The 111688-nt window shown below is 64.0% G+C and carries 110 protein-coding genes and 1 tRNA gene (2 of these 111 only partly in view); 58 read left to right on the forward strand and 53 right to left on the reverse strand.

Features of this window, described 5'->3' with window-relative positions; translation table 11 throughout:
- Positions 1-671: the 3' portion of an HlyD family secretion protein gene (locus tag MC381_RS08305; protein ID WP_251977266.1), read on the forward strand. It extends 457 nt beyond the left edge of the window; 671 of the gene's 1128 nt are visible here — the last part of the coding sequence; the start codon falls outside the window, past its left edge; its stop codon occupies positions 669-671.
- A 71-nt stretch (positions 672-742) separates the two neighbouring features.
- Here MC381_RS08305 and MC381_RS08310 read toward each other — a convergent pair whose 3' ends face one another.
- The 6 genes from MC381_RS08310 to MC381_RS08335 form a co-directional block, all read right to left on the reverse strand.
- Positions 743-1741, reverse strand: a complete 999-nt coding sequence (locus MC381_RS08310; protein WP_251977267.1) for an LLM class flavin-dependent oxidoreductase — start codon at positions 1739-1741, stop codon at positions 743-745.
- A gap of 101 nt (positions 1742-1842) precedes the next feature.
- On the reverse strand, positions 1843-2538 hold the full coding sequence (locus tag MC381_RS08315) for a tetratricopeptide repeat protein (RefSeq protein WP_251977268.1): 696 nt from the start codon (positions 2536-2538) through the stop codon (positions 1843-1845).
- 50 nt (positions 2539-2588) lie between these two features.
- Positions 2589-3386: an SDR family oxidoreductase gene (locus tag MC381_RS08320; RefSeq protein WP_251977269.1), complete on the reverse strand. Its 798-nt coding sequence runs from the start codon at positions 3384-3386 to the stop codon at positions 2589-2591.
- Complete coding sequence (locus MC381_RS08325) at positions 3373-4068, reverse strand: iron-containing redox enzyme family protein (protein ID WP_251977270.1); 696 nt, start codon at positions 4066-4068, stop codon at positions 3373-3375. Before MC381_RS08325 ends, MC381_RS08320 begins: the two co-directional genes overlap by 14 nt.
- A gap of 78 nt (positions 4069-4146) precedes the next feature.
- Positions 4147-5601: an AMP-binding protein gene (locus tag MC381_RS08330; protein ID WP_251977271.1), complete on the reverse strand. Its 1455-nt coding sequence runs from the start codon at positions 5599-5601 to the stop codon at positions 4147-4149.
- A 2-nt stretch (positions 5602-5603) separates the two neighbouring features.
- Positions 5604-6260 (reverse strand): thermostable hemolysin, encoded by a 657-nt coding sequence (locus tag MC381_RS08335; RefSeq protein WP_251977272.1) that lies wholly within the window; start codon positions 6258-6260, stop codon positions 5604-5606.
- A 185-nt stretch (positions 6261-6445) separates the two neighbouring features.
- Between MC381_RS08335 and MC381_RS08340 the strand changes: the two genes are divergently transcribed.
- On the forward strand, positions 6446-8080 hold the full coding sequence (locus MC381_RS08340; RefSeq protein WP_251977273.1) for a BCCT family transporter: 1635 nt from the start codon (positions 6446-6448) through the stop codon (positions 8078-8080).
- A 383-nt stretch (positions 8081-8463) separates the two neighbouring features.
- Here MC381_RS08340 and MC381_RS08345 read toward each other — a convergent pair whose 3' ends face one another.
- The gene (locus tag MC381_RS08345) at positions 8464-9147 is read right to left on the reverse strand and encodes a GntR family transcriptional regulator (RefSeq protein WP_251977274.1); all 684 of its coding nucleotides are present in this window, start codon (positions 9145-9147) and stop codon (positions 8464-8466) included.
- Between the two features lie 189 nt (positions 9148-9336).
- On the opposite strand from MC381_RS08345, the gene MC381_RS08350 reads away from it, so the two are divergent.
- The 4 genes from MC381_RS08350 (at position 9337) to madM (ending at position 13626) form a co-directional block, all read left to right on the forward strand.
- Entirely contained in the window at positions 9337-10707 is a 1371-nt protein-coding gene (locus tag MC381_RS08350; RefSeq protein ID WP_251977275.1) for a malonyl-CoA decarboxylase, read from the forward strand.
- Positions 10708-10756: 49 nt separating this feature from the next.
- The gene (locus tag MC381_RS08355; RefSeq protein ID WP_251977276.1) at positions 10757-12295 is read left to right on the forward strand and encodes a malonate--CoA ligase; all 1539 of its coding nucleotides are present in this window, start codon (positions 10757-10759) and stop codon (positions 12293-12295) included.
- A 144-nt stretch (positions 12296-12439) separates the two neighbouring features.
- On the forward strand, positions 12440-12850 hold the full coding sequence (madL, locus tag MC381_RS08360; protein WP_251977277.1) for a malonate transporter subunit MadL: 411 nt from the start codon (positions 12440-12442) through the stop codon (positions 12848-12850).
- Between the two features lie 14 nt (positions 12851-12864).
- Positions 12865-13626: a malonate transporter subunit MadM gene (gene madM / locus MC381_RS08365; RefSeq protein ID WP_251977278.1), complete on the forward strand. Its 762-nt coding sequence runs from the start codon at positions 12865-12867 to the stop codon at positions 13624-13626.
- A gap of 46 nt (positions 13627-13672) precedes the next feature.
- On the opposite strand, the gene MC381_RS08370 is transcribed toward madM, so the two are convergent.
- The 5 genes from MC381_RS08370 to MC381_RS08390 all read right to left on the reverse strand — a co-directional run bounded on the left by MC381_RS08370 (position 13673) and on the right by MC381_RS08390 (position 19652).
- Positions 13673-15049 (reverse strand): GGDEF domain-containing protein, encoded by a 1377-nt coding sequence (locus MC381_RS08370; protein ID WP_251977279.1) that lies wholly within the window; start codon positions 15047-15049, stop codon positions 13673-13675.
- Positions 15050-15110: 61 nt separating this feature from the next.
- Positions 15111-15887: an EAL domain-containing protein gene (locus MC381_RS08375; RefSeq protein WP_251977280.1), complete on the reverse strand. Its 777-nt coding sequence runs from the start codon at positions 15885-15887 to the stop codon at positions 15111-15113.
- A 210-nt stretch (positions 15888-16097) separates the two neighbouring features.
- Positions 16098-17333 (reverse strand): nucleoside permease, encoded by a 1236-nt coding sequence (locus tag MC381_RS08380; RefSeq protein ID WP_251977281.1) that lies wholly within the window; start codon positions 17331-17333, stop codon positions 16098-16100.
- A 68-nt stretch (positions 17334-17401) separates the two neighbouring features.
- The gene (locus tag MC381_RS08385) at positions 17402-18493 is read right to left on the reverse strand and encodes a sugar phosphate isomerase/epimerase family protein (RefSeq protein ID WP_251977282.1); all 1092 of its coding nucleotides are present in this window, start codon (positions 18491-18493) and stop codon (positions 17402-17404) included.
- 16 nt (positions 18494-18509) lie between these two features.
- Positions 18510-19652: a Gfo/Idh/MocA family protein gene (locus tag MC381_RS08390; RefSeq protein ID WP_251977283.1), complete on the reverse strand. Its 1143-nt coding sequence runs from the start codon at positions 19650-19652 to the stop codon at positions 18510-18512.
- A gap of 165 nt (positions 19653-19817) precedes the next feature.
- Between MC381_RS08390 and MC381_RS08395 the strand changes: the two genes are divergently transcribed.
- Together MC381_RS08395 and MC381_RS08400 are read left to right on the forward strand one after the other, a co-directional pair.
- On the forward strand, positions 19818-20843 hold the full coding sequence (locus MC381_RS08395; protein WP_251977284.1) for a LacI family DNA-binding transcriptional regulator: 1026 nt from the start codon (positions 19818-19820) through the stop codon (positions 20841-20843).
- Between the two features lie 111 nt (positions 20844-20954).
- A complete protein-coding gene (locus MC381_RS08400) occupies positions 20955-21653 on the forward strand; it encodes an extensin-like domain-containing protein (RefSeq protein ID WP_251977285.1) in 699 nt (232 codons plus the stop codon).
- A 39-nt stretch (positions 21654-21692) separates the two neighbouring features.
- Here MC381_RS08400 and aguA read toward each other — a convergent pair whose 3' ends face one another.
- Positions 21693-22793, reverse strand: coding sequence for an agmatine deiminase (gene aguA, locus MC381_RS08405; RefSeq protein ID WP_251977286.1), 1101 nt, complete (start codon positions 22791-22793; stop codon positions 21693-21695).
- 135 nt (positions 22794-22928) lie between these two features.
- Here aguA and MC381_RS08410 point away from each other — a divergent pair, with 135 nt between their 5' ends.
- The 4 genes from MC381_RS08410 (at position 22929) to MC381_RS08425 (ending at position 25731) form a co-directional block, all read left to right on the forward strand.
- Positions 22929-23552, forward strand: a complete 624-nt coding sequence (locus MC381_RS08410) for a YbhB/YbcL family Raf kinase inhibitor-like protein (protein ID WP_251977287.1) — start codon at positions 22929-22931, stop codon at positions 23550-23552.
- A gap of 192 nt (positions 23553-23744) precedes the next feature.
- Positions 23745-24266, forward strand: coding sequence for a retropepsin-like aspartic protease family protein (locus tag MC381_RS08415; RefSeq protein ID WP_251977288.1), 522 nt, complete (start codon positions 23745-23747; stop codon positions 24264-24266).
- A gap of 260 nt (positions 24267-24526) precedes the next feature.
- Positions 24527-25063, forward strand: coding sequence for a peptidase associated/transthyretin-like domain-containing protein (locus tag MC381_RS08420; RefSeq protein ID WP_251977289.1), 537 nt, complete (start codon positions 24527-24529; stop codon positions 25061-25063).
- A gap of 20 nt (positions 25064-25083) precedes the next feature.
- Positions 25084-25731 carry a glutathione S-transferase family protein gene (locus tag MC381_RS08425; protein WP_251977290.1) on the forward strand — a complete coding sequence of 216 codons (648 nt, stop codon included), beginning with the start codon at positions 25084-25086 and terminating at the stop codon, positions 25729-25731.
- Positions 25732-25759: 28 nt separating this feature from the next.
- Here MC381_RS08425 and MC381_RS08430 read toward each other — a convergent pair whose 3' ends face one another.
- A complete protein-coding gene (locus MC381_RS08430) occupies positions 25760-26224 on the reverse strand; it encodes an NUDIX hydrolase (RefSeq protein ID WP_251977291.1) in 465 nt (154 codons plus the stop codon).
- 329 nt (positions 26225-26553) lie between these two features.
- Here MC381_RS08430 and MC381_RS08435 point away from each other — a divergent pair, with 329 nt between their 5' ends.
- Together MC381_RS08435 and MC381_RS08440 are read left to right on the forward strand one after the other, a co-directional pair.
- Positions 26554-27273: a winged helix-turn-helix domain-containing protein gene (locus MC381_RS08435; protein ID WP_251977292.1), complete on the forward strand. Its 720-nt coding sequence runs from the start codon at positions 26554-26556 to the stop codon at positions 27271-27273.
- Positions 27274-27465: 192 nt separating this feature from the next.
- Complete coding sequence (locus tag MC381_RS08440; protein WP_251977293.1) at positions 27466-29106, forward strand: ATP-binding protein; 1641 nt, start codon at positions 27466-27468, stop codon at positions 29104-29106.
- Between the two features lie 23 nt (positions 29107-29129).
- Here MC381_RS08440 and MC381_RS08445 read toward each other — a convergent pair whose 3' ends face one another.
- Entirely contained in the window at positions 29130-30050 is a 921-nt protein-coding gene (locus tag MC381_RS08445; RefSeq protein WP_251977294.1) for a LysR family transcriptional regulator, read from the reverse strand.
- Between the two features lie 125 nt (positions 30051-30175).
- On the opposite strand from MC381_RS08445, the gene metE reads away from it, so the two are divergent.
- The 4 genes from metE to MC381_RS08465 all read left to right on the forward strand — a co-directional run bounded on the left by metE (position 30176) and on the right by MC381_RS08465 (position 34635).
- Positions 30176-32464, forward strand: coding sequence for a 5-methyltetrahydropteroyltriglutamate--homocysteine S-methyltransferase (metE, locus tag MC381_RS08450; protein ID WP_251977295.1), 2289 nt, complete (start codon positions 30176-30178; stop codon positions 32462-32464).
- A 202-nt stretch (positions 32465-32666) separates the two neighbouring features.
- Complete coding sequence (locus MC381_RS08455) at positions 32667-33470, forward strand: COG3650 family protein (RefSeq protein WP_251977296.1); 804 nt, start codon at positions 32667-32669, stop codon at positions 33468-33470.
- A 125-nt stretch (positions 33471-33595) separates the two neighbouring features.
- Positions 33596-34204 (forward strand): FMN-dependent NADH-azoreductase, encoded by a 609-nt coding sequence (locus MC381_RS08460; RefSeq protein WP_251977297.1) that lies wholly within the window; start codon positions 33596-33598, stop codon positions 34202-34204.
- A 26-nt stretch (positions 34205-34230) separates the two neighbouring features.
- Positions 34231-34635, forward strand: coding sequence for a DoxX family protein (locus MC381_RS08465; protein WP_251977298.1), 405 nt, complete (start codon positions 34231-34233; stop codon positions 34633-34635).
- 183 nt (positions 34636-34818) lie between these two features.
- On the opposite strand, the gene MC381_RS08470 is transcribed toward MC381_RS08465, so the two are convergent.
- A complete protein-coding gene (locus tag MC381_RS08470) occupies positions 34819-35847 on the reverse strand; it encodes a metal-dependent hydrolase (protein ID WP_251977299.1) in 1029 nt (342 codons plus the stop codon).
- Between the two features lie 173 nt (positions 35848-36020).
- Between MC381_RS08470 and MC381_RS08475 the strand changes: the two genes are divergently transcribed.
- From MC381_RS08475 to MC381_RS08485, 3 genes are read left to right on the forward strand one after another with little or no spacing between them, the layout of a single operon-like run.
- Entirely contained in the window at positions 36021-36461 is a 441-nt protein-coding gene (locus MC381_RS08475; RefSeq protein ID WP_251977300.1) for a VOC family protein, read from the forward strand.
- A 5-nt stretch (positions 36462-36466) separates the two neighbouring features.
- The gene (locus MC381_RS08480; RefSeq protein WP_251977301.1) at positions 36467-36940 is read left to right on the forward strand and encodes a TspO/MBR family protein; all 474 of its coding nucleotides are present in this window, start codon (positions 36467-36469) and stop codon (positions 36938-36940) included.
- 13 nt (positions 36941-36953) lie between these two features.
- Positions 36954-37652, forward strand: a complete 699-nt coding sequence (locus tag MC381_RS08485; RefSeq protein WP_251977302.1) for a uracil-DNA glycosylase family protein — start codon at positions 36954-36956, stop codon at positions 37650-37652.
- A gap of 69 nt (positions 37653-37721) precedes the next feature.
- Here MC381_RS08485 and MC381_RS08490 read toward each other — a convergent pair whose 3' ends face one another.
- Positions 37722-38123 carry a DoxX family protein gene (locus tag MC381_RS08490; protein WP_251977303.1) on the reverse strand — a complete coding sequence of 134 codons (402 nt, stop codon included), beginning with the start codon at positions 38121-38123 and terminating at the stop codon, positions 37722-37724.
- A 344-nt stretch (positions 38124-38467) separates the two neighbouring features.
- On the opposite strand from MC381_RS08490, the gene MC381_RS08495 reads away from it, so the two are divergent.
- Complete coding sequence (locus MC381_RS08495) at positions 38468-39619, forward strand: GGDEF domain-containing protein (RefSeq protein ID WP_251977304.1); 1152 nt, start codon at positions 38468-38470, stop codon at positions 39617-39619.
- Positions 39620-39682: 63 nt separating this feature from the next.
- On the opposite strand, the gene MC381_RS08500 is transcribed toward MC381_RS08495, so the two are convergent.
- Positions 39683-40399, reverse strand: a complete 717-nt coding sequence (locus MC381_RS08500) for a phosphatase PAP2 family protein (protein WP_251977305.1) — start codon at positions 40397-40399, stop codon at positions 39683-39685.
- 355 nt (positions 40400-40754) lie between these two features.
- On the reverse strand, positions 40755-43607 hold the full coding sequence (locus MC381_RS08505) for a valine--tRNA ligase (RefSeq protein ID WP_251977306.1): 2853 nt from the start codon (positions 43605-43607) through the stop codon (positions 40755-40757).
- Positions 43608-44025: 418 nt separating this feature from the next.
- On the opposite strand from MC381_RS08505, the gene MC381_RS08510 reads away from it, so the two are divergent.
- A complete protein-coding gene (locus tag MC381_RS08510; protein WP_251977307.1) occupies positions 44026-45630 on the forward strand; it encodes a methyl-accepting chemotaxis protein in 1605 nt (534 codons plus the stop codon).
- Positions 45631-45758: 128 nt separating this feature from the next.
- On the opposite strand, the gene MC381_RS08515 is transcribed toward MC381_RS08510, so the two are convergent.
- The 4 genes from MC381_RS08515 to MC381_RS08530 all read right to left on the reverse strand — a co-directional run bounded on the left by MC381_RS08515 (position 45759) and on the right by MC381_RS08530 (position 50049).
- On the reverse strand, positions 45759-46184 hold the full coding sequence (locus MC381_RS08515; protein WP_251977308.1) for a DNA polymerase III subunit chi: 426 nt from the start codon (positions 46182-46184) through the stop codon (positions 45759-45761).
- A 208-nt stretch (positions 46185-46392) separates the two neighbouring features.
- Positions 46393-47133 carry an SDR family oxidoreductase gene (locus tag MC381_RS08520; protein WP_251977309.1) on the reverse strand — a complete coding sequence of 247 codons (741 nt, stop codon included), beginning with the start codon at positions 47131-47133 and terminating at the stop codon, positions 46393-46395.
- A gap of 129 nt (positions 47134-47262) precedes the next feature.
- The gene (locus MC381_RS08525; protein ID WP_251977310.1) at positions 47263-48363 is read right to left on the reverse strand and encodes a branched-chain amino acid aminotransferase; all 1101 of its coding nucleotides are present in this window, start codon (positions 48361-48363) and stop codon (positions 47263-47265) included.
- Positions 48364-48531: 168 nt separating this feature from the next.
- On the reverse strand, positions 48532-50049 hold the full coding sequence (locus MC381_RS08530; RefSeq protein WP_251977311.1) for a leucyl aminopeptidase: 1518 nt from the start codon (positions 50047-50049) through the stop codon (positions 48532-48534).
- 293 nt (positions 50050-50342) lie between these two features.
- On the opposite strand from MC381_RS08530, the gene lptF reads away from it, so the two are divergent.
- The 4 genes from lptF (at position 50343) to bfr (ending at position 53946) form a co-directional block, all read left to right on the forward strand.
- The gene (gene lptF / locus MC381_RS08535) at positions 50343-51422 is read left to right on the forward strand and encodes an LPS export ABC transporter permease LptF (RefSeq protein ID WP_251977482.1); all 1080 of its coding nucleotides are present in this window, start codon (positions 50343-50345) and stop codon (positions 51420-51422) included.
- Positions 51422-52486: an LPS export ABC transporter permease LptG gene (gene lptG / locus MC381_RS08540; protein ID WP_251977312.1), complete on the forward strand. Its 1065-nt coding sequence runs from the start codon at positions 51422-51424 to the stop codon at positions 52484-52486. The genes lptF and lptG overlap by 1 nt, the downstream gene beginning before the upstream one ends.
- Positions 52487-52805: 319 nt before the next feature.
- The gene (locus MC381_RS08545) at positions 52806-53009 is read left to right on the forward strand and encodes a (2Fe-2S)-binding protein (RefSeq protein ID WP_251977313.1); all 204 of its coding nucleotides are present in this window, start codon (positions 52806-52808) and stop codon (positions 53007-53009) included.
- Positions 53010-53463: 454 nt separating this feature from the next.
- Positions 53464-53946: a bacterioferritin gene (gene bfr / locus MC381_RS08550; protein WP_251977314.1), complete on the forward strand. Its 483-nt coding sequence runs from the start codon at positions 53464-53466 to the stop codon at positions 53944-53946.
- Between the two features lie 193 nt (positions 53947-54139).
- Here the strand turns inward: bfr and MC381_RS08555 are convergent, their stop codons facing one another.
- The 5 genes from MC381_RS08555 to MC381_RS08575 all read right to left on the reverse strand — a co-directional run bounded on the left by MC381_RS08555 (position 54140) and on the right by MC381_RS08575 (position 57914).
- Positions 54140-55246 (reverse strand): 5-(carboxyamino)imidazole ribonucleotide synthase, encoded by a 1107-nt coding sequence (locus MC381_RS08555; protein WP_251977315.1) that lies wholly within the window; start codon positions 55244-55246, stop codon positions 54140-54142.
- A 2-nt stretch (positions 55247-55248) separates the two neighbouring features.
- A complete protein-coding gene (gene purE, locus MC381_RS08560; RefSeq protein ID WP_251977316.1) occupies positions 55249-55755 on the reverse strand; it encodes a 5-(carboxyamino)imidazole ribonucleotide mutase in 507 nt (168 codons plus the stop codon).
- 179 nt (positions 55756-55934) lie between these two features.
- Positions 55935-56174: a DUF1653 domain-containing protein gene (locus MC381_RS08565; RefSeq protein WP_251977317.1), complete on the reverse strand. Its 240-nt coding sequence runs from the start codon at positions 56172-56174 to the stop codon at positions 55935-55937.
- A complete protein-coding gene (gene tcdA / locus MC381_RS08570) occupies positions 56167-57087 on the reverse strand; it encodes a tRNA cyclic N6-threonylcarbamoyladenosine(37) synthase TcdA (RefSeq protein ID WP_251977318.1) in 921 nt (306 codons plus the stop codon). The genes MC381_RS08565 and tcdA overlap by 8 nt, the downstream gene beginning before the upstream one ends.
- Positions 57084-57914: a pseudouridine synthase gene (locus MC381_RS08575; RefSeq protein WP_251977319.1), complete on the reverse strand. Its 831-nt coding sequence runs from the start codon at positions 57912-57914 to the stop codon at positions 57084-57086. Before MC381_RS08575 ends, tcdA begins: the two co-directional genes overlap by 4 nt.
- A 396-nt stretch (positions 57915-58310) precedes the next feature.
- On the opposite strand from MC381_RS08575, the gene MC381_RS08580 reads away from it, so the two are divergent.
- The 7 genes from MC381_RS08580 (at position 58311) to MC381_RS08610 (ending at position 63960) form a co-directional block, all read left to right on the forward strand.
- The gene (locus tag MC381_RS08580; RefSeq protein ID WP_251977320.1) at positions 58311-59048 is read left to right on the forward strand and encodes a hypothetical protein; all 738 of its coding nucleotides are present in this window, start codon (positions 58311-58313) and stop codon (positions 59046-59048) included.
- A 115-nt stretch (positions 59049-59163) separates the two neighbouring features.
- Positions 59164-59880 carry an SIR2 family NAD-dependent protein deacylase gene (locus MC381_RS08585; RefSeq protein ID WP_251977321.1) on the forward strand — a complete coding sequence of 239 codons (717 nt, stop codon included), beginning with the start codon at positions 59164-59166 and terminating at the stop codon, positions 59878-59880.
- Positions 59881-60103: 223 nt separating this feature from the next.
- Entirely contained in the window at positions 60104-61087 is a 984-nt protein-coding gene (locus MC381_RS08590; protein WP_251977322.1) for a bile acid:sodium symporter family protein, read from the forward strand.
- Between the two features lie 147 nt (positions 61088-61234).
- Complete coding sequence (locus MC381_RS08595; RefSeq protein WP_251977323.1) at positions 61235-62062, forward strand: tRNA-uridine aminocarboxypropyltransferase; 828 nt, start codon at positions 61235-61237, stop codon at positions 62060-62062.
- A 454-nt stretch (positions 62063-62516) separates the two neighbouring features.
- Positions 62517-63230: a ZinT family metal-binding protein gene (locus tag MC381_RS08600; RefSeq protein WP_374708167.1), complete on the forward strand. Its 714-nt coding sequence runs from the start codon at positions 62517-62519 to the stop codon at positions 63228-63230.
- 144 nt (positions 63231-63374) lie between these two features.
- Positions 63375-63451: transfer RNA gene (locus MC381_RS08605), tRNA-Arg, on the forward strand.
- A gap of 212 nt (positions 63452-63663) precedes the next feature.
- Positions 63664-63960: an antibiotic biosynthesis monooxygenase family protein gene (locus MC381_RS08610; RefSeq protein ID WP_251977325.1), complete on the forward strand. Its 297-nt coding sequence runs from the start codon at positions 63664-63666 to the stop codon at positions 63958-63960.
- 40 nt (positions 63961-64000) lie between these two features.
- On the opposite strand, the gene MC381_RS08615 is transcribed toward MC381_RS08610, so the two are convergent.
- Positions 64001-64534, reverse strand: coding sequence for an HPP family protein (locus MC381_RS08615; RefSeq protein ID WP_251977326.1), 534 nt, complete (start codon positions 64532-64534; stop codon positions 64001-64003).
- 165 nt (positions 64535-64699) lie between these two features.
- Positions 64700-65407 (reverse strand): cation efflux transmembrane domain-containing protein, encoded by a 708-nt coding sequence (locus tag MC381_RS08620; RefSeq protein ID WP_251977327.1) that lies wholly within the window; start codon positions 65405-65407, stop codon positions 64700-64702.
- Positions 65408-65472: 65 nt separating this feature from the next.
- On the opposite strand from MC381_RS08620, the gene MC381_RS08625 reads away from it, so the two are divergent.
- From MC381_RS08625 to MC381_RS08670, 9 genes are all read left to right on the forward strand, one after another.
- On the forward strand, positions 65473-65871 hold the full coding sequence (locus tag MC381_RS08625; RefSeq protein ID WP_251977328.1) for a MerR family transcriptional regulator: 399 nt from the start codon (positions 65473-65475) through the stop codon (positions 65869-65871).
- Positions 65872-66730: 859 nt separating this feature from the next.
- The gene (locus tag MC381_RS08630) at positions 66731-67456 is read left to right on the forward strand and encodes a hypothetical protein (protein WP_251977329.1); all 726 of its coding nucleotides are present in this window, start codon (positions 66731-66733) and stop codon (positions 67454-67456) included.
- Positions 67457-67533: 77 nt separating this feature from the next.
- On the forward strand, positions 67534-67785 hold the full coding sequence (locus MC381_RS08635; RefSeq protein WP_251977330.1) for a hypothetical protein: 252 nt from the start codon (positions 67534-67536) through the stop codon (positions 67783-67785).
- 10 nt (positions 67786-67795) lie between these two features.
- Entirely contained in the window at positions 67796-68041 is a 246-nt protein-coding gene (locus MC381_RS08640; RefSeq protein ID WP_251977331.1) for a hypothetical protein, read from the forward strand.
- A 1-nt stretch (position 68042) separates the two neighbouring features.
- A complete protein-coding gene (locus tag MC381_RS08645; protein ID WP_251977332.1) occupies positions 68043-68798 on the forward strand; it encodes a hypothetical protein in 756 nt (251 codons plus the stop codon).
- 85 nt (positions 68799-68883) lie between these two features.
- Complete coding sequence (locus MC381_RS08650; protein ID WP_251977333.1) at positions 68884-69558, forward strand: hypothetical protein; 675 nt, start codon at positions 68884-68886, stop codon at positions 69556-69558.
- Between the two features lie 340 nt (positions 69559-69898).
- On the forward strand, positions 69899-70240 hold the full coding sequence (locus MC381_RS08655) for a hypothetical protein (RefSeq protein ID WP_251977334.1): 342 nt from the start codon (positions 69899-69901) through the stop codon (positions 70238-70240).
- Positions 70241-70373: 133 nt separating this feature from the next.
- Entirely contained in the window at positions 70374-71063 is a 690-nt protein-coding gene (locus tag MC381_RS08660) for a hypothetical protein (protein WP_251977335.1), read from the forward strand.
- Between the two features lie 589 nt (positions 71064-71652).
- The gene (locus MC381_RS08670; protein ID WP_251977336.1) at positions 71653-72393 is read left to right on the forward strand and encodes a hypothetical protein; all 741 of its coding nucleotides are present in this window, start codon (positions 71653-71655) and stop codon (positions 72391-72393) included.
- Positions 72394-72597: 204 nt separating this feature from the next.
- Here MC381_RS08670 and MC381_RS08675 read toward each other — a convergent pair whose 3' ends face one another.
- The 5 genes from MC381_RS08675 to MC381_RS08695 form a co-directional block, all read right to left on the reverse strand.
- Positions 72598-73164, reverse strand: coding sequence for a P-loop NTPase family protein (locus MC381_RS08675; protein ID WP_251977337.1), 567 nt, complete (start codon positions 73162-73164; stop codon positions 72598-72600).
- Positions 73165-73236: 72 nt separating this feature from the next.
- Positions 73237-74043: an AraC family transcriptional regulator gene (locus MC381_RS08680; protein WP_251977338.1), complete on the reverse strand. Its 807-nt coding sequence runs from the start codon at positions 74041-74043 to the stop codon at positions 73237-73239.
- Positions 74040-74684, reverse strand: a complete 645-nt coding sequence (locus MC381_RS08685) for a LysE family translocator (protein ID WP_251977339.1) — start codon at positions 74682-74684, stop codon at positions 74040-74042. Before MC381_RS08685 ends, MC381_RS08680 begins: the two co-directional genes overlap by 4 nt.
- 163 nt (positions 74685-74847) lie before the next feature.
- Positions 74848-75666, reverse strand: coding sequence for a glutamate racemase (locus MC381_RS08690; RefSeq protein WP_251977340.1), 819 nt, complete (start codon positions 75664-75666; stop codon positions 74848-74850).
- A 52-nt stretch (positions 75667-75718) separates the two neighbouring features.
- Positions 75719-76354 carry a LysE family translocator gene (locus tag MC381_RS08695; protein WP_251977341.1) on the reverse strand — a complete coding sequence of 212 codons (636 nt, stop codon included), beginning with the start codon at positions 76352-76354 and terminating at the stop codon, positions 75719-75721.
- 267 nt (positions 76355-76621) lie between these two features.
- Here MC381_RS08695 and MC381_RS08700 point away from each other — a divergent pair, with 267 nt between their 5' ends.
- The 3 genes from MC381_RS08700 to MC381_RS08710 all read left to right on the forward strand — a co-directional run bounded on the left by MC381_RS08700 (position 76622) and on the right by MC381_RS08710 (position 78712).
- A complete protein-coding gene (locus MC381_RS08700) occupies positions 76622-77239 on the forward strand; it encodes a TetR/AcrR family transcriptional regulator (RefSeq protein WP_251977342.1) in 618 nt (205 codons plus the stop codon).
- Entirely contained in the window at positions 77236-78231 is a 996-nt protein-coding gene (locus MC381_RS08705; RefSeq protein ID WP_251977343.1) for a DMT family transporter, read from the forward strand. The genes MC381_RS08700 and MC381_RS08705 overlap by 4 nt, the downstream gene beginning before the upstream one ends.
- A 277-nt stretch (positions 78232-78508) precedes the next feature.
- The gene (locus MC381_RS08710; protein ID WP_251977344.1) at positions 78509-78712 is read left to right on the forward strand and encodes a cold-shock protein; all 204 of its coding nucleotides are present in this window, start codon (positions 78509-78511) and stop codon (positions 78710-78712) included.
- A 189-nt stretch (positions 78713-78901) separates the two neighbouring features.
- On the opposite strand, the gene MC381_RS08715 is transcribed toward MC381_RS08710, so the two are convergent.
- Positions 78902-79162 carry a type B 50S ribosomal protein L31 gene (locus MC381_RS08715; protein ID WP_251977345.1) on the reverse strand — a complete coding sequence of 87 codons (261 nt, stop codon included), beginning with the start codon at positions 79160-79162 and terminating at the stop codon, positions 78902-78904.
- Between the two features lie 295 nt (positions 79163-79457).
- Here MC381_RS08715 and MC381_RS08720 point away from each other — a divergent pair, with 295 nt between their 5' ends.
- Positions 79458-79763 carry a hypothetical protein gene (locus tag MC381_RS08720; protein WP_251977346.1) on the forward strand — a complete coding sequence of 102 codons (306 nt, stop codon included), beginning with the start codon at positions 79458-79460 and terminating at the stop codon, positions 79761-79763.
- A 79-nt stretch (positions 79764-79842) separates the two neighbouring features.
- Here the strand turns inward: MC381_RS08720 and MC381_RS08725 are convergent, their stop codons facing one another.
- Positions 79843-80121, reverse strand: a complete 279-nt coding sequence (locus tag MC381_RS08725; protein ID WP_251977347.1) for a hypothetical protein — start codon at positions 80119-80121, stop codon at positions 79843-79845.
- A gap of 149 nt (positions 80122-80270) precedes the next feature.
- Between MC381_RS08725 and MC381_RS08730 the strand changes: the two genes are divergently transcribed.
- Together MC381_RS08730 and MC381_RS08735 are read left to right on the forward strand one after the other, a co-directional pair.
- Positions 80271-81224, forward strand: coding sequence for a CHAD domain-containing protein (locus tag MC381_RS08730; protein WP_251977348.1), 954 nt, complete (start codon positions 80271-80273; stop codon positions 81222-81224).
- A gap of 118 nt (positions 81225-81342) precedes the next feature.
- Complete coding sequence (locus MC381_RS08735) at positions 81343-82920, forward strand: BCCT family transporter (protein WP_251977349.1); 1578 nt, start codon at positions 81343-81345, stop codon at positions 82918-82920.
- 112 nt (positions 82921-83032) lie between these two features.
- Here the strand turns inward: MC381_RS08735 and MC381_RS08740 are convergent, their stop codons facing one another.
- The 10 genes from MC381_RS08740 to def form a co-directional block, all read right to left on the reverse strand.
- A complete protein-coding gene (locus MC381_RS08740; RefSeq protein ID WP_319022837.1) occupies positions 83033-83539 on the reverse strand; it encodes an Hsp20 family protein in 507 nt (168 codons plus the stop codon).
- Between the two features lie 403 nt (positions 83540-83942).
- Complete coding sequence (locus MC381_RS08745) at positions 83943-85157, reverse strand: TraB/GumN family protein (protein WP_251977350.1); 1215 nt, start codon at positions 85155-85157, stop codon at positions 83943-83945.
- 130 nt (positions 85158-85287) lie between these two features.
- Positions 85288-86544: a serine/threonine transporter SstT gene (gene sstT / locus MC381_RS08750; RefSeq protein ID WP_251977351.1), complete on the reverse strand. Its 1257-nt coding sequence runs from the start codon at positions 86542-86544 to the stop codon at positions 85288-85290.
- A 278-nt stretch (positions 86545-86822) separates the two neighbouring features.
- Positions 86823-88271, reverse strand: coding sequence for a TrkH family potassium uptake protein (locus tag MC381_RS08755; protein ID WP_251977352.1), 1449 nt, complete (start codon positions 88269-88271; stop codon positions 86823-86825).
- A 55-nt stretch (positions 88272-88326) separates the two neighbouring features.
- A complete protein-coding gene (gene trkA, locus MC381_RS08760) occupies positions 88327-89700 on the reverse strand; it encodes a Trk system potassium transporter TrkA (RefSeq protein ID WP_251977353.1) in 1374 nt (457 codons plus the stop codon).
- 150 nt (positions 89701-89850) lie between these two features.
- Entirely contained in the window at positions 89851-90057 is a 207-nt protein-coding gene (locus MC381_RS08765; RefSeq protein WP_251977354.1) for a dodecin, read from the reverse strand.
- A 53-nt stretch (positions 90058-90110) separates the two neighbouring features.
- Positions 90111-90806, reverse strand: coding sequence for a bifunctional nicotinamidase/pyrazinamidase (gene pncA / locus MC381_RS08770; RefSeq protein ID WP_251977355.1), 696 nt, complete (start codon positions 90804-90806; stop codon positions 90111-90113).
- Between the two features lie 107 nt (positions 90807-90913).
- Positions 90914-92239 (reverse strand): 16S rRNA (cytosine(967)-C(5))-methyltransferase RsmB, encoded by a 1326-nt coding sequence (gene rsmB / locus MC381_RS08775; RefSeq protein ID WP_251977356.1) that lies wholly within the window; start codon positions 92237-92239, stop codon positions 90914-90916.
- Positions 92236-93231: a methionyl-tRNA formyltransferase gene (gene fmt, locus MC381_RS08780; RefSeq protein WP_251977357.1), complete on the reverse strand. Its 996-nt coding sequence runs from the start codon at positions 93229-93231 to the stop codon at positions 92236-92238. Before fmt ends, rsmB begins: the two co-directional genes overlap by 4 nt.
- A 109-nt stretch (positions 93232-93340) precedes the next feature.
- A complete protein-coding gene (def, locus tag MC381_RS08785) occupies positions 93341-93853 on the reverse strand; it encodes a peptide deformylase (protein WP_251977358.1) in 513 nt (170 codons plus the stop codon).
- Between the two features lie 256 nt (positions 93854-94109).
- Between def and MC381_RS08790 the strand changes: the two genes are divergently transcribed.
- Complete coding sequence (locus MC381_RS08790; RefSeq protein WP_251977359.1) at positions 94110-95180, forward strand: LysM peptidoglycan-binding domain-containing protein; 1071 nt, start codon at positions 94110-94112, stop codon at positions 95178-95180.
- Between the two features lie 25 nt (positions 95181-95205).
- A complete protein-coding gene (dprA, locus tag MC381_RS08795; protein ID WP_251977360.1) occupies positions 95206-96360 on the forward strand; it encodes a DNA-processing protein DprA in 1155 nt (384 codons plus the stop codon).
- Positions 96361-96419: 59 nt separating this feature from the next.
- On the opposite strand, the gene MC381_RS08800 is transcribed toward dprA, so the two are convergent.
- Positions 96420-97256 carry a 5'-nucleotidase, lipoprotein e(P4) family gene (locus tag MC381_RS08800; protein WP_251977361.1) on the reverse strand — a complete coding sequence of 279 codons (837 nt, stop codon included), beginning with the start codon at positions 97254-97256 and terminating at the stop codon, positions 96420-96422.
- 248 nt (positions 97257-97504) lie between these two features.
- Here MC381_RS08800 and tsaC point away from each other — a divergent pair, with 248 nt between their 5' ends.
- From tsaC to aroE, 3 genes are read left to right on the forward strand one after another with little or no spacing between them, the layout of a single operon-like run.
- Positions 97505-98053 (forward strand): L-threonylcarbamoyladenylate synthase type 1 TsaC, encoded by a 549-nt coding sequence (tsaC, locus tag MC381_RS08805; protein WP_251977362.1) that lies wholly within the window; start codon positions 97505-97507, stop codon positions 98051-98053.
- Between the two features lie 37 nt (positions 98054-98090).
- Positions 98091-99023 (forward strand): oxygen-dependent coproporphyrinogen oxidase, encoded by a 933-nt coding sequence (hemF, locus tag MC381_RS08810; RefSeq protein WP_251977363.1) that lies wholly within the window; start codon positions 98091-98093, stop codon positions 99021-99023.
- On the forward strand, positions 99020-99832 hold the full coding sequence (gene aroE, locus MC381_RS08815) for a shikimate dehydrogenase (protein ID WP_251977364.1): 813 nt from the start codon (positions 99020-99022) through the stop codon (positions 99830-99832). The genes hemF and aroE overlap by 4 nt, the downstream gene beginning before the upstream one ends.
- 240 nt (positions 99833-100072) lie before the next feature.
- Here the strand turns inward: aroE and MC381_RS08820 are convergent, their stop codons facing one another.
- From MC381_RS08820 to MC381_RS08830, 3 genes are all read right to left on the reverse strand, one after another.
- The gene (locus MC381_RS08820) at positions 100073-100879 is read right to left on the reverse strand and encodes a M48 family metallopeptidase (protein WP_251977365.1); all 807 of its coding nucleotides are present in this window, start codon (positions 100877-100879) and stop codon (positions 100073-100075) included.
- 148 nt (positions 100880-101027) lie between these two features.
- On the reverse strand, positions 101028-101729 hold the full coding sequence (locus tag MC381_RS08825; protein WP_251977366.1) for a hypothetical protein: 702 nt from the start codon (positions 101727-101729) through the stop codon (positions 101028-101030).
- Positions 101730-101900: 171 nt separating this feature from the next.
- Complete coding sequence (locus tag MC381_RS08830) at positions 101901-102635, reverse strand: SDR family oxidoreductase (RefSeq protein WP_251977367.1); 735 nt, start codon at positions 102633-102635, stop codon at positions 101901-101903.
- A gap of 273 nt (positions 102636-102908) precedes the next feature.
- Here MC381_RS08830 and MC381_RS08835 point away from each other — a divergent pair, with 273 nt between their 5' ends.
- The 4 genes from MC381_RS08835 to MC381_RS08850 all read left to right on the forward strand — a co-directional run bounded on the left by MC381_RS08835 (position 102909) and on the right by MC381_RS08850 (position 109411).
- Complete coding sequence (locus tag MC381_RS08835; protein ID WP_251977368.1) at positions 102909-103769, forward strand: ATP-binding protein; 861 nt, start codon at positions 102909-102911, stop codon at positions 103767-103769.
- A 91-nt stretch (positions 103770-103860) separates the two neighbouring features.
- Entirely contained in the window at positions 103861-107418 is a 3558-nt protein-coding gene (locus MC381_RS08840) for an ATP-binding protein (RefSeq protein WP_251977369.1), read from the forward strand.
- Positions 107419-107808, forward strand: coding sequence for a response regulator (locus MC381_RS08845; RefSeq protein WP_251977370.1), 390 nt, complete (start codon positions 107419-107421; stop codon positions 107806-107808).
- Positions 107798-109411, forward strand: coding sequence for a diguanylate cyclase (locus tag MC381_RS08850; protein WP_251977371.1), 1614 nt, complete (start codon positions 107798-107800; stop codon positions 109409-109411). The genes MC381_RS08845 and MC381_RS08850 overlap by 11 nt, the downstream gene beginning before the upstream one ends.
- A gap of 48 nt (positions 109412-109459) precedes the next feature.
- Here MC381_RS08850 and der read toward each other — a convergent pair whose 3' ends face one another.
- Complete coding sequence (der, locus tag MC381_RS08855; protein ID WP_251977372.1) at positions 109460-110863, reverse strand: ribosome biogenesis GTPase Der; 1404 nt, start codon at positions 110861-110863, stop codon at positions 109460-109462.
- A 265-nt stretch (positions 110864-111128) separates the two neighbouring features.
- Positions 111129-111688, reverse strand: partial view of an outer membrane protein assembly factor BamB gene (gene bamB / locus MC381_RS08860; protein ID WP_251977373.1) — the final stretch only. The gene runs 598 nt beyond the window's last position; 560 of the gene's 1158 nt are visible here — the last part of the coding sequence; the start codon falls outside the window, past its right edge — the gene reads right to left on this strand; it ends in the stop codon at positions 111129-111131.

The raw sequence follows: 111688 nt of genomic DNA on the forward strand, positions 1-111688 counted from the left end.
CAGCCTTCAGCCGGCAGCAGCTGGATCAGGCGCGCGAACGGCTGGAGACGAGCCAGGCGGGCGTCGGGCAGGCGCAGGCGGCCCTGGAGCGTGCGCGTGCCGAGCAAGAGACCGCCGATGGCGCGGTCGACCCGGTCGTGGCCGCCAAGCAGGCCGAACTGGAAGAGGCGCAGCTGGATCTCGCCAACACAGTGATCCGCGCCCCTACCGATGGCTACCTGACACAGCTGGCGGTGAGGCCGGGAATGATGGCGGTGCCGCTTCCGCTACGACCGCTCGGGGTCTTCCTGCATGCGCAGTCCGGCACCTTTACCGCAGCCTTCCGGCAGCAGTCGCTGGCACGGATCGAAAAGGGAGCCGCCGCGGAGCTGGTCTTCGATGCGCTTCCCGGCAAGATCTTCCAGGCCGAGGTGATCGAGGTGCTGCCGGCAATCGCCGAGTCGCAGCTGATCGCCGGCGACCGGCTGGTCGGCAGCGAGGCATTCACTGACATGGATAGCCGCGCACTGGTCACGCTGGCGCTGCAGCCGGGGGAGACGCTACCGCATTTGCCGCTGGGGCTCAGCGGGCAGGCGGCCGTCTATAGCGAGCACGTCCACCATATCGCCGTCATGCGACGCATCCTGCTGCGCATGCTGAGCTGGCAGCACTATCTCTATCTTGACCACTGAGCCACCTCGACGACTGAGCCGACGAGCGAGGTGCTGTCCGGCTTGCTCGTCGGGCTCTCCTCATCGCCCTCTCAGCCGGCGTCGCGTTGTACCTGAGCGAGAATCTCGTAGGAGGTCACCCGATCCGCGTGGTCGTAGCAGTCGGTATTGACCATGATCTCGTCGGCGCCGGTGGCCTCGAGCAGCTCGTCGAGCTGCTGCCGGATCGTGGCCGGGCCGCCGACCACCGAGGCTCCGAGGTTCTGCGACACCATCGCCTGCTCCTGCGGCGACCAGTCGAGCGCCTCGACCGGCGGCCGGGTACGCGTGCTCTTGCCGCGAATCAGGTTGAGGAATTTCTGCTGCTGGGTCGTGGCGAGGAAGCGCGCACGCTCGTCGCTTTCGGCAGCCATCAGCGGGATGCCGATCATCGCGTGCGGTGCGTCGAGCACGCCGGGTTGGAAGCCTTCGCGATAGAGATGCAGCGCCTCGACCATGTAACCCGGGGCGAACTGGCCGGCAAAGGCGAAGGGTAGCCCGAGGCGCGCCGCCAACTGGGCGCTGTAGCCGCTGGAGCCCAGCAGCCAGATGGGCACGTGGGTGCCCTGGCCGGGAATCGCGCGTACGCGCTGGCCGGGCGTGCTGTCGCCCAGGTAGCGGCGCAGTTCGTCGAGTCGGTCGGGAAAGTCGTTGATGCCGGCTCGCGGGTCGCGGCGCATGGCCTGCATGGTGATGCCGTCCGAGCCCGGTGCGCGGCCCAACCCGAGATCGATGCGATCGGGGTAGAGCGTTGCCAGCGTCCCGAACTGTTCGGCGACGACCAGCGGAGGATGGTTGGGCAGCATGATGCCGCCGCTGCCGACGCGGATGCGCGACGTGGCGCCGGCGACATGGCCGATCAGCACGCTGGTCGCGGCGCTGGCGATGCCGTCGATATTGTGGTGCTCCGCCAGCCAGAAACGGTTGTAGCCCAGATTTTCGGTGCGCTTGGCCAGGTCGACGGTATGGCGGAAGGTCTCCGCCGGCGTGCCGTCGACGGTGATCGGCGCCAAGTCGAGCACCGAGAGGGGAATGTCGGCAAGTCGTGACATGAGCGGTCTCTCGCAGAAAATGTCGGGGCACTCGTTAGCGCCCTCATGATGCTCATGATGAGGGCGCTGGCGCTGAATGCAACCGATGCGATCCCGCGGGCTCAGTCGTCGAGTTCCGCCGCAAGCTGGCGAATCTCCTCCCGGCGGCCGGCGTCGGCTATTTCGCGACCGGGCCGTGGCGCCGCCGCCTCGGCCTTCTGCAAGGCCTGGCGGGCGCCCGCATCGTCATCGTTGTCGTGAAGATAGTCGGCCCAGAAATAGTTGCTGTCGAGACCGTCGGGATCGATCGCCAACCCTTTCAGCAGTAGCTCGCGTGCCCGATCGTCGTCGCCGAAGCTGATCGGCCAGCCGGGTACCTGATGATAGAGCGTGCCGAGACTGGTATAGGCGGACCCCGAGAGCACCTGTGGGTCCAAGGCGATGGCGTGTTCGAAAGCCTGGCGCGCGTCCTTGACCTGAGAGAGCGCGCTGAGTCCGCCGCCCGCGCCGGCCTGCGAGGCGCGGATGATACCCGCCCAGGTGGCCAGGGCGGCGCTGTCCGGATGCGCGTTCGTCAGCGCTTGGGCGCGCTGGTATAGCTGGTCGAAGGCCGATTCGCGTCGGGCCTCCGGCGTGCGATAGCGGATCTGGGCCCAGCGGCTCTGCAGCTCGTGCAGACCGGCGGAGATGTCGGTTTCGGTGGTCTCGGTGGCCGCGGTTGGCGTCGCCGGCGCGGCGACGGCATCGATAGCGGGCAGGCCGGCAACGAGTACCAGGGCGAGCCACAGCGGGCGGAGGGTCTGGCGTCGCGTTGTCATGATGACTTTACCTCTCTGGCATGGCGATAAGGCGCCTGAAGGCAACGCCGTCAGGGCGAGGAGGACAGATCGCGGGCATGGCGCTGGATCAAGGGCAGGCGTTTTTTCAGCGCGCGGTCGACCAGCCCTGGGGCCAGCGCGTTGAGCTTGACCAGCAGGCACTCCGGCCAGCCGATCTGACGCTCGCGCGCGGAGGTTTCGATGCCGCGAATCACGGCGGCGGCGACGTCCTCGGGTTCATCGACCCGGTTGCCCAATGCGGTATTCATGGCATCGGCACTGGCGCTGTTCATGGCGGTTCGGGTGGCGCGCGGGGCCAGATAGAGCACCTGTACCGGCGTATCCGCCAGTTCGCGCCTCAGGGCCTGACTGAAACCGCGCAGGGCGAACTTGGACGCGCAATAGGCGGTGTACCCCGGATGGCCGATGGCGCCGAACGCCGATCCCACGTTGACCACCCAAGCCGCGGGGCGATGAAGCAGCCGTGGCAGCAGTGCCTGGGTCAGCAGCAGCGTGGCGCTGATGTTGAGGTCGATCATCGCGGTCAGACGTTCGGCTGACTGCTCATCGAACAGGCCGAAATGGTTGATACCGGCGGCGTTGATCAGCATGTCGATGCCGGCCTGATCGGCGGCGTTCACCACACGCTGTCGGTCTTCGCTGTGGGTCAGGTCGGCCCCGAGTACCTGTATACGGTCCGGTGCCGAGGCCTGCAGCGGCGCGAGCGGCGACTTGTCGCGGCCAACCAGTAGCAGTCTGGCGCCATGGGCCGCCAACTGTGCGCTCAGTTCGCGCCCGATGCCGCCGCTGGCGCCGGTCAGCAGGATGCGGCGTTCAGACCAGCGCATGGCTGAGTTCCTCGTGATGGCGGGCGGTATCCGTGTCCTGCCTCAAGGTTCGGAAGAGTGCGCCATAGAGCCGGTAGAGCATATTGGCGGTGTCGATGATCGCCTGTAGGTCCTCCGGTGATTCGAGTCGATTGATCTGTTCCTCGAAGAACGCGAGATGCCCGATATCCAGACTGCCGTGGGACTCGAGATAGCGGAAGGCCTCGGCGGGCAGCCCCGCGCCGTCGCGGATCTTCTCCGCCGCCTGAGTGGCGAGGGCGGTACTGGTGCCTTCCAGCACATGCACCATGCCGAAGAAGCCGACGGGATTGTCATGCGCGATGACGTCGCGCACATAGCGCACCATCAGCTCCGTGGCCGGTGCCGGCCGCGCGGCGGCCACGGCATCGGCGTCGCCTCCCAGCGCGCGTATGTCATCGAGAATCCAGGCCTGGTGGCCGTACTCCTCCTCGATGTATTCGACCAGTGCGCCGCGCAGCCACTCCAGGCGTTCGGGCAGTCGCGCACCGCAGGCCATCATCAGCGGTACCGTCTGTCTGACGTGGTGATAGGCCTGGCCCAGAAATGCCAGATAGGTTTCGCGATCGATGTCGCCGGCTAGCGCGCGGCGAATGACCGGCGTGTCGAGCAGCCACTGGCGATGACTGGCGGTAGCTTGTTGCAGCGTGGTGTAGTGGGACATGGTCATGCTCCTTTGGTCGTGGGCGCCCGGCGAGGAGGTGGTGGTTCGGGCGGTGTCGCGGTCTGTCATGAAAGGCCGTCAGGCCGTTGCCGGCGTCACCGGCTGCTGCAGCCAGGCGGCATATCGCTTGGCGAGCGCGTCGCGTCGCAGGCGGCCGTTGGCCGTGGCCAGGTCGTTATCGGGGGTAAAGGGGGCCGTGCGACGCCACAGCGAGACACGCGCGTAGTCGGGAAGCCGCGCGTTGGCGTGCGCCACGGCCTCGGCCAACTGACGGTCGTCGACCCAGTCGCCGCGGGGGACGAGCAGTGCCCGGTTGGCGGGTTCGGCCTCTCCGCTGACCCAGGCCTGGGCAATCGCGGGGTCCGCGGTCAGTTCGGCCTCGACCCAGGCGGGGTCGACGTTGCGTCCATAGGCGGTGATGAAGACCTGGCGCCGGCGTCCGGCCAGCTGCAGGCGTTCTCCCGTCAGCACGCCGAGATCGCCGGTCGGCCAACGGCTCGGCATGGGGGTGTCGTCACCCAGGTAGCCAAGCATCAGCGCGCCTTCGACCTGCACTTCGCCGTCCGCGGTGAGCGTGACCCGGGCATGCGGGAGCGGCGTACCGACGCTACCGGGGACGGTGTCGCCGGGGCGGTTGAGCGTCACGACCGAGGTGCACTCGGATAGTCCGTAGCCTTCGTAGATCGGCCAGCCGGCGGCCGCTGCCCTGGCCAGCAGGCTTGGGGCCACCGGCGCGCCGCCCACGGCGAAGAAACGGCCGAAGTCCAGCGGCGTACCGGCCTGGCGGGTCAGCAGTGCCGAGAGCAATTGCGGAACCAGGATCAGGCTATCTGGCGCCTGCTCGTGCAGCGTGCGCCAGCCGAGGTCGGCATCGAAACCGGCGCCCCCCTGCCAGCCGAGCGAGGCCAGCGCGGGCAGCGTGACCCGCGCGCCCAGCCAGAGCGGGGCATAGAGCCCACCCACGTTCTCCAGCAGCGTCGCCAGTGGCAACAGGGCCAGGTGATGACGCACGCCGCAGTCGGCGGCAACGTCCGCCAGGCTCCTGGCGACGGTCAGCTGGCTATCGCTGCCCAGACAGACGCCTTTCGGCGAGCCGCTGGTGCCCGACGTAAAGGTGATCTTGTGCGTACCGTCGGGCAGCGGGGGAGACGGCGCGTCGGCACGTCGATGCAGGGTCTCGTCGTGGGCGGTGTCGAAACCCTGGGCGCGAGCGAACTCGGTAGGGCCGATCAGCGTGTCGATGCCGGCGCGCGCCAGGACGTGCGTGAGCTGGGCCGGTGAAAAGAAGGCGGGTAACGGAACGCTGACGCAGCCCGCTTGCATCAGGGCCAGGTCCCACAGCGCCCAGGCCACGCCATTGTCGAGCATTACCCCGACCCGGCTGGCACCGCTCCGGCGCAGCTGCGTCACGCGCTGATTCAGCACATCGGGGAGCTCGCCGTAGGTGATACGGCTGCTGGCATCGGCCAGCGTGACCTGCTGCGGCTGACACCGTGCCAGCGTTTCGAGATGGGAGAAGAACGCGTCGCGCATGATCAGCTCCCGACGTTCGCGGTTGGTGTCTGCGCGTCCAGCGCACGCGGGTCGCGTTCCGCCGCCTGCAAGTGATGCCACGCCGCCAGCAGATCGCCGCCCATGACCCAGGGGCGGTGCAGATAGTAGTTGCCCCAGGCATCCTTGGCCGAGCCCAGCCGCTCGGGGTCGGCCTCGGCCAACAGGCGCACGTCGAGTCCCAGACGGCGAAAGCCGTTGCGCACGGTGGCCGTCGCGGTAAAGGCGAGCCAATGGCAACCTTCGGCGACCAGCGTATCGATCAGTCGACGAATCAGCGGGACCGTCAACCCGGGACGACTGGCGGAGAGATTGCCGATCTCGGCCAAGGTGTTGCGTGCCACCGGCCGGCCCACGGCGGCGGCGAGCGCCGCTTCGATTGGCGCGTCCAGGTAGCTTTCCAGGAACAGCGGTGTGGCATCGGCCCGGCGGACGCCAACGGCGGCCAACAGGTCGTTCCCATCCCACAGCCCGAACAGGCGGGGCGCGAAGTGGTGCAGGGTGGCGCCGTGCTGGCGGTGATAGGTCGCGGCGATAAAGGCTTCCAGTCTTGCCCGTGTCTCGCGGTCGCGGCCTTCTCGCCAGATCAGCGTGGACGATGACGCGTCAGGCAGAGACGGCATGTCGGATAGAGCGGTCATGCGCAGACCCTCGCGGTGAGTTCGCGAGCAGATTGCGCCGGGCGCCCTTAACGCAGGCTTACGCCCGGCGTCGGTCGGGCCGCGTGCCGGTAGCGGAAGCGTCGGTGCCCACGGGCATTCCAGGCGTCGTCTACACTGGGGCGTGTCAGCGAAGGGAAGACAGACACAAACAAACAGGGGTAATCATGGCCAAACTCGGCAAGGAAGGCGTGTTCATCGTCTCGGCGCTGCTGATTGCGGCGATCGTGGCACTGGGCGCCGCGTTTCCGACAGGATTCGGCAATGTGGCCAATATGGCGCTAAGCGCCACGACACACTATTTCGGCTGGTTCTATCTGATCTCGGTTTTCGGTTTCGTGATCTTTCTGCTGGTACTGGCCTTCAGCAAGTACGGCAAGATTCGCCTCGGACCGCAGGACAGCAAGCCGACCTACGGATTCTTTTCCTGGGTCAGCATGCTGCTGGCGGCGGGCTTCGGTGTCGGACTGGTGTTCTACGGCATGGCCGAGCCGATGATGCACTACCTCGAGCCGCCTTACGGCGACGTGGCGCCGGAGTCTGCCGCCTCGGCGCGCTACGCGATCCAGTATGCGTTCTTCAACTGGGGCATCCATCAGTGGGCCGCATTCTCGGTGGTCGGCCTGATCATCGCCTATTACCAGTTCCGCAAGGGGCAGGCGGGGATGGTCTCCAACGTGCTCTCCTCGGTCACTGCCAAGCGGCCCAGACTGCGCCGATTGGGGCCGGTGCTGGATATCTTTGCGGTGGTCGCCACCGTCATGGGTGTGGCGACGTCGATCGGGCTGGCGGTGCTGCAGATCAACGGCGGATTGAGCGTTGTCTATGGCGTGCCCAACGGCACGACCTGGCAGTTCATCATCATGGGGGTGATGTTTGTCTGCTACATGATCTCGGCGACGTCCGGTCTCGACAAGGGCATCAAGAATCTCTCGAACTTGAACCTGATCATCTGCTTTGTGCTGATGCTCTACATCCTGATTACCGGCCCGACGGTCGCGATTCTCGAGACGATCACGCTGGGCATCGGCGACTATCTGCAGAACTTCATCGGCATGAGTCTGCGCATGTCGCCCTTCGAGAACAGCGAGTGGGCCGGCACCTGGACGATTTTCTACTGGGCCTGGGTCATCGCCTGGTCGCCCTTCGTCGGTACCTTCGTGGCGCGCATCTCCCGCGGGCGCACGATCAAGCAGTATGTTTTTGGCGTGCTGGTCGTGCCGCCGCTGCTGGCCTGCCTGTGGATCGGCGTGTTCGGCGGGGCGGCGATCCAGATGGAGCTCAACGGCGATGCCGGCCTGGCGCAGGCCACCTCCGACGATCTCACCTCGGCGCTGTTCCAGATGTTCGGCATGATGCCGTTCTCCGACGTGCTGTCGGTGGTGGCGCTCTGCCTGATCTTCATCTTCCTGGTGACATCGGCGGATTCGGCGACCTATATCGTCTCGCAGATGACCGATAACGGCTCGCTCGATCCGCCGCTGATGAAGCGCCTGATCTGGGGTGTGCTGATTGCGGCGATCTGCCTGACGCTGCTGTCGGCCGGCGGCGAAGACGGGCTGAAAGGGCTGCAGTCGGCTGCCGTGCTGTCGGCGTTGCCGTTCACCTTCATTCTCTATGGCATGATTTTCGTGACGCTGAGGGAGTTGCGTGCCGACCGCAAGGCGATGCTCACCGCGCTCTATCGGCGCCATAGCGACACGCCGGTGGGGGCGGACGCCTTCGAGGCGGAAACGCTAGCGGACGAGGATCGCTATCGCCGAGCTCCCGGCGTGAAGAATCGTCGCATCAATCCGCGCTGAGCTGGCGGAAAGGCCGTGACGGCGGGTCCGTGGCGGTCGATCTGATAGAGAAGGCCCCGATCCGCGGATCGGGGCCTTTTGCCGTCGTCGAGGCTTGTCGCGCGCGGACCCGACGGACGGTGCGCCGATCGCGACATGGATAAAATGGCGGCGACGGCTTAACTTGAACGTAGATTCGCCGTTAACACGCTTAACGGATCCTGCGGAGCCACGCTCATGCCTTCGGCAACCAAACCTGCCAGACCCTCTCCAAGAGGGGCGACACGCCGCGACCACGGAGTGAACGACGCACCGTTCGACCGCTGGCTCAACCGGCTGGTGAGCGTATTCGTGACCACGGCGGTGATCGTCGGGGGGCTGGCGTTGCTGGTCATGTTGCTGTTCTAGCGTGTGCGCTGCTTGGCACGCGTTTCCTGCAGACGCTGCATCGAGGCCACGAGGTCGTTGAAGCGCTCACCCTGAATCTGGACGTGCGACTGGATCGCAGCTTCGGCAGCGGCCGCATCGCCCTGTGCGAGTGCCTGCAGGATCGCCTGATGTTCTTCGAAGCTGCTCGCCATGCGATGGCGGGCATGCAGCTGCAGCCGCCGATAGGGCTTGAGGATGGCATGCAGTCGCGCGGCTTCCTGGGCCAGAAAGGCATTGCGGCTGGCCTGATAGATCAGATGGTGAAAGGTGCCGTTCTCGTAGTAGTAGCCGTCGATATCGCCGGCCTCCAGGCAGGCTCGGCAGGCGGCGTTGGCCTGTTGCAGCTCCTCGAGTTCCGCCGCGCTCATGCGGCGTGCCGCCAGCCGTGCGCACATCCCCTCGAGTACCGCCATCACTTCGAAACGTTCGACCAGTTCGGCCACCCCGAGCTGTGCGACGAACGTCCCCCGCTTGGGCAGGACCCGCACCATGCCCGAGGCGGCAAGCTGCTGTAACGCCTCGCGGACCGGCGTACGCGAGCAGGCGTATTCGCGCTCCAGCGCCGCCGGGTCCAGGCGGTCTCCGGGGGCGTAGCGTCCCTCGACGATGGCATCTTCCAGCAGGTCGCGTAGGCGTTGTGCCTGGGGGACTCGCGCCATGTTCGACTTTCTCCCATTAGACTTTTTCCCATGTTGACTCGCATGGGTCGGAAGCTGACTGTTGTATATAACAGATCCGTGACATGTATGTTAAGCATCGCGGCGTCGCAGCGGTTGTCGCCGGGGCTCGGGTCTGCACGACGATCCCTCTGCGGAGGGGGCTACCCACCTCGACCCGAGAGGGCCGGCATGAACGTCAATATGAATTTCCTGCAGGAGCTTCTGTCGAGTATCGGCCGTCGCACCCGCGGCCAGACAGGCCACACCGATCAGACCGACAAGGCGCTCGCGCCGAGCAGTCTGGCGCGACTGACGTCGGTCTGCGAGACCCTGATGCAGCCGGGCGGCGAGGCGTCCCAGATTCTGATTGCCCAGGAGGCGCTGGAGCGCTACGCCACGCTCGACGAGAACGGCCGCTTGGCCTTCTTCAAGCTGCTGGCGGAGCGCTACGCTGCCGATCCGGCGCAGATCCACGACGCTTACGCGCGCTATCGCGACAGCGAGGACAACGCCAGCCTGCAGCAACTGTTCTCGGTCTGCGAGCCGCGTCGCCAGCACCTGCTGCGACGTCTCAACCTCTGCCCGGGCGGTACCTATGAGCTGGTGAGGATGCGGGCGGACCTGTTGCGCTCGCTCAAGGCGAGTCCGGAACTGGCGCCGCTGGATGCCGACTTCGCGCATCTGTTCGCTTCCTGGTTCAACCGCGGCTTTCTGGTGCTGGAGAGCATCGATTGGAACACCCCGGCGGCGGTGCTCGAGAAAATCATCCACTACGAGGCGGTCCACGCCATTGGCGACTGGTCCGACCTGCGTCGCCGACTCGATCCCGATGACCGCCGCTGCTACGCCTTCTTCCACCCGGCAACCGGCGATGAGCCCTTGATCTTCGTCGAGGTAGCGCTGTGCCAAGGTATCCCTGACAACATCCAGACCATCCTTGCCGGCGAAGAGTCGGTAGCGCCGGTGGAGGCCGATACCGCCGCGTTCTACAGCATCAGCAACTGTCAGGCGGGGCTCAAGGGTATCTCGTTCGGCAACTTCCTGATCAAGCAGGTGGTTCAGGAGCTGAAGCGCGAGCTGCCCAATCTCGAGCATTTCGTCACCTTGTCGCCGGTACCGGGCTTTGCCGGTTGGCTGGCAAGCGCGCGTGACGACGATACCCGACAGGTGTCGGACGAGCTGGCGAGCGCGCTCGACGACAACCAATGGCCGCAGGAGTCCCGCCAGCACGACAAGCTGGCCGCCGAGATTCGAATGCTGGCCGCCCACTATCTGGTCGAAGCCAAGCGCGACAACGGCATGCCGCTGGACCCGGTGGCACGTTTTCATCTGGGTAACGGCGCCAGCCTGCACCGGCTCAACTGGCCCGGCGATAGCTCGCCCAAGGGACAGCAGCAATCGCACGGGCTGATGGTCAACTACCTCTATGAACTCGAGCGCATCGAGCAGAACCACGAGGCGTTCAGCCGTGAAGGCACCGTGGTCTGCACCAGCGAGATCCGGCGCGAAGCCAAGCAGGGGCGGGCGAAACGACAGCGCGCCTCGCAGACCGATGCCTGACCGTTCGTCTCGACAGCCGAGCATGACTTGTACCCGCAGGAGCAGTCCGATGAATCACAATCTCTATCTACAGTTCGCCAATCATTTCGCGCGTCAGCCGGACAAGGTGCTGATCGATACACCGAGCGCTGATCGCTACCGCTATCGCGACGTGCAGGCGATCTCCCGACGCATGGCCAACCTGCTGCGGGACAGCGGTGTCGAGCCTGGCGACCGCGTGGTGGTGCAGGTCGACAAGAGCCCGCAGGTGATCATGCTCTATCTCGCCTGCCTGCAGGTCGGTGCCGTCTATCTACCGCTCAATACGGCCTATACCGAAGCGGAGATCGACTACTTTCTTGGCGATGCCGAGCCGCGCCTCTATGTCTGCCGCCCGGAAGACGAGACGTTGGCGCGCCGGCTTGCCGCATCGCGCGGCGTGGCCGTAGTGGAAACCCTCGGTGCTCAGAGCGAAGGCAGTCTGATGCAGCGGGTCGCCGACGCCGCGGAAGACGAGAGCATCGCTGAGCTGGCCGCCGACGATCTGGCGGCGATCCTCTACACCTCCGGCACCACCGGTCGCTCCAAAGGCGCGATGCTGACCCATGCCAACCTGGCGGCCAACAGCCAAGCGCTGGCGCGAAGCTGGCGCTTCACGGCCGACGATCACCTGCTGCATGCACTGCCGATCTTCCATACCCACGGCCTGTTCGTAGCCTGCAATATCGTGCTGACGGTCGGTGCGTCGATGACCTTCCTGCCCAAGCTGGATCCGGAACAGCTGCTGGATCTGATGCCCCGAGCCACGGTGCTGATGGGCGTGCCTACCTTCTATACCCGCCTGCTGGCCAGCCCGCGGCTTGATCGACAGGCGGTGGCCAACATGCGCCTGTTCGTCTCCGGTTCGGCGCCGCTGCTGGCGGAAACGCATCGCGAGTTCCGTGAGCGTACCGGCCACGCGATTCTCGAGCGCTACGGCATGACCGAAACCAACATGAACACCTCGAACCCCTATGACGGCGAGCGCCGACCGGGAACGGTCGGCTTCGCCTTGCCGGGCAGCGAGGTGCGCATTACCGACCGCGAAAGTGGCGCCGCGCTGCCGCCCGGCGAGACCGGCGCGGTCGAGGTGCGCGGCCCCAATGTTTTCAAAGGCTACTGGCGCATGCCGGAAAAAACCGCCTCCGAGTTTCGCGAGGACGGCTTCTTTATCACCGGCGATCTCGGCGTGATCGACGGCGATGGCTATCTCTCGATCGTCGGGCGCGACAAGGATCTCGTGATTTCCGGCGGCTACAACGTCTACCCCAAGGAGATCGAGCAGTGGATCGACGAGTTGCCCGAAGTCGTGGAGTCCGCGGTGATCGGTGTCGCGCATCCCGATCTGGGCGAGGGCGTGACCGCCTGTGTGGTACTCAAGCCCGGCGCGCGCCTCGACGAGTCGCAGGTGCTGGCGGCGCTCGCCGATAAGGTGGCCCGCTACAAGCAGCCCAAGCGGGTGTTCTTCATCGATAGCCTGCCGCGCAATGTGATGGGCAAGGTTCAGAAGAACGCGCTGCGCGAGCGTTACGCCGATCTGTATCAAATGACCGAAACCGAGGCGCGATAGCGACGGTCTTTCTCTCCCGGCCGCGTGGATTGACGCGGCAGGTGCGTCGCCCGCCCGACGACGCACCGAACACGCCAGGCTCGAGACGAGCAACTCACACACTCGTCGTGATACGAAAAACGACACCCAGAGAGGTGAACAGCGATGGTGATCTACGGTGTAGCACTCCTGGCCGGCTGCATGCTGGTCGGTTTGATAATCGGCGATGTTCTGGGCCAGCTCCTTGGCATCGACGCCAACCTTGGCGGCGTGGGGATTGCCATGCTGCTGCTGATCTTCGTGACCGGCTATCTCAAGGATCGCGGCAAGTTGCCGGAGACAACCGAGAGCGGCATCAACTTCTGGAACGCGATGTACATCCCGATCGTGGTGGCCATGGCGGCGAGCCAGAATGTGGCGGCAGCCTTCAGCGGGGGCATGGTGGCAATCCTGGCCGGCGTGCTGGCCGTGGCGCTCGGATTGGCGCTGGTGCCGGTGCTGACCGGCAAGAAGGTCGACGATGCTCGGCCGCTCGATGCGCCGCCCTCGGCGCCACACGCCCCTAGCGGCCGCTGAACCGGGAGAGACACATGAACGATTCCATCGTATCGCTGGTCGACAAGTATCACCTGATCGCCGCCTTCGCCGTGATCGGCCTGACCATGTACGTGGCCTACTGGCTGAGTCGCCACCTGACCGCCGGGCGCCTGCACGGCAGCGCCATCGCGATCATCATCGGCCTGGTGCTGGCCTATGTGGGCGGTGTCTCCACCGGCGGCAGCAAGGGGCTCGCCGATGTCACCCTCTTCTCCGGGCTCGGCCTGATGGGGGGTGGCATGCTGCGCGATCTAGCGATCATCGCCACGGCCTACGGGGTGCGGTTTCAGGAAGTGAAAAAAGCCGGGTTGCGCGGCATCATCGCGCTGTTCCTTGGCGTGTTGGTGTCGTTCGTCGCGGGGGCGGTGGTGGCGATTGGCTTCGGCTACACCGACCCGGTGGATATCACCACTATTGCCGCCGGGGCCGTCACCTATATCGTCGGCCCGGTGACCGGCGCGACGCTGGGGGCGAGTTCGGAAGTGATCGCGCTATCGATTGCCGCGGGGCTGGTGAAATCGATCCTGACGATGATCGCCACGCCGATGACGGCACGTCTGATCGGGTTGGACAACCCGCGCTCGGCGATGATCTTCGGCGGCATGATCGGGACCACCAGTGGCGTGGCGGCAGGACTCGCAGCGACCGACGCGCGCCTGGTTCCCTACGGGGCCATGACCGCGACTTTCTATACGGGGCTGGGGATTCTGCTGGCACCGACGGTACTGTTTCTGGCGGTGAGGGCCGTGTTCTGAGTCTCGCGGCTAGGCGGCTTCGACCGACCGGGAAACCGGTCGGTCGCTATCGTTCACTGCCGCTGGGCGAGAAGGCCGAACGCCGGGAGGGAACGACCGATGCGACGGGAGCGATCGCGACGCAGCTGCGACCCACCGCCTTGGCCTGATAGAGCGCCTGGTCGATCTCCTCCAGCAGGCGTTCTGCCGACTGCTGGCGATGCTCGCCGACGCCGGCGGAGAAGCTGATGCGTAGCCGTGCCGGGCTCATCGGCACCGTCTCGAGCTCGCGCAGGACCCGTTTCACCGTGGCTTGCGCGGCAAACCGGTCGACGCCGGGCAGGATCAACAGGAACTCTTCGCCGCCCCAGCGTACCAGCGTGTCGCTAGTGCGCAGGGCGCTTTCGACATGGCGGCTGAATTCGGTCAGCACGGCATCGCCGACCGGATGGCCGTAGCGGTCGTTGATCGACTTGAAGTGATCCAGGTCGATCATCGCCACCGCGACACGCTCGCCATAGCGCTGGCTGCGCTGCAGGGCCTGCTCGAGCAGACCGCTGCCGAAGCGGCGGTTGTGCAGTCCGGTGAGGTCGTCGCGAGTGGCGAGATGCTCGAGCCGCCGATTCTTCTCGGTCAAGCGCCGCTCGAAGTTCATGCGTTCGGTGATATCGACCAGGAAGGCGATGCGCTGCGGCTGCCCGTTCTCGTCCTGGCTGATCGTATCCTCGATGATGACGGTACGCTCGGTGCCATCCTTCAGCTGGACCTCGACCGAACGCCGCTGTGTCTCGGCGTCGGGGAAATTGGTGGCATGGCGAGACTCCGCCGCTTCGCGATGGCGTGGTGGCAGCAGCTTGCGAAAATGCGCGTTGAGCAGCTCACGCTCGGCATAACCGAAGAAGTCGCAGAAAGCGCGGTTGATCAGTCGCAGGTAGCCGTCGACATCGATCACGCAGACGCCCATCGGCAGGCTGCCGAGCAGCTGGTGCAGATGGGGACCGGCCTGCGGCAGCTTGGGCCGCGCGGCGTCGACATCGAGAATATCGCCGATAGCCACCAGTACGCGAGGCGCCTCGCCGGGCGCGGTGGGCGCCAACGGCGACACCTTGAGCTGCAGTGCGCGCAGGGGCTGCTGATGCTGACGCAGGTGATAGCAGCGCCATTGGCGCGATGTGCCCGCGGCGCCGGGTTGGGCGAGCAGCGCCGGGTGGTCGCGGCCGGCCGCCGGCTGACGCTGGGCATCGAGCCACTGCCACGGCTCCGCCAGCGGAAAGCGATTGCCGAGCTGCAGGCGCTGGCAGGCGGTGTCATTGGCCGATACCAGCAGCGGCACGCCGTGGTCGAGCCGATAGACGAGGGCCGCGATATCCAGCGCGTCGAGACCCGCCAGCGTCAGCGGCGGGCGCGTATCAGGGCGTGATTCCGCATCGCGTGAAACAACCATGAGCCGATTCCCGTTATCATGACAGACGTTGAAAGTCGTCGCGCACCGATGCCGAGCGACGTCAATGCGTGCCGCGTACCAGCGCGAAATGCGCGTCGGAGCAGGTCGCCAGCGCTGCCGTGGTCGGCCGCGCGTACCAGTAACCCTGCTGTCGAGCGATCCCGCGTCGATAGAGCCAGCGAGCTTCCTCGAGCGATTCGATACCTTCCGCGATCAGGTCGATGTCGAGCTGGCGCGCCAGTGCGATGATCTGGTCGACGAGGATCTGGCGCCGAGGGGATTGATGGATGCCGCTGACCAGATGGCGGTCGATCTTGAGCACGTCCGGGACGATGTCCACCAGCAGGTCGAGGTTGGCATGCCCGGTCCCGAAGTCATCCAGCGCGACCTGCAGCCCCATCGCACGATAGCTGGCGACGATATCCTGCAGGTGGCGGCGGTTGTCGACGCGCTCTGTCTCGGTGATCTCGAAGCACAGTCGCTCTATCGGCCAGCCGACACGTTTGGCCGTAGCCAGTGTCGCCTGGATGCAGGCTTCGGGTTCATAGACGGCATTGGGCATGAAGTTGATCGATAGCAGACCATCAGCCCCCAGATGGTGGGCCAATTCCAATGCCTTGACCCGGCACGCCTGATCGAAGCGGTAGAGATTGGATTCGTCGACGCGTGACAGCACGGCACCAGCGGACTCGCCGCCGATTCCTCTGACCAGCGCTTCGTGGCCGTAGATTCTGCCGGCATCGATATCGACCAGCGGCTGGAAGGCCATGGTGAAGTCGAAACCCAGGGGCGTATCGCAGCGCCCGCAAACGGTTTCGTGTCTTGCGCATCCCGGCATCGTGTCCTCCCTGACGACATGCTCGGTGACTGAGGTTGTCCGTCGCGATCGCATTCCTTGCAGTCGGGACGCACTCATCAAGCTTAGAGCAGATTGTGCTCGGGGAATAGCGCCGATTCGGTAGGAAAGTGTGAACATCTCGCGGGATGATGTCGCCGATTGGCGACGTCATCGTTGCGGGCGACAGGCGAGGCGGAAGACGGTCGAAGGCTAGCGGGTCGAAGCGGTTTGCTGTCGGGTGCGGTCGCGGCGTTCGCGAAAGCAGACCAGGAACAGCAGCATCACGGCCAGGGCGAACAGCGCCGGGAAGAGCCAGATCGCGGTCCAGTCGTGCCCCTGTGCCAGCACATGGTGGTCGGTGATCAGGCCGGCGACCTGGAAGCCTATCAGCATGCCGACACCGTAGGTGGCCAGGGTGATCATGCCCTGCGCCGAACTCTGGAAGCGCTCACCCGCCTGGGCATCGGTGTAGATCTGCCCGGAGACGAAGAAGAAATCGTAGCAGATGCCATGCAGGGCGATGCCCAGCAGTAGCATCCACAGGCCGTCTTCCGCCGTGCCGAAAGCGAACAGGGTGTAGCGAACCGCCCAGGCCAGCATGCCGAGCAGTAGCGTCCGCTTGATGCCGAAGCGGCGGATGAACAGCGGCAGCAGCAGCATGAACAGCACTTCGGAAATCTGCCCCAGCGTCATCTTGCCGGTCGGGTTATCGACGCCGATCTGCGCGAGGAAGGGGTTGGCATTCTGGTAATAGAACGCCAGCGGGATGCAGATCAGGATCGAGGCGACAAAGAAGATGGCGTAGTTGCGATCCTTGAGCAGTGCGAGTGCATCGGTACCCAGTAGCTGGCCGAGGCTGGCGCCGCCCTGTTCGCGCGCCTTCGGCGGCGTCGATGGCAGGGTGAAGCTGTAAAGGCCGAGCACGAGCGATGCCAGTGCGCACATCAGGAATGTCTCGCGCAGGGCGCCATTCTCGATGGCCGCGGCCGAGTCCCAGGAGAAAACGTAGCTGATGGCCAGACCCGCAACGATCCAGCCGAGCGTGCCCCAGACGCGAATTCGGCCGAATTCGGCACCGGGGTCGCGCATTTGCCGGAAGGCGACCGAGTTGGTCAGGGCCAGCGTTGGCATGTAGAGAATCATGTAGGCGAAGACCAGCGGGTAGAAGCCCGAGAAAGTCTCGGCATGGTAGAGCCCGAACATCAACAGGGCGCCGATCAGGTGTAGCACGCCGAGAATGCGTTCGGCATTGAAGAAGCGGTCGGCGATCAGGCCGATCACCAGCGGGGCGATGATCGCCCCCCACGACTGGGTCGAGAACGCCTGACCGATTTCGCCACCGCTAGCACCGAGCGTGCTGGCGAGAAAGGTCCCGAGCGTGACAAACCAGCCACCCCAGATGAAGAATTCCAGAAACATCATGATGCTGAGACGGGTTCGTATCATGACTCGATGGCTCCCCGATGGTGGTGATGACCGACCGCGACGGCGTCACGGTCGATCGTCGTATCGATCTAGTCGAGACCGAGAATACGACGGTTACGGGTTTCACTGGCCTCGACGCCGGCGAAGTCGTCGAACGCCCGCGTGGCACGCTCGATCAGATGACGACGAATGAAGTCGGCACCTTCCCGCGCGCCCTGGGCTGAATCCTTCAGGCAGCACTCCCACTCCAGCACCGCCCAGCCGTCGAACCCATACTGGGTCAGCTTGCTGAAGATCGTCTTGAAGTCGATCTGGCCGTCGCCGAGCGAGCGAAAGCGCCCCGGACGGTCGATCCAGTCCTGGTAGCCGCCGTAGACGCCGGCACGGGCGTCTGGCGTGAACTCCGCGTCCTTGACGTGAAACATGCCGATACGCTCGTGATAGCGGTCGATGAAGCCGCGGTAGTCGAGCTGCTGCAGTAGCAGGTGGCTGGGGTCGTAGAGGATCTTCGCCCGCGGGTGATGATCGACCGCGTCGAGGAAACGCTCGAAGCTGGCACCGTCGTGAAGATCCTCGCCGGGATGTATCTCGAAGCAGAGATCCACTCCAGCCGCCTCGAAGCTGTCGAGAATCGGACGCCAGCGTCGGGCCAGCTCGGCGAAACCGGCGTCCACCAGGCCGGCCGGACGCTGCGGCCAAGGGTAGACAAAGGGCCACAGCAGCGCGCCGGAGAAGGTTGCGTGGGCCTTGAGGCCCAGGCGCTGGCTGGCGCGGGCAGCGAGATGCAGCTGTTCGATCGCCCACGCGGTACGCGCCTCGGGGTTTCCGCGCAGCGCCGGTGGGGCGAAGTCATCGAAAAGCTCGCTGCAGGCCGGATGCACCGCGACCAGCTGCCCCTGGATGTGGGTGGATAGCTCGCTGATCGCCACGCCGGCCTCGGCGCAGCGCCCCTTCAGCTCGTCGCAGTAGTCCTGGCTCTCGGCCGCCAGCGCCAGATCCATGCAGCGCGCGTCGCCGCTGGGAATCTGGATGCTTTCGTAGCCGGTGTCGGCCGCCCAGCGCGCGATCGTGTCGAGATTGTCGAATGGCGCCTCGTCACCGAGAAACTGGGCCAGGAAGAGGCCCGGGCCGCGCAGGCGGCCGGGTGTGAGGGAAGCGGTATCGGGGGCGGTAGTGGACATGAGGGCTCCAGTGTCATCAGGCATTCAGTTCGAGCGGCGACCACTTCGCGTCGCACTGCTGACTGGCGAGCGCGGTCTCGACGAAGGCCATGCCGCGCAGGGCCTCGTCGATGCCCGGTACGCCGGCCGGGGTGCCGGTGGCATCGCAACGGATGGCGGCGGCAAAGTCGCGGTAGAGATTGGCGAGCGCCTCGAAGTAGCCCTCCGGATGGCCGCCTGGCAGGCGCATCCGCTCAAGCGCGGCAGGGTGCAGGCCAGGGCGATCGATCCCGGCGCGCAGCAGGCGGGCAGGGGCCTGCTGCGGTCGATGGATCAAGGTGTTGGGTTCCATCTGATGCCATTCGAGCCCGCCCTGTTCGCCGTAGATGCGCAGCTTGAGACCGTTCTCCTCGCCGCTGCAGACCTGACTGGCGATCAACGAGCCGCTGGCGCCTTGCCGGGTACGGAACAGCAGATCGACATCGTCGTCGACCCGGCGCCCGGGGGCGTGAATGGCGAGCGAGGCGCACAGGGCGTCCACCCGGTGCCCGGAGACGAATTCGGCCAGATTGAAGGCGTGGGTACCAATATCGCCGAGACAGCCGGCGGCACCGGACAGCGCCGGATCGGCGCGCCAGGCACTGCCGTCGTCCTCGGCGTTACCGAGCCAGCTTTGCGGGTATTCGACGTGAATCTTGCGGATCTCGCCCAGCTCGCCGCTGGCCACCATCTCGCGGGCCTGCCACACCAACGGGTAGCCGATATAGGTGTGCGATAGCCCGTAGAGCCTCTTGCTTTGCGCCAGCTCGGCGGCCAGTTCCTGCACCTCGGCCAGATCGACGCCAGCCGGTTTTTCGCTGAAGACGTGAATGCCCGCAGCCAGCGCGGCGCGTGCGATCGGCACGTGAAGATGGTTGGGCGTGGCAATGACCAGCAGCTGCAGGCGCGCTTCGGGTGGCTGTTGGCGTTCCTGCGCGATCAGGGTCTCCCAGTCGGGGTAGACACGGGCCTCCGGCAGCGCGAGCGCCTGGCCGGTCTGCCGATTGTTGTCCGGATCGCGACTGAAAGCGCCGCAGACCCACTGGAAATCGCCGTCGAGTCTTGCCGCCATGCGGTGGACCTGGCCGATGAAAGCGCCTTGGCCGCCGCCGACCATGCCGGCTCTGATAGGTGTCGCCATACGTGTTGACCCCAACTTGCGTGATTTGTAACCGGTTACATTGGCGATAAAAATAGCAAGCTATCGCGTTGTCGCAATTAGCGCTTGGTCGAAGATGACGAATTTTCGTCGTACCGTCCTGCAATGCCGTAAGCTTGGGGTTTGTCGTTCTGCAAGAGAGAAACGATGTCCAGTATTCGAGAAGTGGCGCGGTTGGCGGGCGTCTCCGTGGCGACAGTCTCGCGCACCTTGAAGACGCCGGAGGTCGTCTCGCCGGCAACCCGGGAAAAGGTGCACGCGGCGGTCGAGGCGGCAGGCTATCGTCCCAACCTGACGGCCATCCAGTTTCGCTCCCAGCGCACGCGCAACCTGGTCGTACTGGTACCCAAGATTGCCAACACCTTCTTTGCGCGCGTGATCAGCGGCATTCAGCAGGCCGCGCAGGCGTGCCACTATGGCGTGCTGCTGTGCAACACCCATGGCGACGAACAGATCGAAGCGCAGTATGCCCAGCTGGTTAGCTCGCGCCAGGCGGATGGCGTGATCCAGCTGCGGGCCTTCGATCCCTTCCTCGAGGGGGCCTCGGCTACGCTACCGATGGTCAACGTCTGTGAAGTGCTGGATGCGCCGCCGTGTCCGACCGCGACGCTGGACAACCGGGCGGCGGCGCGCGAGATGACCGAGCACCTGATTGCCTGCGGCCATCGACGCATTGCGATGATCAAGGGGCCACGCCGCAGCCCGCTGACCCGGGACCGCCTCCTGGGTTATCGTGATGCGCTGGCGGCGGCCGGCATCGACTTCGATGAGTCGCTGCTGTTGCCCGGTGATTTTACCCCGCCGTCCGGCTATGCCGCGGCCCAGCGGCTTCTCACGTTGCCGGTGCGCCCCAGCGCGATCTTCTGCGAGAGCGACGAGATGGCGATCGGGGCGTTGCAGTGTCTGCGCGAGGCTGGCATCGACGTGCCCGGAGAGATGTCGCTGGCGGGCTTCGATGATATTGAATTCGCGCGTTTTTGCGCACCGCCGCTGACGACGATCGCCCAGCCGGCGGAAGCGTTTGGCGAGGCGGCCGTGGAGATGCTGATTGCGCTGATCGAGCAGCGCCCGCTGGAGATCGAGCATCGCGTTCTGCCCCACCGGCTGGTGGTCCGCGAAAGTACGGCTTCGCCGGTCGCCCAGCAGGGGGGATCACCGCTCGGCGTGATTTGACCGCGACTGCGTCGGCAGGCCCATGGTCTCTTCTGTGCGCCGAGCGTCGCAGCGTCTTCGTTCACCGATCATTCACCGACCATCGATGTTTATCGATTGCCGAGAGGTCGCATGAGACCGAGATTGTCCACGTTGCTGCTCCTGCTGCTGATCGCCTTGGGCGTCGCTGTCGACAAGGGCGTATGGCAGTTGCCGCGGCAGTGGAATCCGTTCGCGCCGCTAGTCGTGACCGATCCGGTGACACCGCTGACGCAGCTCAAGCTGACGTGGCTGGACGACGATCGCGAGGCGTGTCTCGCTGCCTTGGCCAGCGCGCCGTCGATCGCTTTTACGCCGCTCGATGACCATACGCCGGCGGCGGGTTGTCCGTTGGAGAACGTGGTCAGGGTTTCCCGCACCCAGGTCGCGTTCAATGCGAGCTTTGTCGCCAGCTGCCCGCTAGCGCTGGCCTGGACCCTTTACGAAACGCATGGCCTGCAGCCGCTGGCCGAGCAGACCTTCGGCCAGCGCGTTGCCCGCGTGCGTCACTACGGCTCCTTCGCTTGCCGTAATATCTACCATCGCGAGAACGCTCGACGTAGCGAGCACGCCACGGCGGAGGCTCTGGATATCGCGGGTTTCACGCTGCAGGATGGGCGCACGATCAGCGTGCTCGACGACTGGGATGACGCCGACGCTCGCGGCACGTTCCTGCACGATGCGCAGCAGCGCGCCTGCGACTATTTCGGGACCACGCTCGGGCCTGATTACAACGCCGCGCATGCCAACCACTTCCATTTTGGCATGCGCGGCTATGCGTTCTGTCGTTGAGGCGTCACCGGCGCGTGGAGCGAGACGCCAGGGTGCCGGTCAGGGGCGTGGCTGCTGCTGCGTGATGCAGTGGATGTTGCCGCCTCCCAGCAGAATTTCCCGCGCGGGGACGCCGATGACCTTCCGATCGGGAAAGCACTCGCCGAGGCGGGCCCGGGCCACGTCGTCATGATTCGGGTCGAGTAGCGGCATGACCACGACGTGGTTACCGATGTAGAAGTTGACGTAGGAGGCCGCCAGGCGATCCCCCGGTCGGCGGGGGCGTGAGCCGGAGAGGCGATCGACGCCGCCGGCTTCCTCCGTCTCGATGTAGAGCGGGCCGGGCTGCGGCAGTTTGTGAACTCGCAGCGGCCGGCCACGCGCGTCGGTGGCGCGCGTCAGAACCGCCAACGCGTCCCGTGAAATGGCGTGCTGGGGATCGTTCTCGTCGTCGCACCAGGTCAGTACGACCTCTCCCGGCGCGACGAAGGCGCAGAGGTTGTCGACGTGGCCGTCGGTCTCGTCCTGATAGCAGCCGGCGGGCAGCCAGATCACTTTCTCGATGCCCAGATAGTCGACCAGCAGTCGTTCCTGCGTCGCGCGGTCGAGCTCCGGATTGCGGTTGGGATTGAGCAGGCACTCTTCGGTGGTGATCAGCGTTCCCTCGCCGTCGACGTGGATGGCGCCGCCTTCGAGCACCAGCGGCGCCGCAAAGCACGGCACGCCAAGAATCTCGGCGATCTTGCGGCGAATGCGTCGGTCCTTGTCCCAGGGAAAGTAGAGTCCGCCCTTCAGGCCGCCCCAGGCATTGAAATCCCAGTCGATGACCGCGAGGCGACCGTCCGGGTGCGTCACGAAGGTGGGGCCGACATCGCGCATCCAGGCGTCGTTGCTCGACAGTTCGACTACGCGAACGTGCGCGGGCAAGTGATGCCGGGCATTCTCGTACTGCTCGTCGCTGACGCCGACGAAGACCGTTTCGCTCTCGGCGATGACGGTGGCGACCGCGACGAATGCTTGCTGTGCCGGCTTGGCGCCCAGCCGCCAGTTGTCCGGTCGCTGTGGCCACAGCATCCAGCAGGCATCGTGCGGGGCGAATTCTGCCGGCATGCGAAAGCCCAGCCGGGCGGGGAGCGCATCGGGTGAAACGACTTCAGTCATGACAAACGCCCGCGAGACACCTAAGGTTGTCGGTAAATTCTGACGGCGACTGTAGCACTCCGCGTGCGCGGGTGCGCGGGCCGTTGCGCTATTCTTCAGGTCATCCTTCGTCTCAGCCAAGTTCAGGAGAGAATCATGCGTTTTACCGTCAAGGGCATCGAGGAAGGCCAGCCGATTCCCGAGCCATTCGCCTTTGCCGTTCCGGATGCCGAGCAGCACATGCGCCTCGGTGACAACCGCAATCCGGAGCTGCGCTGGCTTGACGCCCCCGAAGGCACGCAGAGCTTCGTCGTGCTGGTCATGGACCCGGATGTGCCGGGCGTAGCCGACGACGTCAATCAGGAGGGCAAGACGCTGCCTGCCGATCTGCCGCGCGTGGATTTCTACCACTGGGTGCTGGTGGACATTCCGCCTACGGTGTCGTTGATCGAGGAGGGCGAGGCCTCCGACGGCGTGGTACCCAAGGGCAAGGCGCCGGGTCAGACCGCCAAGGGGATCGCTGGCATCAACGGCTACACGGGCTTTCTGGCCGGCGACCCGGATATGGCCGGCGTCTACGGTAGCTATGATGGCCCCTGCCCGCCGTGGAACGATGAGGTCGTGCACCGCTACACCTTCAGCGTCTTTGCACTCGATATTCCCACGCTCGGTCTGGCCGGGGAATTCACCGGCCAACAGGTCCGTGACGCGATGGCCGGCCACGTGCTGGCCGAAGCGAGCATCACCGGCACCTACACGCTCGATCCACAGCGGCGCTGAATGGCGATCGCGCTCTGACGGCCATGGCCCGCAGGCCCGAGTTCCGGCGAATGGGGCGTCGACAGGTGGTGGCCGGGGCGGAGGCTCGCGCGAGCGGCAGAGCCTGGCGTCTCGCCGCGCGAGTCGCCCGACTGTCGTGGCCGGGAGCGATTCGCTTCCGGCCAACGGCCAGGGTCCACGGCGTCGGCCGGTATGAGTGAGCGCAGGTCGCCCGGCCGTCGGGTCGGCGTCGCCATGCTGGTGCTGTGCTGGATCGTGCTGCTGGCCCTCGCCATGCTCTGGTTCCGCGATCTCGAGGAACGACGTCGCGATCCCAATGCGGATCTTGCCAACCTCACCGTCGATCAACAGCCCGTGCACCTCAGACGCAATGCCTACGGCCATTTCGTCGCGCCCGGCGAGATCGAGGGGCACGCGGTCACCTTTCTGGTCGACACGGGCGCTACCTATGTCTCGCTCTCCCGGTCGCTCGCTGACCGGCTGGCGCTGGAACCCGGGCCGGTGGTGACCTTCACCACCGCCAACGGCCGCGTCGACGGTCATCTCGCCACGCTCGACAGCGTGCGACTCGGCGGTCTGGAGGCGCATCGCGTGCCGGGGTCGATTCATGATGGTCTAGATGATGACACCGTGCTGCTCGGCATGAGTTTCCTGGGACGCTTCGCGATCCGTCTGAATGGCGATGAAATGATCATCAGCCCGCCGGGGCGCTGATCGGGACATTGAATCGGGGTTCTCTCAAGGGCGTTGCCCGCCCGGCGTCGCTTCCGTGGCATCGGGACGGGGCATCGGGGCGTGTCGACGGTACTCAAGACGGTGCTCAAGATCGCAACGTGCGCACTGCGTGCGCATTCGGCTGTCAGGATCGAGGCTTTCTCGAGCGTCCGCCAGCCTCTAGTCGGGCGCTTATCGCTGTCTATAGCCAGTCTCTTCCCGCAGGCGCTGCGGGGAATCGCCATCAAGGAGTCGATAACATGCGGGTTCGTTTGCGCAATGGGGTATTGCTGGCGTCGCTGGCGCTGGTATTGAGCGGGTGTGGCAGCTTCTCCAGCGGCACGTTCCAGATGCCCGATATCTTCGATCGCAGCGATCGCGACGAGAACGTCGTCGAGCGCCAGATCCCGTTTCCGGCCGAGGAGTACGCCAAGCTCGACAAGCACGGGACGGCGGCGGTCCAGGGGCGGCTGACCTACCGCAACGCCGAGGGACAGACGCTAGTGGGGGCGAACGAGACGGTCTCCGTCGCACCAGCGACCCGCTACGCCGCGGAAGCGGCAGAGGTGGCGTTATCCGGACGGCGGATCGAGCCGGCCGACCCTCGCGCTCGCGAATATACCCACTACGCTGAGACGGACGACAACGGCTATTTCGTGGTGCGTGGCATTCCCGCCGGCGTTTTCTATGTGGCCGGCAGCGTGCTGCTGCCCGGCGGCCAGGCGAGGAGCCCCATCATCATTCGACAGGTTGAACTCGGTGACGGTCAGGTGAGCGATGTCGACCTGAGTCGTTGACGACGACAGGGAGCAGCGAGATGTTGACGGTCTGGGGACGGCGAAGCGCCTACAACGTGCAGAAAGTGCTGTGGCTGGCCGACGAGCTGGGCATCGAGGTAGCGCATCGGCCGGTCGGCGGCAGCGAGGGCGGTCTGGATACACCGGATTTCCTCGCCATGAACCCCAATGGCCGCATTCCGGTCATCGAGGATGGCGAAACGGTCGTCTGGGAGACCGATGCGATTCTGCGCTATCTCGCGGCGACCTACGGTGACGCCCACTTCCAGACGCGGGAGCCGGCGGCGCAGTCACAGGTCGATCGCTGGATGGCCTGGTCGCTCTCGCAGCTGGAGCCGGCCTTCTTCACCGGCATCTTCTGGGGGTTCTATCGGACGCCGGGCGCGGAGCAGGACGATGCCGCCATCGAGCGTGCCATGGCGACCTGCGACCGGCTTTACACGACCCTGAATGCGGCGTTGCGCGAGCGGCCATTTCTCAGCGGCGAGTCGCTGGGCCTCGCCGACATTCCGGCGGGCACGACGCTCTATCGCTACTTCGAGCTGGAAATCCCGCGCCCCCCGCTCCCTCACGTCGAAGCGTGGTACCAGCGTCTGCAGTCGCGGGCGGCCTATCGTCAGCACGTGATGCGCCCGTTTGGCGAACTCTACGGCCGTCTGGCCTATTGAGTCACCAGGCTGCCGACTCCCTAATCGATCAAGAAGACGGCTCTGGCCGCCGGGTGGGCAGGTCCTGTCGGTCGCGCCATTCTCGTACCAGCGGCAGCACCGCGTCTCGGGTCAGCGGGGCGAGGTCGAGCGAGGCGGCTTCCTCCAGCGTGACCCAGCGAATTTCCTCGATCTCCGCCGTGGCCTGGGGCGTACCCGCGATTGCCGCCCAGAACAGGTGGGCCTCGACGTCAAAGCCCGCTTCGTTGGCAGCGGGGGCGGAAGCCACCTCGATGGCCACCCGGTGACGGATCTCTACGCCGAGCTCTTCCCGTATCTCGCGCGTCAGCGCGGCGTCTGGCGTCTCTCCGCGATCGATCTTGCCGCCCGCCTGCATGAACCAGCGGCTGCCACGCTTGCGCACCAGCAATAGACGATACCGATCGTCGATGATGATCGCCGCGGCAAGGGTCAAACGACGCGTGTTGACGTCTTCGGTATGAGATGTCAGCAAGGTTCTCTCGCTCTAGATGACTGAAGGGAAACGGCTACTGCCGTCTGAAGAATGCGGTGATTTTGCCCGACATTGCACGTTGACCCCAGGTTGGCGGATTACAAACGGAACAATTCGGGTATGATGCGGATCTATCCACTACGTTTAGCAGTTGAACGTAGCTTGTCGGTATCGCGCTTGCCGATTCTTGTGACGGGTGTTTCGATGTCAAGGCAAGTGGCTGGAATGACCGATGGACGGCACATGAAGATGAACTGCACACGAAGATGAACTGCACATAAAAATAACCGATTGGTGGTATGCAGGGTTTCGAGGCCAAACTTAAAGGGATGGAAGACAGCTTGGACAGCACTGCACATCAAGATCGCGTACTGATCATCGAAGATGACGAGCGACTGGCGCATCTGACCCGCGAGTATCTGGAAGCCAACGGTTTCCAGGTCGGACTCGAGCACGATGGCGCACACGGGGTGGAAAGAATCGTCGAGGAGCAGCCTGACATGGTCATCCTCGACCTGATGCTGCCGGGCGAGGACGGTCTGTCGATCTGTCGTCGCGCGCGGCCGCACTACGCCGGTCCCATCCTCATGATGACGGCCCGCACCGACGACATGGATCAGGTGCTGGGGCTGGAGATGGGGGCGGATGACTACGTGCCCAAACCGGTCCAGCCGCGCGTGCTGCTGGCACGCATGCGGGCACTGATGCGCCGGGCGGATAGTCTGGTCTCGTCCAGCGGCGCGACCCGTCTGACGTTCGATGATCTGACGATCGACAGCGCCACGCGTGAAGCGTGGCTCGAGGAGGAGCGCATCGATCTGACCAGCGCCGAGTTCGATCTGCTCTGGCTGCTGGCGGACAACGCCGGTCGTGTGCTGACGCGCGAAGAGATCTTCTCGCAGCTGCGCGGCATCAAGTACGACGGGCAGGATCGCTCCATTGACGTCCGCGTGTCGCGCATTCGGCCGAAGATCGGCGATGATCCCAACCATCCGCACCGCATCAAGACCGTGCGGAGCAAAGGGTATCTGTTCGTTCGGGACGGTTGAGTCCGGGGCGTCCGGGATCGCGCCAGACGCGGTGATCTCTCCTGGCCCCGTCGCATGCCCGTGCGACGGGGCCAGGTCGCGCCACCACGTCGGCAGCGACATTCACGCTTTCCCGTCTTTCACCAACCCTATCCGTGTACCGGCCATCGACTGGCGGGCCTCGGATAGCCGGGTTGCCGCGCGAGATTCTGCATGCGTCGTACCTTGACCGACAGCACCTTCCTGCGTTTCTACGCCTCCTTGCTGGTGGCGCTGATCGTGACCTTTGGCCTGGCACTGTTCAGCTTTCTCATGGTCGACCGGGTGCGCCAGGAGCACTACCGCGAGGATCTGGTTACCGGGCCGCTGGCGCTGCTGTCCGACCTGGTCTCACGCCAGCCCTTGTCGCAGCGCGATGAGTGGCTCGCCTCGATGGCATCGACACTCGGCATGCCGCTGGGGCTCTTCGAACTCGACGAGTTGTCGCTCGACTACTTCGAGCGCGCGCGCCTGCGCGACAATCGCCCGGTGATCGAAGCAACCGACGACGGTTGGCGCTCGCTCTATCAGTTGCCGCACTCCCAATGGGTGCTGGCGGCCCGTATCAACAGTCTCAACGAGATGCAGCTGCGCGGCATCACCGAAGTGTTGCGCAGCTGGCTGAGCGGGGAGTCGGAAGAGGTTCAGAATCGGCGGCTGCACCGGGTCAAGCGGCAGTTCCAGCTGCCGGTCGGGCTCTATACCACGGCGCCCACGGACGTCGATCCGATTCAGGCCACGCGGCTCGATGCAGGCGAGGTGGTCGTGCGGCTGGAAACCGGCCTGAGTGCGCTCTATATCCATGCCCGTGTCGGCCCGGATCGCTGGCTGCGCATCGGCCCGCTGCCGACCTTCGAGTCGATGCCGCTGTCGCTGGCGTTGGCCCTGTTGATCATGGTGCTGGTGACGCTGGCCGGGGCGATCTATCTGATCGTATGGAGCGTCGAAGGTCGGGTGGGGCGGCTGGAGCGGGCGGCGACCAAGATCGCCGCCGGGCATCTCAACGCGCGGGTCCGCGTCGATAGCAACGACTTTCTCGGCCGGCTGGGCATGGCGCTCAACGGCATGGCTGTGCAGGTGCAGTCACTGTTGCGCAGTCAGCAGGAGATGATTCGGGCGGTTTCCCACGAACTGCGCACCCCGGTCGCGCGTATCCGCTTCGCGGTGCAGATGCTCGAGGATATCAGCCGTGACGACGTCGCCCGTCGCCAGCTCGAGGGTATCGACAAGGATATCGCCGAACTCGACCGACTGATCGACGAGATTCTGACTTATGCCAAGCTCGACAGCGAAAATGCCCAGGGCGTCAGTCTCAAGACCGAGAGCCTGGAGTGTCGGGCGCTGGCCTGGCGCGTGGTCGATACGTTGAGTCCGCTGCATCCGCACCTGACGCTCAGCGTGGCCGACGGCGACGAGCTCGAGGTCGAAGCGGAGCCGCGCTACTTGCAGCGGGCGGTACAGAATCTTGTCGCCAATGCTTGCCGGCACGCCGAACGTCGGGTGCAGGTGAAGATTCATCGCGAGCCGAGGGCGATCCGTATCGACGTCGAGGACGACGGTCCCGGCGTGCCGGAGAAGGATCGGATTGCCATCTTCAAGCCGTTTGCGCGTCTCGACGACAGCCGCACGCGGCGTTCCGGCGGCTACGGCTTGGGGCTATCGATCGTGCAGAAGATCATGGCCTGGCATGGCGGCAACGTGGTGGTCGATCGCAGCGAGTCGCTCGGCGGCGCGCGTTTCAGCCTGCTGTTGCCGATTCACGCGCGCGGCGCGATCCACCCGCTGACCTTCGACGAGCCGCAGACCGACGCCTGAGACTTGGCGCGAGCCGGGCGGGGTCAGTCGCCCGCCGGCTTGATGCCGTTCAGGACCGCAAACGAGGTATCCCGCGCGGTACGAATGAAATCCTCCATCCACGGCAGCTCGCGGCTCTCCTCGCGAATGGCCGCGTAGAGCGTGCTCCAGACGCCGTCCCGCCCCAGCGGCAACGCCTTCACGTAATCCCGCTCCAGATACTCCGTCAGTGCCCAGTTGGGCAGGGCGCAGACCCCGCGCCCGCTCGCCACCAGCTGCATCATCATTACCGTCAGTTCGGCGCTTCTCACCTCCCGTGGCTGGACCTTTGCCGGATCGAGAAACTGGGTGAAGACATCCAGTCTCGAATGGTCGACCGGATAGACGATCAGCGTTTCCGCGGCAAGATCGTCCGGTTCGACCCAGGTGCGCCCGGCCAGCGCGTGCTGCTTGGAAACCGCCAGCAGACCCTCGTAGCGGAACAGCGGTGCATAGTGGACGCCGGGCAGGGGCTGGGGGTTGTCGGTGATTACCAGGTCCAGCGCTTCCCGCGTGAGGCCGGGCAGCAGGTCGAAGTTCTGTCCGCTCGGGATATCGACTTCGACCTCCGGCCAATGGTTGCGGAAGTGATCGACGGTCGGCATCAGCCACTGGAAGCAGCTATGGCACTCGATCGCCATGTGCAGCCGCCCGTGCTCGTTACCGGCGAGCCGCGCCAGATCGCGCTCGGCCACGCGCAGCTGCGGCAGTACCTGTTCGGCCAGTGTCAGCAGCCGCTCACCCGCGTGGGTGAAGGCGACAGGACGGGTCTTGCGCGTGAACAGTGGCATGCCCAGACGAGATTCGAGATCCTTGATCTGGTGCGAGAGGGCCGACTGCGTCAGATGCACGCGCTCCGCCGCTTCGACGAGCGAGCCGGTATCGCGCAGGGCGATCAGGGTGCGGAGATGGCGCAGTTCGAGCATGCTATGAATTCTATTCACGATTCGGATTAGATAAACACGTTTGATTCAGGTTGGGTTGCTGGAGAGACTGCTCACCAAGCAATGACTGGTTGCATTCTACCCGCTAACGCTGAGAGACCCTACTCATGACCACTCTGGTGCATACCCTTGGCTATCCGCGCATCGGCGCGCAGCGTGAATTGAAACGGGCCGTGGAATCCTATTGGAAAGGCGAGAGCGATGCCGCGGCACTGGAGCGGGAAGGGGCGCGCCTGCGGCACGCGCACTGGCAGGCACAGCGCGATGCCGGTCTCGACATGGTCACCGTCGGTGACTTCGCCTTCTACGATCAGGTGCTCAACGTCTCCACGCTGCTGGGTGCGATACCGCCGCGCTTCGGTCGCGTCGAGGGTGAGGTCGACTTCGACACCAGTTTCCGTATGGCGCGCGGTCGTGCGCCGTCCGGCGAGCCGGCGGCCGCCTGCGAAATGACCAAGTACTTCGACACCAATTATCACTATCTGGTGCCGGAGCTGCATGCGGGGCAGACGTTCCGCCTCGCCAGCCAGCGGCTGTTCGACGAGGTGGCGGAAGCGCAGGCGGCCGGACATCCGGTCAAGGTCGCTTTGACCGGTCCGGTGACCTGGCTGTGGCTGGGCAAGGCCAAGAGTGAGGGGCTCGATCGCCTCTCGCTGCTCGACGCGCTGGTCGCCACCTATGGCGAGATACTGGCACGCCTCGCTGACGCGGGCGTGACGTGGGTCCAGCTCGACGAGCCGGCGCTGGTACAGGATCTGCCGAGCGACTGGCAGCGGGCGTTCGAGTCCGCCTACCACGCGCTGCAGTCGGCTCCGGTGAAACTGCTGGTCGCCAGCTATTTCGGCGCGCTGGGCGATAATCTGGGCCTGGCGCTGGGGCTGCCCGTCGCGGGTTTGCATATCGATCTGGCGCGCGCGCCGGGCCAGCTTCCCGCCGTGCTCGATCGCCTGCCACCTGATAAGTTGCTATCGCTCGGCGCCGTCGACGGTCGCAATATCTGGCGTGCCGATCTGCGCCAGCTTGCCACCGCGCTGGCGGACGCCAAGGCACGCCTGGACGGTCGTCTGTGGGTCGCGCCCAGCTGCTCGCTGCTGCACGTGCCGGTGGACCTCGACAACGAAACCCAGCTCGATCCCGAGCTGAAAGGCTGGCTGGCGTTCGCGCGACAGAAGCTCGACGAAGTCGTGACCCTGGCTCACCTGCTGGATGGCCGCGAAACCGATGCCGATCGGGCGCGGATCGACTCGGCGGCGCACGCCTTGAAGGCCCGGCGTGAGTCCCGTCGTATCCATCAGGCGGCGGTGCGTGATCGGCTGGCCGCGATCGGCCAGGCCGACACGCAGCGTCACAACGTCTATGCCAGCCGCGCGGTGGCGCAGCGTGAGCGCCTGAACCTACCGCTGTTTCCGACTACCACGATCGGCTCCTTCCCCCAGACGCAATCCATTCGCAGCGTGCGGCGTGACTTCAAGCGCGGCGATCTGACGGCGAGCGACTACGAAGCGCGCATGCGTGAAGAGATCGCTCAGGTCGTCGCGCGCCAGGCGTCGCTCGGGCTGGATGTGCCGGTGCATGGCGAGGCCGAGCGCAACGACATGGTCGAGTACTTCGGCGAGCAGCTCGATGGTTTCGCCTTCACCGAGAACGGCTGGGTCCAGAGCTACGGCTCGCGCTGCGTCAAGCCGCCGGTGATCTTCGGCGACGTGACGCGTCCCGAGGCCATGACCGTGCGCTGGAGCGAGTACGCCCAGTCGCTGACCGACAAGCCGATGAAGGGCATGCTGACCGGCCCAGTCACCCTCCTGCAGTGGTCGTTCGTGCGCGATGATCAGCCGCGTGCCACCACCTGTCGCCAGATCGCCCTGGCACTGCGCGACGAAGTCGCCGATCTCGAACAGGCCGGTATCGCCATCATCCAGATCGATGAGCCGGCACTGCGCGAGGGCCTGCCACTGCGTCAGGCCGAGTGGCAGACGTATCTCGACTGGGCGGTAGAGTGCTTCCAGTTGAGCGCGGCGGTGGTACGTGACGAGACGCAGATTCATACCCACATGTGCTATGCCGAGTTCAATGACATCATCGGCGCGATTGCGGCCATGGATGCCGACGTCATTACCATCGAGACTTCGCGCTCGGACATGGAGCTGCTGGATGCCTTTCAGGACTTCGACTATCCCAACGAGATCGGGCCGGGCGTCTACGATATCCACTCGCCGAATATTCCGGACCAGGCGTGGATCGTTGACCTGATGGTCAAGGCGGCCGAAAAGCTGCCCGCCGAGCGGCTCTGGGTTAATCCGGACTGCGGTCTCAAGACGCGTGGCTGGGCAGAGGTCGAGCCGGCGCTGGCCAACATGGTCGACGCGGCCCGGGTGTTACGCCGTCGCTACGCCTGACTCGCTTCGCTCGCGTCGGCCAGGGAGATCGGCTGGGCGGCGTATCCCGTCATCAGGCCTGACATGTTAGGCTGGGAGTGGCGCCACGAGAGGCTCTCGTGGCGCTTTTTTGTTTTTGCGATCATCCGGTTGCGTCGACCGCACGCGCGATGACACCGGTGGCGAAAAAGAACCGCGTCTGTCTCATTCGGGAACCGTCTTCATGTCCGCAAAGTCGCTGGCGCTCTGGCGTCGCCTCTCTATCGAACGTTTTCGTCCTTTCCGCTCTCGATCTGCTCTGGGCGCCGCGTGTACGGTGTTGCTGCTGGCGGGCTGCGCCACCGGGGGCACGACACAACCGGTGGATGCCGGGTCGTCGCTCTCGGTGTCGAAGACGGCGGAGACGCCCCAGTCGCCGCTGTTGCCCGGGGCCTTCTTCGCCGATGGCGGCGAGCGGTTCACGGCCTGGCGCTGCACACCCTCGCAGGATCTGGTCACGACCACGCCGGACGAGCAGCGCCTGCGGCTATGGACGGCGCTGGGAAAAACGGAACTGCCCGCCGCCGTGGTCGGCAGCGGAGAACGCTACGCACTCGGCGGCGTCTCCTTCTGGCGCCAGGGCAAGAACGCGCGCGTCGAAAGCGATAACGGCCAGCTGGTCTGCAGCATCGCCAGCGAGCGTCCCACCACGACGCGCGAAGAGCAGCCGCAGAGTATCTTCTACGCCAGCGGCAACGAGCCAGGCTGGCGCATTTCGCTGGATCGCCAGACGACTTCCCTCACGCTGGTTTCCGACTACGGCCAGGCCAAGGACACCTTCGACTATCGCGTCGCCTCGCTCGACAACGGCAATGAAGCACGGGTGGTGCTGGTCAGCGACAGTGGCCGTCAGCCGCTGGAGATGGATCTGCGTGCCGGCGCCTGCTTCGATGACATGAGCGGTCGTCCCTGGCCGGTCAAGGTCACCCTGCGCTACGGCGACCAGACCTGGCAGGGCTGCGGACAGGGTGTGGAAGCGACGCGCTGAACCGGGCGTTTCTTTCTCTTTTTTCGAATGATGTACGCCATTTTTACCGCTTATCGTTTGAAAAATGTCAATGAATAATAGCCTCCGACGACTGCCGCTTCGGCATCCACTTCGGAGGCATTTTCATGGCACCACGTATTCTTCTCATTACCAGTTCCCTGTTCGGCGAGAATGGTCAGTCCAGCACGCTGGCGGCCACGTTCAAGGCCGCGCTGGCCGAGCGCGATGTCCAGCTCATCGAGCGTGACGTAATCGCCGAACCCCTGCCGCATCTGACTGGCCCGGAGATGGCAAGCTGGATGACCGCCCCGGCCGAACGCAGTGCCGAACAGGAAACCCTGGCCGCGCTGTCCGATACCCTGCTGGCGGAAGTCGAGGCCAGCGATCTGGTCGTGCTGGCCGTTCCCCTCTATAACCTCGGCATCCCCAGTCAGCTGAAGGCGTGGTTCGACCGTATCCTGCGAGCGGGCAAGACCTTCCAGTACACCGAGAACGGCCCTGTCGGTCTGCTCGAGGGCAAGTCGGGCCTGATCCTGGCCGCCCGCGGTGGCATGTACGCGGGCACCGAGCTGGATTCCCAGACGCCGCACCTGCGCCATATGCTGGGATTGATCGGCATCAACGATGTTCAGGCGATCTATGCCGAAGGGCTCAATATGGGCGATGCTCGCAAGCAGGCATCGATGGACGAAGCCAAGCAGGCGATTGGCCATTACGTGGCGTCTCGATTCTGAGCGCCTGGCAACATGAGGGTTCGAACATGCGTCAGCTATTGCAGCAGGAAGACCTGGGCAAACTGATCGTCCGGCTTGGCGTCGGTATGCTCATGCTGTTTCACGGCATCAACAAGCTCTTGCATCCCGAGGCGTTCGGCTGGCTGGAGCAGACGCTCTCGGCGCTTGGTCTGCCAACGTTCATCGCTTACGGCGTCGTGCTGGGGGAAGTCGTCGGACCGCTGATGGCGATCGTCGGCTGGCAGGCGCGCATCGGCGGGCTGTTGATGGCCGGCAACATGGTTGTGGCGGTGCTGCTCGTGCACCTGTCTCAGTTCTGGACGCTGAACGATCAAGGCGGCTGGAGCCTCGAACTCCAGGCCATGTACTGCCTGGCCGCGATTGCCGTCATGTTCCTTGGCAGTGGCCGTTTCGCGGTCAAGCCCGACTGAGCGGATCCGGGCGTCCGCGATTCGCCTGCGCCTGTCGAGCCTTTTCGACTCGGCAGCGCTCTTTGGGCTGACAAGTCCTGTCGTCCCTGTACAGAAACTGCCCGGTGAGGTTGAACGCCTCACCGGGCAGTTTTCATGGAATCTGGAACGACACGGTCTGGCGTCTGTCGGGTGCCCGGCGAGTCAGGCCCCGGGGCCGGGCACCGGCACGACCTGGGGATCGATGATCCGCTGCATCAGGCGCTTCATCACCGCCCTTGTCGGTCGGGGTGCCGGCTCCTGCGTGGCGGTGATCGCTTCCCAATGGCCACCGGCGTCGCGGCGGGCGATCGCGAAGGTGAAGGGATGCGCGCCGGGTACCAGCAGGCGAATGTCGGTGACTTCGAGAATGTCGCCCTCCGCGCTTGAGCGCACGTCATAGCTCAGGAAGGGGCCGCAGAACCAAGCGAGGCGCTGGCCATCCGCCGTCTGCAGGGCGGCCTCCCGCCAGCGCTCGCCGAGCGGCCAGGGCGTCAGATCGATGGACGAGTCACCGTCGAAGAGCCCGACCCAGCCCTCCAGTGCCTGGCCGTCGTCGATGACGGTAACGCGCCACAGTAGCATGGTCAGCGGCGCCGGCTGTACGAGGACCGGTGCGTCGCCAAGCCCGCGCTCGGCCAGCGCCGATGTCAGGCGCGATTCCACGTACGCCTTGGCGCCGAAGCTGAAAACGACATACAGGCATGAAAGCCCGAACAGTCCACACAGCCACCGGTGGTGGCGTGGCTGCCACGCGAAGAGGATCACGCCGACCAGCATCGGCAGGGTAAAGAGCGGGTCGATGATCGACAGGTTGTCCCACGCCACCGGCGTCATCGGTATCGGCCACCACAGTTGGGTGCCGTAGGTGGTGAAGGCGTCGATGATCGGATGCGTCAACAGACACAGCGCAAACAGCCACCACCAGTGGCCGAAACCGGCGATCTCGCGTGTTCGCGGCCAGCGACTCGCGCCCCAGGCAAACAGGGTGGCGACGCCGGTGAGCACGAACAGTGAATGGCTGAAACCGCGATGGCGGCTGAAGTTGGCCACCGCATCGCCGTAGTCGATCAAGACATCCAGATCCGGCAGGGTACCGAGTGCCGCACCCAGCAGCAGGGCGCGCCTGCCGAGCCGCGGCAGGGTGGCAGCGCCCAGCGCGGCGCCGAGACAAGCTTGTGTCACCGAGTCCATTCGATGTCCTTGTTGGGCGGGGGGACCCGCGTTGTCGCACGGTCGAGTCACGTATCGCGACGGTGCGTCGCAGGGCGTCGAGGGTAACCGAGCGTGTCCCGCAATTCACGCTCCCCTGCAGGTGGTCTACCATTGGGAACGTTCAACTCCCTGACATATTAGGAAGATTTCTCATGGAATATCTACACACGATGGTTCGTGTCGCCGATCTCGACGCGTCGCTGCAATTCTACTGCGACCTGCTCGGCCTGCAGGAGGTCTCGCGCCAGGAGAACGAGAAAGGACGTTTCACACTGGTGTTCCTGGCCACGCCGGAAGACACGCCGCGCGCCAAGGCCGAGAAGTCGCCGATGGTCGAACTGACCTATAACTGGGATCCGGAGACCTACACCGGCGGGCGCAACTTCGGTCATCTGGCCTACCGGGTCGAGGACATCTACGCCCTCTGCGAGAAACTCCAGGCTGGCGGCGTGACCATCAATCGTCCGCCGCGTGACGGCCATATGGCTTTCGTACGCTCGCCGGACGGCATTTCCATCGAGCTTCTGCAGAAGGGCGAGTCGCTAGCGCCGCAGGAGCCGTGGGCTTCGATGGAAAACACCGGTAGCTGGTGACGCGCGTGAGTCGCTCGCTATCGATTCTGGGCGGCTGGCTGCTGCTGGTGGCGCTCGCCGCCAGCAGTGGCATCCTGGCGCCGCCGGGGGCGTGGTACGCTGCGCTGGAGAAACCGCCGCTGACGCCGCCGGACTGGCTGTTTCCGGTGGCGTGGACGTTGCTCTACGTGCTAATGGCGATCGCCGCCTGGCGTGTCACGCTGGTAGCGCCGGCGGGCCAGCGGCGACGCGCGTTGACGCCGTTCGTGGCACAGCTTGTCGCCAACGGTCTCTGGTCCTGGCTCTTCTTTGCCGCGCACTGGATGCTCATCGGTCTGCTCGATCTGCTGCTGCTCTGGGGGCTGATCGTCTGGACGCTGGTAACTTTCTCTCGCTACTCGCGTGCGGCGATGGGGCTGCTGATTCCCTACCTCGTCTGGGTCAGCTTCGCGGCCTATCTCAACGCCGCCGTACTGGTACTCAACTTTCCCGCCGGATGATCGCGAGGCCTGCATGACGCGACCCCGAGAGCCTATCGTTTCGCTGCCTGTGGCCACCGAGCGCGCTATGCGCGCGGCGGCCGGCACGCTCGAGCGGCTGGATCTCGACGCTTATCGCGCGGCGGGGCGGGACCCGCTGGCGCCGATCGTCGGGCTCGGTCCTGCCGGGGCTCGGCTGGCGATCTTCGGCCGCGATCCCGGACGCCAGGAGGTCGAACTCGGTCGCCCGTTCGTCGGTAGCGGAGGGAAGAAAGTACGTGAGGCGCTTTATCGTCATCGTCATGGCGACTCGCCGCCGGATGCCGAGGCGAGGCTCTCGGCCGGCGAGGAGATCTTCTGGATCAATACCGTGCCCTACAAGCCGATTGGCAACAAGGCGTGGTCGATGGCGGTCAAGCGGCGTTTCCAGCCGCTGGTGGCGAGTCTGCTTGTCGACGCGTGGCAGGGGGAGCGGGTCATTACCCTGGGGCGCGAGGCCTTTTTGTGGTTCGGTATCGGTCAGTCGCGGGAGGTTCGCCAGGCACTCGAGACCTTCTGGCAGCGTGAGGACCGCTTTTCGTCGACGCACGAGACACTGCTGACGCTGGCGGATGGCCGACAGAAGCGCCTGACGCTGGCGCCGCTACCGCATCCCTCGCCGCTCAATCAACGCTGGTTCCAGCGCTTCCCCTCGCTGATGGACGAGCGCCTGGCGGCGCTCGATGTAGATTGAATTGCGTGTCCAGGCGTGCGAGTGCACATCCAGACGCGGGCGCACGGATTGCACGGACCGAAAGGGCGGCTAGTCCGGTCGGGCAGCCATCCTCCCACTTCCCAGAAACATCACCGCCAGGGCGCCGAACAGGAACATGCCCTGGAGTTCCAGCGTCCAGCCGCCCTGACCATTGAGCGTCCAGAGCTGCGGCAGGTGCACCAGAATGATCGCGACGACCATGTTGGCGGCCATCAGCAGGCCGCCGATGCGCGCCTGCCAGCCGACAATCGCCATGACCGGGCCGACAATCTCGCCGATCAGTACGCCGTAGGCGATGAAAGAGGGCAGCCCCATGCCTGAAAGCTGGTGGGCGATGCCGTTGAGGCTGGTCGGGTCCATCAGCTTGCTGATGCCATGCAACAGAATCAGTGCGCCGACGCAGACGCGCAGCAGCAGCTTGCCCAGATCTTCGTTGTGGAGAAATCGCATGCGGAAAGTGTCCTGTTATCCGTAGAGGCCGAATCATCGGCGCGCTTAGGCTAACAGAACTCGGCTGTCGACAGGGGGGCGAAACGACAGGGGGGCGAAACGACAGGGGAAACGACAGAGAGAGAAACGCCTCGCGGCATTGTAGGCGTAGGATTACACGCCAGCGAGTCGATTCCATCATGTTATTCGGCGTCAAAAACAGCGATACTTTCGGTAATCTATTCCTTGCCGTTCTGGCGCGTTTCGCACTGGTCTCTTGAGCAGGGCGCACGACTCTCGAGCGGGGCACACAGCGCTGCAAGAGCGCGTGCCGATCTATAACAAGACGACGAGCTGTGACACGCATGTGGACCCTGCTTTTTTCTTCCAGCCGGCAGGCCTGGCGGAGGCTGACCCAGCCGCCCGATCAGTTGGCTGCCGAACGACGCCGCAGTTTCGAGATCATGGCCGAAATCTTTCTGCTGGCGAGCATCGTCCAGTTGGCGGCGGCGCCGGTGATCTATCTGTCCGGCCACGTCGGTCTTGGGCATGCCAATCTGCTCTGCGTGGTCGGCTATGCCGTCGCCTTGATTCTGCACCGGCGGCTGTTCGTGGCCGTGGCGCTGGCGCTGAAGATGGGCTTCTTTCTCTCCTTTGTCACCTACGGCGTGGTGATCTCGGCCAGCGGCTCCACCCTGATTTACTATCTGCTCTTCGCGGAGGTCGAGTTGATGCTTTCGGACCTGCGCCGACGCGCCAAGATTCTCGCGACGGTGGCGTTGATCGCGCTGTCTCTGGCGGTCATTCACACACCCTTCGCCCATTACGTCGCAGGCTCGACAAGCGGGGTCGATACGCTGCTCTCGGATCTGGGACTGGTGCTGATCTTCGTCATGCTGTGCATCGTCATCACCCGGGCGCTGACGATCACCGACCGCCATGAGCATCGTTATCGACTCGATGCGACCCACGACTCGCTGACGCTGGTGCTCAACCGGCGTGCCATTTTCGAGCGCGCCTCGGCCTGCTGGAAGTCGGGACGTTCGTTCGTCGTACTGCTGCTGGATGCGGACCATTTCAAGGAGGTCAACGACAATCATGGCCATACGGCGGGGGACGCGGTGCTTCATCACCTGGCGGGGATACTACGCGACGCCCTGCGGGACGATGACCATATCGGCCGTGTAGGCGGGGAAGAGTTCCTGATTCTTCTGCCGGATGTCGGGCAGGAGGAAACGCGGAAAGTGGCGGCGCGCATCCGAGAACATCTCGCCGCCCATCCCTGCCAGTTCGACGGCCTGTCACTGCCGGTGACCCTGTCGATGGGCTTCGCCCGGTCTCGTGAGGGGCGGCAACTACGCGATGTCATCGAGCTGGCCGACCGCCGCCTCTACGCAGCCAAGTCCAACGGCCGCAATCAGGTCGTCGGCGAAGGGCACACCCGCAGCGAATCGTCGCTCAACGCGGCGCGTCTGGCTCAGGGCGCGGAACGGGCCCTGAACACCGATCTCTACTGATCGCTTTCCGACGCGAAGCGCGACCCTTTCCCCAGGCGGTCCAGTCAAACCGATAGGCGTGTTTCAGTGCGGTCGCCGCCGATGGGCGAGTAGCTGCTGGAGCCGCTGCACCATGCCGCTGGCCAGCGGCGTGCAAAGCACCCAAGGCAGAATGAGCAGCGCGATGCTGAGGGCACCCATGTAGACGTCGCTGAACCAGTGTGCCCCGACCATGATGCGCGGTGCACTAAGCAGAACCACGAAGGCCACGCTCGCCAGTGCGATGCGACGATCGGCGAAACGCAGCATGAAGCCCGCGAAAATCATCAGCATCAGGCCGTGGTCGCCCGGAAAGCTGTTGGAGGCCGAATCCTTGGTCGGGATCGAGACGATGTCCGTCAGGCGAGCGGCGTTGGCGAAGAAGCGCGTCGGGCTGGGGTGGCCGTAGGTGATTGCCTTGTTGGTGAGCAGTGCAGCGATAGCGGCGGTCAGCAGCATGGTCAGTCCGATCGCGATCCAGCGGCGCAGTCGGTCCGGGCGAGGGTCACGTCTCATTGCCAGGGCGAAGAGGACGCCCATGACGCCGAGTGACGCCGCGTCGAAGGCACGGGTGTTGAGTAGCGCCAGCAGATCGTCCCAGTGCAGGTTGTCCGGCGAGATCCAGGCGTTGAACAGCCAGAAGATCCGGTCATCGAGATCGTTCCACAGCACGCCGTGGGGCCAGGCCCAACTGAGCAGCAACAGCAGGCCGGTGATATTGAAGGCGACGATGCGCCCGATTCGGAAGCGGTCGAATGCCATTGGCGGATGTCCTAAGCAGAGGCGATGAAACAGGGCAGTGACGGTGAAACAGGCAGCGATCGGATGGCGCGAAGGCCCTGGCCAGACGGGCGAGCAGGCGGAAAGCAGCAGGGCGCTGGATGCCGTGTTACCGAGCATTGGGGTACCGCGTAGTCTATTTTAAGATGGCTATAAGGAACAATGTTTTTTAACTTGCTGGCAGTCTCGAGCCCCAGAAGGCCTATCGCTGCGTCTGCGGGGCGGGAGCGGGACATCCGCCGGGATCGATAAGCTTTCTGGCGGGGAGGGCGACGAAAAAGCCCCCGTCGATTCGACGGGGGCCGGGGGGACGGCTGACGCGAACGCCTGGTGTGGCTCAGTCTTCCAGCGCGGCGATCTTGTCGCGCTGTTCGACCAGCAGTTGGCGCGCGGCCTGATACTCCTTGAGCTTGCCGCGCTCCTTCTCGACGACCGCGGCCGGCGCCTTGGCGATGAAGCCTTCGTTACCGAGCTTCTTCTCGATGCCGCCGATCAGCTTGTCCTGCTTGTCGAGCTCCTTGGCGAGGCGAGCCAGCTCGGCGTCCTTGTCGATGAGGTCGGCCATCGGCACCAGCACTTCCATATCGCCGACGAGCTGTGTCGCACAGAGCGGAGCCTGTTCGGCGTCGTCGAGCCAGGAGACGCTCGCCAGCTTGGCCAGCTTGGCCAGGAACAGCCGGTTAGCCTCGAGACGCTCACGATCCGCGGCGTCGCCCTTGGTCAGCAGCACCTCGAGTGGTTTACCGGGGGCGATATTCATCTCGGCGCGCACGTTGCGCACCGCGATGATGACGCCCTTGAGCCACTCGATGTCACGGATCGACTGCTCGTCGACGCGCGACAGATCGCTCTCCGGCCACGGCTGCGTCATCAGGCTGTCGCTGTCGCTCGCCCGAGTGCCAGCCAGCGGTGCGACGCGCTGCCAGATCTCCTCGGAGACGAACGGCATCATCGGGTGCGCGAGGCGCAGGATCGATTCCAGCACCTGGACCAGCGTGCGACGCGTGCCGCGTTTGGCGGCCACGGTCGCTGCCTCGTCCCACAGCACCGGCTTGGAGAGCTCCAGATACCAGTCGCAGTACTCGTTCCAGACGAAATCGTAGAGCGCCTGCGACGCCAGGTCGAAGCGGTACTCCTCCATGGATCTGGTGACCTGCGCTGCGGTCTGCTGCAGGCGTGACAGGATCCAGCGGTCGGCCAGCGAGAGTGCCACTGGTTCCTCGTTCAGGCCCACGTCCTCGCCTTCGGCATTCATCAGCACGTAGCGCGACGCGTTCCACAGTTTGTTGCAGAAGTTGCGGTAGCCGTCGAGGCGGCCCATGTCGAACTTGATATCGCGACCGGTGGTGGCCAGCGACAGGAAGGTGTAGCGCAGGGCGTCGGTGCCATGCGCTTCGATACCGTCGGGGAACTCGCTACGCGTGGCTTTTTCGATCGCGCGCGCCTTCTGCGGCTGCATCATGTTGCCGGTACGCTTGGCCACCAGACTCTCGAGGTCGATGCCGTCGATCAGGTCGATCGGATCGAGCACGTTGCCCTTCGACTTCGACATCTTCTGACCCTGGCTATCGCGCACGAGGCCATGGACATAGACCTGCTTGAAGGGCACCTCGTCGGTGAACTTCAGCGTCATCATGATCATCCGCGCGACCCAGAAGAAGATGATGTCGAAACCGGTCACCAGCACGCTGGTCGGGTGGAACGTCTCGAGTTCCGGGGTCTTCTCCGGCCAGCCCAGCGTCCCGAAGGTCCACAGCCCGGAGCTGAACCAGGTATCGAGCACGTCTTCATCCTGGACGAGCGGGATATCCGCCGCGAGGCCATGCTTCTCGCGAACTTCCGTTTCGGTACGCGCGACGTAGACGTTACCGGCGTCGTCGTACCAGGCCGGAATGCGGTGACCCCACCACAGCTGACGCGAGATGCACCAGTCCTGCAGATCGCGCATCCACGAGAAGTACATGTTCTCGTAGTTCTTGGGCACGAACTCGATATCGCCGTTCTCGACGGCGGCGATCGCCGGCTTGGCGAGTTCCTCGACGGCCACGAACCACTGGTCCGTTAGCAACGGCTCGATGACGTCACCGGAGCGGTCGCCGTAGGGCAGCGTGTTGTTGATCGTTTCCACCTGCTCGAGCAGGCCGGCAGCCTCCATGTCGGCGACGATGCGCTCGCGCGCCTCGAAGCGACCGAGCCCGGCATAGGCGCTCGGCAACGTGGTGTCGACATCCGTCAGCGGCCGGCCCTGCAGGTCGAACGCCTCGGCGCGCTCAAGGACCGTCGCATCCTTGGAGAAGACGTTGATCAGCGCCATGGCGTGGCGCTTGCCGACCTCATAGTCATTGAAGTCGTGGGCGGGGGTGATCTTGACGCAGCCCGAGCCCTTCTCCATGTCGGCGTGCTCGTCGGCGACGATCGGGATGCGACGGCCGACCAGCGGCAGCTCAATGAACTGTCCGACCAGCGACGCGTAGCGCGCATCTTCCGCGTTGACCGCCACCGCGGTATCGCCCAGCAGTGTCTCGGGGCGTGTCGTGGCGACGACCAGGTGATCCTTGCCATCGGCGGTGGTAACGCCGTCGGCGAGCGGGTAGCGGAAGTGCCAGAACTGACCCTGCTGGTCGCGATTCTCGACCTCCAGGTCACTGATGGCCGTATGCAGCGTCGGGTCCCAGTTGACCAGACGCTTGCCGCGATAGATTAGCCCTTCGTCATGCAGACGGACGAAGACTTCCTGCACTGCCTTGTAGAAACCGTCATCCATGGTGAAGCGTTCGCGACTCCAGTCGACGCTTGCCCCCATGCGACGCAGCTGGCGCGTGATATGGCCGCCCGATTCGGCCTTCCATTCCCAGATCTTGTCGGTGAATGCCTCGCGGCCGAGATCGTGGCGGCTCTCGCCGGTCTCGGCGGCCAGCTTGCGCTCGACCAGCATCTGCGTCGCGATACCGGCGTGATCGGTGCCGACCTGCCACAGGGTGTTGTTGTCGCGCATGCGCTTCCAGCGCACCAGCGTGTCCATGATCGTGTCCTGGAAGGCGTGGCCCATGTGCAGGCTGCCGGTCACGTTGGGCGGCGGGATCATGATCGAGAAAGGGGCGCCCTCGCCGCTCGGGGCAAAGCGATTGTCGCGCTCCCAGCGCTCGTACCAGCGGGTTTCGATCTGATCGGGTTGGTAGGTCTTGTCCATGGCGGCTTTCTGACTCGGCGAACGGTGACGGCGGCGCGCCGCGTCCGGTAGTCGTGGCCGGATGCGGCACTGCGAAAATGGCGGAGAGTATAACGCCTCAGCGTGGGTGGCGTCAGGAAGCGGCGTCATCGATCTGGGGGAGCGGACGTACGCATGGACCGACGTGGCATCGCGCGACAACCGGTCGTGACTCGCCGTCTCGGTCGGCGCCGATATCTACCTGAGGCGTTGAACGGTAGGCCGAACGTTATTGACTCAGCACGGGCAGCGAATCAGCGCCTCAGGTGGCACTTTATTTAACAACAAAAATAAATCTCGTTCTCGACAAGACGATATCCCTGATCTCGCGCGACTTTCGAAGTTGTTGTGCGGCGAGAGCAAGACTGACTACTAGAATCTGATAATCAAGAGATCATTCATGAATCAAGACAATGCTATCCAACATTTAATGGTGGCGGGCGGGGGCAATGTTCGGCGAGTGCAAAAGGGGGCCTCGCTCAAGCAGCAGCGCTGGATCGGGATCGCTATTCTCTGGCTGATACTGGTCGTCATGCTGGTCACCAACGCCTGGCAAACGCGCAGTGCGCTGATGGATGAGCGGGAGCAGCGTATGGTGACGGCGGTCGATATGGCCGTGTCGCTGATGGCGCACTATCGGGATCGTGCCGAGCAAGGGGCGATGACACAAGACGAGGCTCAGAGGCGAGCTTTCGCGGCCATTCGCGATATTCGTTTCGACGGCGACAACTATGTCTTCGCCTTCGGTGACGATCTTCGCATCCGCGCGCATCCCAAGCGCGAGGCGGGCCAGGACGTTGCCGATGCCACGGACCCGACCGGCGTGCGCATCTTCCCGGCGATGATCGAGGCCACGCGCGCGAGTGGCCAAGGCTTTGCCGACTATCGGTCCAACTTTGCCCGGGGGTCGGAGGCTCAGCCGCGCGTTCACGCCTACGTCGAAAGCTTCCCGGCGTGGAATGTCTATGCCGCCAGCGGGGTCTTCATGGGCGACGTCGATGCGCTCGTCAAGGCGCAGATGATGCGCTCGACGCTGGTCGGTTTGATTGCCGGCGCGATCGTCACGCTGGCGTTCTGGTTCATGATCGGACGGGTGCTGCGTCGCTTGGGCGGCGAGCCGGCCTACGCTGCCGGCGTCGTGGAACAGATCGCGGAAGGCGATCTCACCGTGACGGTCGAGACGTCCGACGTGAAGGGGCATAGCCTGCTAGGAGATATCCGGCGCATGCGTGACGAGCTGCAGCGCGCCGTGGGTGCCATCCAGACCTCCAGCGTGGCGGTGGGGCAGGGGGCGGAGGAGATTGCCGCCGGCAACCAGGAATTGGCCTCGCGCACCGAAGAGCAGGCGGCGGCGCTGCAGCAGACCTCCACCAGCATGGAGGAGATGACCGCCACGACACGAAACAGCGCCGATACCGCGACGCGCGCACGCGCGCTGGTCGAGTCCACCGGCGAGACCTCGCGCGTGGGGCAGCAGGCGATTCTCGGCGCGGTCGAATCGATGCAGGAGATCCGCCAGGGCGCGGGGGAGATCACCGAGATCATCGGGCTGATCGACAATATCGCCTTCCAGACCAATATCCTGGCGCTCAACGCCTCGGTGGAAGCGGCACGAGCCGGTGAACACGGGCGAGGGTTCGCCGTCGTCGCCGGTGAAGTCCGCCAGCTGGCCAATCGCTCCGCCACGGCCGCGCAGGAGATCAAGCGCCTGATCGAGACCTCCAGTGCGCAGGTGGCGACCGGCGCCGAACGGGTCGGAGATGCGCGCACACAGATGCAGGAGATCGACGAGCAGATTCGTCAGATCAATACCCTGTTCGACGAGATTGCCAGTGCCGCGCAGGAGCAGACCGCCGGCATTGAGCAGATCAACGATGCTGTCTCGCAGCTCGATCAGACCACGCAGCAGAACGCCGCGCTGGTCGAGCAGACCTCGTCCATGGCTGATGCCATGCGCGAGCGCTCGATCGACCTGCAGCAGTCAGTCCAGGCATTCAGGCTCTAAGCGATCAGGCGCTCGGTGATTAGCCGCCAAGCGCGAAAGCCAAGCAAAAAGGCAAGGCAGCCACACGAGGGATCGGGTGGCTGTTGGCAACAGGCGCTGTCAGCTAACGCTCACGGCTCGGACAACGCTTACAGCTTGTGCGCCTCGACTCGGTAGCCACGATCCTTGTAGGTTTTCCAGCAGGCGCGCTTGGTCCGCAGCACTTCCTGGTGCTGGTTGATGATCTCGGCGACGCGCTCCACGCGCGAGAACCATTCGGGGATCTCGTCATGGAGGTTGAGCATCGCCTGCACACCCGGTTCCGGGGGCTGTTCCCAGCCGATGGTGACGGGCGGCGGCGGTTGCATCTCGTCGCCGACGATCATGTGCGGCACGTAGCTCTCCTCGCGGAAGGTCCAGAGCCTGTCATCGACCTCGCGGGCCATCGATTCGTCCTGGGTGTGGACATGCAGCCGGTAGCCCTTGCGATAGATCGTCTCCGCCAGCCGGCAGGCGAAATCGATGCGGGCCTCCAGCGTCGTGTCCTGAAGAATGTAGAAGTCGATCTTGGTCATGGGCTCCTTCAACGAGCAGGGATGAAGAACGGGAATGAAGCGCGACGAAAGAAAGCTGTAGGGTAGCGAATTACGCGGCTGGCGGCTCGCCCGCGAGTTCGATCGCTAGCCAGCGAACCCTATCGGGCGAGCGCGGCGGAAAGGCCTTGCCGAGCCGCGTGGCCCTGGAACAATCTCGCCCAGCGACGCGCGGCCAAGCGATGGCGGCCTAGACGCCGCCGTCGACGTCGATCAACGCCCCCGTGGTGAAGCCAGCTTCGGCCAGCCACAGTACGGCATTGGCGATCTCTTCCGGTTCGCCGATACGTCCCATCGGAATCACCTCGCCGGCGACGTCGGGCTTGTCCGGGTTGCCGCCGCTGGCGTGGATGGTGGTACGAATGACGCCGGGGCGCACGGTATTGACGCGAATGCCTTCGCCGGCCACCTCTTTCGACAGGCCTTCGGTCATCACGTCGATGGCGCCCTTTGAGGCGGCGTAGTCGATATATTCGCCGGCACCGCCGAGATGAGAGGCGGCCGAGCCGATGTTGACGATCGCACCGCCCTTGCCGCCGTGCTGAGTCGACATGCGCTTGATCGCTTCGCGCGCGCAGATGAACGGCCCGACCACGTTGATCTTCATCATGCGGTCGACGCGGTCGAAGCTCATGTCGTCGACGCGGCTGATCTGGTCGACCACGCCGGCATTGTTGACCAGTACATCGACGCGGCCCAGCTCACGATCGACGGTCTCGAACATCGCTACGATCGCGGCTTCATCGACCACATCGGCCTGCACCGCGATCGCCCGGCCGCCGTCGGCCTCGATTTCGGCCACGACCTGATCGGCGGAGGCCTTGTCGCTGCGATAGTTGACGGCCACGGCGTAGCCTTTCTGTGCCGCCATGATGGCGGTGGCGGCGCCGATACCACGGCCGGCGCCGGTCACGATCATTACAGGCTTCATCTCGTCATTCTCCCTGTCGGTAGTGCATTGTCGATAGCGCGGGACCGCGCCGAAACGACCCGCCCAGACGCAACGACCGCCTCGCGGCGGTCGTTGAAGGGCAGTGCTCAAGAGCAGCGTAGGCGGAAATCAGGCCAACTGCATCAGCCAGCCACGCTTGTCTTCGGCGCGGCCGTACTGGATATCGAGCAGACGCTTGCGCAGCTTGCCGCTGACAGCCTCGGCACCGGCTTCCGGGGTCACGATACGATCTTCCTCGGTCACCAGTTCGCCGATCTGGGTGATGACGGCGGCGGTGCCGCAGGCGAACACTTCGACGATCTCGCCGCTGGCCACGCCTTCGCGCCACTCGTCGATGCTGATCGGACGCTCTTCCGGGGTCAGGCCTTCGTCGCGAGCCAGTTCCAGGATGGAGTCACGCGTGACACCTTCGAGAATGGTGCCGGTCAGCGCCGGCGTGACCAGTCGGCCATCGCGATAGATGAAGAACAGGTTCATGCCGCCGAGCTCTTCGATCCATTTGTTCTCGGCCGCATCGAGAAACGCGACCTGATCGCAGCCATGGGCTTCGGCTTCGGCCTGCGCCAACAGAGAGGCGGCATAGTTGCCCCCGCACTTGGCGAATCCGGTGCCGCCCGGGGCGGCGCGGTTGTAGTGCTGGGAGAGCCAGATCGAGACCGGCTTGCCGCCGCTCTTGAAGTAGGACGCCGCCGGCGAGGCGATCAGGTAGTAGTCGACCTCGGCGGCCGGCTTCACGCCCAGCGACTTGCCGTTGCCGATCATGAACGGACGCAGGTAGAGGCTGCACTCTTCGGCATCGTCCTTCGGCGTCGGCACCCACTCGACATCCTGGGCGACCAGCGCCTTGAGCGAGCCCAGGAAGGTCTCGTCATCAAGCTCCGGCAGTGCCAGGCGGCGGGCGGAGGCGCGGAAACGGGCCGCGTTCTTCTCGGGGCGGAAGGTCCAGACCGAGCCATCGGCGTGGCGATAGGCCTTGATGCCCTCGAAAATCTCCTGGCCGTAGTGCAGCACCGGCGAGGCGGGATCGATCAGCAGCGGGCCGTAGGGACGCAGCTCGCCGCGCTGCCAGCCGTCAGCCTTGGTCCAGCGTACGTGGACCATATGATCGGTGAAGTAGCGGCCGAAGCCCGGGTTGGCAAGAATCTCGTTGCGCAAGTGGGCATCGAGCGGGTTGGCGGAAAGGCGGGCTTCGAAACCTGAGGTGGACACTGCGTCTTCTCCTGACTGTCCGGAATGACCGTCGCCCGAGAGGCTGGCGATCGATGACATCGGTTGGGGCTGCCCGACACGGCGGGCAGTGGATCGTTCAAATTAGCATGCAAAGCGTTTGCGGCGGAAGAGGCAGGCGCCCGGTCGACGCCCGCCTCGGGCCAGGGCTCAGGCCTCCGACGTGACCACCCGCTCGCCTTCCCGATCGAGCAGGTAACGGGTCAGCAGGCCAACCGGGCGGCCGCTGGCCCCTTTCTGCTTGCCGCTGTCCCAGGCCGTACCGGCGATGTCGAGATGCGCCCAGGGATAGCTCTCGGCGAAGCGCGACAGGAAGCAGGCAGCGGTAATGCTGCCGGCCGGGCGGCCACCGATGTTGGCCAGGTCGGCGAAGTTGGAGTCGAGCTGGGCCTGATAGTCGTCCCACAGCGGCATGTGCCACGCGCGATCCCAGGCATTTTCGCCGGCGTCGAGCAGGTCGAGCGCGAGATCGTCGTCATTGGAGAAGAGGCCGCTGGCATGATCGCCAAGCGCGATCACGCAAGCGCCGGTCAGAGTAGCGATATCCACCACGCTAGCCGGCTGGAAACGCTCGGCGTAGGCCAGGGCATCGCACAGCACCAGACGACCTTCGGCGTCGGTGTTGAGAATCTCGACGGTCAGCCCCTTGAGCGTCGTGACGATATCGCCCGGCTTGATGGCTCGACCATCGGGCATGTTCTCGGCGCTGGCGACGAGGGCGATCACGTTCAGCTTCGGCTTCAGCGCGATCACGCTCTTCATGGTGCCGAAGACGCTGGCGGCGCCGCACATGTCGAACTTCATTTCGTCCATGCCGGCACCGGGCTTGATCGAGATACCGCCGGTGTCGAAGGTGATGCCCTTGCCGACCAGGACATGCGGCGCTTCGTCGGGATCGTCGGCGCCCTGATACTTCATCACGATCAGGCGCGAGGGTTCGGCGCTGCCCTGGCCGACCGCAAGCAGGGCGCCGGCGCCGAGGGACTCCAGTGCGGCTTCGTCGAGAATCTCGGTCGTCAGCGTGCCGTCGGATTCACCGGCGAGCGTCTCCGCCTGGCTGGCAAGATAGCTGGGCGTGCAGATGTTGCCGGGCAGGTTGCCCAGCGTGCGCGCCAGGTTGACGCCATCCCCGAGGGCGGCGCCGATGCGGGCACCGGCCTTGGCAGCGTCGACCTGGCCGGCGTCATCGATCAGCACCTCGACCTGGGCGAGCTGGGGCGCCTCGGCGGGCGTCGACTTGCACTGGGTGAAGCGATAGACCGCGCGAGTCGCCGACTCCAGTGTCATCTGCGCGTTCCAGGCGACGTCGCGGTCGTCGATGTCCGCATCGGTGAAGGCGACCGCGACGCTATCGACCGGCAGCTTGGCCAGGGCTCCGAAGGCGGCGTCCAGCGCCTTGCGCAGGGCGCCTTCGTTGAACTTGTCGCGCTTGCCCAGGCCGACCAGCATCAGGCGTTCGGCGGCGAGCCCCGGCGCAAACGGGATCAACTGGACATTGGCCAGCTCGGGGGAAAAGTCTCCACGTTCCAGCAGTTGCGCGATCAGCCGTTCGCTGGCGTCATCCAGCTGCGCGGCGGCGGACAGCAGGTCGCCGTCCGCGAACAGCGGCACGACCAGGCAGGCGGTCTCGACCTTGGCCGGGTTGACGGTCAGTACGGAAAATTCCATGTCGTCTCCAATGAACGATTGCGCTGGCTTCGCGTCACATTGCCTGTCGTCGACGAGACAAGTGCGCGGGGAATCAGGATAATGGCGCCGCAGGGATCCACGCGGCAGCGACGCCGGGCGGCCGCCGAGTGGCGGGCGCCCGGTCGACGGCGATGCCATCGATAGCGCCAGTTTACGCAAAGCCGAGGGACGTTGCATAACGCAGGTCTTGAAGGCCGAGCGCTAGGTGGCCTGCCGCCGGCTGCGGAGCCGGCGGCGGATGCCGCGGCAGGAAGCCATTTCAGGAGTCGATGTTGATTGTATTCCGCTATTTGACACGCGAGATTCTGCTGACGATGTCCGCGGTGGCCGGGGTGCTGCTGCTGGTCATCATGGGCAGTCGCTTCATTCGCTACTTCACCGACGCGGCGCAGGGTGAACTGCCGGTCAGTGCGCTCGGCACGCTGATGCTGTTCCACATGCCAAGCTTTCTCGAGCTGGTGCTGCCGCTGTCGTTCTTCCTCGCCATTCTGCTGGCCTACGGTCAGCTCTACCTGAACAGCGAGATCACGGTGCTGGTCGCCTGCGGCATGAGCCCCAACCGGCTCCTGCGCGTGACGCTGCTGCCGGCGGCGCTGATGGCAGTGCTGGTCGGCGTCTGCAGCCTGTGGCTGACGCCGGTTGGTGCGGCGCACAACGAGCGCCTGATCGACGAGCAGGAGAGCCGGCTCGATTTTTCCGTGCTCACCCCCGGGCGCTTCCAGGATTTCGGCAGCGGCCGCACCGCCTATACCCAGTCGCTCAACGATGAACGCTCGCGCATGCAGGGCGTCTTCATCAGCGAACGGCAGCCGCGCAGCGATGGCACACCCGAGCAGGTGGTGACGCGGGCGGAGGGCGGCTATCAGACGGTCGACGAGGAGACCGGCAGCCGCTTTCTGGTGCTGACCAACGGCGAGCGGTATAGCGTCGACCCCGGCACGCCAGTGGCCGAACGGCTCGAGTTCGGCAGCTACGCGGTGCGCCTCTCCACCGATGCCACCAGCGAACTGAACGACGACACCGAACTCATGACCACTCCGGCGCTGATTGCAGACGGCGGAGACGAGGCCATCGCGCAGCTGCAGTGGCGCCTGTCGATGCCGTTGATGATCCCCATCCTGACGCTGCTGGCGCTGCCGCTCTCGCGGGTCAATCCTCGCCAGGGGCGCTTCGCCAAGTTGCTGCCGGCGATCTTCCTGCATATCAGTTACCTGAGCCTGCTGCTGGCGGCGCAGGATGCGATCGCGCGCGGCAGTCTACCGGCGAGCGTCGGCATGTGGCCGATCCACGCCGTCTATCTGGTGCTGGGGCTGTTCCTGATTCGACGTGACCAGAAGCAGGGAGGCCGCTGATGCTGATCGATCGTCTCGACCGCTACATCGCCCGCAACGTGCTGGGCGCGATGCTGGTCGTCCAGGTAATGGTGCTGGGGCTCGATCTGGTGATCTCCTACATCAACGATCTGGGCGATGTCGCCGGCAATTACACCGCGCTGGACGTGCTCTTCTATCTCATCATGCGGTTGCCCTGGCGCTTCTACGAGTACGCGCCGGTGGCGGTGCTGATCGGTGCCCTGGTCGGGCTGGGTACCATGGCATCCAGCAATGAACTGACGGTCATGCGGGCCGCCGGGCGCTCGCTCGGGCGCATCCTGCTCGGTGTGCTCAAGCCGCTGGTTCTGGTCATTCTGATCACCATGGCCATCGGCGAATTCGTCAGCCCGGCCACCGAGCAGCACGCCGAAGCCTGGCGCCTGGAGCAGTCCGAGGGGGCCGATGCCGTGCTCTCGACTCGCGGTGGCTGGCAGCGCGAGGGCGAGAGTTTCTATCGCTTCGGCACCATTCGCGCCGACGATACGCTGATCAATGTCATCCGCTACCGCTTCGACGGTCAGCAGCTCGTCGATGCCACCCAGGCGGCGAGGGCGGTCTGGGAGGGCGATGCCTGGACACTGCAGGACGTGGAGGTCACCCACTTCGAGGGAGACACGACCCGTGCCGAGCACGTGTCGAGCCAGACCTGGGAAACCGCGCTGACACCGGCCCAGCTCAATCGGCTGCTGCGGCCGCTCGACAGCCAGCCGATGACCAGCCTGTGGCAGTACGCGAGCTATCTGCAGGGGCAGGGGCAGGAGGCGACCCAGCCGCTGCTCTATTTCTGGCAGAAGAGCCTGCTGCCGGTGACCCTGGCGGGCCTGGTTCTGCTGGCGGCCTCGTTCGTGTTCGGCCCGCTGCGAACCGTGGCGGCGGGCACGCGAATCTTCTATGGCGTGATCGTCGGCCTGACGTTCAAGTATCTGCAGGACCTGCTCGCGCCGGCCTCCGTGCTGTTCGGCTTCTCGCCCTCGCTGGCGGTGGTCGTGCCGACCGCTACTTGCTATCTGCTCGGCCTCTGGCTATTGCGACGCACTGGCTAGCACCGGGACGCACTGGCTAGCGCCGGGACGCATTGCCCGGTTTGACGGCCACCCTGATGACGCCGCGCTCCTCGGAGCGCGGCGTTTTGGTTTGAGGTCTTCTATTGGGATCTTCCTATTGGGATCTTCTTGGGCGGCGCCGCTGGGCGCTGGTTGCCCGCGAACCTCCGTGCGGGGATGGCAGGCGTCACGCCGGCCGGGCCTTCAGGTGATGTTAAGCCGCTTCGCGATAGCGTGATCGAAATGAGATCGATGATGGGTTGAAATTGCCTATGCGAATCATTTACATTTGCTATCACGTTAACAGTGAGGTCTCGCCGTGTACGTCTGTCTCTGCCTGGGTGTCACCGACCGCGATATCGAAAATGCCGTCAGCGATGGCGCCCGGAGCTGGCGCGAAGTGCGCGAGACGACCGGCTGTGCCGGCCAGTGCGGCAAGTGTGCCTGCACGGGCAAGAGCGTCATGCGCGAGGCGATCAGCCAGGCCGTAGCCTTCGACCCGGATCTCGCCTACGCGGTCTAGACCGCGACACGACCGGTGTCAGGGCGAGAGACGGTGGCGTGAAGCACCGCGCGCTTCCTGCCTTCCTCTTCGCTTACTGTACTTCCTGTCTGCCTCACGCTCTTCTTGCTCCGCTTTTCTCTGTTCCTGACTTTCCCTGTTTCTTGGCCGTCCCCGGCCCATCGACTGAGCTGCCGCCTGTTCGCCCGAGCGTGGTAGTAGCGCAAGTCGTTATCAGCCGCGTTTTCATCCGCCAATTGATGGCAGATGCGAAGATGTCGTAAGTAACTGTTATGCTTGTAATTTCTGTCTTCTGTGGGCCATACTGCCAGCATCGAATTCGCGCGTGTCTCGCGGCGACGACGTTGTCTGCCGCCGCGGTATGCTAGCGTGACGATTTTCGGGAGTGCGTGTGCCTGCGTGGCTCCCCGGTGCCCGATGCCCGTTTGCTCGAAGACATGAGGAGAACACGACAATGAAAGGCGACCCGAAAGTCATCGCATATCTGAACACCGTGCTCGGTAACGAGCTGGTGGCGATCAACCAGTATTTCCTCCACGCCAAGATGTACAAGGACTGGAACCTGGCCGTGCTGGCCAAATGGGAGTACGACGAGTCGATCGAGGAGATGCAGCACGCCGACAAGCTGATCGAGCGTATCCTGTTCCTGGAAGGCCTCCCCAACCTGCAGGACCTGGGCAAGCTCAATATCGGCGAGAACACCCAGGAAATGCTCGAGTGCGACCTCAAGATCGAGCACAAGGCTCGTGCCGATCTGCAGGAAGCGATTCCCTATTGCGAATCCGTGCGCGACTACGTCAGCCGCGACCTGTTCATCAAGATCCTCGATGACGAGGAAGAGCATATCGACAAGCTTGAGGCCGAGCTGGGCCTGATCGACAAGGTCGGTATCCAGAACTACCTGCAGAAGCACATGTTCACCGACGAAAAGCAGTAACGCTCGCCGTCGGCGCCCAGACGGAATCACGCGGATTGCCAGGCTCGTTATACATGAGCATGGTATGACTCGGGCCGGTACTGACAGGCCCGACGAAAAAGGCCCCGATGTCGACGACATCGGGGCCTTTTTCATGGCTTGGCAGCGGGGGCCGCCGCTGCTCGCCGTGGCGTCGGCGCTTAGTCGGCGCTTATTAGCCCAGATCGTTGGCCAGCAGCGCCTCCACCGCGCTCACCCGCTCGGCCAGCGTCGCTTCGTCGGCGGCGAGTACGGTGATATGGCCGATCTTGCGGCCGGGGCGGGGGGCCTTGCCGTAGTCATGCCAGTGGGTGCCGGGCAGGGCGAGTACGGCATCTCGCTCGGGGAAAGCACCGATCACGTTAAGCATGGCGCACGGCGCCAGGCGTGCGGTTTCGCCGAGCGGCAGGCCGGCGACGGCGCGAACGTGGTTCTCGAACTGGCTGGTGACGGCGCCCTCAATGCTCCAGTGGCCGGAGTTGTGCACGCGCGGTGCGATCTCGTTGGCGAGCAGGCCGTCGGCGGTGACGAAGAATTCGAACGCCATGACGCCGACATAGTCGAGCTCATTCATCACTCGGCTGGCGTAGTCCTCCGCCTGCTCCTGCAGCGGGTGCGCCACCTGCGGAACCGAGCAGTGCAGAATGCCCTGGCGATGCTCGTTGCGGACCACCGGCCAGTGACGAATCTCGCCGTCGCGGGCGCGTACGGCGATCACCGAGATCTCATGATCGAAGTCGATGAAGCCTTCGAGGATCAGCGGCACGCCGCTCAGCTCGTCGAAGGTGTCGGCGACGTCAGCGGCCTCGCGCATCACCTTCTGGCCCTTGCCGTCGTAGCCCATCGTTCGGGTCTTGACCACCGCCGGCAGGCCGATCTCGGCCACGGCAGCATCGAGATCGGCCTGGCTGTCGATGCGGGCGATCGGCGGTACGGCGATTTCGAGCGAGCGGAACAGCGACTTCTCCAGCCAGCGATCTCGCGCGGTTGCCAGCGCCGCTGCCGGGGGGTAGGCGGGGCGCCGTTCGGCGAGGCGCGCGACGGCTTCGGCCGGCACGTTCTCGAACTCGAAGGTGATCGCCTCGCAGGTATCGGTCAGCGTCTCGAGCGCCGCCGCGTCCTGCCAGTCGGCCTGCAGATGCTTGCCGTGGGCGCTGGCGCAGGGCTCGCTACCCGGATCGAGAAAGGTGAAACGCAGGTTCAGGGGGGCTCCCGCCTGGGCGAGCATGCGCCCGAGCTGGCCGCCGCCGACGATACCCACACGAGTGATCGAACGGCTCATGCTCACTCCTCGCTGTCGTCTTCGGGTCTGGGGTCGGGCGCGTCGAGCACCTTGCGCGTCTGTTCGGCGCGGTAGGCCTCGAGCGCCTCGCGGACACGGTCGTCGTGGTTGGCGAGCATGGCGGCGGCAAGCAGGGCGGCGTTGACGGCACCGGCACGGCCGATGGCCAGCGTCGCGGTCGGAATGCCGGCCGGCATCTGCACGATCGACAGCAGCGAGTCGACGCCGGAAAGCGTGCTCGACTTCACCGGCACGCCCAGCACCGGTAGACGTGTCTTGGCCGCGCACATGCCCGGCAGGTGCGCGGCGCCACCGGCACCGGCGATGATCACCTCGAGCCCGCGCTCGGCCGCCGTCTCGGCGTACTCGAACAGCAGGTCCGGCGTGCGGTGGGCGGAGACCACGCGGGTCTCGTGCTCGATACCCAGCTGTTCCAGGGTCTCGACGGTATGGCAAAGAGTCGACCAGTCCGACTTGGACCCCATGATCACGCCGACGCGTACGCTCATGCTTCCTCCCGTGGGAAATGTTCGGCAACCGCGGTTTATGGATTGTCGGGCGTTGCCGGGGTGCGGTTGGGAAAGCGGCGCATTATACCCGGCATGGATTGCGTCAGACAGTCGCGTGGGCAAATACCGCTACGCCGACGGGGCGTCTCGCGCAGCTGGCTTTCACAGTGCCGAGCTTTCTACGTCTGGCGGAACGCCTTCTCCAGCGCAAAGCGCGGGACCGGCTCGTCGCTGACCGTGACCTGCTCGCAGAACATCGCCAGCGGGCGCACCCACAGGCCGTAGTCGCCGTAGAGGGCGCGGTAGATGACCAGCCACTCCTCGGTCTCGCTGTGCTGGGCGACGTCGAACACTTCATAGAGTGCGCCCTTGTAGTGGCGGTAGATGCCGGGTACCGGATGCTGCGGGTTGTCACTCATCGTCGGTTGTCTCCTGCGGAGTGGTGACCTGCTCGGTCTCTCCCTGCGTGGCCTCATTGTGCATGGCCGTCTGCTGCGTGATCGTCTCGGAAGTCGAACGGCGGGCACGCTCGGCCAGCCGGGTGAGTACGCGACCGGCAGCGGTGAAACCGAAGGTGCCGGTGACCACGCTCACCGCGCCGAAGCCGGCGGCACAATCGAGCCGCGTCGCCTGGCCCGGGGCCGGCTTCTGCAGGCAGACTTCGCCGTCGCTGCCCGGGTAGACCAGCTGTTCGTCCGAGTAGACGCACTCGACGGAGAAGCGGCGCTTGGGATTGCGCGAGAACCCGTAGTCGCGGCGCAGCTTCGAACGCACCTTGGCCAGCAGCGGGTCGTGCTCGGTGCGGGTGAGGTCGGCCACGCGTATGCGGCTCGGATCGGTCTGGCCGCCGGCGCCGCCGGTGACCGTGATCGGCAGCTTGCGCCGCTGGCAGTAGTGAATCAAGGCGGCCTTCGCCCCGACATGGTCGATGGCATCGATGACGTGGTCGGCATCTTCGGGGATGCGTTCGGCTAGGTTGGTCGGAGTAATGAAGGCGGCATCGGCCTGGATCTCGATGCCCGGCCAGATCGCGCGGCAGCGCGACGCCAGCACCTCGACCTTGGGGCGACCGATCTGGCCGTCCAGCGCGTGCAGCTGACGATTGACGTTGGAGACGCAAACGTCGTCCAGGTCGATCAGCGTCAGCTTGCCGATGCCGGAGCGTGCCAGCGCCTCCGCGCTCCAGCTACCGACACCGCCGACGCCGATCACCACCACGTGGGCCCGGCGGAAGGCGTTGGCGGCCAGCGTGCCATAGAGTCGGCGGATGCCGCCGAAGCGGAAGTCGTAGTCGTCGCTGCTGTCGCGAGGAGAGAGGGCGTCTTCGGTCATGGTGTCTCGTCGATCGGTTCGGCCGGGGTGGCGGGCTCGCCGGCAGGATTGGCGGCGTCGTTGGTCACGTGATCGGCGGCGTCGCGGGGCAGATGCGCCTGCCAGCCGAAGCGCGTCATCAGGGCGGCGAAGGCCGCATCCGGTGCGGCTTCGAGCGTCAGCCAGCGACCGTCGGCCGGGTGCGGCAGTGTCAGCGATGCCGCCGTCAGCAGCAGGTGCGGGCAGGCAAGATGATCGCGGAAGTAGCGATTGTGAATGCTCTTGCCGTGCTTGGCATCGCCGATGATCGGGTGGCCGCAGCGCGCCAGATGACGGCGGATCTGGTGGCGTCTTCCGGTTTCCGGCCGCGCCTCCATCAGCGAGTAGCGCGAACTCGGGTAGCGGTCGATCGCTACCGGCATCTCCACCGTCGCCAGCCGGCGGAGATGGGTCACCGCCGGCTGTGCGGGCATCTCCGCCTTGGGCCGGATGCCGTCCTCTTCGCGCAGTGGTGCGTCGACGGTCAGCGTCTCCGGTCCCCAGCCGCGAACCACCGCCAGATAGCGCTTGGCGGCGCGATGGTCGGTGAACGTCTGCCCCAGCGTGGCCGCCGTGGCCGGGTCCAGCGCGAACAGCAGCACGCCGCCGGTCGGGCGGTCGAGACGATGCACCGGGTAGACGTGGCGGCCGATCTGGTCGCGCAGCGTCTGCAGCACGAAGCGGGTCTCGCCGCGGGCCAGGGCGGTACGGTGTACCAGCATGCCGGGCGGCTTGGCGACGGCAATCAGGGACGCGTCGCGGTAGATCACGGCGAGAGGCGGCGGAGAGTCGGGCGTGCAGGCGCTCATGGCGGATAGCGAACGGCGGTGTGGAACGGGTCGCTATTGTCGGGGCGGGGGGCCTGGATCACAAGCCCCGTTTGGCAGGCGTGGCGACCGCGACAGGATCGTTCCGGACACGTTTTCGGCGCCAGTGGGGCTCGCTGTCGCGGTCAGTTATCTCGTCACGCTGTTCTAGTCAGGTGTTTCAGTCAGTGGTAGCGGCAAGTGATTGCGGCAAGTGATTGCGGCAAGTGGTAGCGGTTGCGGTAAAAAAGGCACTTGAGCAAGCGGGACACGGCATATTGCGATAGTTTGAGCGCCCCTGACGAACTCGTCTCGAGATTGGTCGTGACGTTCGATCCATTGGCAGCAAGGTGATTAACGGTGCTGTTTCATTTTACGTGGTGGGAAACGCTGCTCTTGATGGTGATCTACGCCTGGCCGCTTAGCCTGCTGGTGCTGTTCATCCCCTTTGCCGTCGGTGTCGCGCACTGGCGGCGCTGGTGGGGGCTGTGTGTCGCGTTGCCTGCCTTGGTACTCATGATCGCCGTGGTCTGGATTCCGGCTAAGGAAGCTTGGTGGAGTTATCAGAGCCACATGCGGGACAAGCACCAGGGATTGGCGATCGCCGAGGGAATGCGAGCCGACAAGGCTCAGGCCTATGCCGACTGCCTGCTGCGCTGTGATGATTACTACATTGGTCGGTGGGTCGAGAAGGGGAGTGACAGTCGCGTTGCCGCACTCAGGCAACGAGCGGCCCAGGGGTTCTTGCGCAAAGAAGGCATCGACGACATGCCGGCAGAGGCAGTTCGTGCCGTGACGATGATCGCGCACGTCACTTTGGCAGAGGAGGGGCAGCCGACACAGCAGCTGGCTCACTTGCACAAAGCCATGTCTCTCGCCGAATCTTCGTCGCTATGGGAATGGCTCGAGACGCAGGAAACGTTATCTGGCAACCGTTACGCCTTCGAGAGGCGCGTCGAAGGGATTCCCTACGATATTCTCGCCGCGGAATACTCGCTCCGGAAAAACGCCGATGCCGACGCGGAATTCGCCTGTGATCCAGCGCGCTTCGAAGCGTTTTATGCCCGCATCCATTCCGCCCTCGCTTTGGATGCGTGCCGCTGGCTACAGGATCGCTGGCAGCGCGAACAACGTTGATCCCATTGGGGGCGTCGTGGGTAACGTGTCATGCTCTGCCGTCTAGTGGCCGTTTTCGAAGCGCCCCATTTCAAAGCGCCTTGTTTCGAAGCGCCCCATTTCAAGGAGGCATGGCATGTCTGAACATTCAGGGCGCCATCTTGTGGTTCTCACCGGCGCCGGTATCAGCGCCGAAAGCGGTCTCAAGACCTTTCGCGACGGCGATGGCCTGTGGGAGAACCACCGCGTGGAGGACGTCGCGACGCCCGAGGCCTGGCGGCGCGACCCCGTTACCGTGTTGCGCTTCTACGACGAGCGCCGCGAACAGACCCGCCGGGCGCGACCGAATGCGGCACATCAGGCGCTGGCCGCGCTCGAACATGCCGGTTTTCGTGTCAGCGTGGTGACCCAGAATATCGACGACCTGCATGAGCGCGCCGGTTCGCGCCACGTGCTGCACCTCCACGGCGAGATTCTCAACGCACGCTCCAGCGTGGATGCCAACCTGCGCTATCCGCTGCCGAGCGGCGGTATCGCCCTGGGCGATCTGTGCGACAAGGGCAGCCAGCTACGGCCGGACGTGGTCTGGTTCGGCGAGGCCGTGCCGCGCTATGCCGAAGCCTGCGACATCGTCGCCGAGGCCGATGCGCTGCTGGTCGTCGGCACGTCACTCGCGGTGATGCCGGCGGCGCTGCTGCTGGAACAGGCGCCGCTCGAGGCACCGTGCTGGCTGGTCGACCCCCACGCCCGCGATCTGGCGCCACCCGGCGTCAGCCCGATCGCCGAGCCCGCCAGCCAGGGCGTGCCCGCGCTGGTGGCGCGCTGGCGCGAACAGGGGCATTTCGTCTCCTGAACGCCGCTTCCTGCCTTTTGCCTATTTAGCCGCGGCCGAGCCTGCGGCAGAATAGCGCGCGCCCGGCCTAGGTGCCGGGCGTCGTTCAAGGAGCCTGCTTCACGACCGTGCCGTAGGTTTCACGACACTGCGCCGTGGGCTTCACGACGCCGATCACAGAGCCGCCAGAGCGGCCAGGACCCGCCAACCGGCGGGCCAACGACATCGCTAGGACACACAGATCATGTTTGAACGTATCAACCGGCTGTTCCCGGTGTGGGCCATCCTGCTGGCCGTTATCGCGGCCTTTCAGCCGCAGCTTTTCGTTGGGCTCAAGGGCGAGATCAAGACGCTGCTCGTGGTGATCATGTTCGCCATGGGGCTGACCCTGACCCGCGAGGATTTCCTTCGTGTGATCCAGGCGCCCAAGCCGATCGCCGTCGGCGTCGTGCTGCAGTTTCTGATCATGCCGTTCGCCGCGCTCGCGGTATCGCGCGTGCTCGGGCTCGGGCCGGAGCTGACCACCGGCATGGTGCTGGTGGGCGCCACCGCCGGCGGGACCTCCTCCAACGTGATGGCCTGGCTCTCCGGCGGCCACGTCGCGCTGTCGGTCTCGATGACCATGGTCTCCACCGTGATTTCGGTCGTCGCCACGCCGCTGATCACCTGGCTGATCGTCGGCCAGAGCATCGACGTACCGGTAGGTGGCATGCTGCTGAGCATCGCCCAGCTGGTGATCGCGCCGATCGCGATCGGCGTCTTGTTCCACCACCTGCTGGGCGGCGCGCGCATCCGCAAGATCGAGACCCCGCTGGCGACGCTCGCCATGGCCGCGATCGTGCTGATCATCGCCATCGTCGTCGCACTCAACGCCGGCAATCTCGCCACGCTTGGGCCGATCGTCGCGCTCGCCGTCATCGCGCATAACGGCATCGGCCTTGCCGCGGGCTACTGGCTCAGCCGCGCGCTCGGCTTCGATATCCGCACCGCGCGCACCATCGCGTTCGAAGTCGGGCTGCAGAACTCCGGCCTCGCGGTCACGCTCGCCAACCAGTTCTTTACCGCCGGGGCAGCATTGCCCGGGGCCCTGTTCTCCGTCTGGCACAACGTCTCCGGTTCACTGCTGGCGGGGTACTGGAAACAGCGCGGCGTGCGCGACACGCCAAGTGTGGCAAGCGCCAATACCGGGGGCGGGACGACGGGCGATACCCGGCGCGAGGCCGAATAAAGACAGTATCGCTGGCGATCCCCCCGGTCACTGACGCACAGCGCTATGGCCGGAATTGATGCAGATGTTTGCGCAATTCCGGCCTCTGCCGGGCGATGCGAGATGATAGAATTCGTTTCGTTTTCGTGAAGCAGAGACCCCCGAACCATGCGTGATGACGCCGAGTTCCCCGCCGCGACGGCTAGTGCCGATGCGTCTGCCCCCGCCTGTGATGCGGCGACCGAGCGCGATCCCGGTACCGGGCAGGCGCGTCCGGCCGGGCGGGAATTCAAGGCGCGCGGCAGCTTCGTCGAGCGCTGCGATGGCTGTCGTCTGCCGGTGCTCAACTGTCTCTGCCCCTATCGCGTCAGCGCCAGCAGCGACATTCGCGTCTGGCTGCTGACACACCCGTACGAGCACAATAAGCCGACCAATACCGGGCGGCTGATCGCCGACGTGCTGCCGCAGAGCGAAATCTTCACCTGGTACCGCACGGCTCCGGACGCGCGCCTGCTCGAACGGCTTGCCGATCGACGCTTCGTGCCGTTCGTCGTTTTCCCGGACGACCAGCCGGACTATCAGCACCGGGTGGTCGACGAGCGTGCCGTGACCAGCGCGCGCGAAGACGGCTTCATTCCCGTCTTTATCCTGATCGACGGCACCTGGCGTCAGGCGCGGCGTATCTTCCGCAAGAGCCCGTATCTGGAGAACCTGCCGGTGTTGCCGTTGCATACCGACCGGCTGACGCGCTATCGGCTGCGCAAGCCCGCATCCGCTTCGCACCTCTGTACGGCCGAAGTGGCCGCCGAATTGCTGCGCAAGAGCGGAGAGGGCAACGCGGCCGACGTGCTCGATGACTACTTCGATGTCTTCAACGAAAGCTACGCCGCCAGCCGGATCTATCACAAGCTCGACAGGCCGACCGCTGCCATGCAACGGCTGCTGGCGCGGCGCGCCACTGGCTCGAGCAGCCTGCAGCTGTTTCCCTCGTCGTAACCCTTTCCCGGCTGTCGTGTTTCCGCGGCAGTCGCCTTGCCCAGGGCCTCTTCCCGCAACGTCTCTTTCCGCAAGTTCTCTTCCCGCGGCGTTGTTCGCTTTCCTCGCTACAGCGGAGAGGCACCCGCGAGATCACGGGCAACACTAACTCGGTATCCTCGGGCCCGCTCGGGGCTTTTATGGTTGCTCAAATGCAATGTTATAACGTATTTTTCGGAGGCGGGCGCAAGCGATCTTTTACGTCACCCGTGCGGCCGTGTTTCCGGCGTTCGTCGCCGACATAACCTTCAATCGCCTAGTTGCCAGTCAACGCGATGGGTCAGCCAAAGCTATTCGCCAGCCAAACCTATTCGCCAGCCACAAGAGAGAAGAGATGTTCACACAACGCATTGCCAGCAAGTCGCTATCCGCCAACGGGCGATCCGCAAAAGGGCTATCTATCAAAAAGCTCTCCATGACAGGGCTCTCCACGACAGGGCTATCCACCTCGAGCTTGCTGGTACTCGGGTTGCTGATCGGCGCCAACGGGGCATTCGCTCACGATCATGATCACTCGCAGGATCACGATCATGCGCACGATCACGGGCATTCGCACGACCATGGCCATGAGCATGCCGATGGGCACGATCACGACGCCGATATCTACGCCGGCTACTTCGACGATAACCAAGTGGAAGATCGCGCGCTGAGCGACTGGGCGGGCGACTGGCAGTCCGTCTATCCCTATCTCCAGGACGGCACGCTCGACCCTGTCTTTGCACACAAGGCCGAAGCCGGCGACAAGAGCACCGAAGCCTACAAGGCCTACTACGAGACCGGTTACCGTACCGATGTCGAACGTATCGAGATCGATGGCGATAAAGTCACCTTCCATGCCGATGGTGAAACCTACAGCGGCGATTATGTCTCCGACGGCTACGAGATCCTGACCTACGCGGCCGGCAACCGTGGCGTACGCTATGTCTTCGAGCGCGAATCCGGCGATGACGCCGCGCCGGAGTACATCCAGTTCAGCGATCACGCCATCTACCCGACGGATGCCGACCACTACCATCTCTATATGGGCGACGACCGCGCCGCGCTGCTCGAGGAAGTGACCAACTGGCCGACCTATTACCCCGCCGACCTGAGCGGCCAGGCGGTCGCCGAGGAGATGATGGCGCACTGACCTGGCGCTGCTAGCGCCAGGACACACCGGGAAGGGCAGTGGAAAATCCCATGGCAACAGTGACTTCCCGAGCTGTCCGCCAAGGTTTCGGCGCGATTTACCCTCGCGCCGAAGCCCCTCGTAATGTTATCGTCTGCGCCGTACGCCCGAGTGGCTCAATTGGATAGAGCAACGGCCTTCGAAGCCGTGGGTTGCAGGTTCGAGTCCTGCCTCGGGCGCCATTTCTGTTTTACCGTTCCCGCCTGTCTTTCTTATCTCTTATCCCTAGTCTCTGCTGCCATGCGGTCTCTGTCGGCCCATTGCGCGGGTTCCCCCGAATGTCCTTTTCCGATGCTCCAACGCCACAGGGCCACCAACGGCGGATATAGCCCGACGCTTACCGCTGATAGTGTGGGCCGTTTTCGGGATGGCAGGACTCGCGTGGGGGGAGTGAATGATACGAGTCATCTATCGCTGGCGCGTCAGCGAAACGAACTTCGCCAGTTTCCAGGCAGTCTGGACGCGCACGACAAACCAGATACACGAGACGGTGCCGGGCGCGCTGGGCAGCTTCATGCTGCGCGACACGGAAGACAAGACCGCCGTGATGACCGTTGCCAAGTGGGACGCCCGAGAGAGCTGGGAAGCTTTCTGGGGCGCTGAAAACCCGGCGCAGATGACCCGCATGCGTGAGCTCGGCGAGCGCCTCTCGGTCCAGGTTTGCGAAGAAATCGACGACTTTACGCGTTAGGGAGTCGCCGTTCGGTGATGCCTTGCCGATGTCTCGGCTATCAGAACCAGTGCTGCGGATAGCGTCGATGTCGTGCCAGATTATTGACGAGCACCGCGACGACGAGCATTAGCAGACAGCCGGCCCCTACCGGGAAGAATGCGTAGACCCAGCCTAGCGAGTGCAGCTCGCCAGACCCGATCACCGCGATCAACGCCGTGGCACCACCCGGCGGATGCAGCGTGTGGGTCAACTGCATGACGAGAATGGAGGTGGAAACGGCCACCGCCGCTGCGATCCAGGTATCGCCGAGCAGCGACCACGTGGCAAAGCCACACAGCGCCGAAAGCACGTTACCGCCGAGGACGTTGCGTGGCTGCGCCAGGGGGCTCTCCGGCGCCGCATAGAGCAGCACGGACGTTGCCCCGAAGGAGCCGACCATCAGCAAGGGATGCGCCTGCATCGACTGTGTGCTGATCCAGCCGACGCCCGCCATACCCAGGAACGCGCCGACCCACGACCACAGCGCGTCGCGCCAGTTTGGCGCACCGTGTGAGACCGGTGCGCCTTTCATCTTGCCCAGGTAGTTCTTCACGCAGCTCGCTCCATGGCCATTAAAAAGACCGCGGATGATGCCTCCCGAGAGCAACGCACTGAAATAACGGATGGCTATGGGGTTAAGCCGACAGTGGTAAGGGGTAGGGCGCAGCATTCTTGAAGCCGTAATGACCTACCATGCCTGGGCAACATCAGCGTCGGCTTATCGTCGATTATCGCAGCATGACTTCGATGAGCAGCAGGTACCGGAGTCAGCGACACCGACAGGTTCGTCGCTCATATCTTGTGAAGACGAGCCCGCTGCCCGCCATGCCACCCATGCCTCGCTTGAGACCTGCCAGGCCGAATGCAGGAACAGTGCCGCAATGGCCAGGCCGACGATCACATCCGGCCAGAGCGAATCGGTCACGCCGACGGCGATGGCGGCCAGCACCACGCTGGTATTCGCGATGAGATCGTTACGCGAACAGAGCCAGGTCGAGCGCATGTTGAGATCCGCCGAGCGATAGCGCAGCAGCATGATGAAACAGACCGTGTTGGCCGCCAGTGCCAGAACGCCCATGATGCCCATCGCCCCGGCCTCGGGAACGCTGCCGACCACGCTCTTGTGGACTGCCTCGGCAATGACCGCCAGACCGAAAACGAACATGAACCCGCTCTTGACCAGCGCCGCGCCGGCTCGCGTTCGGTCACTTCGGTGCAGGGCGTATAACGTCAGCACGTAGACGGTGGCGTCGCCGAACATATCGAGCGAGTCAGCCAGCAGCGCCGTCGAGCCGATCAGCCAACCCGCCACAAACTCGATCACGAACATCGAGCCGTTGATGCCGAGTACCCAGTACAACACCTTGGCCTGCGCGCCCCGCAACTGCGCCAGCTCGCCAGCCTTGTTCTCGCAGCACGAATCCATGCCAGTGCCTCCACGAATGATTGGCTGATAGCATGAAGGTTCTAGCGGCTATAAGGTCAACCGTCATGACTTCGCCAATCACCATCGGTCAGCTCTCCAAGGCTACCGACACCAAAGCGGTCACCATTCGCTATTACGAGAGTGTCGGGCTGATCGCACCTGCGACGCGAACGCAAGCCGGCTATCGCCTCTATACGGAGCAGGAGCGGTATCGCCTGATCTTTATCAAGCGAGCTCGTCATTTAGGGCTGAGTCTGGATGACGTTAAAGCCTTGCTGGGACTCGCCGATGACAATAATGCCCCCTGCGAACAAGTCGACTCGATCATCCACGAGCAACTGGAGCGGGTTAGATCGCGGCTGAAGGATTTGCAGCAACTGGAGCAGGAACTCGACCGGCTCGAGCAGTGCTGCCAGGCGGACACCGTGGCCGACTGCAAGATCATCGAGTCGTTGTCGCGCTGATAGCGGCTAGTGGAAGTCCGCGCTCCTGTGGCCACCATCCTGCCTTTGTCACGCCGCGACCTGCCGGCGCGCTGTCGACTCCCCGCCCCGCCGGCGCGCTAAATGGGTCGGGTTTGATGCAGCGATGCAGAGGGCGCCAAGCCGCGCCGGTGCTGGGGCCGCAAGGCGATTCCGGGTCCTGAAAAACGATACGGAATGATGCATTTTGCAGTGGAGACGACGAAAGCCGAGGAACGGATGATAGAGAAATGAAACGAAGTGTGGCAGGTTGATACGAAAAGCATTCTTGAAATAACTCAAATGGTCTGGCTGGTTCCGACCCAAAGCGGACGGGCCGAGGATGGTCGCAAGCACTTTTAAGGGTGTTATGTAGCAGGCAAGGTTATTGGTGTTATGTTGCCGAACTATAGTTTATAGCCTGCAGTTTCAATAGGTTGGGGTGCGAATGGTGTGCTAGATAACATTGTTGAACGCGCGTGCGCGTTCAAATTTGCAAACGATCGCGCTTCTAATACCTGTTAGCTTACACATGGGAAGTTATGAAAATTCGGGAAATTATTGAAGAAACATTAAAAAATACTGGAAGTGGTAGAAGTGCTGATATTTGCGCAAAGTCCATGCTATGCAATTTGATAAAAGAAAATGAGCCTTTCCAAGCCATTGAATTGAAGAGCCTAGAACATCTATTGCTTATGATGAAAGAGTCGACCTTTCCTCATATTTATGGAGAAGGTGGAGTATTTTATTTTTCCGCATATTATTTTTATGATGATAGATATCCGGTAGGTCGAAATCATTTCATCCGAGAGGCGGACTTGCTGCAAATTTCTAGGCTTCATGCATATTTAAGTCCAACGGTTTGGAACTGCCCTTCATTCCACCTAATCACCTTGGCGAAAAAACAGGTCAAGATGGCTATGAAGCAAGAATACGTGAGTTTAGAGAGCGGCAATCTTGCGAAGCAGAAATGTTTAAAGGATTATTTAAGGGGCGTTCACAATCCACCGCCGTAGAAAAGTCTATGTTTCTTAATTCTCCTGGCTGCCTTGTTTGTGGTGATAATAATTTTCGGATGATGAGCTCTACTCTGAGTGCGACCAAAGGATTTATGGTTGGGTTTAATCTTTGTGACAATCATTTGGAGGTGGCTAAAACTGAGAACAGTTTGCTTGAGTACTTGGCCAAACTATTCAAACAACCACCACCTTTTCAGTTAGTGCCGCTAGAGACTAAAGAACATTTTGAAATAGTTTTGTCATGGCTACCCAAGGAGTTAGGTTGTAAAGTCGAAAAAACTAACGCAAACACTATGACACTCGTAAGACCGTCAGGGTTAAAAGGGGGGTTTAGGCTAGACTCGCCAGGAAATTATGCCTATATGATTTTCAGGTCAGATGGCAAAGAGGTTGCTCGAATAGATTCGGCTGATCATCACAATGTCAATTATGGGTCGGACCATTTGCATGTAGATTTAACTAAGAAAAAGGGGCCGATAGAGTCAAGCTTCACTACTGGCAGCCCTTTAATTGACACAAAGAAAATACTAGAACTTATTGAGTTAAAAGAGGCCGAGTTTGAAAGCTAACAAGGCGCCGCTGTCTAACAGATTTTCCGCATAGCGCGGCGTTAACTGCCTTGGATTTAACCAAGCAAGGAAATACGATGAATAATGATCAGGAATTAGCTCATAGAATAAAAATCAAGTTTGGTACTGCGCCGAATGACCCGGCATCTTATCAGCTAGATAAAATAAAGCAGGACATCAAAGCTCTTGTAGCAAGGGGTATTACACCATCTGAAAAAGACTGGGCGGAAATTGTCAAAAAACACTGTCCTAGTGCAGGCAGTTACATATACAAAGGTGCAGATACCTCTGATCTGATTACCTTGATGCAGTTAGCCACAAAGAAGTAGGTTGATAGATATGAGCATTGAAAACTTAAAAAAAGAAATTGAAACAGCGCTTCTAATAACTGATTGGTCACCGACTGAAGCTGATCTCAAAGAGATTTCCAGACGAATGAAGGTCTTTGGCAGTTCAGCATCGAAGGGTGATATTGAGAAAATAGTCTATGATGTTGTAGGTCCATATGAATGCATGTCGATGGAAGGTGTAGATAACACCGACCTGACAACATTGCTTCTTCTGGCCACAAAAGTAACTAGATAAAATGACTAATGAGCAAGCAGTAATTCAAGCTGAGGCTGAAATAGAAAGGCTTAAACAGGCCTACATGGAACATCTAACCAATATTGTTACTAAAATCCATGAAAAAGGAGAGCAGCCGTCTCTTCAAGAGCTCTTGGCGTGCCAGAAATTAGGTGCAAGCTATTTCAATTACATTGAGAATTTTGTTGGAAATAGCGGCCTATTGGGTGCTCATGTAAATGGGAAATGGGTTACAGGCTTTGCCGAGACTTGTCACAGCGTATTAAACGCATTTATTGCTCACATAAACTTTCTTAGAAGCCATTCTGAAACATTACTAGGCGCTTTAGAGCAGCCTGATGACTCTGCTTACGCAAACATGCAGAGAATGACAAAAGAGTACCTGCAAAAAGATAAATGGATAAGATTAGAGAGACGATTTAAAGAAAGCTCCTTGCCAATCGCAGGGTTTAACTACTCCGGAGCAAACGATTTGAATGAAACTCCTAAGTGGCAGCTTATATCAGGGCTTGTTATAGGTGTGCTGTTTGCCTTAATAGCACTTATTGCAGCCATATTTATCCCCAGCCCCACGCCGACACAGTTCTTTATGTTTCGGGGTATTTTTGCTGTTTCATTAGCCGCTATTGCAGCAATTATCCCTGGGCTGTTGACCGTAGAATCTAGATTTCAGAAATTTTCGGTAAGAGCAACGGGAGCTATAGGTGTATTTTTGATCGTGTGGATGTTGAACCCTCCCGCACTAATCGGCAACTAACAAGTTGCTACACTCGGATAAATTACTCGCTGCGCTCCTAATTTACCGGTGAGTAAAGCGTTAGGTGAAATCGCGATAGAGATTTATGAGTAAACTGAACGATCAATTTGATGTTTTATCAAATACATTACGACTTTTACCCGAAGAGATACTGAGGCTTGGATACTTCATAAAAGAGATAAACGAGCCCGAAGAGGGTATCAGCAACGTAGAGATTGCTTGCGTTAATGTCTTTAACAATATTTACGGGATGATGTGCGCTCTAAAAGATGAAGGGGCGGTTTTATCAATATATGAGCACGATGCGATAACTACTATATTGTGCATCCGTCATATTCTTCAGCATCAATCTGGCCGCCTAAAAAATAATCTAAGGGATGCGTGGTCGAAAAGCATTCAAGGTGCTCCTGTACTCATAAAATACAATGTCTCTGATCCTGGCATGGCAGACCCTCCGCTTTATATTAGTGTCGAGTGGTTCCAAGAGGGAATTTTCAAGAGCAACAATGCAAAAAGGCTCCCGGCCATCAACAGTTTTTGGAATCTAGAGGCTATAAAACAAAAAGTTGATGTTTCATCTCATGGGAGTTGGGCGTCGACCTATGTTTGTGTCATGGCGCTGATAACCGAAGCTGTCAGAAAAATTGTCACTGAATATGGCAGTGTCATTACAGCGTCTGGCTACGATAGTGATGTGTATTTGAAGCACTTTAAAACAATCAATGCAATCAACACTGAAGACTATGGGCTCATCACCTAACAAGGCCATCAAATTCGTTCCGGCCGAAAAAGCGCGGCCTCCACCGGACTGCCTACGCGTTGCATCGGCAGCCGTTTATGGCGGCGTTATATCTACTTTTGGCTGAACGTCGGCTCTTGGCCGAATGCGACCCGGAGCGGATGGTCCGAGGAAAATCGCATGCGCATTCAAGTCAATAAACGACCACGCCATCTAATACCTGTTAGCCTCACAAGGAAAGTAGATAGTGCTATTTTCAAATGTGTCTATCTATAAGCAGATTTCGGAAGAGTCGTACTCGAAAATGGTCTCCCTTGTCGACGAGGGAAGATCGCCCAAGGAAGATGGGACTGATGGCTATATGATTAAATACGATCCTAATCACAACTCATTCAAGCAATCTATGATAGTTGTTGTGTTTACGGGTATGTGGTTAGAGGCATTGCTTCATCAAGAAATCGTTTTCAAACATGGGGTTGAAGTCTTCAAGAAATATGATTTTAAGTCTTATAGAGAAAAGCTTGCTTTGCTTGGGATTGCTGATACCGATTTATTAGATAGCGTCGATTCGTTTAAAGCCACAAGAAAGGAACTGGTTCACGAAAAGGCGTTCTTCGATAGTGGCGAAATAAAGGTGGCACAAAAAGAGGCTGAGCTTGCTCACAAAATCATGGAGAGTATTTCGCATGCGCTTGGCAACTAAGGCTAACAATACGTGTCAGTCGGACAGTTTGTTCCTTGGATCTTTTTGTGCCGGCCGCTACGCTAGCACAAAACGCCACTCCACAAACTGCCGCTGCACTCTGCGTTAGTTTATCCGAGTATCGGGAGAAAAAATGGAAGTTCGCGACATTAAACTATACATGGATGGGCGCTGGCAGCTCACTGACCTCAATGTGCTAACAAGAGTTTATATCCAGTTATATGGACTTCTTTACTCTCTAGATGTTGCTGATGACTACCTTGATGGCGAAATTCAGTACATATATGGGAAGTATCCGTGGCGCGGCGGGTTCAGTGCGGTTAATTTCTATCAGAACCTGTTCGTTAAAATACCGTGCGACTACAAGCCTCAGATTCGATCAATTCAATATGCTTCTCCTGGTTTCATTGAGCTTTCCCAGCTAGTTGATGTTGCTAAGGATGTCGCCCAGGTTGTTGGCTATGTCTCAGCCGCATTAATTGCAGGCAATAAAACCTACAGTAGTATCCAGAAAGGAATAAGTGAACGGAAGCTTTCCAAAATCAACCTTCGAAGTGAAGAGCTTTCATTACTTGAGAGAGAAAGAGCGTTCATACATGACTCTGTGAATGACATCGCTAGGGTGATGGGAATAAAGCCTGAAATATTGTTTAAGCTTTATTTCCGGACGGAGAACAATGAGTTGGCTGTCTTGAAAATCCTTTCATCTGTTTATCGCCGGGCACGGGATCTAGCTAAGCTAGAGAACAGCGGTAAGTTGGATTTGAAAAAGGGGCATGCCGCCGAGAGTGAAACTAACAATCAAAGGCAGTCGGACTCGTAAACTCGCCGCTACTTTGGAGCGTTAAATTTTAAATCGGTTTCATTGATGAATATTGAGATCGTAGAAAAAGTAGATTACCTTAGGCTGATAGAAGTGTGGGAAGCGTCGGTCAGGGCAAGGCATGATTTTCTGGTTGAAGATGATCTACAGGAGTTAAAGCCTGTTAATTCTGGAGCAGTATTTTGACGCAGTTGATTTAAGGTGCGCTAAAAAAGTAACGGTTAAATTCAGGGGCTCTGTGGAGTACATGACGGTAATATTGATATGTTGTTCATCTCACCTGATGCACGCGGAAAAGACATTGGTGCCATGTTAGCGGCCCATGCTATCAAAGAACAGAGGGCATCAAGGGTCGATGTAAACGAGCAGAATGAATAGGGGTAGGTTTTTATCAGCACATTGGCTTTAAAGTGACAGGTAGGTCACCAGTCGATGGTCAGGGTAAGCCTTATCCGCTGTTGCATATGGTGCTGTAAAAATTCACCTAGGCTAGGCACGGCGACGTCTTTTTCGTTGCGGCTTCGCCTTCACTATAAAGCCGCACTTGCTGGCGGCGTTACACCTAGGGATCGAAATGAGCCGAAAACAGTTGTACGAGCTGGCAGGAAAACTCAGAGTCTCTTACCAGAAAAAGATAAACAACACCTACATCTGGTCATCGTTGGCTAGAGATGCCCTGTTAATGGCAGCAAAAAACGAAGAATTTCTTGAGTCTGAAAAGTTAATTGTTCCAACGAAAAATGCTGGAAAGATCAGGCGTATAAGAAGAGAAAAAGCTGATCTCGTTGAATTACTACAATCTGCGGAAAGCACAGAGTTTAACTTTTCAATACACACCTATATCGTGGCGCAAGTTGAAGCTTATCTATCGGACTTGGTTCGCGGGGTCTTAAATATAGATAAAAGGAGACTGAAAACTCGCGTACAGGGCATTGACCACGTTAAAAAGGTTGACGTGAGCTCGATAATTGACGCTGAGTCTTTAGACGAGATCACCGATGAGCTTATTGATAGAGAGTTGATAGCTATTTTTTACGCCTCCCCGGAAAAACAGTTCGAGTACCTAGAAAAAGTTATCGGTATCGAAGTTGATAGTAAAACGAATCAGCTTTTCAAAAACTGGAAAGAATACAAAGCGACAAGAGATCTGATCGTTCATAACCATGGCGTCGTAAACGAGCTGTACATCAAAAAGGCTGGAAGTCTAGCTAGGGCTGAACTAGGAAATCAGATAAAGGTCACTTCGGAATATATTGACTCGCTTGTTGCAGAGACAAAATCGCTAGTTGGTCGAATTTCGAACTCGATACAGCGCGCCAACAAGGTGTAACAAGTCACGGAAAGCGGACGCGTGAGACGCGCCGCTTCGTTCAGCGTTATATCTACTCTGGCTTAACGTCTGCTTCTGGCCGTGAGCCGTCTTTGGCCCAACTGTCGTACCGGGGGGGTATGAACCTCCGATCGCATCCAGTGGCATACACTTACGCTTATTTTTCGGAAGAGCTCATTTGAATCAGTTGCATGGATAGGTTTTCTAACCTTGCCTCGCCATTAACTCGATAAAACTCTCTACTTCTCGCCGGTTTCGCAGACGCACGAACCGTATGTGCGCGTAGCGGGGGGCCTGCATCACCGTCTCGTAGCGGCGCCGGTGGCTCCGCCAGGTTTTCAGCATCCACAGCAGTACGGAGTCGCGGCTAAAAAAGGTACGGCGTAGGCTTTCCCGGTTTCCGGTGCCGGGCCAGAGTTCTTCCTGCGCGCGTATGCGCCTGATGGCGCGGCTGACGGCCTGGCGTAGCGTGCGCCAGAAACTGGTATCGACCCAGACGATCATGTCGACATTGCGCCATTTGATCTCGCGGGTGCGGTGATAGTTGCCATCGAGCACCCAGCCCGGCGTGGCATCGAGGGCAGCGCTCAGCTCGGCAAGAAAGGTTTCATCGGGTGCCATTTGCCAGTTCGGCCGCCACTGCAGCCGATCCATCTCGATGACCGGTAGGTCGAGCACCTCGGCGAGCCGGTAGGCGAGCGTGGTCTTGCCGCTCGCGCTGGTGCCGATGACGTTGATCCTCTCCGGTTTTCGTGGAGGTGGTGCATTCATCACGCTGTCCCTTGGCTTATCCCTGGTTCGCCCCATTCATCCCTGGTTCGCCCCCTTATTTCCAGAGCGTGATCATCGCCCCGTCAGTAGCGAGCGCCAACGGGCCGGCGTGACGCCGAAGGCTTGCTTGAAGGCGCGGGTAAGATGGCTCTGGTCGGAGAACCCGGCCGTCAGCGCCGTATCCGACAGGGTCGCGCCGTTGGTGATCAGCTGGCGGGCGAAGTCGAGCCGTCTCAGGGTGAGATATCGATACGGGCTGGTGCCGAATAGGGCGCGAAAATCCCGCGTCAGTGTCCATCGCGGCTGGTCGGTCATCCGCTCGAGTTCGTCGAGCGAGACGGGGTGCCGATAGTGGAGGTCGAGATAGTCTCGAACGCGATGCGCGGCGCGGGCATCCAGTGTCGTGCGCTGGCGTTGGCCCCGGGCATCGCTGTTGGCCTGAAGCGCGCTGGCGAGATCGGCGAGGCCGTTGTCTTCTTCCAGCGTATCCAGCGGTGCGTCTATCGAGCAGAGCAGCGCACTGACGGCGCGCTGCAGGTTGGCATCCCGCGTCAGGCCGCCATTCACGTAGGGAAGCGCCTCGCCGTTCAGCATGGTCTGAATCAGCGCCGGGGAGACGTAGAGCATGCGGTATTGGAAGCCGCTGTCGTTCCCGGCATGACCGTCGTGGGGCTCGTCCGGATGAATGACGATGACGGTGCCCGGCAGGCTGCTCCGGTGGCCGCGACGATAATGAAAGCTCTGCACGCCGGAAAGCGTGATGCCGATGGCGAAGGTGTCGTGGCGGTGCATGCTGTAGGCGTGGCCGTGAAAGCGCGCCTCGATGCGCTCGATCCTTGTCGTGGGCGCGACGACACACCAGTCATTGTCGAGCGTCATGTTATCGCTTCCCTCAGGGGAGACAGCACGTAGTCATACAGCAGCAGCACCGCGACCACGACCAGCAGCAGCGCCATGATGCGGTTGCAGCGCACCAGCACCTCGGGCCGGGCGATGCGTTTGCCCAGTGTCCTGCCGGCGAGACAGTAAAGCAACGGCGCGCCACCGCCGCCGAGCGCGATCAGCGTCGATGCCGCGATGAGCGAAAGCCCGGCAATGCCATGCGTCGGGAACATCACCGTGGTGATGGGGATCACCAGCACCGAGTTCTTGGGGTTGAGCAGCTGCATGAGAAAGCCGTCCCGGAAGCGAAGCTGGCCGGCTGCGCCCTGGGCGCTGGCGCCATTGGTGGACTCAGTGGCGTTCGGGGGTACGGCGCGGTAGACCTTGAGGGCCAGATAGAGAATGTAGAGGCTGCCGGCGAGCGCGATGACGGGGATGATCCGTTCGACCACGATCAGTTGCCCGGCGAATCCGATGACCGCAAACCAGCAGAAGATCGCGAGCGCGACGCCGGCGAAAAAGCCTAGCGTCCGCCTGAGTGGCGTACTCAGGCCGGCGTTGAGACCCAGCAGGTTCACCGGCCCGGGGGTGTACATCACCGTGAAGGCGTACAGCACTATCTCGATGTTCCGCTCCATGTTCCGCCTCGTGCCTTTCGGTTCAGTCGAGGCGACAGGCTAGCGGGTGCGGCGGTTCCGGTCTTGAACGATCCTGCAGCGAGCGCCGTGCCGTACCGTGACGATAGGAGACGAGACGTGACGAGAGGAGATCAGACGTGTCAGGGGCAGTGGCCGTTGCGGTCTAGGGAGCCTTCGACGTTGCGGTGGGCTCGACCACTTCCAGCGTGAGCTCGACGCCGAGCCGTTCGAGCATGCGGCGGAAGTCGTCGACCGAGTAGCGTTTGTCTTCGGTGACGAGCGTGCGAATGCGGCCCGCGCCTGCGGTGCCGGTGCCCAGTCCGGCGACCACGCTCTCCGCCGGATCGAGAAAGCGACACTGCGGCCGGGCGCGTTCGAAGAAGCCCTTGAGCCAGGGCAGGTGGGTGCTGGAAAGCGTGAGCACGTCGATCGACGGCCGGCGCTGAAACAGCCTTTCCAGGAAGGCGTCGACCTGCTGCTGAGTGCCATCTGGGTCGAACAGAAAGGCGCCGCTCTCGACGAGTTCGACCAGGCTCGAGGCATCGATGAGGGCGACTTCCGCCTCGTTGCCCGCCTGCTCGGTCACGAACGCCGCCAGCATGCGGCTTTCGACCAGCGAACGCACGCCCATGATGCCGACCTGACCGCTGGCGGAGTCGGCGAGCGCGGCCTTCAACGGCGGGAAGACGCCGTAGACCGGCACTGACGTCATCGGGCGGACGGCATCCAGCACGGTGATCGACGGGGCGTTGGAGGCGACGACAATGGCCGAAGGCGAGAAGCGCTCGAGGAAGCGCAGCGTGCGCCGCATGACGCCCTCGAGCGCGTCGGGACGCTTGCTGCCGTAGGGAAAGCTGGCGCGGTCGGCGAAGTAGACGATGTCCTGCTGCGGCAGGCGACGCTGGATCTCGGCGACGATGGCGTAGCTGCCGATACCGGCATCGAAGACGGCAATCGGTTGGTGAAGCGTGTCGACATCCATGGCTGGGTTCTGCTCCTTGGAGGAATTCACGATGTCCGGCGGGGCCGACGTTTCAGCGGTGCGAGTTGGCCAGCGCGCCGCCGGCGACCATGAACAGCCCACCCGTGGTGCGGTTGAACAGGCGCACACGGCGCGGCGTGCCGAACCAGCGGCTGACCGTCGAACCCACCGAGGCGTAGGTGGTCATGGTCGCGAGATCTACGGCGAGCCACGTCAGCGCGAGGATCGCGAACTGCGACCACTGCGGCTGGCCGAGATCGATGAAGTTGGGGAAGAGCGCGCCGAAGAACAACAGATCCTTGGGGTTGCTGATACCGACGGTGAAGCCCTTGGTGAACAGCCGCCACGGCGAGCGAGTGCCGCCGGGAGCGGCCTCTTCCGTGTCGGTGGTGGTCATCGGCTCGGCGGGGGCGCGCCATGCCTGGATGCCGAGATAGATCAGATAGGCAGCGCCGAGCGCCTTGAGCACGAGAAAGGCGGTTTCCGAGGTGGCGAGGATCGCCCCGAGCCCGAGCGAGGAGAGCGCCATCAGCGCGAGCGACGCCAGGGCGCCGCCCACCACGGTGGCCAGCGCCCGGCGACGACCGTGGCGCAGCCCATGATGCATGCAGAGCAGGGCGACCGGCCCCGGGAACAGAATCAGCGCGGCAATGACGCCGAGATAGGTCAACCAGACAGCCAGCTCCATGGGCATTGCTCCTGCCAATTTTGGCCTGCGGATTCGCGGGCGGAACCGTCGAGGGTATCGCAGCGGAAAGGTCGTGTCTCGAAGTGCGAGCGGGGCGGCTTGTACGGTGACTACGCGCGGCGGCTTGTACGGTGGCTACGCGCGGCGGCTTGTAGGTGGCTTGTGTGTTGATAACGAATAGGTAGACTGGTCTACCTACCGGATTTTATCCGGTCTTCAGACTTCTGGAATCTTCCGTTTTTCGGGTTTCGAAACGAGGGGGAGTGCATGTCAGCAAGGGCAGGTCGGTCAACGAACCAGGCAGCGAAAGCGGCCGTCGTGCCGGCACGCGAGCGCCTGCTGCAGGCGGCGGCGCGGCTGTTCTATCGCGACGGCATCGTGGCGACGGGGATCGACAGCCTTGTCGAGCAGGCCGGCGTGGCGAAAAAGAGCCTCTACAACAACTTCGCCTCGAAGGAGGCATTGGTCGTCGACTACCTCGAGGCACGCCATGCCGAGTGGCTGGCGCTGCATGAACGGCGCCTGGCCGCGGCGGAGACGCCGGAAGCGGCGGTCATGGCGGTCTTTCTTGCCTACGAGGATCACGCCAATCAGGCCTATGAGCGGGGCTTTCGGGGCTGCGGGCTGCTCAATGCGGCGGCGGAGCTGCCGGCGGGCTCGCCCGGGCGGGAACGGGTGAGAGAGCACAAGGAGGCCGTGGAGGCGCTGCTGGCGGAGGCCGTGGCGCGCCAGCCGGGGCGCAGTCCCGAATCGGCCGAACGGCTGGCCGCGCACCTGGCCTTCCTGCTGGAGGGCGCGATGGCGCGTGCCGGCCTGGAGGGCAGTAGTGCCCGCGTGGCCGAGGCTCGGGCACTGGCCGGCAAGCTGCTGGAGAAAGACGCATGACGAAGATGCCGCAGGACCCCTGGGGCATCGCGGCGGTGATGGCTGCCGCCACGCTGTGGGGCACGACCGGCACCGCCGCGACGTTCGCGCCCGGCGTCAGCCCGCTGGCCATCGGAGCCGTGGCCATGGGCTTCGGCGGATTGCTGCAGGCGCTGACCGCCGCCGGTCAGATCGCCAAGGGGCGAGCGCTGATACGGGCCCATTGGCGTTGCGTGGTCGTCGGCGCGCTGGCGGTGGCGATCTACCCGCTGGCGTTCTATGCCGCGATGCGATACGCCGGGGTGACCATCGGTACGGTCGTCTCGATCGGCTCGGCGCCGCTGCTGTCAGCGTTGATCGAAAACGTGCTGGACGGCACGCGCTTGAGCCGGCGCTGGGTCTTCGGCGCGAGCCTGGGGCTGGCCGGCATGCTTCTGCTCTGCGTGGCGGAAACCGGGGGCGAGACCGTCACGGCCGGTGCGACCGGGTCACGCGTAGTCCTGGGTATCGGGCTCGGGTTGCTGGCGGGATTCACCTACGCCTTCTATTCCTGGGCGGCACACCGGCTGATGCGACGCGGCGTGGCGACCCGGGCGGCGATGGGCGCGATGTTCGGGATCGGCGGGCTGGCGCTGATGCCGGTACTGTGGATGACTGGCGCGCCCTTGCTGGACACCTGGAACAATCTGGCGGTTGGCGTCTACATGGCCGTGGTGCCGATGTTCATCGGCTATTACTGTTTCGGACGGGGGCTGTCGCGGGTCTCGGCCAGCACGGCCACCACGATCACGCTGTTCGAGCCGGTCGTGGCCGCCGGGCTTGCCGTTGTCGTGGTCGGCGAGATGCTGCCGCCGCTCGGCTGGTTGGGTGTGGCGCTGGTCGTCGCGTGCCTGGTTGCCATGACACTGCCGCGGCGCCAACGCGCGGGCGGTGCCCAGCAAGCCGTCCCTGACGAGGATGCCGCACACGGGCCGCAGGCGTCTGAGGCCGAGCCCTCCCGGGCCTCCTGTTGAGAGCTTGGCCGGCGAGTCTACCCGGGGCGGAGAGGGGCGCGGCCGAGGCTTGTCCAGTGGCCGCGACCGGATGCCGCATCTTTTTACGTTTTCATCGCAACTATCCGTTGACTCACGCCGCCAATAAGCCCACCATGCACTCGGTAGGTAGCAAGTCGAATATTGTCAGTTGCACTCGAATCATTCGGTAGCCTGGTTATATCCCCTTGTTATGCCCACTCCATCGGGTAGCACCCGGCATCGTTAATCAAGCGCTAAGCGCATAAGGAATTCGATCATGGCAACTGGCACAGTTAAGTGGTTCAACGACACCAAAGGTTTCGGCTTCATTTCTCCGGCCGACGGTGGCGACGACCTCTTCGCTCACTTCTCCGAGATTCAGGCTGAAGGCTTCAAGTCCCTCCAGGACGGCCAGGAAGTCTCCTTCGACGTGACTCAGGGCAAGAAAGGTCTGCAGGCTTCGAACATCAAGCCGCTGTAAGACTTCTAGATCTCGCGCTTCGGCGCGGTATCTTGCTCACCGAGGCCCGCCTAGTGCGGGCCTCGGTGTTTTTGTTTGTCGCATTTTCAATCGTCAGATTCAGGGTCAGATTTAGGTTCAGGGTCAGGATAGGGCGAAGCCGTTGGCGAGCCCACGCCGATCACGCGGTGGCGACCGGCTTGGGTCGGCTCAGCGTCGACGTGTTGTCACGCTGCCGAAGCGGCGCTGGAACTGCGCTGCCCGACCTTCGCTGCCCACCTCGCGCTGCTTGCCGGTGTAGAAGGGGTGCGACGCGGAAGAGATATCCAGACGTACGACCGGATAGGTGTTGCCGTCTTCCCAGGTCATGGTCTCGTCCGAGCTCATGGTCGAGCCGATCAGGAAGTACTGATCGACGCTGGTATCGTGGAAGAGTACCTGACGGTACTCGGGGTGAATGCCCTCTTTCATGACGCGCTCCAGTGGCTATCGTGTGGATGTGGACAGATATGTTATCACATAACGTTTATTGGATGGGCATTGGCTGGATAGCCATCGACTGAATGAGCCTCGACGGGATCGAGAGCCGGTTTAGTCGCAACCGGCGCGGTGACAACCGACGGGTCAGTACGGACTGGATCAGAGTCCGTGCGGTCCGACATCGGTGGCCTGCGCAGCGGGCGAGAGCCGGTTCAAGGCGAGGGGCTACGTTAACCGAGGGCGATCCGGTATCATCGCGACCTTCCCCCATGCGCGGACAGACACCATGCACAACCTATACATACCGGTCGTCGCGATTCTGGTGGCATTTGCGGCCATCTTTGGCGGGCAGGCGATTTCGGACAGCCAGGTCGACGACGACATCAACGCGCTGATCGTCGAGCAGCTGGGTATCGATCACGCCGTCGAGCTGCAATCGATGCGCGACGTGCAGCACGGTTACGGTGTCTGCGGGCGCTATCTCGACCCGGCCGCCGGCGAGGCGACCACCGCGTTCTACTACAGCGAAGTCAACGAACGCGTGGCGCTGGGCGAACACGCCTCCGCCTACGAGCGCCACTGCACCCGCTGAGCAGCGGCGACGCGCGGCTTCGGCTGTCGATCTGTGTTGGCCGTCGATCTGTGCTGGCCGGCCATTCGCCAGAGGCGGTTCAGGCTTGATGGAAGCGATCGATGCGATCGCGGATCGCTGTCTCCGGCCCGAGCAGGGCCTGGAGATCGCTTTCGGTCAGGCCGATATGCGCGTGTCCTCTGGCAATCGAGACGTAGTTCTCGCCTTCCCGAATGGCTTCCTCGACGAGCAGTGACAGCTCCTTGCGATCGTTGAGCGACGCCGGATCGAAACTCTGGCGAGCTCGCTGGAACTGGTTGGCCTGTTCGCGCCGGCAGCGCTGCAGCAGGCTCTCGGTGATGAAGGGTGTGCTCTTCACGGCCGGTACTCCCCCTTTGGCGTTGTTCACTTCGAGACTAGAACTGCTGGGCCACGCGCGACCATTGGCATTTCGATGTAGGCGACGCATGGCATTGGCTCGCTAACGGCTAGACTGAAGTCGATACCCGTGACAACGAGAGCCCATCGATGTCCTATCGCCTGACAGTTCGCCATGACGTCGAAAGTGACCTGCAGCGTGTGGCCGCCGAGCAGATCGGACGCGCCCGCCAGGCACTCGAGCAGGAATCGCCGGTCGACGCGATCCACCGTCTTCGCCAGCGCTGCAAGAAGCTCCGGGCGCTGCTGCGTCTGGTTCGGCCGACGCTGGGCAAGCGTTATGCCGGTGAGAATCGTCGCTTCCGCAATCTTGCCCGTAGCGTGGCCTCGCAGCGCGACGAGCAAGTGCTGATCGAGACCTTCGATGCCTTGATGCGGCGTTACGCCGAGCAGATCGACCGGCGCCATTTCTCGGCGATTCGTCGCCAGCTGCAAGCGCGACGGCGTCACTCCCTCGCGGCGGCCAAAAAGAGCGAAGCCGGGAACGAGGGGGCCGGCGAGGAGGGCGGTGACGGCCAGGCATCCGCGCTATCCGAGACGGCCGCGCTGGTCGCCGTGCTCGAGCAGGCGCTGTCGGCCGTGCCGAACTGGACGCTGTCCGCCCGGGGTTTCGATGCCGTGGGCGAGGGGCTTGCCGAGAGCTATCGGCGGGGGCGCCGGGCATGGAAGCGGGCGCGTCGGTCACCGACGACGAGCGAACTTCACGAGTGGCGCAAGCAGATCAAGTATCACCGCTACCACTGTGAGCTGCTGCGTGATCTCTGGCCGGCCGAGATGAAGACGCGCTCGCGGGAAGCGCATCGGCTATCGGACTGGCTGGGCGAGGACCATGATCTCGCCACGCTGCGGGCAAGCCTGGATGACGACGTCATGGCGCACCTCGGCATGCGCCAGCGGGCACAGCTGGCGGCGTTGATCGAGCAGCGCCGCCAGGTGCTATCGACACAGGCCTTTGCGCTGGGGCGGCGTCTCTACGCCGAACCGACCAAGGCGCTGCACCAGCGTTTTGCCCGCTACTGGCAGGGCGCATCCGGTAAATCGTGACGTGGTGGCCGGCAGGTATTTGCCGGTTGAAAACCCCGGTAGTTGCGAGATCGCGCATTTGCCGACACCTTCCGGTGTCTGTAGGGTGTCGCGCTTCATGCCTAACGAAACGATCTCTATGCCTTCCGATAACAACCCCCGCTCCATGGCGGGTGGCCGCTTCGGTGACCCTATCGTCCTGGTCTTGACCATCGGGTTCATCGTGGCTTTCGTGCTGTCTTCGGCGCTGGCGCCGGATGCCGTGACCGATGTCATCGGCGCCGGTTTCACCTGGTCGGCACAAACCTTTGGCAGCTTCTTCCAGCTGCTGCTGCTGCTGACGTTCGTCATCGCGATCGGTGTGGCTGTCTCGCCTGCCGGCCGTGCGCGGATCGGCGCGCAGGCGACACCGGACATGAGCACCTTCAAGTGGGTCTCGATCATTCTCTGCACGCTGCTGGCGGGCGGCGGCGTGTTCTTCGCGGCCGGCGAGCCGGTCTACCACTTCGTGGTCTCGCCGCCGGCCTTCGATGCCGAAGCGGGCACGGCGGCCGCCGTGCCGGGCGCTCTGGCACAGTCGTTCATGCACTGGGGCTTTCTGGCGTGGGCGGTGCTGGGCACCCTGCCGGCCATCGTGCTGGCGCATCATCACTATCAGCGCGGCCTGCCACTGCAGCCGCGGACGCTGCTGGCGCCGGTGATCGGCGAGCGCCGGGTGCGCGGCGCGCTGGGGAGCGTTGTCGATGCCGTCTGCGTGATCGCGCTGGTCGGCGGCACGGTGGGGCCGATCGGCTTCCTGGCGACCCAGATGAGCTTCGGGCTGCATGAGCTCTTTGGCTTGCCGCAAGGCTACGGCGTCCAGCTTGCGATCATGGTGCTGCTCGGGGCGATCTACGTTACGTCGGCCGTGACCGGCATCGATCGCGGCATTCAGATCCTGAGTCGTTTCAACGTCGGTCTGGCGCTGGCGATCGCGGCGGTGATCCTGCTGCTGGGGCCGACCCAGTTCCTGGTCGATGCCTGGTTCCAGGGCTTCGGCAGTTACCTGTCATCGTTCTTCGACATGGCGACCATGACCGCGCAGACGGCGCCCGGCTGGTGGATGAAGTGGTGGACCGTCTTCTTCTTCGCCTGGTTCATCGGCTACGCGCCGGTCATGGCGATCTTCGTCGCGCGTATCTCCCGTGGGCGTAGCGTGCGCGAGATGATCGTGGCGGTCGCGATTCTGGCGCCGCTGGCGACGACGGTCTGGTTCACGCTGCTGGGCGGTTCCGGTATCTATCATCAGTTGCAGGGCACGATCGATCTGGCCGAGCCGCTGCAGAACTTTCAGTTCGACGTGGCCACGCTGACGGTCGCCCAGGCGCTGCCGGGCGGCACCGTGATGGCGCTGGCCGTGCTGGTATTGACCACGATCTTCGTGGCCACCACTGGCGATTCCATGAGCTATGCCGTCTCGGTGGTATGCGCCGGTCACGATGAGCCGAACCCCGCACTACGGGCGTTCTGGGGTATCTCCTTCGCGCTGATGGCGGCCATCCTGCTCTACATGGGCGCCGGCCAGGTCAGCGTGCTGCAGCAATTCCTGGTCATGCCCGCCATCCCGGTGGCGCTGATTCTGGTCCCCACGCTCTGGCACGGCCCCAAGTCCGCCTACGCTATGGCACGTGAGCAGGGCCTGCTGATCGACCCGAAAGCGGCAGCCTCGCCGAAGTAACCGAGCACCTGCCGCGAACGCAGAACGCCCCGGCGGGTTTCCCCGCCGGGGCGTTCTCGTGTTACCGCTTGGGCGTCGCGCCGTTACCGGCGGCGCGACCTGTCTCTGCCGCTTAGACGGCGGTCGTCTCGGCCCGGGCCGTCTGATGCTGGGAGACCGGGCTGTCGTCCGACCGGGTTTCCGTCAGGCGCGGCTGGCTGCCGTTGATCGGGATCTGACGCGGACGCTGCTCTTCAGGCACCACCCGCAGCAGGTCGACGATCAGCAGGCCGTTTTCGAGCCGAGCGCCCTGGACTTCGATGTTCTCGTCGAGGCGGAACGACAGCTTGAAGGCGCGCTGGGCGATCCCCTGGTGCAGGTATTGCACCTGCGCGTTGTCGTGACGCTCACCCTTGCCGGCGCTGATGGTCAGCACGCGTTTCTCGACGTTGACGTCCAGCTCATCCTCGCCGAAACCGGCGGCCGCGACCGCAATGCGGTAATCGTTCTCGCCATATTTCTCGACGTTGTAGGGCGGATAGCTGGGCACGTCGTTCTGCAGGGCGGACTCGAACAGGTCGTTGAGCCGATCGAAGCCCACGGAGCGGCGGAACAGCGGTGACAGTGACATGGTGTTCATGGTGAACCTCCTGATTCTCAGCAAAGTTACCTTGGTGACGCCCGGACCCGTTCCGGGCCATCGCTACGGACCCGCTTGGCGGCGTCCGCGGTCTGTCGGCTAACGTTTCCGGAGGCGGTGTTGCTAGCCTCTCCGGATCGTGTTGCTCGACATTATGTTAAATAGGGTCGTCAAATCGCTTTTCAAGGGCTGAATCGTTTTTCAGAGGCCCAAGGCCTGTTCAAAGGTCGACGGCGATTCGATGGCCGAGCGGCCGTGACGCTTTTGCCCCCAGCGGCCACGGCTATCGCCGGGGCCTCGAAAAGCCATATGGTGTCGTCGAGACGAGATTCAAGCGTTCGAGGAATCGGGAGGAAACGCCTGCCTACGGCCAGGGCCGCCGGGCAGGCGTCGAAGCCGGGGCTCAGCCGAACAGCTGTCCGGCGATGCGCAGGCCGGCCACCCAGGTGGCGATGGCGGAACCGAGACTGGAAAAGAGGAAGACCAGCAGGGTTCGTGCGACGCGGTTTCGCCACCAGCCGCGCCAGTGGCTGACATCGCGGCGCAGGCGCGAGAAATCGCCGACGGTGGGGCGGCGGCAATAGAGCTCGGTACCGGCGGTGACGAAACCGACGCCGATGGTGGGGTTGAGCGAGGTGAGTGGAGCCCCGACGAAGGCCGCGGCTATCGTCAGCGGGTGGGCCAAGGCCACGAGCGCCCCCAGCGCCGAGAAGCTGCCGTTGATCAGCACCCACTCGCCGACCAGCGACCAGCCGAGCGAGGTGTCGCGGCTGAAGCCGATGGCGAAGCCGGTCAGCACCAGTGCCACGATGATCCAGGGCAGCGCTTTCCACCAGCGTGCGCGGGGAGCGGTCGTTTCCAGCGTCGCGCGCTCCGCGTTCACCGCCTCGCGCGCGGGGGGGGCGTCGTTCAATCCTTCCAGATGCGACGCCATGCCCTTGAGGTGGCCGGCACCGATCACCACCAGCACGCGGCGGGCCTCGCCGTCCGGTAGCTCCTCGACCAGCCGGAGCGCCATGAAACGGTCGCGTTCGGCGATCAGCGGCTCGTAGAGCGTCTGCGACTGTTCGGCGAACTCGGCGAAGGTCGACTCGAGGACGTCACCCTCCTTGAGCTTCTCGATCTCCTCGCGGGAGACCTTCTGGCGCGACAGCACGCTACCGAGCAGGCCCGAGATCAGGTTGAAGCGCTTGTACCAGGGCACGTTCTGGTAGACGCGCTTGAGGGTGACGCCGATCTCGCGGTCGATCAGATAGAGCGGCAGCTCGGCACGTTTCGCTTCCTTGACCGCGGCACGCATCTCCGCGCCGGGTTCGATGCCGGACTGTTCGGCCACGCGCTGCTGGAAGGCGCCGAGCGCCAGGCTGGCGGCCACCATGCCGGCCTTGCCCTGCTTGAGCACCTGGAACAGATCGAGCTTGGCCATGGCATCCGGCTGGGTAAGGCTCTGGTAGCGCGAGGCGCAGAGTTCGATCGCGACAGCGTCGAACTCGCCGGAGCGGATCAGGTCGCGGACCTCGTCGGCGCTGGCCTGCGATACGTGAGCGGTACCGAGCAGGGTCAGGCGGTGATCGGCCAGATCGACGTGCTGGCGCGGTCCGGCGGCGGAGTCAGACATCAATGCGGGTTTCCAGACAAGAGAGTGATCGCTCCATATTGCACGTCCCGCCGCCAATTCCAAGTCGATACCGGGATCATTGGGCGGCGGCGTGACGCCGGTGGCACGGTTCGGCAGCACGCGGCGAGGCTCACTCGCCCTGTGACAGCTTCTCGCGCGCCTTCGGCGAGCGGCAGGCGGCCGCGGTGAACAGGACATCGGTGGAGGAGTTGAGCGCCGTCTCGGTCGCATCCTGCAGCACGCTGATGACGAAGCCGATGGCGACCACCTGCATCGCCACATCGGCGGAGATGCCGAACAGGCTGGCCGCCATCGGGATCAGCAGCAGCGAGCCGCCGGCGACGCCGGAGACACCGCAGGCTGCCAGCGCCGAGACGATGCACAGCAGCAGGGCGGTGGCGAAATCTACATCGATACCGAGTGTATGGGCGGCGGCCAGTGTCAGCGTGGTGATGGTGATCGCCGCCCCGGACATGTTGATCGTCGCGCCCAGCGGGATCGACACCGAATAGGTATCGGCGTGCAGGTCGAGCCGCTCGCACAGCGCCATGTTGACCGGAATGTTGGCGGCACTGCTGCGGGTAAAGAACGCGGTGATGGCGCTGCCGCGCAGACAGGCGAAGACCAGCGGGTAGGGGTTGCGTCGCGTGTAGAGGAAGACGATCAGCGGGTTGGTGACCAGCGCCACGAAGACCATGCAGCCGAGCAGCACGAGCAGTACCCGGGCATAGTCGGCCAGGGCCGCCAGTCCCTCCGAGGCAAGGGTGCTGGCGACCAGGCCGAAGATACCCAGCGGGGCGAGACGGATCACCCAGCGCACCAGATGCGAGACGGCGTCGGCACCGTCGCCGAGTGCCCGGCGCGTCGTGTCGCTGGCCTGCCGCAGCACCAGCCCGAGGCCGACCGCCCAGGTCAGGATGCCGATGAAGTTGGCCTCGAGCAGGGCATGAACCGGATTATCGACCGCGCTCAGCACCAGGTGGCGCAGGATCTCGGCGATATTGCCCGGAGGCGTGCCATCAGCCGGCGGCGCATCGATCGTCAGGTTCGTCGGGAAGGCGAAGCTTGCCGTCACCGCCACCAGGGCGGCGACCAGCGTGCCGATCAGGTAGAGCGCCAGGACGCCGCGGATCTGCGTCGGCTGGCCGCGTTGGTGGCCGGCGATCGCGGCCATCACCAGCAGAAAGACGAGAATCGGTGCCAGCGCCTTGAGCGCGCCGATGAACAGATCGCCCAGAATGGCGACAGAGGCGGCAAGGTCGGGCATATAGCGCGCCAGCAGGATGCCGGCGACGATGCCGAGCAGAATCTGCGGAATCAGGCCGATGCGCGGCAGCGAAGCGGCGCGGGAGCGGGTGTCGGAGCTGGTGTCGGAGCGGGCGGACATGGCTCTCTCTCGATGGAATGACGGTGCACCGGCGGGTCGAGAACGCGCGAGCTGCCGGGGTGAGCGACGGGCGGCGGGACGGGACCGCCCGTGAGGCGGCGCATTCTATCATCGATCAGGCGGCGGAACTTTCGGAAAACCCTGGAGTGTCATTGATCCTCGGGACAAACGACCATCGAGTCGGCAAACAGCGGGACTAAACGTGCGATCGATGGCTGGCGCGTCAGGCAGAACTCGCTGCCGCCGCCGCGGGCTTTGGCGAGAGCACCAGGCGGACGTCAGCGTCGCCAGAACGCCGGCGTGAACAGGACCAGAATGGTGAAGATCTCGAGTCGGCCGAGCATCATCGCCAGCACCAGCACCCACTTGGCGATATCCGGGATATCGCCGTAGTCGGTCGAGACAGCGCCCAGCCCCGGCCCCAGGTTGTTGAGCGCGGAGCCGACCGCAGACCAGGCCGTGACCTGATCGAGCCCGGTCGCCAGCAGCACCAGCAACATGATCACGAACAGCATCAGATAGACCGAGAAGAAGCCCCAGACGGCTTCGGCGACGCCTTCGGAGATGCGCATCTTGCCGACCTTCACCGCGAAGACCGCGTTGGGGTGGATCAGGCGATGAATCTCGCGAATCCCCTGCTTGAGGATCAGCAGGATGCGGATCACCTTCATGCCGCCGCCTGCCGAGCCGGAACAGGCGCCGACGAAGGCCGCCATGAACAGCATGATCGGCAGCACGCCCGGCCAAAGGGTGAAGTCGGCCACGCTGAAACCGGAAGTGGTCGCGACCGAGACCGCCTCGAACAGTCCGTGGCGGATGCCGGTGGCATCGTGATAGGTGCCGGTGGCGAACAGCGTGATCACGGTGATGGCGATCAGCAGTGCCAGAAAGGTCACGAAGAAGCGAAACTCCGGGTCGCGGACATACTGCAGCAGGCGCTTCTCGCGCCAGACCGCGAAGTGCAGGCCGAAGCTGATCGACGAAACGACCATGAAAAAGACGCAGATCAGCTCGATGGTGGCGCTGTCGAAGTGCGAGATGCTGGCGTCGTAGGTGGAGAAGCCGCCGACGGCGACGGTGGCGAAGCTGTGGCCGAGCGCGTCGAACCAGTTCATGCCGGCCGCCCAGTAGGCGAGCGCGCAAACAACGGTAAGAATCACATAGATGTACCACAGTGCCTTGGCCGTCTCGGTGATGCGCGGCGTCAGCTTGGAGTCCTTCAAGGGACCGGGGATCTCGGTGCGATAGAGCTGCATGCCGCCGATGCCCAGCGTCGGCAGAATCGCCACGGCGAGCACGACGATCCCCATGCCGCCGAGCCACTGCAGCTGCTGTCGATAGAAGCGGATCGAGGCCGGCAGATGGTCGATGCCGCTGAGCACCGTGGCACCGGTCGTGGTCAGCCCGGAAAAGGATTCGAAGGCCGCGTCGGTGAACGACATCGACGGCGAGTCCGAGACCATGAAGGGAATCGTCCCGAACAGCCCCAGTACGCCCCAGAACAGAACCGTGATGATGAAGCCATCGCGGGTTCGCAGCTCGCGACGGGCGCGGCGGTTGGGCCAGTAGAGCAGGGCGCCGGTGACCACGGAGATCGCCAGGCCGGCGCCGAAGGCGTGCCAGTTGCCGTCGTGGAAGATCCGGGCAATGACCATGGGGGGCACCATGGTCAGGCTGAACAGCATCAGCAGAAGCCCGACGATGCGCAGAATCACCAGTAGATTCACGTGGCGAGGCTCCCTGACGGCCGGAACGGGGTGACGGTGTCTGGCGAATGGGGCATCAGAAGAAGGTCAGGCCGACCTGGAACAGACGCTCGACGTCGCGAATCCGGCGTTTGTCGATCACGAACAGGATCAGGTGGTCGCCGCTCTCGATCATCACGTCGTCGTGCGCGATCAGAACCTCTCGCCCGCGAACGATGGCGCCGATGCTGGTGCCGCTGGGCAGGTCGACTTCGCTGATGGTACGGCCGACCACGCGGGAGGAGCGCCGGTCGCCATGGGCGATCGCCTCGATCGCCTCGGCAGCGCCGCGTCGCAGCGAGTGGACGTTGACGATATCGCCGCGGCGCACGTGGGTCAGCAGGCTGCCGATGGTTGCCTGCTGCGGCGAGATGGCAATGTCGATCTCGCCGCCCTGGACCAGGTCGACATAGGCGGCATTGTTGATCAGCGTCAGCACTTTCTTGGCGCCCAGGCGCTTGGCCAGCATCGACGACATGATGTTGACCTCGTCGTCGTTGGTCAGCGCACAGTAGATGTCGCAGTCCTCGATGTTCTCCTCGAGCATCAGCCGCTTGCTGGTGGCGCTACCATGCAGCACGACGGTGCGGTCCAGCTTTTCGGAGAGCGTGCCGCAGCGGTGCAGGTCATGTTCGATGATCTTGACCTGATGCTTGTGCTCGAGCGTCTCGGCCAGGCGTTCGCCGATGTTGCCGCCGCCGGCGATCAGGACGCGGCGAAAATCGCGGTCGACCTTGCGCAGCTCGCCCATCACCGTGCGGATATCCTTGCGCGCGGCGATGAAGAATACCTCGTCGTCGGCCTCGATGATGGTATCGCCCTTGGGGATCATCGGCCGGTCGCGGCGGTAGATGGCGGCGACACGAGTATCGATATCCGGCATGTGGCGGCGCAGGAAGCCGAGCTCCTGCCCGACCAGCGGGCCACCGTAGTACGCCTTGACGGCGACCAGCTGGGCCAGGCCGCCCGCGAAGTCCAGCACCTGCAGGGCGCCGGGGTACTCGATCAGGCGCCGGATATGGTCGGTCACCACCTGTTCCGGGCTGATCAGCACGTCGACGGGGATGGCGTCGTTGGAGAACAGGCTCTTGCGGGTCAGGTAGGCGGTCGAACGCACGCGACCGATTTTCGTCGGGGTGCGGAACAGGGTGTGCGAGACCTGACAGGCGACCATGTTGATCTCGTCGGAGCTGGTCACCGCGATCAACATGTCGGCATCTTCCCCACCGGCCTGACGCAGGATGTTGGGATAGGACGCGGTGCCGATCACCGTGCGGATATCGAGACGGTTCTGCAGCTCTCGCAGCCGCTCTTCGTCGATGTCGACAACGGTGATGTCGTTCTCTTCGTGGGCCAAGTGCTCGGCCAGTGTGCCGCCGACCTGGCCGGCGCCCAGAATGATGATTTTCATGCCAAACCGTCACGGAAACAGGGGGAGCGTCGCGCGCTGTCTTCGGCGCATCTTGCACGCAATTTGGCGCGAAGGATACCCACCGGGGGGTGGGAATGACAGTACCGCGAGCCTCGCGGCGGGCGCTGGCTCGCGGTACCGCGTGGCGGGTCAGTCGAGCGTCACGCCCACCTTGATGGTCACCTGCCAGTGGGCCAGGCGGTCATTCTCGAGATGGCCGCGGGTCTCCGTGACCTCGAACCAGCGCATGCCATGCAGGGTCTTGCCGGCCTTGGTCAGCGCATTCTGCACGGCGTCCTCGATACTGGTGGGCGAGGAGCCGGTCAGTTCGATCTGCTTGTAGACGTGGTCGCTCATGGTGGCACTCCTTTCGACGGAAAAACGCCCGATCTTCCTGGGGGCGTGTGATGTCAGGCATCGACGATCTCGACGCCCAGTTCGGTGAGCCGTGCGCGGGTATCCTCGTCGGTGTCGAAGGTGACGGGGCGCGTCAGCGGCCATAGGAAATGGGTATGGAAGCCGGCTGCAACCGCGTCTTCGGCGCTCCACAGCACGCATACGTCGCGTGCCAGTCCGCAGACATAGACATCGGTGACATGGCGGTCGCGTAGCCAGCCTGCCAGGCCGGTCGCGGGGCGGTGGCCGCCGGGGCCGTGATTGTTGCGGAAGGCGCTGTAGGAGTCGACGCGCGGGTCGGTGCCCTTGCGCAGGATCAGGTCGCAGCTCGACCAGTCGATGGCAGGATGCAGTGCCGCGCCTTCCGAGCGCTGCACGCAGTGGTCCGGCCACAGGGTCTGGCTATGTCCGTAGAGGTCGATCGCCTCGAAGGGCTGATGCGGCGGATGGCGGGAGGCGAACGATACATGCCCGGCGGGGTGCCAGTCCTGGGTGGCCACGACATGGCCGAAGGCGCGTTGGGCAAGCAGCCACTCAAGACCGGCGAGAATCTCGTCGCCTTCGCGGCAGGCCAGGGCACCACCGGGCATGAAGTCCGGCTGCACGTCGACCACGATCAGCGCACTGTCGGCGGCAACGCCGTCGAGCGAGAGCGGGGCGAGTTGCGGTTCGCGGCGAACACCGCGATCGAGCACGTCGTAATCTGCCACGGCCGACCTTCCTCAAACCGAGTTATCGTGATGTCTCAGTATCGAAGGCCGGTCGGGATGGCGCAAGCGGCGCAGGCGATTGCCGTCCGCACCTGGCGAGATGTCGTCTAGGTCGACTTGTGCAGACGCGCGTAAAAGAAGCCATCCGGCCCTTCCCGTGTCGGCAGCAGCTGGCGACCGGCACCGGCAACGGCGCCCCAGGACAGATTCGGCGGCAGGTCGGCGGTGGCGTCCGGCGTGCGGGCCAGGAACGCCTCGATCTGCTCGGCATTCTCGGCCGGCAGTACCGAGCAGGTGGCATAGAGCAGGGTGCCGCCGGGCGCCAGCCTGGCCCAGGCGGCATCGAGCAGGCGCGACTGCAGGGCGGCCAGCTCGGCGATATCGCTGTATCGCCGCGACAGCTTGATGTCCGGATGACGCCGGATGACACCGGTGCCGGAGCAGGGCGCGTCGAGCAGAATGACATCGAACGGGGTGCCGTCCCACCAGTCCCCGTCGGGATCGGCGGCATCGCAGGCGTGTAGCTGGGCGGTGAGATCCAGACGGGCCAGCGTATCGCGGACCCGGGCGAGGCGCGCGGCGTCGACATCCAGCGCCGTCAAGTCGATCGAGAAGCGCTCGAGCAGATGGGCGCTCTTGCCACCCGGCGCGCTGCAGGTATCCAGTACCCGGGCACCGGCGGGCTCGGCGAGCGCCGGCGCGAGGAGTTCGGCACAGAGCTGGGCGGCTTCATCCTGAACGCTGATCTCGCCGCGATCGAAGCCGGGCAGCTGGCGCACGTCGCAGGCCGCCTGCAGCTGGATGCCGTCGTGGGAGAGGCGGCAGGGGTCGGCCGCGATCCCGGCCTCGCCGAGTTGCGCGAGATAGGCATCCCGCGTGATGCGACGCGCGTTGACGCGAAGCGTCATCGGCCCGGGTTCGTTATTGGCCTCGGCGATGGCGCGCCACTCGTCCGGCCAGGCGTCGCGCAGCTCGCGCAGCAGCCAGGCAGGGTGCCACAGCGCCACCGGCGGGTCCCGGTCGACCTTGCCCTGCAGCGCGACCGACTCGCGCTGGAAGCGGCGCAGACAGCCGTTGAGCACTCGCGTCGCCCACGCCTTGCCCAGGGCGCGTGCGGCGCCCGCGGTTTCGCTGACGGCGGCGTGCGGCGGCACGCGCATGTGCAGTAGCTGATAGAGCCCCAACAGCAAAAGCGCTTGAACGTCGCTATCGCGGCGCTTGAACGGCTCGCGCAGCAGCTCGCCGCTGAGCGCCTCGAGACGCGGAAAGGTGCGGCAGACGCCAAAACAGAGCGCCTTGACGAAGCCGCGGTCTCGCTCGGCAACGCCGCAGGCGGCGAGGTCACCGTCGAGACCGGCGAGCGACCCCTGGCCGGTAATGACCGGGACCAACAGGCGTGCAGCAGTGGCGCGGGCGTCGTTCTTGCGGCTCATGATGCGGTCTCCCCGGTTGCGCCGAGTCGTTGCCCGGCACTCAGCCGTGGCGGGTTGGCGTTGAGCAGATCGCGCGCGGCAAGCGGTTTGCCGCCGGGCATCTGCAGCTGGCTGACCCGCAGGACCTCGCGGCCGTCCGCGCCGCAGGCGATGCGCAGGGCATCGCTGGCCGGGGCGAGCAGCGTGCCCGGCTGCGAGGCGTGGGCCGCGGTGTCGCCGTGGGCCTCCGTCTCCGGGGTGGCGAACCAGAGCCGCAGGGTTTCCTCGCCCAGGCGGGTCCAGGCCACCGGCCAGGGGTTGAACGCGCGAATGCGCCGCGCCAGCACGTCGGCCGGCTGCGTGAAGTCGAGCTCGGCTTCGGCTTTAGAGAGCTTGCTGGCGTAGGTGACGCCGCTGTCGGGTTGCGGGGTCGCCGTCAGCTCGCCGGTGGCAAGGGTGTCGAGCCCGGCGGTCAGCGTTTCGCCGCCGAGCGTGGCCAGGCGGTCATGCAGCTCGCCGCCGGTGGTGCGCTCCTCGATCGGCGTGCGCCGGATCAGCAGCATGTCGCCGGTGTCCAGCCCGGCATCCATCTGCATCAGCGTGATACCGCTCTCGGCGTCGCCGGCTTCGATGGCGCGCTGGATCGGCGCCGCACCGCGCCAGCGAGGCAGCAGCGAAGCGTGCACGTTGAGGCAGCCGAGGCGCGGCGTGTCGAGTACCGCCTGGGGCAGCAATAGCCCGTAGGCCACGACGATCATCACGTCGGCGTCGAACGCGGCCAGGCGCTGCTGGGCGTCGGCGTCCTTGAGGCTGGCCGGTGTCTCGACCGGCAGAGCGTGTTCTAGCGCGAGGCGCTTGACCGGACTCGGCGTGAGCTTGCGACCGCGACCGGCGGGTCGGTCCGGCTGGGTGTAGACACCGATGACCTGATGCCGGGACGACAGCAGCGCACGGAGACTCTCGGCGGCGAAGTCGGGCGTGCCCGCGAAAAGGATGCGCAGCGGTTGGCTCATGCGGGAGCGTTCCTGGCTGGGGCAGTCAAAGGCTGCCGATGAATGACGCGAGGCCGGCGTCGCGGTGACGGCCGGCCTCGGGAATCCGGATACAAGCAGGGGCTAGGGATCAGGCGTCCTGACCCTGCCGATGGCGCTTCTGCATCTTTTTCAGCACGCGGTCGCGCTTGAGCGGCGACAGGTAGTCGACGAAGAGCACGCCCTCGAGGTGATCGCACTCGTGCTGGATGCAGTGCGCGAGCAGACCGTCGGCGTCGAGCTCGTAGTCGTTGCCGTCGCGATCGGTCGCCTTGAGGTGCACGCGCAGCGCACGCGGCACTTCGGCGTAATAGTCGGGAATCGACAGGCAACCTTCCTGCAGCGGCTGGCGCTCGTCGTCGAGTGGCTCGTAGCTGGGATTGATCAGCACCAGCGGCGAGCTGCGGTCATCGCTGACGTCCATGACGATCACGCGCTGGTGAACGTCGATCTGGGTCGCGGCCAGGCCGATGCCGGAAGCGTCGTACATGGTCTCGATCATGTCGTCGACCAGCGAGCGGATCTCGTCGTCGACCTTTTCGACCGGCGCCGCCTTGTTGCGTAGACGCGGATCGGGGTATTCAAGAATCGTTCTGATGGCCATAGCGTATGGGGTGCCTGTCGGCATGAGTGACGTGTTGACCGCTATTGTAGTGTGCCCGAGGCGGCGGGAAAACCGCTGTCGTGCTTGAAGTGCCACGCCGCTGGCCACGCGTGGCGGGCGCTGGCACGGAGGAAGGGAACCGCGCGAGCGGATGGCGGACGTGGCCAGCGGTGCGGGAGCGCCTGAGCTCAGGGAGATTCAAGTCCTGACGGCGGAGGCCGATCTATCTTGGGATACCCCGTGTCTGGAACTCTCGATGACGATGACTCTCTGCCGCGATGGCCGAGCCGGCGCGCGCCGCTGTCGCACGGCACTGGCCGGCCTCGGGCTGGCTTTGCTGGGTGCGCTGCCGATGCAGGCCTCGGCGCAGGCGGTGCGCGACGAGGCGCCGGTCAGCTATACGGTGCAGCCCGGCGATACCCTGTGGGGGATCGCTGCCCGCTATCTCGACGCGCCCTGGCAGTGGCAGCGCCTGTGGCGGCGCAACCCGCAGCTCGATGCGCCGTCGCGGCTCTATCCGGGCGACGTGATCCGCCTCGATACGGATGCGCGTGGTGCCCCGGGGCTCCACCTCGAACGCGGCCCGGGCGCGGTCGTCAGACTCTCGCCCGAGATGCGCCGCGCACCGCAGCGGGAGGCGGTTCCGAGCCTGCCACTCGATCGCGTTCGTGTCTTTCTGGATGCCTATCAGATTGTCGATCCGGCACAGCTGGATAACGCGCCAACCGTCCTCGCGGGGAGCGGGCAGCGTCTGCTGAGCGGCGCCGGGGATACGCTCTACGCGCGTGGCGAGCTGCCGGCATCCGGCGCCCAACTAGGTGTCTACCGGCCGGCCACCGACTACCGTCGCCTGGATGCGCGCGCCGAAGGGCTCGAACTGCACCGTCTCGGCCATGTGCGCGTGCGGCGGCGTGACGGCGACATCGCCGAGCTCGTGGTGCTCGATGCCGCCGAGGAGATCCGTAGCGGCGACTATCTGCTGGCGCTCGATGAAGGCGGCATCACCACGCGCTTTCTGCCGCGTCCCCCGCCCCTGGCGGTGGAGGCCACGATTCTGTCGGTGCCGGCGGGCGTGCGTTTTATCGGTCGTCATGACGTGATCGCGATCGATCAGGGGGCGGCAGGCGGCCTCGAGACCGGCCATGTGCTGACGGTGATGCATCAGGGCGAGCGCGTCCACGACGAGACGCAGGACGACTGGGTGACGTTGCCGGATACCGAAGCCGGCGCGGTGATGATCTTCCGCGTCTTCGAGCATCTCAGCTATGCCCTGGTGATGCGCGCCTCGCAGGCGTTGGTCGTCGGCGATCGGCTGGTTACACCATGAACGGGCTGCGGTCGGGGGAAACGCGATGTCGCTGACCACGCGCGACTGGTTGGCGTTGCAGGCACTGCCCGGGCTGGGGCCGGCGCGACTGGCCCCGCTGATCCGGCGCTGGCAGGTGTCCGGCGAGCCGGTCTGGCCCCAGGGGTGGCTGGCGGCACTGCCATCCCACCTGGCTCAGCCCTTGCGCCTGTGGCTCGATCACCCCTCGCGTAGCCCGCTGGCGGCGGCAGTGGACGCGGGGCTCGAGTGGGAGGCCGCGGACCGGCGTCATCATCTGCTGCACCCGGGCCACCCTGCCTGGCCGGCGTTGCTGGATCAGCTGCCCGATCCGCCGACGCTGTTGTGGGCCAAAGGCGATCTCGAGGTGCTGGGGCTGCCAGCCATGGCGATGGTTGGCACACGGCGGCCGACACGAGAAGGGCAGGATAATGCGGCGGCTTTCTCCCGGGCGCTGGTCGCGCGCGGTTTCGGTATCGCCAGTGGCATGGCGCTGGGGATCGACGGTGCCGCGCAATGGGCTGCCCTGCAGGCTGGCGGTGCCACGATCGGGGTGCTGGGCTGTGGGGTCGATGTCATCTATCCGCCGCGTCATGCCGGGCTCTACCGCGAGATCCTCGCCGGCCAGGGGCTGTTGCTGTCGGAGCACCCGCCGGCGACACGGGCGCATCCGCGTTTCTTTCCGCGGCGCAATCGCCTGATCACCGGGCTCGCCCAGGGCGTGCTGATCGTCGAGGCGGCGGAGAAGAGCGGTTCGCTGGTCAGCGCGCGATTGGCCCTCGAACAGGGGCGGGAGGTCTTCGCACTGCCCGGGTCGATCCACAACCCGCAGGCCAGCGGCTGCCTGCGGTTGATTCGACAGGGCGAGGCGGCCCTGGTGCGCGATGTCGACGATATGCTCGAGGAACTGGGGGCATGGCAGACGCCGGTGCCCCCTGAAGCGACGCGGGCGCCGCTCGGCGCGGTGGGCGAGGGCGCCAAGGCGCCAGCGATGAAGGCCGACCAGGCCGCGGCGCCGTCATCGCCGCTGCTGGCGGCCTTGAGTGATGCCCCGACGCCGCTGGATCTGCTGGTCGATCAGACGGGGCGCTCGGTCGCAGAACTCCAGCTCGAACTGCTGGAGCTGGAACTCGAGGGGCGCGTGGCGCAGGCTGCCGGCGGCTGGGTGCGACGCGGTCGCTGACGCTGAGCGTTCTTGTCCGTTGGCCGAAAGACGAGCTATCGGCTGACCGGTCGCGCGGGTCAGGGCGCTGTTGGCCCCTGCCAGCGTCTCAGATGTGCCCGCCGGGCGCGGGACTTTGCCTCGTCGCTCACACTGAAATCACCTTCGTAGAGCGCTCCTTCCCAGGCCCCGTAGGTTGGGTTGGGCAGCACGATGTAGCGGCTGCCGAACGCTTCGGCGCGAGCGTTGACCGCGGCGCGTCGCGCCTGTGCGGTCTCGCGATCGAACCCGGTGGAAAAGTCGCCCAGATTGTCGCCCATCAGCAGAATGACCCAGTGCGACTGTGCCACACGCTGGCGGCGGGCGGTCTTGTCGCTGCGCGCCGTGCGCGGCAGCAGGTGCTCGGCATCGGCGTTAGGAAAGCCCACCCGGGCGAGATTGCGCAGTGTGGCCGCCTGCTCCTCGACCTTGCGATTGGTGACATAGAACACCTCCACCCCGCTCGCCGCGACGTCATCGAGGAATGCCCGGGCCCCGGGCATGGGCTCGGCGCTGGCGGTTTCGACCCACGCTCGCCAGCTGTCGCTTGCGTAGTTTTCGCCGCTATCGATCAGCCACGCCTCGTAGGGTGTGTTGTCGAGCACGGTTTCGTCGACATCGACAATGATCGCCGGTGGCTGTGCCGGGCGGTCTGATGCGGCGAGCGCGCGATCCAGGTTGAGACGTGCCAGGTGAAAGGCCTGATGGCTCAGCGCGGCATACTCCCCCGCGCTCTGCATCCAGACCGTTGCCATGACCAGCTCGTCGGAGAGCGTCTGCGCCTCGGGCGAGGGCTGGGTGGGCTGCTGGGCACAGGCGCTCAGCCCGGCGGCGAGCGTCAGGGGAATCAAACGGCGCGAAAGCGACAGACGCGGCATGGGCAACTCCTGGGGTAGGAAGAGACAATCGCATTCACTATGGTGACCCGCCGGCGAGCGCGCCAGCCTCCCGTCGCGATCTTGCTGTCGTCTCGAACACGATGAGGGTGCGCGCCGGTGCGACGCTGGGGCACGGCCCCGGTGGGAATCGGCGTGTTAATATGACGCCAACGTAACGCGGCTGAGCGACCGCAAGATGCGGCTGAGAGACCGCGAGATAGAGAGCCGTTCGCGAGGGAGAGAGCGTCATGCAGGATTTTTCGGCCGCGACAGTGGCCCTGCGCGCCGGTGGCATCATCGCCTATCCCACGGAGGGCGTGTGGGGGCTGGGCTGCGATCCGGACGACGAGCGTGCCCTGGCCGCGCTCATCGCGCTCAAGGGGCGGGCCAGCGAAAAGGGGCTGATCCTGATTGCCGGCGACATCGCCCAGCTCATGCCCTGGCTCGAGGGCGTCGACGAGGCCGCCATGGCCCGACTTCGCGCCTCCTGGCCCGGCCCCAACACCTGGTTGATCCCCGACAACGGCCGCGCGCTTCCCCTGCTGCGTGGTGCGCATCCGACGCTGGCCGTGCGCGTCAGCGACCATCCGCTGGTGCAGTCGCTCTGTGCCGCCTGGGGCGGACCGCTGGTCTCGACCTCCGCCAATCGGGCCGGCGAGCCGGCAGCGATGAGCGCCGCGGAGGTTCGTGCCACCTTTGGCGACCGCCTGGAGGCCGTTGTCGAAGGGCCGCTGGGCGGGCGCGACCGTCCCAGTACCATTCGCGATCTCATGACCAATCGAATCCTGCGCGCCTAAGCGCCAGTCACTCCGCCGTCAACCGAGGGACGTTACCGTGGCCCATCCGCATCTCGAACGCGTCAAAGACTATCTGCTGACTCTGCAGGATCATCTCTGCGACTCGCTGGCTCGCCTCGACGGCGGGCAGACGTTTCGCGAAGAGAGCTGGGAGCGCGCCGAAGGTGGTGGCGGCCGTTCGCGCGTGATCGAAGAAGGAGCGCTGTTCGAGAAGGGCGGCGTGAATTTTTCGCATGTCTTCGGCGCCCAGCTACCGGCCTCGGCGACGGCGGCGCGCCCGGAGTTGGCCGGGCGCAGTTTCCATGCGGTCGGCGTCTCCTGGGTCCTGCATCCGCGTAACCCGCATGTGCCCACCTCCCATGGCAATGTCCGCTTCTTCATTGCCGACAAAGAGGGCGAGGCGCCGGTGTGGTGGTTCGGTGGCGGCTACGACCTGACCCCGTACTATCCGTATCTCGAGGACGTGCTCGACTGGCATCGGGTCGCGAAGGCTGCCTGCGATCCCTTCGGCGAGTCGGTCTATCCGCGCTTCAAGGCGTGGTGCGACGACTATTTCTACCTCAAGCATCGTGACGAGACGCGTGGTGTGGGCGGGCTGTTCTTCGACGATCTCAACGAGTGGTCGTTCGAGCAGTGCTTTGCCTTCCAGCGGTCGGTCGGCGACAGCTTCATCAAGGCGCTGACGCCGATCGCCGAGCGTCGCCGCGATACGCCCTACGGCGAGCGGGAGCGCGAGTTTCAGTCCTATCGCCGCGGGCGTTACGTCGAGTTCAATCTGGTCTGGGACCGCGGTACCCTGTTCGGCCTGCAGAGCGGCGGCCGCACCGAGTCGATTCTGATGTCGATGCCGCCGATGGCGCGCTGGCAGTATCAGTGGGCCCCGGCCGAAGGCAGCGAGGAGGCTCGCCTGTCGGCCTTCCTCGAACCCCATGACTGGTTGAACGCCACGGAGGCACAGTTACCCCGATGAGTGATCGCTACGCCGTTTTCGGCAACCCCATCGGCCACTCCAAGTCGCCCCGGATCCACGCCGCCTTTGCCGAACAGACCGGTCAGGCGATGCGCTACGAGGCGATCGAGGCGCCGGTGGAGGACTTCGCCGGCGCCTGGCAGGCCTTTGTCGCGGCCGGCGGTCGCGGTGCCAACGTGACCGTGCCGTTCAAGCAGGAGGCCTTCGCGTTGGCCGAGGTGCTGAGTCCGCGCGCGCGTCTTGCCGGGGCGGTGAATACGTTGCAGGTGGGTGACGATGGCCGTCTGTATGGCGATACCACCGACGGCGTGGGGTTGGTGCGCGACCTGCAGGCACATGCCTCGCCGCTGGCTGGCGCACGTGTGCTGATATTGGGCGCCGGGGGCGCCGTTCGTGGGGTGATCGAGCCGCTGCTCGAGGCCGGCGTCGGGTCGGTGGTGATCGCCAACCGTACCGTGGCGCGGGCCGAGGCGCTGGCGGCGCTGTTCGCTGAACGGGGCGACGTCCGTGGCTGTGGCTTCGCCGAGGTGTCCGGGCCGTTCGAGCTGGTCGTCAACGGCACCAGCGCCAGTCTCGCCGGCGATTTGCCGCCGCTGCCGGACGACGTGTTCGCCGATCGGGCGCTAGCCTACGACATGATGTACGCGGCCGAACCCACGGTGTTCCTGCGCTGGGCGGCCGAGCGGGGCGCGCGGACCGTGGACGGTCTCGGCATGCTGATCGAGCAGGCGGCGGAATCCTTTCTGCTGTGGCGCGGTGTGCGCCCGGAGACGGCGCCGCTGCGCGAGGCCTTGCGCCGCGAGCTCTGACTGACAGGTGAGCGCCGAGCGTCACACGGGATACCCGTTCGCTGCCCCTCCGGTGCTGTGCCGATAGACAAGAAGCCCGCCCCGATCGTCGACCGGGGCGGGCTTCTTGCCGCTATCTGGTGCTACCTTCTCGCGCAACCTGGTGCGCGTCGTTCCATCGGCCTGCCGCTATCGGTTGATGCTACCGGCCATCGCTAACGGCTGGCGCGATAGCGGGGCGAGGGAAGGCGGGGCGAGACCTCAGGCCTTGCAGTTGGGGCGAATGCCGTTGGCGCGAGCCTCTTCGTAGCGGGGCTCGGCTTCTTCCAGTCGGTTGTGCAGGCCTTCCATGCGCTGCGCGTTGCTCGGGTGGGTCGACATCCATGCCGGCGGCTCGCCCTGGCTGTTGGCCGACATGTTCTGCCACAGGGTAATGCTGGCGTTGGGGTCGAAGCCGGCGTCGGCCATCAGGTCGAGCCCGACCAGATCCGCTTCCGACTCCTGCTTGCGCGAGAAGGGCAGGATGACCCCGTACTGCGCGCCCGCCCCGAGCAGCCCCATCAGCTGATCGCCGCCGGCACCGCCGAGGCCGGCAGCGGTCTGCAGCACCGATAGCCCGGTCTGCGTAGCCGCCTGGGTGGAGACGCGTTCGTTGGCATGGTGCGCCAGAACGTGGCCGACTTCATGGCCGATGACGGCCGCGAGCTGGTCCTGATTGGTGGCCACATCGAGCAGGCCGGTGTTGACGCCGATATAGCCGCCCGGCAGGGCGAAGGCGTTGGCGGTATCGTCCTGGAAAAGCTTCACTTCCCACTTGTCGATGCCTTGGCTGGCGGGTACCTGGGCGGTGATGGCATCGGCCACGCACTGTACATAGCTGGCCCGGGCACCACCGACGGTCTGCAATTCCTGTTCGTACTGGGCGAAGCTCTGCTGGCCCATCTGCGCCAGCTCGTCGTCGGAATAGAACGCCAGCTGGTTGCGCCCCAGCGGCGAGGTGCTGCAGGCACTGATCAACGCGGCGAGGCCGAGAACGCCGACTAGCCGTTTGGAAGGTCTTGCTGACATGAAGGTCTCCGATTCTGCTCGATCGTGAATAGCGTCGCTCGCCGTTGAAACCGGTCTCGCGCCGGTCTTTGTTTCGCTTGGTGGCGAGTCTCTCCGAGCGCTGCTCAAGCGTTGGGGTCCGCTCAAGATACCCGGCACGACGAGGGGGTCAAGATGTCGCCGCCGCTGGCGGTATTTTCGTCTCGGTGTCAGTGTCGGGTCCGACATGAGTATCGGCCTGAGTGCCGGTCTGAGCACCGGGCTCGCGACGGGTTGCCGTCTCGTCGTCAGCACCGATCTCCAATCTCAGCGTGGGGGCGGTGACGAAACCGGCGAGCGCGGTCGGTAGCGCCGGCGTCAGCGACAGCTGACTGCCCGGCGGCAGTTCGCCGGTTCGGCTGAGCATTCGTGCCAGCGAGAGAAGCGACGAGACGCGTTCGGCCTGCGTCGCCAGCGCGTCGCTGCCAGCGGGATGGAGCGCGACCGGCAGCGTGACCGTTACCGGCTCGCCTCCCTGCAGCGCGATGAGCTGGTCGATCTGGCCCGCGCTCGACTCGGCACCGGGCACCTCGAGCTGCCAGTCGAAGCCCTGCAGCTCGATCTCCGGTAGGCCGGCGGGCAGTGTCAGTGCCAGCGGCAGATCGAGGTTGACCGGCAGGCCGGCGAGCGCAAGCCCGGAACTTAACAACGAGCGTTCGTCGATGCCTTCCAATCCGGGCGAGAAGTGGTAATTGCCGATACGCACATCCTCGACGCCCAGCGACGATAGCGCGATGCGGCCGAGCATGATGCCGACCTGCGGTAGCGCGAGACAGCCACCAAGCAGCATTGCCGGGAGCAACACGGCATAGAGACGAAAACGGGGCAACATGAGGGCTCCGGAGAATCGGCAGACGGCGGTTCGCGGGCGGGGGGGCTCGGGCCGTGATATCGATGAGCGAGAGGGCAGACAAGCCCGCGCCGGGCGGCGCGAGCAGAACGGACAGCATGATACCGCGCGGCGAGCGACCCCGGTAGCGATTTCCACCGAGGCTGGCGGGGGTCAGCCGCGGCCGACGAAGGGCATGGCGCTGGCCATCAGGGTGACGAACTGGGCGTTGACCTCCAGCGGCAGATTTGCCATCGCCAGCACCTGCTCGGCGACGTGCGAGGCATCCATCACCGGCTCCACGGCGATGTGGCCGTCTGCCTGGGGCACGCCCTGGGTCATCGCTTCGGCCATCTCGGTCAGAGCGTTGCCGATATCGATCTGGCCGCAGGCGATGCTGAACGCGCGCCCGTCCAGCGAGAGCGATTTGGTCAACCCCGTCACCGCGTGCTTGGTGGTGGTATAGGGTGACGAACCGTAGCGCGGGGCGTGTGCCGAAATCGAGCCGTTGTTGATGATGCGGCCGCCGCAAGGCGTTTGAGTCCGCATCTGGCGGAAGGCAGCGCGCGCGGCGAGGAACATGCCGGAGACGTTGACGTCGAGAATGCTTTTCCACTCTTCCAGCGAAATCTCGTCGATCATGCCGGTGGCGACATTGCGTCCGGCATTGTTGAACAGGGCATCCAGGCGCCCCCACTGCTGCGCGGCCTGCGAGAAACGCGCCTCGACCTGGGCAGCATCGGTCACATCGCAGGGCAGGATCAGCGCCGCCTCATGGTGGTCTGCCGTTTCCTGGAGCGCGGCTTCTCGACGCCCGATCAGGCCGACCTGCCAGCCGGCGTCGAGAAAGCGACGGGCGGTGACGCGGCCGATGCCGGAGCCGGCGCCGGTGATGACGATACTGGGCATGGAGCATGTCCTTGTGCGTAATGGGGGGAAGGGCAGCGCGGCGCGGTATCCGACAGCGGGGCCCTACGCGAGTCGAATCTGAAGGATAGCGCTCTAACCAAGCGCCCGAGCCGATACCTTGGTCGAAGATTGATGACCGGATCATCAAGCGTCCGTGTCCCCGATGGGGAACACGACGGCTGGACCCGGCGTGCCAGGCGTCACAAGATAGGCGGTTCTGGACAATTTTCCGCTGCGCCCGGGGCCGGCGGGGTAGCCTGCAAGGAGTGGATGATGGATGAGGATCTGGCGCAACGACTGGGGCGTCTGCTGGACCGTGTGGAGCGCTGGTTGCCGGAGCAACCGCCTGCGGTCGACTGGCGGCACGACGTGGCGGCGCTCTGGCAGTCGCACCCATTGGGCGGGCAGTTGGTCCCCGTGCAACCCCGGGATGCGGTGACGCTGGACGACCTGCTTGGCGTGGAGCGACAGAAGGCGGCGCTGCTCGACAACACGCGCGCCTTTCTGCAGGGGTACCCGGCCAACCATGCGCTGCTATGGGGCGCGCGCGGCAGCGGCAAATCGTCGATGGTACGTGCCTTGCTCAACACGCTGTCCGGTGAGGGGCTGCGCCTGATCCAGGTGGATCGCCACGATCTGGTAGCGCTGCCGGTGTTGGTGCAGCGCCTGCGCGGTCAACCACAGCGCTTCGTGGTCTACTGCGACGATCTCTCGTTCGAGGGCAGCGATGACGCCTACAAGGCACTCAAGAGCGTGCTGGACGGTACCCTGACCGGCCCGCCGGACAATGTGCTGCTCTACGCGACGTCCAACCGGCGTCATCTGCTGCCGGAGTCGATGTCGGATAATCAGGCAACCCAGCTGGTCGACGGCGAACTGCATCACGGCGATGCGGTCGAGGAGAAAATCTCATTGTCCGACCGCTTCGGGCTATGGCTGGCGTTCCACCCTTTCGATCAGCAGGCCTTTCTGGAGACCTGCCAGCACTGGGTCGCGCATCTGGGGGGCGAAGCCGCCTGGAGCGAGGCGGCGCGGGGCGAGGCGATTCGCTACGCGACCCTACGCGGCGTGCGCAGCGGTCGCGCCGCCTGGCAATTCGCCTGTCAGTGGGTCGGTTCTCGGTCTATTCGCTGATTTTAACCGCTCAGTATGAGTTACCCTCATGAAAAGGTGTGGGCCAAAGTTGGGGCCCGGTCTCTGCCGTATCGTCATGAGGGGGCTTGCATTGAACCATTCGCGTTTGCCGACGTTGCTGATTCTGCTGGGGAGCGGTCTGTTGACGCTGTTCTTCGGCTGGATGCTGCTGGAGGCGCTGCACAATGACCGCGAAGCGTTCGCGCGGGATCTCGCTTTCCAGTCCCAGGAGCAGGGCATCACGGTTAAGGCGACACGGGCGGGATTCGAGCGTCGGACGCAGACGATTGCCTCGACGCTGGCCGCCGACCCGCTCGCCGGCTCGCTGCTCGATCGGGCGCTGTCGATCGAGGCACCTGCGGAACGCGCGGCGCTGCGGGAGCAGCTGCGCGAGAATCTCGCGCCCTACTGGCAGGCGGTGCGTGCCGGTGGTGCGCTCGAGCTCAACCTGTTCCTGCGGCGTGACGATGGCATCGTGCCGTTCTTGAGCCTGGAACCGCCTGGCGCGCTGGAAGAGCCCCGTCATGACGGCAGCCGGCTACTGCGTGAAAGCGTCCAGCGCCAACGGTCGCAACATGGCATCGAGTATGACGGTGAACGCGCCACGACGGCCGGGGTAGCGCCGATATTCGGCCCGGGGGACGAAGAGGGCGAGGAGCGGATCGTCGGGTTGCTCGAGGTGGAAATGGGGCTGCTGCCCGATGTCGAGTCGCTGGCGACACGGCTCCAGAGCGGTGTGGCGCTCCTCTCGCGCGATCCGGGGCTGACCGACGAAACCCGCTGGCAGATCGACCAAGCGTCCCAGGCGCGGGTCGAGAATTGGCTGTCGACGCTGGCTGCACTGAGCCGGGAGCCCGAGCGCGACCGCCTCGAGATGAGGGAGGACGGGACCGATCACTCTGACTCAGCACACGGCAGCACCACAGCCGAGATGCACTCCCGCCATGCCGTGGTCGAAGGCGACGAGGGTCGCCACTATCTACTGACGCTGATCCCATTCGTTTCGGCTGAGCTGTCCGGGTCGCCACCGGTCGCGGCCGTGGCGATCTGGAGCGATATTACCGCGCAGCTCGCCGCGCGTGACGGCATGATTGTGAACACTTGGCTGCGCTGGGGGTTGGCTTGGTTGATCGCCGAGGCCTGCCTGCTGCTGCTGCTGTGGGGCACGCGGCGGGTAACGCGCGCGAATATGCTGGCCCATCAGCAGCGCCTCGAAACCCAGAAGCGCACGCTGGAGTCGCTCAACCAGCGGCTCGCCATGCAGAAGGATACGCTGCAGACGCTCAACGATATCGCGGCGCTGCAGGAGACGTCCTTCCAGCGACTGGTGGAGAGTGCGTTGCAGGCGGGCGCGGCGCATCTCGACATACCTTTTGCGGTGGCCAACCGGATCGAGGGGGAGGACTACCTGATCGAGGCTGCCTACTCGCCCGATCAGCGTTTCGAGGCTGGCCAGCATCTGGCCACCAGCGATACCTTCTGTGAGCTGACGATGGCCAGCGATGATGTGGTGGCTTTCGACGATGCCGACAAGGACGGGCTGGGCGAGCATCGCTGTCGCCTGCGCTACGCGTTGCGCAGTTATATCGGTGCGCCGATCTGGGTTCACGGCCAGCGCTACGGCGCGCTGGCCTTCAGCAGCGATCGCCCCCGCGGGCGCGCGTTTGACGAAGTGGACCGGGAGTTCGTGCGTTTGCTGGCGCGCTGGATCGGCGCAACGCTGATGCGCTGGAAGGAGTCGCGAGCCCGAGAGGAGCTCAATCGGCGCTTGACCAAGATTGCTTCGCAGACGCCTGGCCTTATCTATCAGTATCGCGAGGACGCCGAAGGTAACCCCTCTTTCCCGTATGCCAGCGATGCGATAGAGACGTTCTACGGCATCACGCCGCAGGAAGCAGCCAAAAGTGCCATGCCGGTCTTCGACCTCGTCTTCAAGGAAGACCTGGATGCGCTATCGGCATCGATTCGGGAGTCGCGTGTCAATCTGACGCCCTGGCATGCCGAGTATCGCGTTCGCAAAGCAGACGGCGGTTTCATCTGGCTGGCGGGGCAGTCGGTGCCCGAGCGGGAGCTCGATGGCGGTACGCTATGGCACGGCTTCCTGCACGATGTCACCGAACGCAAGCGCAACGAGCGCCTGAAGGGCGAGTTCATCTCCACCGTCAGTCACGAGCTGCGTACGCCGCTGACCTCGATTTCCGGTTCCCTGGGGTTGATTCAGGGCGGTGCGCTCGGTCAGCCGCCCGAAGCCATGCGGTCGATGCTTTCGGTGGCACACAACAACGCGCAGCGCCTGATCCTGCTGATCAACGATCTGCTCGACATGGAAAAGCTCGTCGCCGGCAAGATGAACTTCGAGATGGAAGCGCAGCCGTTGATGCCGTTGATCGAACAGGCGATCGAGTCCAACCAGGCCTACGCGGATCAGTTCAATGTGCTCTATGCCATGACGGCGCGGATGGATGAGGCGCAGGTCACTGTCGATGCCATGCGTCTGCAGCAGGTGATGAGCAATCTGCTCTCCAATGCCGCCAAGTTCTCGCCGGCGGAGGCCCAGGTCGAGGTGCGCGTCGAGCCGGTTGGCGATCGTGTGCGGGTCAGCGTGCTCGACCATGGTCCTGGCATTCCGGAAGCCTTCCACGAACGCATCTTCCAGAAATTTTCCCAGGCCGACGGCTCCAGCACGCGCAAGCAGGGCGGCACCGGTCTCGGCCTGGCAATCACCCGCGAGCTGATCGAGCGCATGCGTGGATCGATCAACTTCTTCTCCGAGGAGGGACACGGCGCCTGCTTTTTCTTCGAGCTGCCGTGCACCGCTATGCTGGCGCCGCCGGTGGATGCTCCGCGCGAGGCCCCGGCGGACGTCGCCGACGTGCTCGAGGTCGCCCCCGGCTCACGCCTGCTGATTGTCGAGGATGACCCTGACACGGCGCTGCTGCTGGCGACGCTGGTGCGACTCTGGGGCTACCAGGCAGAAGTGGCGCATACCCTCGATGAGGCGGTCAACTGGCTTGAGCGACGCAGCTTCGACGCGTTGACGCTTGACCTGCTGCTGCCGGACGGCAATGGCCTGACGCTGCTGCAGCAGCTGCGTGATCGCCCGCAGACCCAAGACCTGCCGGTGCTGGTCGTCTCCGCGAGGGCGGACGAGGGGCGGCTCGAGATCGGCGGCGAGCTGAGGGCGGTAGACTGGCTGTCGAAGCCATTCGATGAGCGTCGACTGGCGCTGGCGCTGGCATCGTCGCAGCAGCTGCAGCCACAACGAGAGCGCGTCATGCACGTTGGCGACGACGCCGAGCTGGCACGCCATGTCGGGGCCCAGATCGCGCAGAGCATGACACTCGACGTGGCGCACTCCCTGCAGGAGGCGCGCTATTTGCTGGACAGCAATGACTATGGCCTGATCTCGCTCGACCTCACCGCGACGCGCGGGCCGGGCTGGGAAATCATTCCGCTGCTCAGCCAGTTGGCCACCCAGCCGGCGGTGATCATCCTATCCGACCAGGCACTGGCGCCCAACCTGCTGGGACGCGTGGAGACGGCGATTGCCAAGCCCGGGCTGTCGTCGGAGGCGCTGCGCGAAGCCTTCGACCGCCAGCTTCGGGAGCACGGCCCGAATCAGAATTCCGCTACCGATGGAGACCATTAGATGAAGCCCTTGCAGCGTATCCTGCACGTCGAGGATGACCTGTCGATACAGGAGGTGGCACGGGTGGCGCTCGAGATCGTCGGCGGCTTCGAAGTGGAAAGCTGTGAAGACGGTCTGACCGCACTGCCACGTGCTGAAGCCTGGCAGCCCGACCTGATTCTGCTGGATGTGATGATGCCGGGTATCGACGGCCCGACCACTCTGGTCCGCCTGCGTGAGCAGGAGACGACACGCGACATCCCGGTCGTCTTCATGACCGCCAAGGTGCAGCCGAACGAAATCGAGCACTATCGCGCGATCGGTGCGCTGGACGTGGTGATCAAGCCGTTCGACCCGATGGCATTGGCCCAGCAGCTACGCGATATCTGGGAGCGTTCCCATGTCGGCTAGCGATATCGAGACACGGCTGGCCGAGCTCAAGCAGCAGTATGTCCTGCGCCTGCGCAATGACCTGCAGACGCTGATCGCCCAGACTCGCGTCATGAGTACACGCGAGGGAGTGATCGAAGTCGGCGCGCTAGAGAGCGTGCGCCAGGGCCTGCACCGGATTGCCGGCTCGGCGGGTAGTTTCGGCTATCCGGAAGTCGGGCGGGATGCGCGCGAGATGGAAGTCTGGCTGCAGACGCTGATCGAGGCGCGTGGGGTACCCGCGCCGTCGATGCTGGGAGCGCTCCACGAGCGGTTGCGCGACGTGCATCGTCTGCTGGATGCCAGCCCGGCCACGGTCGTCCGTGAGCCAGAAAGTGGCTATCGCGCGGAGAGCGGCGACCGCGCTGTGCGCGTCGGTCTTCTCGTCGACGCTGAGCGCGAGTCGCTGACGCAAGCGCTGGCCGGCTTCGGCTACGAGTGTCGCGCGCTTCCCCAGGACGCGACGTCGACCTGGCAGCCCGATGTCATAATCGTCGACACTGCGGGCCAGTACGCGACAAGCTGGCAGCCCATTGCCGAGCAGAGCCGGCATGCCGTGCGCGTCCTGTTGAGCGACAGCGGCGATTTTGCGGCACGTCTGCAAGCGGTGCGCGATGGCGCTCAAGGCTTTTTTACCCATCCGCTGGATATTCCCGCGCTGGAACGCCGTTTGCGCCATCTCGTCAGTCTGCCGCAGCAGGACCCTTACCGTGTCCTGCTGATCGATGACGATGAAGCGCTGGCCGAACACTACCGCCTGACGCTGAAACGGGCCGGCATCGAGTCGCGCGTGGTCATTGAGCCGGCCGATGTGCTCACGGGCATGCGCGATTTCGTTCCCGATCTGGTGTTGATCGATATCAACATGCCGGATTGCTCCGGACCGGAGCTGGCGCGGGTCATTCGCCTCGACGACGATTGGCTGCGCGTGCCGCTCATCTATCTGTCGGCGGAACATGATGCCAATCGCCAGGCCCAGGCGCTGGCCCAGGCCGGTGACGATTTCCTGGTCAAGCCGATCTCGGATGTATCACTCGTCGCCGCCGTGACCGCGCGGGCGCAGCGCTCGCGGCAGTTGAGCCTGGCGCTGGCGAGGGATGGCCTGACCGGGTTGATCAAGCATCCGGCGATCAAGGATCTGATCGAGATCGAGCAGTCGCGCTCGCAGCGGACCGGCGCCAGCGCCTGCGTGGTGATGATCGATATCGACCGCTTCAAGTCGGTCAACGATACCTATGGTCACGGCACCGGCGACTATGTGATCCGGCTGCTGGCCAATCTGCTGCGGCAGCGGCTGCGTCGGGTCGATCATGTCGGTCGCTACGGTGGGGAGGAGTTCGTGGCGGTGCTGCCGAGCTGTTCGCTGGCCGACGCGCACGAAGCGATCGAACGCATTCGGGTCAGCTTTTCGCAGCTGGAGTGCATCGCCGGCGATCAGATCTTCCAGGCTACCTTCAGCGCGGGCATCGCCAGCACATTGGACTGGACGGATGCCGAGGCGTTGCTGGAAGCGGCGGACAAGGCGATGTACGAGGCCAAGCAGGGCGGGCGCAATCAGGTGTGCCTGGCCCGTCCCGAGGCCTGAGCGCGCGACGCGATCCACCGCGCCGCGACGTCTTGGCGCGGTTCCTTCTTAGCGCCGGTTTTTCCGGGCTTCGCGCGTGCGGTTCAGCTGGCGCGTGCGAGCTTTCTCGCGGTCGCTGGCGCCGACCTGATTGTCGTAGGGGTTGTTGCCCGAGCGGAATTCGAAGCGAATCGGCGTGCCGCGCACCTTCAACACCTTGCGGAAGGTATTGGTCAGGTAGCGCTTGTACGCTTCCGGCAGCGACGATGTCTGATTGCCGTGGACCACGATGATCGGCGGGTTGCTGCCGCCCTGGTGCGCCATGCGTAGCTTGATGCGACGGCCATTGATCATCGGCGGTTGATGCTCGCTGACGGCGTCCTGCAGGATCGTGGTCAGGCGGTTGGTCGACCAATGGCTGTTGGCGCTGTCGAACGCCTTGTCGACCGACTTGTAGAGATCGCCCACGCCGGTGCCGTGCAGCGCGGAGATGAAGTGCAGGTCGGCATAGTCGGCGAAGCCCAGGCGGCGTTTGATGTCGGTACGCATCTTCTCGCGGGCTTCCTGCTCGAGGCCATCCCACTTGTTGACCGCCAGAACCAGGGCGCGGCCGCTAGAGAGCACGTAGTCGAGCAGGTGCAGATCCTGCTCGACCAGCCCCGTGCGGGCATCCAGCACCATGATCGCAACGTGGCACTCCTTGATCGCCTCGAGCGTCTTGATGATCGAAAATTTCTCAGCCACCAGGCTGACGTTCTTGCGTCGCCGGATGCCGGCGGTATCGACCAGTACATAGGGCTTGCCACGACGCTCGAAGGGAATCTCGATCGCGTCGCGCGTAGTGCCAGCCTCGTCGAACACCACCACGCGATCCTCGCCCAACATCCGGTTGACCAGAGTCGACTTGCCGACGTTGGGGCGGCCGATGACACCGATATGGACGCCGGGGTAACCATCCGCCGGGCCGGCGCTAGGGTCACGCTCGGGAAATGGTGACAGCACTTCGTCGATCAGGTTGGTGACGTTGCGCCCGTGCGAAGCGGCAATCGGTCGCGGGTCTCCCAGGCCGAGGCTCCAGAAGTCGGCCATGGCCATCTGCTCATCGAGCCCATCGGTCTTGTTGACCACCAGCCAGGTCTTCTTCTGGTTGACGCGCAGGTGGTTGGCGATCGCCGTGTCCGCCGGCATCAGACCGGCGCGTGCGTCGACCATGAACAGCACGATATCTGCCTCGTCGATCGCGGTGAGCGACTGCTCGGCCATGGCGGCATCGATGCCCTGCTCGTCACCGCTGATACCACCGGTATCGATCACCGTGTAGCGCTTGTCGCCGAGCTGCCCGTTGCCGTACTTGCGGTCGCGGGTCAGGCCGGGGTAGTCGGCCACCAGCGCATCGCGGGAGCGTGTCAGGCGGTTGAACAGCGTCGACTTGCCGACATTGGGTCGGCCAACCAGGGCGATAACGGGGGTCATGGCGATTCGCAAAAGGAGCTTCGAGGAAATGGCATCGGCGATGTGGTGACGAGCCGACGGCGTCAACGGGCGATTCTAGCACACGCCGCCCGCCGGGCGAGCCAACCCGAGGCGCAAAAACCCGTGGGTGCGGTACGAAACGAGATCGGCCCCGCCGAAGCGGGACCGATGGGAGCAGAATGCGCGTGGTGAGATTGACGGGCGTCGCCGGTGGTCGCGTCGGCGACCAGGTGACGCCTGTCAGCGCATCGGTGCAGGCTCTCCGTTACTCGGCGTTCTGCAGGTCGTAGGCGACCAGCGTACCGTCGTTGGCGAGCGCGTAGAGACGACGATCACCGGTCAGCAGCGGCAGGGTCAGCCCGCTGGAGTCGACGCGAACTCGCCCGTTCATCTCGCCACTGGCAGCATCCAGCAGGTGCACGTAGCCCTCATAATCGCCAACCGCAATATTGCCGTCGACGAAAGCGGGGGAGGTCAGCCAGCGCCCTTCGAGGGTGTCGGCATCCCACATCACACGGCCAGTATCCGCCTCGATCGCGATCACGTGGCTCGCGTCGTTGACGGTGAACAGGTAGTTGCCGACGACCAGCGGCGTCAGGTAACTCGACTCTTCTCGCTCCCAGATCACCTCACCGGAGGTGGCTTCGAGCGCCAGCAGGCGACCGTTGTAGCTGGTCACGAAGAGTCGGCCATCCTGCGTCAGCACCGGCTGGCCGTCGAGATCGACGAGCTGATCGACCTCGGTACGCCCCTGAGGCACGGCGACGCGCATGTCCCACAGCGGCTGACCGCTGCGATTGTCCAGCGTGACCAGGCGGCCGTTGG

It is taken from the genome of Salinicola avicenniae, assembly GCF_023736115.1.
GTDB classification, from domain to species: Bacteria; Pseudomonadota; Gammaproteobacteria; order Pseudomonadales; family Halomonadaceae; genus Salinicola; species Salinicola avicenniae.

Excerpts from the sequence above, each read along its gene's own strand:
- MC381_RS08735 (WP_251977349.1), top strand. The coding sequence starts at position 81,343 with ATGCCTTCCGATAACAACCCCCGCTCCATGGCGGGTGGCCGCTTCGGT.
- rsmB (WP_251977356.1), bottom strand. The coding sequence starts at position 92,239 with ATGAGCCGCAAGAACGACGCCCGCGCCACTGCTGCACGCCTGTTGGTC.
- MC381_RS08310 (WP_251977267.1), bottom strand. The coding sequence starts at position 1,741 with ATGTCACGACTTGCCGACATTCCCCTCTCGGTGCTCGACTTGGCGCCG.
- MC381_RS08790 (WP_251977359.1), top strand. The coding sequence starts at position 94,110 with ATGACGATGACTCTCTGCCGCGATGGCCGAGCCGGCGCGCGCCGCTGT.
- MC381_RS08730 (WP_251977348.1), top strand. The coding sequence starts at position 80,271 with ATGTCCTATCGCCTGACAGTTCGCCATGACGTCGAAAGTGACCTGCAG.
- MC381_RS08825 (WP_251977366.1), bottom strand. The coding sequence starts at position 101,729 with ATGTTGCCCCGTTTTCGTCTCTATGCCGTGTTGCTCCCGGCAATGCTG.
- fmt (WP_251977357.1), bottom strand. The coding sequence starts at position 93,231 with ATGAGCCAACCGCTGCGCATCCTTTTCGCGGGCACGCCCGACTTCGCC.
- MC381_RS08800 (WP_251977361.1), bottom strand. The coding sequence starts at position 97,256 with ATGCCGCGTCTGTCGCTTTCGCGCCGTTTGATTCCCCTGACGCTCGCC.
- metE (WP_251977295.1), top strand. The coding sequence starts at position 30,176 with ATGACCACTCTGGTGCATACCCTTGGCTATCCGCGCATCGGCGCGCAG.
- MC381_RS08445 (WP_251977294.1), bottom strand. The coding sequence starts at position 30,050 with ATGCTCGAACTGCGCCATCTCCGCACCCTGATCGCCCTGCGCGATACC.
- MC381_RS08620 (WP_251977327.1), bottom strand. The coding sequence starts at position 65,407 with ATGGATTCGTGCTGCGAGAACAAGGCTGGCGAGCTGGCGCAGTTGCGG.
- MC381_RS08320 (WP_251977269.1), bottom strand. The coding sequence starts at position 3,386 with ATGCGCTGGTCTGAACGCCGCATCCTGCTGACCGGCGCCAGCGGCGGC.
- MC381_RS08355 (WP_251977276.1), top strand. The coding sequence starts at position 10,757 with ATGAATCACAATCTCTATCTACAGTTCGCCAATCATTTCGCGCGTCAG.
- MC381_RS08460 (WP_251977297.1), top strand. The coding sequence starts at position 33,596 with ATGGCACCACGTATTCTTCTCATTACCAGTTCCCTGTTCGGCGAGAAT.
- MC381_RS08465 (WP_251977298.1), top strand. The coding sequence starts at position 34,231 with ATGCGTCAGCTATTGCAGCAGGAAGACCTGGGCAAACTGATCGTCCGG.
- MC381_RS08435 (WP_251977292.1), top strand. The coding sequence starts at position 26,554 with ATGGAAGACAGCTTGGACAGCACTGCACATCAAGATCGCGTACTGATC.
- MC381_RS08315 (WP_251977268.1), bottom strand. The coding sequence starts at position 2,538 with ATGACAACGCGACGCCAGACCCTCCGCCCGCTGTGGCTCGCCCTGGTA.
- MC381_RS08655 (WP_251977334.1), top strand. The coding sequence starts at position 69,899 with ATGATTAAATACGATCCTAATCACAACTCATTCAAGCAATCTATGATA.
- MC381_RS08595 (WP_251977323.1), top strand. The coding sequence starts at position 61,235 with ATGCGTGATGACGCCGAGTTCCCCGCCGCGACGGCTAGTGCCGATGCG.
- MC381_RS08745 (WP_251977350.1), bottom strand. The coding sequence starts at position 85,157 with ATGTCTGACTCCGCCGCCGGACCGCGCCAGCACGTCGATCTGGCCGAT.
- MC381_RS08500 (WP_251977305.1), bottom strand. The coding sequence starts at position 40,399 with ATGGCATTCGACCGCTTCCGAATCGGGCGCATCGTCGCCTTCAATATC.
- MC381_RS08740 (WP_319022837.1), bottom strand. The coding sequence starts at position 83,539 with ATGAACACCATGTCACTGTCACCGCTGTTCCGCCGCTCCGTGGGCTTC.
- MC381_RS08635 (WP_251977330.1), top strand. The coding sequence starts at position 67,534 with ATGAATAATGATCAGGAATTAGCTCATAGAATAAAAATCAAGTTTGGT.
- MC381_RS08695 (WP_251977341.1), bottom strand. The coding sequence starts at position 76,354 with ATGGAGCTGGCTGTCTGGTTGACCTATCTCGGCGTCATTGCCGCGCTG.
- MC381_RS08470 (WP_251977299.1), bottom strand. The coding sequence starts at position 35,847 with ATGGACTCGGTGACACAAGCTTGTCTCGGCGCCGCGCTGGGCGCTGCC.
- MC381_RS08590 (WP_251977322.1), top strand. The coding sequence starts at position 60,104 with ATGTTTGAACGTATCAACCGGCTGTTCCCGGTGTGGGCCATCCTGCTG.
- MC381_RS08650 (WP_251977333.1), top strand. The coding sequence starts at position 68,884 with ATGAGTAAACTGAACGATCAATTTGATGTTTTATCAAATACATTACGA.
- MC381_RS08440 (WP_251977293.1), top strand. The coding sequence starts at position 27,466 with ATGCGTCGTACCTTGACCGACAGCACCTTCCTGCGTTTCTACGCCTCC.
- MC381_RS08455 (WP_251977296.1), top strand. The coding sequence starts at position 32,667 with ATGTCCGCAAAGTCGCTGGCGCTCTGGCGTCGCCTCTCTATCGAACGT.
- MC381_RS08680 (WP_251977338.1), bottom strand. The coding sequence starts at position 74,043 with ATGACGCTCGACAATGACTGGTGTGTCGTCGCGCCCACGACAAGGATC.
- MC381_RS08675 (WP_251977337.1), bottom strand. The coding sequence starts at position 73,164 with ATGAATGCACCACCTCCACGAAAACCGGAGAGGATCAACGTCATCGGC.
- MC381_RS08370 (WP_251977279.1), bottom strand. The coding sequence starts at position 15,049 with ATGGTTGTTTCACGCGATGCGGAATCACGCCCTGATACGCGCCCGCCG.
- MC381_RS08400 (WP_251977285.1), top strand. The coding sequence starts at position 20,955 with ATGAGACCGAGATTGTCCACGTTGCTGCTCCTGCTGCTGATCGCCTTG.
- MC381_RS08580 (WP_251977320.1), top strand. The coding sequence starts at position 58,311 with ATGGTGATCTACGCCTGGCCGCTTAGCCTGCTGGTGCTGTTCATCCCC.
- MC381_RS08475 (WP_251977300.1), top strand. The coding sequence starts at position 36,021 with ATGGAATATCTACACACGATGGTTCGTGTCGCCGATCTCGACGCGTCG.
- def (WP_251977358.1), bottom strand. The coding sequence starts at position 93,853 with ATGGCCATCAGAACGATTCTTGAATACCCCGATCCGCGTCTACGCAAC.
- MC381_RS08385 (WP_251977282.1), bottom strand. The coding sequence starts at position 18,493 with ATGTCCACTACCGCCCCCGATACCGCTTCCCTCACACCCGGCCGCCTG.
- MC381_RS08420 (WP_251977289.1), top strand. The coding sequence starts at position 24,527 with ATGCGGGTTCGTTTGCGCAATGGGGTATTGCTGGCGTCGCTGGCGCTG.
- sstT (WP_251977351.1), bottom strand. The coding sequence starts at position 86,544 with ATGTCCGCCCGCTCCGACACCAGCTCCGACACCCGCTCCCGCGCCGCT.
- der (WP_251977372.1), bottom strand. The coding sequence starts at position 110,863 with ATGACCCCCGTTATCGCCCTGGTTGGCCGACCCAATGTCGGCAAGTCG.
- MC381_RS08660 (WP_251977335.1), top strand. The coding sequence starts at position 70,374 with ATGGAAGTTCGCGACATTAAACTATACATGGATGGGCGCTGGCAGCTC.
- MC381_RS08505 (WP_251977306.1), bottom strand. The coding sequence starts at position 43,607 with ATGGACAAGACCTACCAACCCGATCAGATCGAAACCCGCTGGTACGAG.
- MC381_RS08485 (WP_251977302.1), top strand. The coding sequence starts at position 36,954 with ATGACGCGACCCCGAGAGCCTATCGTTTCGCTGCCTGTGGCCACCGAG.
- MC381_RS08375 (WP_251977280.1), bottom strand. The coding sequence starts at position 15,887 with ATGCCGGGATGCGCAAGACACGAAACCGTTTGCGGGCGCTGCGATACG.
- tcdA (WP_251977318.1), bottom strand. The coding sequence starts at position 57,087 with ATGACCGAAGACGCCCTCTCTCCTCGCGACAGCAGCGACGACTACGAC.
- MC381_RS08335 (WP_251977272.1), bottom strand. The coding sequence starts at position 6,260 with ATGACCGCTCTATCCGACATGCCGTCTCTGCCTGACGCGTCATCGTCC.
- MC381_RS08610 (WP_251977325.1), top strand. The coding sequence starts at position 63,664 with ATGATACGAGTCATCTATCGCTGGCGCGTCAGCGAAACGAACTTCGCC.
- MC381_RS08850 (WP_251977371.1), top strand. The coding sequence starts at position 107,798 with ATGTCGGCTAGCGATATCGAGACACGGCTGGCCGAGCTCAAGCAGCAG.
- MC381_RS08350 (WP_251977275.1), top strand. The coding sequence starts at position 9,337 with ATGAACGTCAATATGAATTTCCTGCAGGAGCTTCTGTCGAGTATCGGC.
- tsaC (WP_251977362.1), top strand. The coding sequence starts at position 97,505 with ATGCAGGATTTTTCGGCCGCGACAGTGGCCCTGCGCGCCGGTGGCATC.
- aguA (WP_251977286.1), bottom strand. The coding sequence starts at position 22,793 with ATGACTGAAGTCGTTTCACCCGATGCGCTCCCCGCCCGGCTGGGCTTT.
- MC381_RS08530 (WP_251977311.1), bottom strand. The coding sequence starts at position 50,049 with ATGGAATTTTCCGTACTGACCGTCAACCCGGCCAAGGTCGAGACCGCC.
- MC381_RS08565 (WP_251977317.1), bottom strand. The coding sequence starts at position 56,174 with ATGAGTGACAACCCGCAGCATCCGGTACCCGGCATCTACCGCCACTAC.
- MC381_RS08425 (WP_251977290.1), top strand. The coding sequence starts at position 25,084 with ATGTTGACGGTCTGGGGACGGCGAAGCGCCTACAACGTGCAGAAAGTG.
- MC381_RS08820 (WP_251977365.1), bottom strand. The coding sequence starts at position 100,879 with ATGTCAGCAAGACCTTCCAAACGGCTAGTCGGCGTTCTCGGCCTCGCC.
- MC381_RS08325 (WP_251977270.1), bottom strand. The coding sequence starts at position 4,068 with ATGTCCCACTACACCACGCTGCAACAAGCTACCGCCAGTCATCGCCAG.
- MC381_RS08710 (WP_251977344.1), top strand. The coding sequence starts at position 78,509 with ATGGCAACTGGCACAGTTAAGTGGTTCAACGACACCAAAGGTTTCGGC.
- MC381_RS08515 (WP_251977308.1), bottom strand. The coding sequence starts at position 46,184 with ATGACCAAGATCGACTTCTACATTCTTCAGGACACGACGCTGGAGGCC.
- MC381_RS08625 (WP_251977328.1), top strand. The coding sequence starts at position 65,473 with ATGACTTCGCCAATCACCATCGGTCAGCTCTCCAAGGCTACCGACACC.
- MC381_RS08685 (WP_251977339.1), bottom strand. The coding sequence starts at position 74,684 with ATGGAGCGGAACATCGAGATAGTGCTGTACGCCTTCACGGTGATGTAC.
- MC381_RS08575 (WP_251977319.1), bottom strand. The coding sequence starts at position 57,914 with ATGAGCGCCTGCACGCCCGACTCTCCGCCGCCTCTCGCCGTGATCTAC.
- MC381_RS08835 (WP_251977368.1), top strand. The coding sequence starts at position 102,909 with ATGGATGAGGATCTGGCGCAACGACTGGGGCGTCTGCTGGACCGTGTG.
- MC381_RS08600 (WP_374708167.1), top strand. The coding sequence starts at position 62,517 with ATGACAGGGCTCTCCACGACAGGGCTATCCACCTCGAGCTTGCTGGTA.
- madL (WP_251977277.1), top strand. The coding sequence starts at position 12,440 with ATGGTGATCTACGGTGTAGCACTCCTGGCCGGCTGCATGCTGGTCGGT.
- bfr (WP_251977314.1), top strand. The coding sequence starts at position 53,464 with ATGAAAGGCGACCCGAAAGTCATCGCATATCTGAACACCGTGCTCGGT.
- MC381_RS08410 (WP_251977287.1), top strand. The coding sequence starts at position 22,929 with ATGCGTTTTACCGTCAAGGGCATCGAGGAAGGCCAGCCGATTCCCGAG.
- MC381_RS08715 (WP_251977345.1), bottom strand. The coding sequence starts at position 79,162 with ATGAAAGAGGGCATTCACCCCGAGTACCGTCAGGTACTCTTCCACGAT.
- lptG (WP_251977312.1), top strand. The coding sequence starts at position 51,422 with ATGCTGATCGATCGTCTCGACCGCTACATCGCCCGCAACGTGCTGGGC.
- MC381_RS08390 (WP_251977283.1), bottom strand. The coding sequence starts at position 19,652 with ATGGCGACACCTATCAGAGCCGGCATGGTCGGCGGCGGCCAAGGCGCT.
- MC381_RS08645 (WP_251977332.1), top strand. The coding sequence starts at position 68,043 with ATGACTAATGAGCAAGCAGTAATTCAAGCTGAGGCTGAAATAGAAAGG.
- purE (WP_251977316.1), bottom strand. The coding sequence starts at position 55,755 with ATGAGCGTACGCGTCGGCGTGATCATGGGGTCCAAGTCGGACTGGTCG.
- trkA (WP_251977353.1), bottom strand. The coding sequence starts at position 89,700 with ATGAAAATCATCATTCTGGGCGCCGGCCAGGTCGGCGGCACACTGGCC.
- MC381_RS08340 (WP_251977273.1), top strand. The coding sequence starts at position 6,446 with ATGGCCAAACTCGGCAAGGAAGGCGTGTTCATCGTCTCGGCGCTGCTG.
- dprA (WP_251977360.1), top strand. The coding sequence starts at position 95,206 with ATGTCGCTGACCACGCGCGACTGGTTGGCGTTGCAGGCACTGCCCGGG.
- MC381_RS08495 (WP_251977304.1), top strand. The coding sequence starts at position 38,468 with ATGTGGACCCTGCTTTTTTCTTCCAGCCGGCAGGCCTGGCGGAGGCTG.
- MC381_RS08845 (WP_251977370.1), top strand. The coding sequence starts at position 107,419 with ATGAAGCCCTTGCAGCGTATCCTGCACGTCGAGGATGACCTGTCGATA.
- MC381_RS08720 (WP_251977346.1), top strand. The coding sequence starts at position 79,458 with ATGCACAACCTATACATACCGGTCGTCGCGATTCTGGTGGCATTTGCG.
- MC381_RS08700 (WP_251977342.1), top strand. The coding sequence starts at position 76,622 with ATGTCAGCAAGGGCAGGTCGGTCAACGAACCAGGCAGCGAAAGCGGCC.
- MC381_RS08705 (WP_251977343.1), top strand. The coding sequence starts at position 77,236 with ATGACGAAGATGCCGCAGGACCCCTGGGGCATCGCGGCGGTGATGGCT.
- MC381_RS08330 (WP_251977271.1), bottom strand. The coding sequence starts at position 5,601 with ATGCGCGACGCGTTCTTCTCCCATCTCGAAACGCTGGCACGGTGTCAG.
- MC381_RS08765 (WP_251977354.1), bottom strand. The coding sequence starts at position 90,057 with ATGAGCGACCACGTCTACAAGCAGATCGAACTGACCGGCTCCTCGCCC.
- MC381_RS08345 (WP_251977274.1), bottom strand. The coding sequence starts at position 9,147 with ATGGCGCGAGTCCCCCAGGCACAACGCCTACGCGACCTGCTGGAAGAT.
- MC381_RS08380 (WP_251977281.1), bottom strand. The coding sequence starts at position 17,333 with ATGATACGAACCCGTCTCAGCATCATGATGTTTCTGGAATTCTTCATC.
- MC381_RS08520 (WP_251977309.1), bottom strand. The coding sequence starts at position 47,133 with ATGAAGCCTGTAATGATCGTGACCGGCGCCGGCCGTGGTATCGGCGCC.
- MC381_RS08415 (WP_251977288.1), top strand. The coding sequence starts at position 23,745 with ATGAGTGAGCGCAGGTCGCCCGGCCGTCGGGTCGGCGTCGCCATGCTG.
- MC381_RS08640 (WP_251977331.1), top strand. The coding sequence starts at position 67,796 with ATGAGCATTGAAAACTTAAAAAAAGAAATTGAAACAGCGCTTCTAATA.
- aroE (WP_251977364.1), top strand. The coding sequence starts at position 99,020 with ATGAGTGATCGCTACGCCGTTTTCGGCAACCCCATCGGCCACTCCAAG.
- MC381_RS08555 (WP_251977315.1), bottom strand. The coding sequence starts at position 55,246 with ATGAGCCGTTCGATCACTCGTGTGGGTATCGTCGGCGGCGGCCAGCTC.
- MC381_RS08395 (WP_251977284.1), top strand. The coding sequence starts at position 19,818 with ATGTCCAGTATTCGAGAAGTGGCGCGGTTGGCGGGCGTCTCCGTGGCG.
- MC381_RS08510 (WP_251977307.1), top strand. The coding sequence starts at position 44,026 with ATGAATCAAGACAATGCTATCCAACATTTAATGGTGGCGGGCGGGGGC.
- MC381_RS08585 (WP_251977321.1), top strand. The coding sequence starts at position 59,164 with ATGTCTGAACATTCAGGGCGCCATCTTGTGGTTCTCACCGGCGCCGGT.
- MC381_RS08490 (WP_251977303.1), bottom strand. The coding sequence starts at position 38,123 with ATGCGATTTCTCCACAACGAAGATCTGGGCAAGCTGCTGCTGCGCGTC.
- madM (WP_251977278.1), top strand. The coding sequence starts at position 12,865 with ATGAACGATTCCATCGTATCGCTGGTCGACAAGTATCACCTGATCGCC.
- MC381_RS08830 (WP_251977367.1), bottom strand. The coding sequence starts at position 102,635 with ATGCCCAGTATCGTCATCACCGGCGCCGGCTCCGGCATCGGCCGCGTC.
- MC381_RS08690 (WP_251977340.1), bottom strand. The coding sequence starts at position 75,666 with ATGGATGTCGACACGCTTCACCAACCGATTGCCGTCTTCGATGCCGGT.